General features: G+C 73.4%; 97 protein-coding genes, 1 rRNA gene and 5 pseudogenes (1 of these 103 only partly in view). 64 read left to right on the forward strand and 39 right to left on the reverse strand.

Annotated features, from left to right (window positions below):
* The 3 genes and pseudogenes from rrf to ACH4ZX_RS09800 form a co-directional block, all read left to right on the forward strand.
* Positions 1-95: ribosomal RNA gene (gene rrf, locus ACH4ZX_RS09790) — 5S ribosomal RNA — on the forward strand; the annotation flags it as partial.
* A gap of 126 nt (positions 96-221) precedes the next feature.
* Positions 222-1,310: pseudogene (locus ACH4ZX_RS09795) on the forward strand (hypothetical protein); the annotation flags it as partial.
* A 27-nt stretch (positions 1,311-1,337) separates the two neighbouring features.
* Positions 1,338-2,108: a hypothetical protein gene (locus ACH4ZX_RS09800; protein ID WP_398270724.1), complete on the forward strand. Its 771-nt coding sequence runs from the start codon at positions 1,338-1,340 to the stop codon at positions 2,106-2,108.
* A gap of 92 nt (positions 2,109-2,200) precedes the next feature.
* Here the strand turns inward: ACH4ZX_RS09800 and ACH4ZX_RS09805 are convergent, their stop codons facing one another.
* A complete protein-coding gene (locus ACH4ZX_RS09805; protein WP_398270217.1) occupies positions 2,201-3,493 on the reverse strand; it encodes a DUF1015 domain-containing protein in 1,293 nt (430 codons plus the stop codon).
* Between the two features lie 72 nt (positions 3,494-3,565).
* On the opposite strand from ACH4ZX_RS09805, the gene ACH4ZX_RS09810 reads away from it, so the two are divergent.
* The 4 genes from ACH4ZX_RS09810 (at position 3,566) to ACH4ZX_RS09825 (ending at position 7,715) form a co-directional block, all read left to right on the forward strand.
* Entirely contained in the window at positions 3,566-4,591 is a 1,026-nt protein-coding gene (locus tag ACH4ZX_RS09810; RefSeq protein ID WP_398270220.1) for an HAD hydrolase-like protein, read from the forward strand.
* Positions 4,592-4,687: 96 nt separating this feature from the next.
* Positions 4,688-5,731 (forward strand): FecCD family ABC transporter permease, encoded by a 1,044-nt coding sequence (locus tag ACH4ZX_RS09815; RefSeq protein ID WP_398270223.1) that lies wholly within the window; start codon positions 4,688-4,690, stop codon positions 5,729-5,731.
* A complete protein-coding gene (locus tag ACH4ZX_RS09820) occupies positions 5,728-6,765 on the forward strand; it encodes a FecCD family ABC transporter permease (RefSeq protein WP_398270226.1) in 1,038 nt (345 codons plus the stop codon). Before ACH4ZX_RS09815 ends, ACH4ZX_RS09820 begins: the two co-directional genes overlap by 4 nt.
* Positions 6,762-7,715, forward strand: coding sequence for an ABC transporter ATP-binding protein (locus tag ACH4ZX_RS09825; RefSeq protein ID WP_398270229.1), 954 nt, complete (start codon positions 6,762-6,764; stop codon positions 7,713-7,715). The genes ACH4ZX_RS09820 and ACH4ZX_RS09825 overlap by 4 nt, the downstream gene beginning before the upstream one ends.
* A gap of 125 nt (positions 7,716-7,840) precedes the next feature.
* Here ACH4ZX_RS09825 and ACH4ZX_RS09830 read toward each other — a convergent pair whose 3' ends face one another.
* A complete protein-coding gene (locus tag ACH4ZX_RS09830) occupies positions 7,841-8,188 on the reverse strand; it encodes a sterol-binding protein (protein ID WP_360755940.1) in 348 nt (115 codons plus the stop codon).
* A 42-nt stretch (positions 8,189-8,230) separates the two neighbouring features.
* Between ACH4ZX_RS09830 and ACH4ZX_RS09835 the strand changes: the two genes are divergently transcribed.
* The 6 genes from ACH4ZX_RS09835 to ACH4ZX_RS09860 all read left to right on the forward strand — a co-directional run bounded on the left by ACH4ZX_RS09835 (position 8,231) and on the right by ACH4ZX_RS09860 (position 14,506).
* Positions 8,231-8,587: a hypothetical protein gene (locus ACH4ZX_RS09835; RefSeq protein WP_398270233.1), complete on the forward strand. Its 357-nt coding sequence runs from the start codon at positions 8,231-8,233 to the stop codon at positions 8,585-8,587.
* 69 nt (positions 8,588-8,656) lie between these two features.
* Entirely contained in the window at positions 8,657-9,472 is an 816-nt protein-coding gene (locus ACH4ZX_RS09840) for a TlyA family RNA methyltransferase (protein WP_398270236.1), read from the forward strand.
* Complete coding sequence (locus ACH4ZX_RS09845) at positions 9,469-10,374, forward strand: NAD kinase (RefSeq protein ID WP_360755932.1); 906 nt, start codon at positions 9,469-9,471, stop codon at positions 10,372-10,374. The genes ACH4ZX_RS09840 and ACH4ZX_RS09845 overlap by 4 nt, the downstream gene beginning before the upstream one ends.
* 244 nt (positions 10,375-10,618) lie before the next feature.
* The gene (gene recN, locus ACH4ZX_RS09850) at positions 10,619-12,361 is read left to right on the forward strand and encodes a DNA repair protein RecN (RefSeq protein ID WP_398270239.1); all 1,743 of its coding nucleotides are present in this window, start codon (positions 10,619-10,621) and stop codon (positions 12,359-12,361) included.
* Between the two features lie 22 nt (positions 12,362-12,383).
* Entirely contained in the window at positions 12,384-13,139 is a 756-nt protein-coding gene (locus tag ACH4ZX_RS09855; RefSeq protein WP_398270242.1) for a hypothetical protein, read from the forward strand.
* Positions 13,140-13,348: 209 nt separating this feature from the next.
* A complete protein-coding gene (locus tag ACH4ZX_RS09860; RefSeq protein ID WP_398270245.1) occupies positions 13,349-14,506 on the forward strand; it encodes a glycosyltransferase family 4 protein in 1,158 nt (385 codons plus the stop codon).
* Here the strand turns inward: ACH4ZX_RS09860 and ACH4ZX_RS09865 are convergent.
* Together ACH4ZX_RS09865 and ACH4ZX_RS09870 are read right to left on the reverse strand one after the other, a co-directional pair.
* Entirely contained in the window at positions 14,503-16,143 is a 1,641-nt protein-coding gene (locus tag ACH4ZX_RS09865) for a PucR family transcriptional regulator (protein WP_398270248.1), read from the reverse strand. The two genes, ACH4ZX_RS09860 and ACH4ZX_RS09865, sit on opposite strands and share 4 nt — an antisense overlap.
* Positions 16,144-16,475: 332 nt before the next feature.
* Positions 16,476-18,278 (reverse strand): glycoside hydrolase family 15 protein, encoded by a 1,803-nt coding sequence (locus ACH4ZX_RS09870; protein WP_398270251.1) that lies wholly within the window; start codon positions 18,276-18,278, stop codon positions 16,476-16,478.
* 501 nt (positions 18,279-18,779) lie between these two features.
* Between ACH4ZX_RS09870 and ACH4ZX_RS09875 the strand changes: the two genes are divergently transcribed.
* The 9 genes from ACH4ZX_RS09875 (at position 18,780) to ACH4ZX_RS09915 (ending at position 29,818) form a co-directional block, all read left to right on the forward strand.
* Positions 18,780-20,465 carry a CTP synthase gene (locus tag ACH4ZX_RS09875; RefSeq protein ID WP_398270254.1) on the forward strand — a complete coding sequence of 562 codons (1,686 nt, stop codon included), beginning with the start codon at positions 18,780-18,782 and terminating at the stop codon, positions 20,463-20,465.
* 83 nt (positions 20,466-20,548) lie between these two features.
* On the forward strand, positions 20,549-21,175 hold the full coding sequence (locus ACH4ZX_RS09880; RefSeq protein WP_398270727.1) for an NUDIX domain-containing protein: 627 nt from the start codon (positions 20,549-20,551) through the stop codon (positions 21,173-21,175).
* A 259-nt stretch (positions 21,176-21,434) separates the two neighbouring features.
* Positions 21,435-23,519: a tetratricopeptide repeat protein gene (locus tag ACH4ZX_RS09885; RefSeq protein WP_398270257.1), complete on the forward strand. Its 2,085-nt coding sequence runs from the start codon at positions 21,435-21,437 to the stop codon at positions 23,517-23,519.
* Between the two features lie 137 nt (positions 23,520-23,656).
* Positions 23,657-24,781 (forward strand): alanine dehydrogenase, encoded by a 1,125-nt coding sequence (ald, locus tag ACH4ZX_RS09890; protein WP_324785734.1) that lies wholly within the window; start codon positions 23,657-23,659, stop codon positions 24,779-24,781.
* 399 nt (positions 24,782-25,180) lie between these two features.
* Positions 25,181-26,317, forward strand: coding sequence for a ParA family protein (locus ACH4ZX_RS09895; RefSeq protein WP_324785733.1), 1,137 nt, complete (start codon positions 25,181-25,183; stop codon positions 26,315-26,317).
* Positions 26,302-26,898, forward strand: coding sequence for a hypothetical protein (locus ACH4ZX_RS09900; protein WP_398270262.1), 597 nt, complete (start codon positions 26,302-26,304; stop codon positions 26,896-26,898). The genes ACH4ZX_RS09895 and ACH4ZX_RS09900 overlap by 16 nt, the downstream gene beginning before the upstream one ends.
* 18 nt (positions 26,899-26,916) lie before the next feature.
* Positions 26,917-28,047 (forward strand): segregation/condensation protein A, encoded by a 1,131-nt coding sequence (locus tag ACH4ZX_RS09905; RefSeq protein WP_398270265.1) that lies wholly within the window; start codon positions 26,917-26,919, stop codon positions 28,045-28,047.
* Positions 28,044-28,697: an SMC-Scp complex subunit ScpB gene (scpB, locus tag ACH4ZX_RS09910; protein ID WP_360755894.1), complete on the forward strand. Its 654-nt coding sequence runs from the start codon at positions 28,044-28,046 to the stop codon at positions 28,695-28,697. The genes ACH4ZX_RS09905 and scpB overlap by 4 nt, the downstream gene beginning before the upstream one ends.
* Positions 28,697-29,818 (forward strand): pseudouridine synthase, encoded by a 1,122-nt coding sequence (locus ACH4ZX_RS09915; protein WP_398270269.1) that lies wholly within the window; start codon positions 28,697-28,699, stop codon positions 29,816-29,818. The genes scpB and ACH4ZX_RS09915 overlap by 1 nt, the downstream gene beginning before the upstream one ends.
* Before the next feature lie 83 nt (positions 29,819-29,901).
* Here the strand turns inward: ACH4ZX_RS09915 and ACH4ZX_RS09920 are convergent, their stop codons facing one another.
* Positions 29,902-30,771: a DUF72 domain-containing protein gene (locus ACH4ZX_RS09920; protein ID WP_398270272.1), complete on the reverse strand. Its 870-nt coding sequence runs from the start codon at positions 30,769-30,771 to the stop codon at positions 29,902-29,904.
* An 82-nt stretch (positions 30,772-30,853) separates the two neighbouring features.
* Between ACH4ZX_RS09920 and ACH4ZX_RS09925 the strand changes: the two genes are divergently transcribed.
* Both ACH4ZX_RS09925 and ACH4ZX_RS09930 read left to right on the forward strand, forming a co-directional pair.
* Positions 30,854-31,606, forward strand: coding sequence for an NUDIX hydrolase (locus ACH4ZX_RS09925; protein ID WP_398270275.1), 753 nt, complete (start codon positions 30,854-30,856; stop codon positions 31,604-31,606).
* Complete coding sequence (locus ACH4ZX_RS09930; protein WP_398270278.1) at positions 31,603-32,625, forward strand: ADP-ribosylglycohydrolase family protein; 1,023 nt, start codon at positions 31,603-31,605, stop codon at positions 32,623-32,625. The genes ACH4ZX_RS09925 and ACH4ZX_RS09930 overlap by 4 nt, the downstream gene beginning before the upstream one ends.
* Before the next feature lie 156 nt (positions 32,626-32,781).
* On the opposite strand, the gene ACH4ZX_RS09935 is transcribed toward ACH4ZX_RS09930, so the two are convergent.
* Positions 32,782-33,597, reverse strand: a complete 816-nt coding sequence (locus tag ACH4ZX_RS09935) for a DNA polymerase beta superfamily protein (protein ID WP_398270281.1) — start codon at positions 33,595-33,597, stop codon at positions 32,782-32,784.
* A gap of 207 nt (positions 33,598-33,804) precedes the next feature.
* Here ACH4ZX_RS09935 and aroH point away from each other — a divergent pair, with 207 nt between their 5' ends.
* The 5 genes from aroH (at position 33,805) to der (ending at position 38,329) form a co-directional block, all read left to right on the forward strand.
* Positions 33,805-34,173 carry a chorismate mutase gene (aroH, locus tag ACH4ZX_RS09940; RefSeq protein ID WP_398270284.1) on the forward strand — a complete coding sequence of 123 codons (369 nt, stop codon included), beginning with the start codon at positions 33,805-33,807 and terminating at the stop codon, positions 34,171-34,173.
* Entirely contained in the window at positions 34,170-35,255 is a 1,086-nt protein-coding gene (locus ACH4ZX_RS09945; RefSeq protein WP_398270287.1) for a prephenate dehydrogenase, read from the forward strand. The genes aroH and ACH4ZX_RS09945 overlap by 4 nt, the downstream gene beginning before the upstream one ends.
* 182 nt (positions 35,256-35,437) lie before the next feature.
* A complete protein-coding gene (gene cmk / locus ACH4ZX_RS09950; RefSeq protein WP_398270291.1) occupies positions 35,438-36,124 on the forward strand; it encodes a (d)CMP kinase in 687 nt (228 codons plus the stop codon).
* Between the two features lie 53 nt (positions 36,125-36,177).
* Positions 36,178-36,783, forward strand: coding sequence for a lysophospholipid acyltransferase family protein (locus ACH4ZX_RS09955; protein WP_398270730.1), 606 nt, complete (start codon positions 36,178-36,180; stop codon positions 36,781-36,783).
* Positions 36,784-36,850: 67 nt separating this feature from the next.
* Positions 36,851-38,329, forward strand: coding sequence for a ribosome biogenesis GTPase Der (gene der, locus ACH4ZX_RS09960; RefSeq protein ID WP_398270294.1), 1,479 nt, complete (start codon positions 36,851-36,853; stop codon positions 38,327-38,329).
* Between the two features lie 76 nt (positions 38,330-38,405).
* On the opposite strand, the gene ACH4ZX_RS09965 is transcribed toward der, so the two are convergent.
* Together ACH4ZX_RS09965 and ACH4ZX_RS09970 are read right to left on the reverse strand one after the other, a co-directional pair.
* Entirely contained in the window at positions 38,406-38,792 is a 387-nt protein-coding gene (locus ACH4ZX_RS09965) for a hypothetical protein (RefSeq protein ID WP_398270297.1), read from the reverse strand.
* Positions 38,793-38,836: 44 nt separating this feature from the next.
* Positions 38,837-39,619 (reverse strand): hypothetical protein, encoded by a 783-nt coding sequence (locus ACH4ZX_RS09970; RefSeq protein ID WP_398270300.1) that lies wholly within the window; start codon positions 39,617-39,619, stop codon positions 38,837-38,839.
* Between the two features lie 454 nt (positions 39,620-40,073).
* Between ACH4ZX_RS09970 and ACH4ZX_RS09975 the strand changes: the two genes are divergently transcribed.
* The 4 genes and pseudogenes from ACH4ZX_RS09975 (at position 40,074) to ACH4ZX_RS09990 (ending at position 43,478) form a co-directional block, all read left to right on the forward strand.
* The gene (locus tag ACH4ZX_RS09975; RefSeq protein WP_398270303.1) at positions 40,074-40,754 is read left to right on the forward strand and encodes a transglycosylase family protein; all 681 of its coding nucleotides are present in this window, start codon (positions 40,074-40,076) and stop codon (positions 40,752-40,754) included.
* A gap of 334 nt (positions 40,755-41,088) precedes the next feature.
* Positions 41,089-41,931: a hypothetical protein gene (locus tag ACH4ZX_RS09980; RefSeq protein ID WP_398270306.1), complete on the forward strand. Its 843-nt coding sequence runs from the start codon at positions 41,089-41,091 to the stop codon at positions 41,929-41,931.
* A 46-nt stretch (positions 41,932-41,977) separates the two neighbouring features.
* Positions 41,978-42,931: pseudogene (locus ACH4ZX_RS09985) on the forward strand (helix-turn-helix transcriptional regulator); the annotation flags it as partial.
* 331 nt (positions 42,932-43,262) lie between these two features.
* The gene (locus tag ACH4ZX_RS09990; protein ID WP_398270309.1) at positions 43,263-43,478 is read left to right on the forward strand and encodes an I78 family peptidase inhibitor; all 216 of its coding nucleotides are present in this window, start codon (positions 43,263-43,265) and stop codon (positions 43,476-43,478) included.
* 122 nt (positions 43,479-43,600) lie between these two features.
* Here ACH4ZX_RS09990 and ACH4ZX_RS09995 read toward each other — a convergent pair whose 3' ends face one another.
* Together ACH4ZX_RS09995 and ACH4ZX_RS10000 are read right to left on the reverse strand one after the other, a co-directional pair.
* Positions 43,601-44,629, reverse strand: a complete 1,029-nt coding sequence (locus tag ACH4ZX_RS09995) for a phosphatase PAP2 family protein (RefSeq protein WP_398270312.1) — start codon at positions 44,627-44,629, stop codon at positions 43,601-43,603.
* Between the two features lie 237 nt (positions 44,630-44,866).
* The gene (locus ACH4ZX_RS10000; protein ID WP_398270315.1) at positions 44,867-46,087 is read right to left on the reverse strand and encodes a hypothetical protein; all 1,221 of its coding nucleotides are present in this window, start codon (positions 46,085-46,087) and stop codon (positions 44,867-44,869) included.
* Positions 46,088-46,346: 259 nt separating this feature from the next.
* Between ACH4ZX_RS10000 and ACH4ZX_RS10005 the strand changes: the two genes are divergently transcribed.
* The gene (locus tag ACH4ZX_RS10005) at positions 46,347-47,951 is read left to right on the forward strand and encodes an MFS transporter (protein ID WP_398270318.1); all 1,605 of its coding nucleotides are present in this window, start codon (positions 46,347-46,349) and stop codon (positions 47,949-47,951) included.
* 240 nt (positions 47,952-48,191) lie between these two features.
* Here the strand turns inward: ACH4ZX_RS10005 and ACH4ZX_RS10010 are convergent, their stop codons facing one another.
* A complete protein-coding gene (locus ACH4ZX_RS10010) occupies positions 48,192-48,629 on the reverse strand; it encodes a cell division protein SepF (protein WP_324785711.1) in 438 nt (145 codons plus the stop codon).
* Positions 48,630-48,931: 302 nt separating this feature from the next.
* Here ACH4ZX_RS10010 and ACH4ZX_RS10015 point away from each other — a divergent pair, with 302 nt between their 5' ends.
* From ACH4ZX_RS10015 to ACH4ZX_RS10035, 5 genes are all read left to right on the forward strand, one after another.
* Complete coding sequence (locus tag ACH4ZX_RS10015) at positions 48,932-50,098, forward strand: DUF5685 family protein (protein ID WP_398270322.1); 1,167 nt, start codon at positions 48,932-48,934, stop codon at positions 50,096-50,098.
* 553 nt (positions 50,099-50,651) lie between these two features.
* A complete protein-coding gene (locus ACH4ZX_RS10020; protein ID WP_398270326.1) occupies positions 50,652-51,554 on the forward strand; it encodes a S1 family peptidase in 903 nt (300 codons plus the stop codon).
* 282 nt (positions 51,555-51,836) lie between these two features.
* Positions 51,837-54,431 (forward strand): bifunctional acetaldehyde-CoA/alcohol dehydrogenase, encoded by a 2,595-nt coding sequence (gene adhE / locus ACH4ZX_RS10025; RefSeq protein WP_398270329.1) that lies wholly within the window; start codon positions 51,837-51,839, stop codon positions 54,429-54,431.
* A gap of 210 nt (positions 54,432-54,641) precedes the next feature.
* Positions 54,642-58,274 (forward strand): DNA polymerase III subunit alpha, encoded by a 3,633-nt coding sequence (locus ACH4ZX_RS10030; RefSeq protein WP_398270332.1) that lies wholly within the window; start codon positions 54,642-54,644, stop codon positions 58,272-58,274.
* Positions 58,271-59,281 (forward strand): DNA polymerase thumb domain-containing protein, encoded by a 1,011-nt coding sequence (locus ACH4ZX_RS10035; protein ID WP_398270335.1) that lies wholly within the window; start codon positions 58,271-58,273, stop codon positions 59,279-59,281. The genes ACH4ZX_RS10030 and ACH4ZX_RS10035 overlap by 4 nt, the downstream gene beginning before the upstream one ends.
* A 54-nt stretch (positions 59,282-59,335) precedes the next feature.
* On the opposite strand, the gene ACH4ZX_RS10040 is transcribed toward ACH4ZX_RS10035, so the two are convergent.
* Positions 59,336-59,710: a cupin domain-containing protein gene (locus ACH4ZX_RS10040; RefSeq protein ID WP_398270338.1), complete on the reverse strand. Its 375-nt coding sequence runs from the start codon at positions 59,708-59,710 to the stop codon at positions 59,336-59,338.
* A 76-nt stretch (positions 59,711-59,786) separates the two neighbouring features.
* Between ACH4ZX_RS10040 and ACH4ZX_RS10045 the strand changes: the two genes are divergently transcribed.
* Both ACH4ZX_RS10045 and ACH4ZX_RS10050 read left to right on the forward strand, forming a co-directional pair.
* On the forward strand, positions 59,787-60,233 hold the full coding sequence (locus tag ACH4ZX_RS10045) for a MarR family winged helix-turn-helix transcriptional regulator (protein ID WP_398270341.1): 447 nt from the start codon (positions 59,787-59,789) through the stop codon (positions 60,231-60,233).
* A 171-nt stretch (positions 60,234-60,404) separates the two neighbouring features.
* On the forward strand, positions 60,405-61,265 hold the full coding sequence (locus ACH4ZX_RS10050) for an esterase/lipase family protein (RefSeq protein WP_398270344.1): 861 nt from the start codon (positions 60,405-60,407) through the stop codon (positions 61,263-61,265).
* Positions 61,266-61,352: 87 nt separating this feature from the next.
* On the opposite strand, the pseudogene ACH4ZX_RS10055 reads toward ACH4ZX_RS10050, so the two are convergent.
* Positions 61,353-62,332 (reverse strand): annotated as a pseudogene (locus tag ACH4ZX_RS10055) (lytic polysaccharide monooxygenase); the annotation flags it as partial.
* 242 nt (positions 62,333-62,574) lie between these two features.
* Here ACH4ZX_RS10055 and ACH4ZX_RS10060 point away from each other — a divergent pair.
* On the forward strand, positions 62,575-63,042 hold the full coding sequence (locus tag ACH4ZX_RS10060; protein WP_398270347.1) for a GNAT family N-acetyltransferase: 468 nt from the start codon (positions 62,575-62,577) through the stop codon (positions 63,040-63,042).
* Here the strand turns inward: ACH4ZX_RS10060 and ACH4ZX_RS10065 are convergent, their stop codons facing one another.
* Positions 63,043-63,177 carry a hypothetical protein gene (locus tag ACH4ZX_RS10065; RefSeq protein ID WP_360758008.1) on the reverse strand — a complete coding sequence of 45 codons (135 nt, stop codon included), beginning with the start codon at positions 63,175-63,177 and terminating at the stop codon, positions 63,043-63,045.
* 139 nt (positions 63,178-63,316) lie between these two features.
* On the opposite strand from ACH4ZX_RS10065, the gene ACH4ZX_RS10070 reads away from it, so the two are divergent.
* The gene (locus ACH4ZX_RS10070) at positions 63,317-63,949 is read left to right on the forward strand and encodes a class I SAM-dependent methyltransferase (RefSeq protein ID WP_398270351.1); all 633 of its coding nucleotides are present in this window, start codon (positions 63,317-63,319) and stop codon (positions 63,947-63,949) included.
* Positions 63,950-63,972: 23 nt separating this feature from the next.
* Here ACH4ZX_RS10070 and ACH4ZX_RS10075 read toward each other — a convergent pair.
* Both ACH4ZX_RS10075 and ACH4ZX_RS10080 read right to left on the reverse strand, forming a co-directional pair.
* Positions 63,973-64,511, reverse strand: a pseudogene (locus ACH4ZX_RS10075) (DUF402 domain-containing protein).
* On the reverse strand, positions 64,492-65,421 hold the full coding sequence (locus ACH4ZX_RS10080) for a GNAT family N-acetyltransferase (protein WP_398270354.1): 930 nt from the start codon (positions 65,419-65,421) through the stop codon (positions 64,492-64,494). Before ACH4ZX_RS10080 ends, ACH4ZX_RS10075 begins: the two are co-directional and overlap by 20 nt.
* 71 nt (positions 65,422-65,492) lie before the next feature.
* On the opposite strand from ACH4ZX_RS10080, the gene ACH4ZX_RS10085 reads away from it, so the two are divergent.
* The gene (locus ACH4ZX_RS10085) at positions 65,493-65,864 is read left to right on the forward strand and encodes a GntR family transcriptional regulator (RefSeq protein ID WP_398270357.1); all 372 of its coding nucleotides are present in this window, start codon (positions 65,493-65,495) and stop codon (positions 65,862-65,864) included.
* A gap of 167 nt (positions 65,865-66,031) precedes the next feature.
* Here ACH4ZX_RS10085 and ACH4ZX_RS10090 read toward each other — a convergent pair whose 3' ends face one another.
* Together ACH4ZX_RS10090 and ACH4ZX_RS10095 are read right to left on the reverse strand one after the other, a co-directional pair.
* Positions 66,032-66,811 carry a DUF72 domain-containing protein gene (locus ACH4ZX_RS10090; protein ID WP_398270360.1) on the reverse strand — a complete coding sequence of 260 codons (780 nt, stop codon included), beginning with the start codon at positions 66,809-66,811 and terminating at the stop codon, positions 66,032-66,034.
* 33 nt (positions 66,812-66,844) lie between these two features.
* Positions 66,845-67,939, reverse strand: a complete 1,095-nt coding sequence (locus ACH4ZX_RS10095) for a DUF5925 domain-containing protein (RefSeq protein WP_398270363.1) — start codon at positions 67,937-67,939, stop codon at positions 66,845-66,847.
* A 389-nt stretch (positions 67,940-68,328) separates the two neighbouring features.
* Here ACH4ZX_RS10095 and ACH4ZX_RS10100 point away from each other — a divergent pair, with 389 nt between their 5' ends.
* A complete protein-coding gene (locus ACH4ZX_RS10100) occupies positions 68,329-69,126 on the forward strand; it encodes an SGNH/GDSL hydrolase family protein (protein WP_398270367.1) in 798 nt (265 codons plus the stop codon).
* A 3-nt stretch (positions 69,127-69,129) separates the two neighbouring features.
* Here ACH4ZX_RS10100 and ACH4ZX_RS10105 read toward each other — a convergent pair whose 3' ends face one another.
* The 4 genes from ACH4ZX_RS10105 to ACH4ZX_RS10120 all read right to left on the reverse strand — a co-directional run bounded on the left by ACH4ZX_RS10105 (position 69,130) and on the right by ACH4ZX_RS10120 (position 75,656).
* Positions 69,130-70,740, reverse strand: coding sequence for a serine/threonine-protein kinase (locus tag ACH4ZX_RS10105; RefSeq protein WP_398270370.1), 1,611 nt, complete (start codon positions 70,738-70,740; stop codon positions 69,130-69,132).
* A 63-nt stretch (positions 70,741-70,803) separates the two neighbouring features.
* A complete protein-coding gene (locus tag ACH4ZX_RS10110) occupies positions 70,804-72,420 on the reverse strand; it encodes a sulfite exporter TauE/SafE family protein (protein ID WP_398270373.1) in 1,617 nt (538 codons plus the stop codon).
* On the reverse strand, positions 72,417-74,036 hold the full coding sequence (locus tag ACH4ZX_RS10115; protein WP_398270376.1) for a tetratricopeptide repeat protein: 1,620 nt from the start codon (positions 74,034-74,036) through the stop codon (positions 72,417-72,419). The genes ACH4ZX_RS10110 and ACH4ZX_RS10115 overlap by 4 nt, the downstream gene beginning before the upstream one ends.
* An 84-nt stretch (positions 74,037-74,120) precedes the next feature.
* Positions 74,121-75,656, reverse strand: coding sequence for a DUF4331 domain-containing protein (locus ACH4ZX_RS10120; protein WP_398270379.1), 1,536 nt, complete (start codon positions 75,654-75,656; stop codon positions 74,121-74,123).
* A gap of 206 nt (positions 75,657-75,862) precedes the next feature.
* Between ACH4ZX_RS10120 and ACH4ZX_RS10125 the strand changes: the two genes are divergently transcribed.
* The 3 genes from ACH4ZX_RS10125 (at position 75,863) to ACH4ZX_RS10135 (ending at position 77,616) form a co-directional block, all read left to right on the forward strand.
* Complete coding sequence (locus ACH4ZX_RS10125) at positions 75,863-76,405, forward strand: sigma-70 family RNA polymerase sigma factor (protein ID WP_351891806.1); 543 nt, start codon at positions 75,863-75,865, stop codon at positions 76,403-76,405.
* Complete coding sequence (locus ACH4ZX_RS10130) at positions 76,402-77,220, forward strand: anti-sigma factor domain-containing protein (protein WP_398270383.1); 819 nt, start codon at positions 76,402-76,404, stop codon at positions 77,218-77,220. The genes ACH4ZX_RS10125 and ACH4ZX_RS10130 overlap by 4 nt, the downstream gene beginning before the upstream one ends.
* A 126-nt stretch (positions 77,221-77,346) precedes the next feature.
* Positions 77,347-77,616, forward strand: a complete 270-nt coding sequence (locus tag ACH4ZX_RS10135) for a hypothetical protein (protein WP_398270386.1) — start codon at positions 77,347-77,349, stop codon at positions 77,614-77,616.
* A gap of 439 nt (positions 77,617-78,055) precedes the next feature.
* Here ACH4ZX_RS10135 and ACH4ZX_RS10140 read toward each other — a convergent pair whose 3' ends face one another.
* Genes ACH4ZX_RS10140 through hmgA form a run of 3 tightly spaced genes read right to left on the reverse strand, consistent with a single transcriptional unit; the run spans position 78,056 to position 81,378 of the window.
* Positions 78,056-79,213 (reverse strand): type ISP restriction/modification enzyme, encoded by a 1,158-nt coding sequence (locus tag ACH4ZX_RS10140; protein ID WP_398270733.1) that lies wholly within the window; start codon positions 79,211-79,213, stop codon positions 78,056-78,058.
* A 26-nt stretch (positions 79,214-79,239) separates the two neighbouring features.
* A complete protein-coding gene (locus ACH4ZX_RS10145; protein WP_398270389.1) occupies positions 79,240-79,989 on the reverse strand; it encodes a GntR family transcriptional regulator in 750 nt (249 codons plus the stop codon).
* A 27-nt stretch (positions 79,990-80,016) separates the two neighbouring features.
* Complete coding sequence (gene hmgA / locus ACH4ZX_RS10150) at positions 80,017-81,378, reverse strand: homogentisate 1,2-dioxygenase (RefSeq protein WP_398270392.1); 1,362 nt, start codon at positions 81,376-81,378, stop codon at positions 80,017-80,019.
* A gap of 155 nt (positions 81,379-81,533) precedes the next feature.
* Between hmgA and ACH4ZX_RS10155 the strand changes: the two are divergent.
* From ACH4ZX_RS10155 to ACH4ZX_RS10180, 6 genes and pseudogenes are all read left to right on the forward strand, one after another.
* A pseudogene (locus ACH4ZX_RS10155) lies at positions 81,534-82,138 on the forward strand (hypothetical protein).
* The gene (locus ACH4ZX_RS10160) at positions 82,135-82,842 is read left to right on the forward strand and encodes a TetR family transcriptional regulator (RefSeq protein WP_398270395.1); all 708 of its coding nucleotides are present in this window, start codon (positions 82,135-82,137) and stop codon (positions 82,840-82,842) included. Before ACH4ZX_RS10155 ends, ACH4ZX_RS10160 begins: the two are co-directional and overlap by 4 nt.
* Positions 82,843-82,975: 133 nt before the next feature.
* Positions 82,976-85,207 carry a molybdopterin oxidoreductase family protein gene (locus ACH4ZX_RS10165; protein WP_398270398.1) on the forward strand — a complete coding sequence of 744 codons (2,232 nt, stop codon included), beginning with the start codon at positions 82,976-82,978 and terminating at the stop codon, positions 85,205-85,207.
* A 196-nt stretch (positions 85,208-85,403) separates the two neighbouring features.
* Positions 85,404-86,747, forward strand: coding sequence for an ABC transporter ATP-binding protein (locus ACH4ZX_RS10170; protein WP_398270401.1), 1,344 nt, complete (start codon positions 85,404-85,406; stop codon positions 86,745-86,747).
* Positions 86,748-87,050: 303 nt separating this feature from the next.
* The gene (locus ACH4ZX_RS10175) at positions 87,051-88,439 is read left to right on the forward strand and encodes an aldehyde dehydrogenase family protein (RefSeq protein ID WP_398270404.1); all 1,389 of its coding nucleotides are present in this window, start codon (positions 87,051-87,053) and stop codon (positions 88,437-88,439) included.
* Positions 88,440-88,450: 11 nt separating this feature from the next.
* Positions 88,451-89,533 carry a Zn-dependent alcohol dehydrogenase gene (locus ACH4ZX_RS10180; protein ID WP_398270407.1) on the forward strand — a complete coding sequence of 361 codons (1,083 nt, stop codon included), beginning with the start codon at positions 88,451-88,453 and terminating at the stop codon, positions 89,531-89,533.
* Between the two features lie 180 nt (positions 89,534-89,713).
* Here ACH4ZX_RS10180 and ACH4ZX_RS10185 read toward each other — a convergent pair whose 3' ends face one another.
* From ACH4ZX_RS10185 to ACH4ZX_RS10195, 3 genes are all read right to left on the reverse strand, one after another.
* Complete coding sequence (locus ACH4ZX_RS10185; protein ID WP_398270410.1) at positions 89,714-90,700, reverse strand: DMT family transporter; 987 nt, start codon at positions 90,698-90,700, stop codon at positions 89,714-89,716.
* A 72-nt stretch (positions 90,701-90,772) separates the two neighbouring features.
* Positions 90,773-91,495, reverse strand: a complete 723-nt coding sequence (locus ACH4ZX_RS10190) for an ArsR/SmtB family transcription factor (protein WP_398270413.1) — start codon at positions 91,493-91,495, stop codon at positions 90,773-90,775.
* A 120-nt stretch (positions 91,496-91,615) separates the two neighbouring features.
* The gene (locus ACH4ZX_RS10195) at positions 91,616-92,257 is read right to left on the reverse strand and encodes a TetR/AcrR family transcriptional regulator (protein ID WP_398270416.1); all 642 of its coding nucleotides are present in this window, start codon (positions 92,255-92,257) and stop codon (positions 91,616-91,618) included.
* A gap of 71 nt (positions 92,258-92,328) precedes the next feature.
* On the opposite strand from ACH4ZX_RS10195, the gene ACH4ZX_RS10200 reads away from it, so the two are divergent.
* Positions 92,329-93,480 (forward strand): acyl-CoA dehydrogenase family protein, encoded by a 1,152-nt coding sequence (locus tag ACH4ZX_RS10200; RefSeq protein ID WP_360757927.1) that lies wholly within the window; start codon positions 92,329-92,331, stop codon positions 93,478-93,480.
* A gap of 178 nt (positions 93,481-93,658) precedes the next feature.
* Positions 93,659-94,285 carry a TetR/AcrR family transcriptional regulator gene (locus ACH4ZX_RS10205; protein ID WP_398270419.1) on the forward strand — a complete coding sequence of 209 codons (627 nt, stop codon included), beginning with the start codon at positions 93,659-93,661 and terminating at the stop codon, positions 94,283-94,285.
* 24 nt (positions 94,286-94,309) lie between these two features.
* On the opposite strand, the gene ACH4ZX_RS10210 is transcribed toward ACH4ZX_RS10205, so the two are convergent.
* Positions 94,310-94,771 (reverse strand): MaoC family dehydratase, encoded by a 462-nt coding sequence (locus ACH4ZX_RS10210; RefSeq protein WP_324788804.1) that lies wholly within the window; start codon positions 94,769-94,771, stop codon positions 94,310-94,312.
* A 108-nt stretch (positions 94,772-94,879) separates the two neighbouring features.
* Here ACH4ZX_RS10210 and soxR point away from each other — a divergent pair, with 108 nt between their 5' ends.
* A complete protein-coding gene (gene soxR, locus ACH4ZX_RS10215; RefSeq protein ID WP_398270422.1) occupies positions 94,880-95,395 on the forward strand; it encodes a redox-sensitive transcriptional activator SoxR in 516 nt (171 codons plus the stop codon).
* A 102-nt stretch (positions 95,396-95,497) separates the two neighbouring features.
* Here the strand turns inward: soxR and ACH4ZX_RS10220 are convergent, their stop codons facing one another.
* Complete coding sequence (locus tag ACH4ZX_RS10220) at positions 95,498-96,100, reverse strand: hypothetical protein (RefSeq protein ID WP_398270425.1); 603 nt, start codon at positions 96,098-96,100, stop codon at positions 95,498-95,500.
* A 222-nt stretch (positions 96,101-96,322) separates the two neighbouring features.
* Between ACH4ZX_RS10220 and ACH4ZX_RS10225 the strand changes: the two genes are divergently transcribed.
* Positions 96,323-99,112 carry a penicillin acylase family protein gene (locus tag ACH4ZX_RS10225; RefSeq protein ID WP_398270428.1) on the forward strand — a complete coding sequence of 930 codons (2,790 nt, stop codon included), beginning with the start codon at positions 96,323-96,325 and terminating at the stop codon, positions 99,110-99,112.
* Between the two features lie 69 nt (positions 99,113-99,181).
* Here the strand turns inward: ACH4ZX_RS10225 and ACH4ZX_RS10230 are convergent, their stop codons facing one another.
* Positions 99,182-100,420 (reverse strand): exo-beta-N-acetylmuramidase NamZ domain-containing protein, encoded by a 1,239-nt coding sequence (locus ACH4ZX_RS10230; protein WP_398270432.1) that lies wholly within the window; start codon positions 100,418-100,420, stop codon positions 99,182-99,184.
* Between the two features lie 103 nt (positions 100,421-100,523).
* On the opposite strand from ACH4ZX_RS10230, the gene ACH4ZX_RS10235 reads away from it, so the two are divergent.
* From ACH4ZX_RS10235 to ACH4ZX_RS10245, 3 genes are read left to right on the forward strand one after another with little or no spacing between them, the layout of a single operon-like run.
* Complete coding sequence (locus ACH4ZX_RS10235) at positions 100,524-101,297, forward strand: SDR family oxidoreductase (protein WP_398270435.1); 774 nt, start codon at positions 100,524-100,526, stop codon at positions 101,295-101,297.
* Positions 101,294-102,961, forward strand: a complete 1,668-nt coding sequence (locus tag ACH4ZX_RS10240; protein ID WP_398270439.1) for a class I adenylate-forming enzyme family protein — start codon at positions 101,294-101,296, stop codon at positions 102,959-102,961. Before ACH4ZX_RS10235 ends, ACH4ZX_RS10240 begins: the two co-directional genes overlap by 4 nt.
* Before the next feature lie 25 nt (positions 102,962-102,986).
* Positions 102,987-103,580 carry a TetR/AcrR family transcriptional regulator gene (locus tag ACH4ZX_RS10245; RefSeq protein WP_324788797.1) on the forward strand — a complete coding sequence of 198 codons (594 nt, stop codon included), beginning with the start codon at positions 102,987-102,989 and terminating at the stop codon, positions 103,578-103,580.
* Between the two features lie 27 nt (positions 103,581-103,607).
* On the opposite strand, the gene ACH4ZX_RS10250 is transcribed toward ACH4ZX_RS10245, so the two are convergent.
* From ACH4ZX_RS10250 to ACH4ZX_RS10280, 7 genes are all read right to left on the reverse strand, one after another.
* Positions 103,608-104,336 carry a tetratricopeptide repeat protein gene (locus ACH4ZX_RS10250; RefSeq protein WP_398270443.1) on the reverse strand — a complete coding sequence of 243 codons (729 nt, stop codon included), beginning with the start codon at positions 104,334-104,336 and terminating at the stop codon, positions 103,608-103,610.
* Between the two features lie 95 nt (positions 104,337-104,431).
* Positions 104,432-105,646 carry an acyl-CoA dehydrogenase family protein gene (locus ACH4ZX_RS10255; protein ID WP_398270446.1) on the reverse strand — a complete coding sequence of 405 codons (1,215 nt, stop codon included), beginning with the start codon at positions 105,644-105,646 and terminating at the stop codon, positions 104,432-104,434.
* 6 nt (positions 105,647-105,652) lie between these two features.
* Entirely contained in the window at positions 105,653-106,687 is a 1,035-nt protein-coding gene (locus ACH4ZX_RS10260; protein WP_398270449.1) for a phosphotransferase family protein, read from the reverse strand.
* Positions 106,688-106,828: 141 nt separating this feature from the next.
* On the reverse strand, positions 106,829-107,152 hold the full coding sequence (locus tag ACH4ZX_RS10265; RefSeq protein ID WP_398270452.1) for a DUF202 domain-containing protein: 324 nt from the start codon (positions 107,150-107,152) through the stop codon (positions 106,829-106,831).
* Positions 107,149-107,541 (reverse strand): DUF202 domain-containing protein, encoded by a 393-nt coding sequence (locus ACH4ZX_RS10270; RefSeq protein ID WP_360759803.1) that lies wholly within the window; start codon positions 107,539-107,541, stop codon positions 107,149-107,151. The genes ACH4ZX_RS10265 and ACH4ZX_RS10270 overlap by 4 nt, the downstream gene beginning before the upstream one ends.
* A 92-nt stretch (positions 107,542-107,633) precedes the next feature.
* A complete protein-coding gene (locus tag ACH4ZX_RS10275; RefSeq protein WP_351891866.1) occupies positions 107,634-108,149 on the reverse strand; it encodes an NUDIX domain-containing protein in 516 nt (171 codons plus the stop codon).
* A gap of 95 nt (positions 108,150-108,244) precedes the next feature.
* Positions 108,245-109,138, reverse strand: coding sequence for a DMT family transporter (locus ACH4ZX_RS10280; RefSeq protein ID WP_398270456.1), 894 nt, complete (start codon positions 109,136-109,138; stop codon positions 108,245-108,247).
* A gap of 406 nt (positions 109,139-109,544) precedes the next feature.
* Here ACH4ZX_RS10280 and ACH4ZX_RS10285 point away from each other — a divergent pair, with 406 nt between their 5' ends.
* From ACH4ZX_RS10285 to ACH4ZX_RS10295, 3 genes are all read left to right on the forward strand, one after another.
* On the forward strand, positions 109,545-110,495 hold the full coding sequence (locus ACH4ZX_RS10285; RefSeq protein WP_398270459.1) for a hypothetical protein: 951 nt from the start codon (positions 109,545-109,547) through the stop codon (positions 110,493-110,495).
* 107 nt (positions 110,496-110,602) lie between these two features.
* Positions 110,603-111,328: a molybdopterin-dependent oxidoreductase gene (locus ACH4ZX_RS10290; protein ID WP_398270462.1), complete on the forward strand. Its 726-nt coding sequence runs from the start codon at positions 110,603-110,605 to the stop codon at positions 111,326-111,328.
* Positions 111,312-111,938: a cytochrome b/b6 domain-containing protein gene (locus ACH4ZX_RS10295; RefSeq protein ID WP_398270465.1), complete on the forward strand. Its 627-nt coding sequence runs from the start codon at positions 111,312-111,314 to the stop codon at positions 111,936-111,938. The genes ACH4ZX_RS10290 and ACH4ZX_RS10295 overlap by 17 nt, the downstream gene beginning before the upstream one ends.
* 63 nt (positions 111,939-112,001) lie before the next feature.
* Here the strand turns inward: ACH4ZX_RS10295 and ACH4ZX_RS10300 are convergent, their stop codons facing one another.
* Positions 112,002-112,797, reverse strand: the 3' portion of a protein-coding gene (locus ACH4ZX_RS10300) for a GntP family permease (RefSeq protein ID WP_398270468.1). Its footprint extends 602 nt past the window's final position; only the last 796 of its 1,398 coding nucleotides appear in the window; its start codon lies off the right edge, out of view; the stop codon is at positions 112,002-112,004.

A 112,797-nucleotide genomic window follows, 5' to 3' on the forward strand; every position in this document is an offset into this window, starting at 1 on the left:
AAACGCCCGGTTACATTCCGAACCCGGAAGCTAAGCCTTACAGCGCCGATGGTACTGCAGGGGGGACCCTGTGGGAGAGTAGGACGCCGCCGAACAATCTTTGGAAGGACCCCTGGTCACCAGCGTTCAGCTGGGACCAGGGGTCCTTTTCTTTTTCCCGAGCGCGCCGGGTACTCCGGCAGCGCGAGAATGACTTGCAGTACCGAAGACAGGAGTCACCGATGTCCACCAACTCTCCCGACGATCGACCGGAGCGCGACCCACGTCGACGGGACAGTCGGGACCGCGGAGACCGTAACGACCGCGGTGGTTACCGCGGGGACCGGGGTGGCTTCCGTCGGGACGACCGACGCGATCGCGACAATGACCGCGCCGGCTACGGACGCCGCGACGACCGTCCCACTTTCCGTCGTGACGACCGTGACCAGGGACCGCGTCGCGACGACCGCGGTGAGCGTCCTTCCTTCCGACGTGACGACCGTGGTGACCGGGGAGACCGTCCTTCGTTCCGTCGTGACGACCGTAGTGACCGCGGTGAACGTCCTTCCTTCCGGCGCGACGACCGTAGTGACCGGGGGGACCGTCCCTCCTACCGTCGTGACGACCGTGGTGACCGCGGTGAACGTCCTTCGTTCCGTCGTGACGACCGTGGTGACCGGGGGGACCGTCCCTCCTACCGTCGTGACGACCGTGACCAGGGACCGCGTCGCGACGACCGCGGTGAGCGTCCTTCCTTCCGGCGCGATGACCGTGGTGACCGGGGGGACCGTCCGTCGTTCCGTCGTGACGACCGCGGTGAGCGTCGCGAGCGCCGGGACGACGACCGCGGTGGTTACGGGCGCCGTGACGACCGGCGGGGCGATGACCGCGGTGACCGCGGCGGCTTCCGTCGTGACGAGCGCCGTGACGACCGGCGCGAGGGCGACCGCGGTGGCTTCGGCCGGCGTGACGACCGTGACCGCGGTCCGCGTCGTGATGACCGTGGTGACCGTCCCCCCTTCCGTCGCGACGACCGCGATCGCGGCTTCCGCCGTGACGACCGCCGTGACGACCGCCGTGACGACCGCGGGGACCGGGGTGGCTTCCGGCGGGACGAGCGGCGCGATGAGGGTCGCGGCGGGGACCGCGGCGGCTTCCGGCGGGATGACAGCCGGGCCGGCGAGCGCGGAGGCTTCCGGGGCCGTGACGACCGTGGCGCCCGTGGGCCCCGGCGGGATGACCGCGGTGGCCGTCCCGGTGGCTTCCGGGGCCGTGACGACCGACGCGACGACCGGCGTGGCGGCGGCCGCTTCCAGGACGACCGGAGCCGTGACCGCGACCGGGAGCCGATCAAGCGGCTGCCCATCCCCGAGGACGTCACCGGCGACGAGATCGACAAGGACGTACGGCAGGAGCTGCAGAGCCTGCCCAAGACGCTCGCGGACGACGTGGCCAGGAACCTGGTGATGGTCGCGCGGCTCATCGACGAGGACCCCGAGGGCGCCTACGGCTACTCCAGGGTGGCGCTGCGGCTCGCCTCCCGCGTGGCCGCCGTCCGCGAGGCCGCCGGATTCGCCGCTTACGCGAACCAGAAGTACGGCGAGGCGCTCGCCGAGTTCCGGGCCGCGCGGCGGATGACCGGTTCCGTGGACCTGTGGCCGGTCATGGCCGACTGCGAACGCGGGCTCGGGCGGCCGGAGAAGGCGCTGGACATGGCCGGCGCCCCCGAGGTGAACAAGCTCGACAAGGCCGGCCAGGTCGAGATGCGGCTCGTCGCGGCCGGTGCCCGGCGTGACCTCGGACAGCTGGACGCGGCCATAGTGACGCTGCAGAGCCCCGAGCTCGCCTCCAACTCCGTGCAGCCGTGGACCGCGCGGTTGCGGTACGCGTACGCGGACGCGCTGCTCGCCGTCGGCCGGGAGGGCGAGGCGCGGGAGTGGTTCGCCAAGGCCGTCGAGGCCGACCGGGACGGCAGCACGGACGCCTCCGACCGGCTCGCCGAGCTGGACGGGGTCGAGTTCGTCGACGCCCTCGACGAGACCGAGGGCGACAGCGGGACGCAGGGCGAGGGAACGGGCGCGGAAGACGCTCCGAAGGCGGCCTCGGAAGAGGACGGCGACGACGACTGACGCCCGTCGGCGTCCGCGCGTGAAAGGAGGGCGGGACCCCGTAGGGATCCCGCCCTCCGCCGTTTCAGGTCTCGTCGACCCCGTCGACCCCGTCAGAACTCCAGCGCGCGCAGCACCAGACCCGACGCGGGCTTCGGGCCGAAGGACGTCGACTTCCGGGGCATCGTCACGCCTTGGCGGGCCAGATCGCGGACGACCTCCTCGCGGACCGGGTGCATCAGGACGGCCGTCCCGCCGTCGCGTTCGGCCTTCTCCACCGTGGCCGCCGCGTCGTGGATGTAGGCGACGCGGGCCGGGGAGTCCCCGGGGATGTGCCAGACGTGGTCGAGGAGGGCGGCGTGCAGGACCGTGGCGTCCAGGGTGCGCCAGGCGGCGGGGCGGTCGGCGGGGACCGTACGGGCTAGGAGGCCGGGGTCCGGGCGGTCGACGAGGTGGAAGGAGCCGTCGCCGGCGAGCAGGAACGCGTTCCCCTCGCGGGCCGCGTCGGCGAGGGCGTCCAGGGCCTGCGGCAGGGACACGTCCAGGTGCCGTACGCGGAGCAGGCCGTCGAGGGCGGCGAGCGCGTCGGGGACCGGCAGGTGGTGCAGCAGGCGGTGGATCGCGCGGACCCGGAGCGGGTAGCGGGCCGTGTCGACCAAGAGGACGAGGCCGTAGTCCCAGGGGCTGGGAGAGGGATGCTCCGCGCGTAGACGACGGTACGTCGCCCAGCGGTGGTGGCCGTCGGCGATGAGGGCCTGGTGCCCGGCCAGGTCGGACTGGACGCGGGCCACCTCGGCGGGATCGGTGACCGACCAGAGGCGGTGCGCGAAGCCGTCCTCCGTGGTGGTGGCGAGCAGCGGGGGCTGCTGTGCGGTGCGCTCGACGAGCCTCGTGGTGTCCGCGGCCGCGTCGTCGCCGCGGTAGGTCAGCAGGAGCGGTTCGAGGTTCGCGGAGGTGGCCCGCATCAGGGCCGCGCGGTCCGCGACCACGTGCGGCATCACGTCCTCGTGCGGCAGGACCACGCCCTCCGCCGGTTCTGACACGCGCAGGGCGCCGATGACCCCCCGCTGCAGCATGCCGTTGCCGTCCCGTTGCTCGTAGACGTAGAGGCCGGGTTCGGGGTCGGTGGTCAGGACGCCTTCGGCGAGCCAGCGGCGCAGGGTGTCGGCGGCCTGCTCGTTGCGGGCGTCGGGGGTGGTGGCCTGCGGAAGGATCAGGCGGACGATGTTGTGCGGGTCCGCGTCCTGGAGATGGTGCAGGCCGTCGGGGCGGACCACGACGTCGTAGGGAGGGGACGTCACGGCTGCCAGGCTGCCGACCCGGTCGGGGTCGTACCGCAGGCCTCTGAACGGGGTGAGTTCGAGGCCTCGGGGCACCATTGCTTCCGAGTGACCTGCAGTGTTCATCCCGGCATCGTACGTGTGTCGGTGGCATGCGGGATGATCGGGGGAAAGCGAGCGAACGAGGAGCGATGTGGAATGAGCCAGAGCGTCAGGACGAGGCCCGAGGCCAGTGGGCAGGCCCTGAGCGAGGCGTACGACACGGCGCTGCTCGACCTGGACGGAGTGGTGTACGCGGGCGGGAACGCGATCGCGCACGCCGTCGAGTCGCTGGCCGCGGCCCGCGCGGGCGGGATGCATCTGGCGTACGTCACCAACAACGCGCTGCGCACCCCCGACACGGTGGCGGACCACCTGACCGAGCTGGGGATACCGACCGGCGCCGACGACGTCATCACCTCCGCCCAGGCGGTCGCCCGGCTGATCAGTGATCAGGTGCCGTCGGGGGCGCGGGTGCTGGTGATCGGCGGGGACGGGCTGCGGGTCGCCCTGCGGGAGCGGGGGCTCGAGCCGGTCGAGTCGGCGGACGACGATCCGGTCGCGGTCGTACAGGGCTACGGGGGGCCCGAGTTGCCGTGGGGGCGTTTCGCGGAGGCCTGCTACGCCATCGCGCGCGGGGTGCCCTGGTACGCCTCCAACACCGACCTGACCATTCCGGGCGCACGCGGGATCGCTCCGGGCAACGGGGCCGCGGTGGAGGTCGTGCGGATAGCGACCGGCGCCGAGCCGCAGGTCGCGGGCAAGCCGCTGCCTCCGATGCACCGGGAGACCATCCTGCGCACCGGCGCCGAGCGGCCGCTGGTGGTCGGGGACCGCCTGGACACGGACATCGAGGGCGCGTTCAACGGAGAGGTCGACTCGCTGCTCGTCCTGACGGGCGTGACCGACGGCGCGCGGCTCCTGGCCGCGCCGCCGCAGCACCGGCCGACGTACGTCGACGCGGACCTGCGCGGGATGCTCACCGGGCAGCCGGAGGTCACGCAGGCGGGCGACGGGTTCCGCTGCGGCGGCTGGACGGCGACCGCGGGCACGGAGCTGGAACTGGACGGCGACGGCGAGGCCCTGGACGGGCTGCGTGCCCTGTGCGCCGCGGCCTGGACGGCGGCCGGGGACGGCGTGTGCACGCTCGACCCGGGGAAGGCGCTGGCCCGGCTGGGGCTGTGAGCCGACGCCGACGCCGCGCCGGCGCCTGACGTGGAGGCGGAGAGCGGAGAGCGGAGGCCGCGTGAAGTGGGTGTGAGGGTAGGCTAACCTAACTGCGTGTTGGTCGACGGTCCTCCCGAACAGCGCGCGGACACCGCCCCCGCGCCCCCCGCCCGCCGGGCGGTACGCACCCTCGGGCTGCTCGTGTCAGCGGCGGTCCTGGTGCTCGTCGCACTGGCGAGCATCGCCATCGGCGCGAAGGAGCTGAGCCCGGATCAGGTCTGGCACGGCCTGTTCCAGGACACGGGGACGTACGGCGACGTCGTCGTGGACGAGCGGCTGTCGCGGACCCTCCTCGGGCTGCTGGCGGGCGCCGCGCTCGGCCTGTCCGGGGCCGTGCTGCAGGCGCTCACCCGCAACCCGCTGGCCGATCCCGGACTGCTCGGCATCAACGCCGGCGCCTCCGCCGCGGTCGTCACTGCCATGACATATCTCGGTGTCACCTCGCTGACCGGCTATGTGTGGTTCGCCTTCCTCGGCGCGGCCGCGGTCGGGGCGCTGGTGTGGTTCCTGGGCGGCAGCCGGGGCGCCACTCCGGTGCGGCTCGCGCTGGCCGGCACCGCGATCAGCGCCGCCCTCTACGGCTACCTCCAGGCCGTGATGATCATGGACCAGGCGGCGCTGGGCACGATGCGTTTCTGGACGGTGGGTTCGCTGTCCTCCGCGACGGACTCGACCATCCTTCAGGTGCTGCCGTTCCTCGCGGCCGGAACGCTCCTCGCCCTCGTGCTCGCCCGCCCGCTCAACGCGCTGGCCATGGGCGACGACACCGCGAAGGCCCTCGGCGCCGACGTCGACCGCACCCGGGCGCTGGCCATGCTCGCCGCCACCGTGCTGTGCGGGGCGGCGACCGCCGCGTGCGGGCCGATCGTGTTCGTCGGACTGATGGTCCCGCACGTCGTGCGGTCCTTCACCGGACCCGACCTGCGCTGGATCCTGCCGTACGCGGCGGTCCTCTCGCCCGTGCTGCTGCTCGGCTCCGACGTCGTCGGCCGCGTCGTGGCCCGGCCCTCGGAACTCCAGGTCGGCGTCGTCACCGCGATCGTCGGCGGCCCGGTCTTCATCCTCCTGGTACGACGGCGCAGGACGGCGCAACTGTGAAGACCAACCGTGTGCTGAGGGCTCCGGGCGGGATCTCGCTGCGCCTGGACGTCCGCGCCGTCACCGTCGTCGTCCTGCTGCTGCTCGCCGCGCTCACCGCGGGCGTCGCGCTGATCGGCACCGGCGACTTCCCGATCCCGGCCGGCGACGTGCTGAAGACGCTGCTGGGGAACGGCAGCGCGGGGCAGGAGTTCATCGTCAACGAACTACGGCTGCCGCGGGTCCTCGTCGGGCTGCTGGTCGGCGCCTCGCTCGGGCTCGGCGGCGCGCTGTTCCAGGCCGTCACCCGCAACCCGCTGGGCAGCCCGGACGTGCTCGGGCTCGGGCAGGGGGCGACGGCCGGGGCGCTCACGGTGATCGTGCTGTTCTCCGGGAGCGCGGCCCAGGTCACCCTGGGCGCGCTGGTGGGCGGACTGGCCACCGGGCTCGCCCTCCACCTGCTCGCCTGGAAGCGCGGCGTGCATGGCTACCGGCTGGTCCTGGTCGGCGTCGGCGTGTCCGCCGTCGTCACCGCGGTCAACGGCTACCTGCTGACCGTCTCCGACATCGTCGACGCGGCCCGCGCGGTGGTCTGGATGACCGGTTCCCTCGACGGCCGCGACTGGGACCAGGTCCGGCCGCTGCTCGCGGTGTGCGCCGTGCTGGTGCCGCTCGTGCTCGCGGGCGCGCGCGGGCTGCGGATGATGGAGATGGGCGACGACGTGGCGAACGCCCTCGGCGTGCGCGTGGAGCGCGTCCGGGCGCTGCTGCTGGTGGCCGCCGTCCTGCTCACCGCGACCGCCACCGCCGCGGCCGGCCCCGTCGCCTTCGTCGCGCTGACCGCGCCGCAGCTCGCCCGGCGGCTGACCCGGTCACCGGGCCCGAACCTGCTGCCGTCCCTGTGCATGGGCGCCACCCTCCTGGTCACCGCCGACTGGGCCGCGCAGCGGGTCTTCGGCGCCGACCGGCTGCCGGTGGGCGTGGTCACCGGCGTCCTGGGCGGGGCCTACCTGCTGTGGCTCCTCGTCAGCGAGCGCAGGGCGGGCCGGATATGACCGGCCCGGCGTACGACACCATCCGAAGGAGCACCGTGAACCGCCTGTCCGCGCAGGACGTCACCCTCGCCTACGACCAGCGCGTCATCGCCGAGCAGCTCTCGGTGGAGATCCCCGACCACTCCTTCACCGTCATCGTCGGCCCGAACGCGTGCGGCAAGTCCACGCTGCTGCGCGCCCTGTCGCGGATGCTGAGGCCCAGCCAGGGCCGGGTGCTGCTGGACGGGCAGGTCATCCAGTCGATGCCGGCGAAGCAGGTCGCGCGGACCCTCGGCCTGCTGCCGCAGTCGTCGATCGCGCCCGACGGGATCACCGTCGGCGACCTGGTCGGCCGGGGCCGCTACCCGCACCAGGGCATCCTGCGCCAGTGGTCGGCCGAGGACGAGCGGGTCGTCCGCGAGTCCATGGCGCGGACCGGGGTCGCCGAACTCGCCGACCGGTACGTCGACGAGCTCTCCGGAGGGCAGCGGCAGCGCGTGTGGATCGCCATGGCGCTCGCCCAGCAGACCCCGCTGCTGCTGCTCGACGAGCCGACGACCTACCTGGACATCCAGCACCAGATCGACGTCCTCGACCTGTGCGCCGAACTCCACGAGGAACAGGGCTGCACCCTGGTCGCCGTGCTGCACGACCTCAACCACGCCGCCCGGTACGGCACCCATCTCGTCGCCCTGCGCGACGGGCGGGTCGTCGCCGAGGGCGCGCCGCGGGACGTCGTCACCGCCGGGCTGGTCGAGGCGGTCTTCGGGCTGCGCTGCCAGGTCATCGACGACCCGGAGACGGGGACGCCGCTGGTGGTGCCGGCGGCGCGGAGGGCACGCACGCGTGCGGTGGCGGCCGTCCCGGCCGGGGACCCCGCCGGGACCCCGGCCAGGAGCGGACCAGAAGCTGAGAACGGGCCTCAGAGCCGCGGACGGGGTGCGGGAGCCGAGACGGGGCACGGGAGCTGAGACGGGGCATGGGAGCTGAGACCGGGCCCGGAGCCACGGACGTGTCCCGAGCCGCGGCCGTGTCCCTGGCCGCGGACGTGTCCCGAGCCGGGCCCGTGCCCGGAGCCGTGGGCGGTGGGCCTCGGCTACAGCAGCTTCCTGAGGCGGAACAGGTCGCGCAGGCCGGCGTCCAGCTTCACCCGGCCCGCGCCCCAGGCCCTGGCGAAGTGCAGTTCGCCGTCGACCATCGCGACCAGGTCGTCGCCGGTCATGCTCAGCCGTATCTCGGCCCGCTCGCGCGGCGGCCCCGCCAGGGTGTCACGCACCTCGATCCGGCCGCCGGTGAGCCGGCCGGCGAAGGTGACGTCCAGGTCGGTTATGTGGCAGCTGACCGACCGTTCCATGGCCGTGGCCGAGCGGACGTCACCCTCGGCGTGCTGCATGTTGTCGGAGAGCTTCTCGAGTGCGGCACGGCACTCCTCGATCGTGGCCATCGGCATCGACCGTACCGCAGGGCTTCGCGGTAGCGTCTGGGCATGAGCGACACAGCCGCGGAGAGGGAGATTACGGCGCGGGAGGCCGAGGGCCGGGCCGACACCCCGGGCGGGCCCGGGGACGACCCCGCCGCCCCGGCGCCCCTGAACGTGCCCCGCACCCCGACCGGCGACGCCGAGGTCGACGCCCGGCTGGAACGGCTGGCCGACGCAGACCACCTGCCGACGGACGGACATGTGGAGGTGTACGAGGATGTGCACCGCGGGCTGCGCGACGCGCTCACCGCGCTCGACGCCCGCCCGGGACCACCGGCCCCCACCGGTCACCCGACCCCCACCGGTCACCCGACCCCCACCGGTCACCCGACCCCCACCCCTCGCCCGGCCACCGCCCCGTAATGAGACCCTACGGGTCCCACCTTCTTCACACTTTTCGATCGTCGTACGGGAACAGGAGCTGAACCCACCGTGGCAGGAGTCGCACGCCGCCGCCTCGACGCGGAGCTGGTCCGCCGCAAGCTCGCGCGCTCGCGTGAGCATGCCAGCCAGCTGATCACGGCCGGGCGCGTCACCGTCGGCAGGACCGTCGCGACCAAGCCCGCCACCCAGGTGGAGACCGCGGCCGCCATCGTCGTCGCCGCCGACGACGCCGACCCCGACTACGTCTCCCGCGGCGGCCACAAGCTCGCCGGCGCGCTGCAGGTGTTCGTGCCGCGGGGGCTGGCCGTCGAGGGGCGGCGGGCGCTGGACGCCGGCGCGTCCACCGGAGGTTTCACCGACGTGCTGCTGCGGGCGGGAGCCGCGCACGTCGTCGCCGTCGACGTCGGATACGGACAACTCGCCTGGACTCTGCAGAGCGATGAACGCGTCACCGTCAAGGACCGTACGAACGTACGCGAATTGACGCTCGAAGCGATCGATGGGGAGCCTGTGGATCTTGTCGTGGGGGATCTGTCCTTCATCCCGCTCGGCCTGGTGCTGCCCGCCCTGGTGCGGTGCGCGAGGCCGGACGCCGACTTGGTGATGATGGTGAAGCCGCAGTTCGAGGTGGGCAAGGAACGGCTCGGCAGCGGGGGAGTCGTGCGCAGCCCGCAGCTGCGGGCGGAGGCCGTGCGGGGCGTGGCCGAGAAGGCGTGGGAGCTCGGGCTCGGAGTGCGGGGCGTCACCGCAAGTCCGCTGCCCGGGCCGTCGGGGAATGTCGAGTACTTTCTCTGGCTGCGGTCCGGTGCACCCGAGCTGGACCCGGCCGACGTTGACCGTGCAGTGGCGGAGGGGCCGCGTTGACACAGAACCGAGCTCGTACTGTTTTCCTGCTCGCCCACACCGGGCGGCCCGCGGCCATCCGCAGCGCCGAACTCGTGGTCAAGGGGCTGCTGCGCGAGGGCATCGGCGTGCGCGTCCTGGAGTACGAGGCGCGCGATCTGCCGCTGCCGGACCAGGTGGAGCTGGTCAAGGAGGCGACCCCGCAGTGCCTCGACGGGTGCGAGCTGCTCATCGTGCTCGGCGGTGACGGGACGCTGCTGCGCGGCGCCGAGTTCGCCCGCGCCTCAGGGGTGCCGATGCTCGGCGTCAACCTCGGGCGGGTCGGGTTCCTGGCCGAGGCCGAGCGGGACGACCTCGACAAGGTCGTCGACCGGGTGGTGACCCGCTCGTACGAGGTCGAGGAGCGGATGACCATCGACGTCGTCGTCCACCGCAACGGCGACATCGTGCACACCGACTGGGCGCTGAACGAGGCCGCCGTGCAGAAGGTGTCCGCCGAGAAGCTGCTCGAGGTCGTGCTGGAGATCGACGGGCGGCCGGTGACGGGGTTCGGCTGCGACGGCATCGTGCTGTCGACGCCGACCGGGTCGACGGCGTACGCGTTCTCCGCGGGCGGGCCCGTGGTGTGGCCCGAGGTGGAGGCGCTGCTGATGGTGCCGATCAGCGCGCACGCGCTGTTCGCCAAGCCGCTGGTGACCTCGCCGGACTCGGTGCTCGCGGTGGAGGTGCTGCCGCACATCCCGCCGGGCGTGCTGTGGTGCGACGGGCGGCGCACGGTGGAGCTGCCGCCGGGGGCGCGGGTGGAGGTGCGGCGGGGAGCCGTGCCGGTACGGCTGGCCCGGCTGCACCACGCGTCGTTCACCGACCGGCTGGTGGCGAAGTTCGCGCTGCCGGTCTCGGGGTGGCGGGGAGCGCCCCACTAGCGCTCCGCCGGATGTGCCGCGTTCCGCCGCGTACTGCCGCGTCGCGTGTTTCTGACGCGTTGTGCCGTCGGCCGGCTGCGGCGCCGTGGTGGCCGGTCGCGCGGTTCCGCACGCCCCTTCGGGGCGCTGCCCGACCGCCCCTCCGGTAGGGAACGCTCGTTCGATGAGTGAAACCTTCGGTGGTCACGGCCCGCGGGACGCCGGATGGGCGGGGCGGCGTCGCACACCATGCGCGAAACCTCGTATGGTCGGGTGCGTGCTTGAGGAGATGCGGATACGGTCGCTCGGAGTCATCGACGACGCGGTCGTCGAGCTGTCGCCCGGCTTCACGGCCGTCACCGGTGAGACGGGCGCGGGCAAGACCATGGTGGTCACCAGCCTCGGTCTGCTGCTGGGCGGGCGTGCGGACCCGGCGCTGGTGCGGATCGGCGCCGGGAAGGCGGTCGTGGAGGGGCGGATCGCCGTCCCCGAGGGCGCCGCGGCCGTGGTGCGGGCCGAGGAGGCCGGGGCCGAGCTCGACGACGGCGCACTGCTGATCAGCCGTACCGTCTCCGCCGAGGGGCGCTCGCGCGCGCACCTCGGCGGGCGCAGCGTGCCGGTGGGCATGCTCGCGGAGCTCGCCGACGAGCTGGTGGCCGTGCACGGGCAGACGGACCAGCAGGGGCTGCTGAAGCTGTCCCGGCAGCGGCAGGCGCTCGACCGGTACGCCGGGGACGCCGTCGCCGTGCCGCTGGCCAAGTACACCGAGGCCTACCGGCGGCTGCGGGCCGTCTCCGCGGAGCTCGACGAGATCACCACGCGCGCGCGTGAGCGGGCCCAGGAAGCGGACATGCTGCGCTACGGGCTCGACGAGATCGCCGGGGTCGAGCCGCGCGCCGGCGAGGACGTGGAGCTGGCGGAGGAGGCGGAGCGGCTCGGGCACGCGGAGGCGCTGTCGTCCGCCGCGACGGCCGCGCACGCCGCCCTCGCCGGCAACCCGGAGGACCCCGAGGGCATCGACGCCACGACGCTCGTCGCGGGCGCGCAGCGGGCGCTGGACGCCGTCCGCTCGCACGATCCGGCGCTGGCCGCGCTCGCCGGACGGATCGGGGAGATCGGCATCCTGCTGGGCGACGTGGCCGGGGAGCTGGCGGGCTACGCCGACGACCTGGACGCCGATCCGCTGCGGCTGGCGGCCGTCGAGGAGCGGCGGGCCGCGCTCACCGGGCTGACCCGGAAGTACGGGGCGGACGTGGCCGCCGTCCTGGCGTGGGCCGAGCGCGGCGCCGCGCGGCTGACCGAGCTGGAGGGCGACGACGAGCGGATCGGCGAGCTGACCGCCGAGCGGGACGCGCTGCGGGCCGAACTGGGCGGGCTGGCACAGGCGTTGTCGGACGCCCGGGCGGAGGCGGCGGAGCGGTTCGCGGCCGCGGTGACCGCGGAGCTGGCCTCGCTCGCGATGCCCCACGCGCGCGTGTCGTTCGACATCCGGCAGACCGAGGACCCGGAGGGCGTGGAGGTCGGCGGGCGCACGGTCGCCTGCGGGCCGTCCGGCGTCGACGAGGTGGAGCTGCTGCTCGCCCCGCACCCGGGGGCGCCGCCGCGGCCCATCGCCAAGGGCGCGTCCGGCGGTGAGCTCTCCCGCGTGATGCTCGCCGTCGAGGTGGTCTTCGCGGGGACGGATCCGGTGCCGACGTACCTCTTCGACGAGGTCGACGCCGGCGTCGGCGGCAAGGCCGCCGTCGAGATCGGCCGGCGGCTGGCGCGGCTGGCGAAGACCGCGCAGGTGGTGGTCGTCACGCACCTGCCGCAGGTGGCCGCCTTCGCCGACCGGCAGCTGCTGGTGGAGAAGACCCAGGACGGGTCGGTCACCCGCTCAGGGGTGAAGGTCCTCGAAGGGGAGGAGCGCATCCGGGAGTTGTCGCGGATGCTGGCCGGCCAGGAGGACTCGCAGACGGCGCGGGCGCACGCCGAGGAACTTCTGGCCACCGCCCGGGCGGACGGGTAGGGGCCGCCCGTAGGGTGACCGGATGACCCAACGCGCTCACCGGGCTTCCTCCTGCTGTCTCGCCGCCGTCCTCACCCGCGCCGGTGTCGCGGGCCTGCGTGCCAAGCCGCCCGGCGGGCGCGGGTTCTGGGAGCGCACGAACTACGCCGGGCGGACCGTCGGGCTGTACGCCGGGCCCGCGTCCGCCCTGGCGGCGGCCGTCGCCGCCGGGCGGGCGCGGCCCGCCGCCGGGTTCGCGGTGCTCGCCGCCGGTGCCTGCGGGGCCTGGGACGACGTCGCCGGCGACCACCGGCGCGGGCTGCGGGCGCATCTGTCGGCGCTGCGCGACGGTGAAGTCACCAGCGGAGCGGTCAAGTTGTTCGGGATCTCCGCGGCCGGACTGGTCGCGGGGGCGCTGCTGAAGGAGCGGTTTCCGGACAAGGTGCTCGCGGGGATCGTGATCGCCGGGACCGCGCACTTCGTCAACCTCGTGGACGTACGGCCCGGCACGGCGGCCGCGGCGGTGATCGCCCTCGGGGCGCCGGGGCTGCTGTGGGAGGGCCCCGGGGCGCAGTCGGCCGCCGCCGCGGTGGGCGCCGCCGCGGCCGTGCTGCCGGACGACCTCGGCGAGCGGCTCATGCTCGGCGACACCGGGGCGCACGCGCTGGGCGCGGCCCTGGGAACCGCCGCCGTCGCCCGCAACGGGCGCGCCGGACTGCTCGCGTACGCCGTGGCTCTCGTCGCCGCGGCGGCGTACGGTGACCGGGTGAGCGGGGCGGCACGCGCGCTCGGCGCGTGACACCTGTCCGGAGGCGTGCGCTCCGTCACTCGTACGAGTGACGTGCTTCTTGCGCCGCGCCGTCACCCGGCCCGCCGCGTTCCCGGAACACCCGTACGTGCTGGCATCCTTGACGGATACGTGGAGGAAACCGCGCGGTACACCCCTCCGTCCGATCCTTCTGTACGTTCTTCGTGACCGCCCGACGCCGAACCAGGAGCCCCGGCCACGTGACCCCCGTGAGCAGCCACTCACCGCACGGCCGGCCGCCGCTGCGCACCGTGCAGGTGCTGGGCGGCGGCAACGCCGGCAGCAGCGCGCACGTGCGCTCGCTGGCCGCGGGGCTGGTCGCCCGGGGCCTGCGGGTCACGGTGTGCGCCCCCGTCGAGGCCGATCACGCGTACGACTTCACGGGCACCGGCGCCGCACACGTGCACGTGCCGCGCAGCAGCGACCCGGGCGCGGTCGCCGCGCTGCGGGAGGCGTGCCGGGACGCCGACCTGGTGCACGCGCACGGGCTGCACGCCTCCTTCCGGGCCTCGCTCGCGCTCAGCGGCCGGCGCACCCCGCTCGTCGTCACCTGGCACAGCCGGGCGTACGCCGACGGCGCGCGCGCCCATCTGCTGCGCCTGCTGGAGCGCCGGGTCGCGAAAGCGGCGACCGTCGTGCTCGGCACCTGCTCGGACCTCGTGGACCAGGCGCGCCGGACCGGAGCGCGCGACGCGCGGCTCGCCGCCGTGTCGCTGCCCGGCCCGCGCCCCCGCGCGGCCGCCGAAGCCGACGACCCGGACCGGCAGCGCGCCAAACTCCGGGCCGAACTCGGCGCCACCGGCCGGCCGTTGCTGATGGCGGCCGGCTCCCTCGACCGGCACGGCGGCCACGAGACCCTGCTGGACGCCGCACGCGTGTGGCGCGGCCTCGACCCCGTGCCGCTCGTCGTGCTCGCGGGCGAGGGCCCGCTGCGTCCCGCCCTGCAACGCCGGGTCGAGGACGAGCGACTGCCGGTCCGGCTCGTCGGGCGGCGCGACGACGTCGCCGAACTGCTCGCCGCGGCCGACCTCGCGCTGCTGACGAGCCGGTGGGAGTCGCGCTCGGTGCTCGCCCAGGAGGCCCTGCACGCGCGCGTGCCGCTGGTCGCGACCGCGGTCGGCGGCGTACCCGACCTCGTCGGCGACGCCGCCGACCTCGTCCCGTACGGGGACGCGGCGGCCCTCGCCGACACCGTCGTACGCCTGCTCGGCGACCCCGAGCGCCGGGAGCTGCTCGCGGAGCGGGGTGTCCGGCAGACGGCCAGCTGGCCCACCGAGGACCAGACGGTCGCTCAAGTGCTCAGCATCTACGACGAGTTGACCCAGGTCTGGCCGCTCGTTCAGCCGGAGAGGCGTTAGGGCACGTGCCGGCGGGCCCGCAGCGCCAGGCTCAACGCCAGTACCGTCTGCGGGTCCTCGAGGTCGGTGCCGAGCAACTCGCCGATGCGGGCAAGGCGGTTGTAGAGCGTCTGCCGGTTGAGGTGGAGCTCACGGGCGGTCTCCGCCTTGCGGCCCGCGTGCGCCAGGTACGTCTCCAGGGTGGGCAGCAGCGGCGGCCGGGAACGGCTGTCGTGATCGCGCAGCGGACCGATCGCGCGGTCCACGAAGGCCGCCAGGTCCGGATGGTCGCGCAGCCGCCACAGCAGCAGGTCGATGTCCAGGCGACGGGCGTCGTACCAGGGCCGGTCCGACAGCCCCTGCGCCGCGGTCGCCGTCTCGGCCGCGTGCCTGAGCCCCGCCGAGGCCGCCGCCCAGCCGCCGGCCACCCCGACGACCACCACCGGGAGCTGCGCCCCCGGGCGCTGCATGCCGGCCCGTTCCACCCCGGCCCGCAGCGCCGCCGCCGCCCGGTCCGCCACCGCCGGCCGCTCCCGCTCCGAACGCAGGCCCAGCAGCACCAGCACCCGGCCCTCGACGGGCCGCACACCCAGCAGCACCGGCACCCCCACCGAGGACAGCTCCTCCAGGACCGCGCGCGCCAGCACCGCCCAGCCGCCCCCGGGGGACAGGGTGTCGCCGAGCCGCATGACGACCGGCAGCAGCGGGCCGTCGCCCGGCTTGAAACCCAGCACACGGGCCTGCGCGGGCGCGTCCTGGGCGGTGATGCGGCCCTCGGCGAGATCGGTCAGGAAGTCGCCGCGCCCGCGCGCCGCCAGCTCCTCCTCCTGCCGGGCCTGCATCAGCACCACCGCGAGGATGCCCGCGGCCCGCTCGGCCGCCATGCGGTGGACCGGGGCGAGCGGAGCCCGTACGGGCAGCAGGACCAGCCGCGCCCGCACCGACCCCGTGCCGGGGCCCCCGCCGGGCACGTCCACGAGCACGGAACCGGCGGGCGGCGCCTCCTTGTGCTGGCTGCGCAGCCCCTCCCACACCTGGAGCGGATCCGCCCCCTCCGGTCCGGCGCCGGCGGCGTACAGGAGCTGGCCGTCCGTCGTCTCCAGGAAGACCGGGTTGCCGCCGAAGTCGGCCAGGATGCCCAGCACCTGCGGCACGCCACCGCCGCCCAGCAGCGCCTCGGTGCACCGGCGGTGCACCTCCTCGGCCCGCTGCAGCAGCGCGTAGTGGCCGTTGACGATCTCGGTGTGGATCTCCTCGGTGACCGTCACGAAGGGCACCTCGCGGTGCAGCTGGACGAGCGGGAGGCCGGCCGTCCGCGCCGTGTCGACGAGGGCGGCCGGCAGCCGCGTGAAGCGCGGACCGAGCTCGACGACGAGGGCGGCGATGCCGCGCTCGGCCAGGGTGCGCACGAACGCGCGCTGCTCCGCCGGGCGCGTGCCCAGGCCGTATCCCGTGGTCAGCAGCAGTTCGCCGCCCTTGAGCAGCGAGGCGATGTTGGGCACCTCGCCCGCGTGCACCCACCGCACCGTGCGCTGCAGCCGGTCGCCGCCCGCCACGACCTCGGGCAGCCCGCTGCGCAGCCCGGGCAGCTCCAGCGCCCGCTGCACGGTGATCCCGGCGCCCTGGGTGTCGTATCCGCTGTCCATGCCGCTGTCCATGAGCCGGACGCTACCCGCGCACATGCGCCGAGGGCATCCCCGGGCCGCCACGGCGGGCCCGGCTCCCGTCCCCGTCAGGTGACCACCTGCCCGCTGAGCATCGCGGCCAGGCGTCGCCGGTGGTCCTCGGCCGCCGCGGACCGTCGGTGAAACCGCCCTCGACCGTGGCGATCAGTGCCCGCGCGTCCCCGACGGCCGACACACGCGGGTGACCGACGGCCGACGCCGGCGGCCGCCCGGCTCCGGCGGCGGCCGACGGATCACCGGCCGCGTGCCGTGCGGGCCCGCCCGCCCCGGTCGTACGCGCGGACGACGACCGGGGCCGGCCGCGGTCAGCCGCCGTACGCGCCCGAGGCGGTCAGGCGCAGGGCCGTGTCGATCAGGGGCACGTGGCTGAAGGCCTGCGGGAAGTTGCCGACCTGGCGCTGGCGGCGCGGGTCCCACTCCTCGGCGAGCAGACCGAGGTCGTTGCGCAGCGACAGCAGCTTCTCGAACAGCCTGCGCGCCTCGTCCACGCGGCCGATCATCGCGAGGTCGTCCGCCATCCAGAACGAGCACGCGAGGAAGGCGCCCTCGTCGCCGGGCAGGCCGTCGACGCCCTCGCTGTCGCCCTCGGTCGGGTAGCGCAGGATGAACCCGTCCGGGGTGGACAGCTCGCGCTGGATCGCCTCGATGGTGCCGATCACGCGCTTGTCGTCCGGCGGCAGGAAGCCCATCTGCGGGATCAGCAGCAGCGAGGCGTCCAGTTCCTTCGAGCCGTAGGACTGCGTGAAGGTGTTGCGCTCCTTGTCGTAGCCCTTCTCGCACACGTCCCGGTGGATGTCGTCGCGCAGCTCGCGCCAGCGCTCCAGCGGGCCGTCCGCGTCGCCGGACTCGATGAGCTTGATCGTGCGGTCGACGGCGACCCAGGCCATCACCTTGGAGTGCACGAAGTGGCGGCGCGGGCCGCGCACCTCCCAGATGCCCTCGTCCGGCTCCTGCCAGTGCTTCTCCAGGTAGCGGATGAGCTTCAGCTGGAGCAGGGACGCGTAGTCGTTGCGGGCCAGGCCCGTCATGTGGGCCAGGTGCAGCGCCTCGGTGACCTCGCCGTACACGTCCAGCTGGAGCTGGTGGGCGGCGCCGTTGCCGACGCGCACCGGCGCGGAGTTCTCGTAGCCGGGCAGCCAGTCCAGCTCCGCCTCGCCCAGCTCCCGCTCGCCCGCGATGCCGTACATGATCTGCAGGTTGTCCGGGTCGCCGGCGACGGCCCGCAGCAGCCACTCGCGCCAGGCACGGGCCTCCTCGCGGTAGCCGGTGCGCAGCAGCGAGGACAGGGTGATCGCCGCGTCGCGCAGCCAGGTGTAGCGGTAGTCCCAGTTGCGGACGCCGCCGATGTCCTCGGGGAGGGAGGTCGTCGGCGCGGCGACGATGCCGCCGGTGGGGGCGTACGTCAGCGCCTTCAGCGTGATCAGCGAACGGATCACGGCCTCGCGGTAGGGGCCGTGGTACGTGCAGTGCTCGACCCACTCGCGCCAGAAGTCCTCGGTGGCCTGGAGCGACTGCTCCGGCTCCGGCAGCGCGGGCGGCTGCTTGTGCGAGGGCTCCCAGGAGATCGTGAACGCGATCCGGTCACCCGGGGCGACGGTGAAGTCCGAGTACGTGGTGAGCCCCTTGCCGTACGTCTCGCACTCCGTGTCGTACCAGACGGAGTCCGGGCCGGCCACGGCCACCGTGCGCCCGTCGTGCCGGTGCACCCAGGGCACGACACGGCCGTAGGAGAAGCGCATCCGCAGCGCCGAGCGCATCGGGACCCGGCCCGTGACACCCTCCACGATCCGGATCAGCTGGGGGGCGCCCTCACGCGGGGGCATGAAATCGGTCACCCGGACCGTGCCGCGCGGGGTGTCCCACTCGGACTCCAGGATCAGCGAGTCGCCCCGGTAGCCGCGCCGGGCCGCTGTGGGGGGCTCGGCGTCGGAGGCGTGCGCGGGGCCGAGCCGCCAGAAGCCGTGCTCCTCGGTGCCCAGCAGGCCGGCGAAGATGGAGTGCGAGTCGAAGCGGGGCAGGCACAGCCAGTCCACTGTCCCGTCCCTGCAGACCAGCGCCGCTGTCTGCATGTCTCCGATGAGTGCGTAGTCTTCGATGCGCCCGGCCACGTGCAACTCCAGTCGAACGGCCACGTCGCCCCGGGAAGGGGCTGTCGCTAGTGCGGTCAAGGGGTCGTTGTATTGCGTCGTTGAGCGGTTGTGCAAAGCCGTCGTCCGGCTGTGTGGCAAAACGACGATTCATGCTCAATGCACTGACGAGCTCTCGTTGTTCCGGTGAGTACGGGCGGGGGTGTGCCGTCTTACCCGGCCGGGCTCGGCAGCGAGTGTCCGAGCAGGATACGACGCACGTAGATGATCTGCGTGCCGCTCTCGGCAACCCGGGTCGGCCGAACGGGTGAGCAACGGGTGAGAAACCCGTGAGGGCGCGCGGGTCCGTGTCGACGCGTGCGCGGAGAGTGGCCGGAAGCCGTGGTGTCCCGGCGCTGATACCCTGGTAGCCCGTGGACCGGTGGGAGAAACCCCCCGAACCGCAGCGACGGCACCCCCGGAGATTCCCGGTCGGCAGCCGCACAGCACCCAGACCGCGACCACGGGAGCCCCCTCTTGGCCATGCCCGCTGCTTTCCGAAACAGCACAGCCACGACGACCAAGCACATCTTCGTCACCGGGGGTGTCGCCTCCTCGCTCGGGAAGGGTCTGACGGCCTCCAGCCTCGGCATGCTGCTCAAGGCGCGGGGCCTGCGCGTCGTGATGCAGAAGCTCGACCCGTACCTGAACGTCGACCCGGGCACGATGAACCCCTTCCAGCACGGTGAGGTGTTCGTCACCAACGACGGCGCCGAGACCGACCTGGACATCGGCCACTACGAGCGCTTCCTCGACCGCGACCTGGACGGCTCCGCCAACGTCACCACGGGCCAGGTCTACTCGACGGTGATCGCCAAGGAGCGGCGCGGCGAGTACCTCGGCGACACCGTGCAGGTCATCCCGCACATCACCAACGAGATCAAGCACCGCATCCGCCGCATGGCGACGGACGAGGTCGACGTCGTGATCACCGAGGTCGGCGGCACGGTCGGCGACATCGAGTCGCTGCCGTTCCTGGAGACGGTGCGCCAGGTCCGCCACGAGGTGGGCCGCGACAACGTCTTCGTCGTCCACATCTCGCTGCTGCCCTACATCGGCCCCTCGGGCGAGCTGAAGACCAAGCCGACCCAGCACAGCGTGGCCGCGCTGCGGAACATCGGTATCCAGCCGGACGCCATCGTGCTGCGCTGCGACCGCGAGGTGCCGACCGCGATCAAGCGCAAGATCTCGCTGATGTGCGACGTCGACGAGGCCGCCGTGGTGGCCTGCCCCGACGCCCGCTCGATCTACGACATCCCGAAGACCGTGCACGGCGAGGGCCTGGACGCCTACGTCGTCCGCAAGCTGGACCTGCCGTTCCGCGACGTGGACTGGACGACCTGGGACGACCTGCTCGACCGCGTCCACAACCCCGACCACGAGATCACCCTCGCCCTGGTCGGCAAGTACATCGACCTGCCCGACGCCTACCTGTCGGTCACCGAGGCGCTGCGCGCCGGCGGCTTCGCCAACCGGGCCCGCGTGAAGATCAAGTGGGTCACGTCCGACGACTGCAAGACCCCGGCGGGCGCCAAGGCGCAGCTCGCGGACGTCGACGGCGTCTGCATCCCCGGCGGCTTCGGCGACCGCGGCGTGCTGGGCAAGGTCGGCGCCATCCGCTACGCCCGCGAGAACCGGATCCCGTTGCTGGGCCTGTGCCTGGGCCTGCAGTGCATCGTGATCGAGGCCGCGCGCAACCTGGCCGGCGTCTCGGACGCCAACTCCACCGAGTTCGACCCGGCCACCGCCCACCCGGTGATCTCCACCATGGCCGAGCAGCTGGACATCGTCGCCGGCGAGGGCGACATGGGCGGCACCATGCGCCTGGGCATGTACCCGGCCAAGCTGGCCGAGGGCTCCATCGTGCGCGAGGTCTACGACGGCAAGGAGTACGTCGAGGAGCGCCACCGCCACCGGTACGAGGTGAACAACGCCTACCGCGCGGAGCTGGAGAAGAAGGCCGGCCTGCTGTTCTCGGGCACCTCGCCGGACGGCAAGCTCGTCGAGTACGTCGAGTACCCGCGCGACGTCCACCCCTACCTGGTCGCCACGCAGGCGCACCCCGAGCTGCGCTCGCGCCCGACCCGTCCGCACCCGCTGTTCGCCGGCCTCGTGAAGGCGGCCGTCGAGCGCCGGCGGGAAGCGGGCGAGCGGGGGAATTCGAAGTAGCACACCGGTTGTACGGTGGCCGGGGTGCTTACCTTCACCGGGTGAGCACCCCGGTTTTCGCTGTGCACGTGGAAGGGCAGGGCATGACGATCAAGGACACCCCCGAGGAGTGGGAGATCCGGGCGACGGACACCCCCTTCACGGGCAACAAGACCTCCGTCCGCACCGACGACGTGGTCATGCCCGACGGAACGGTCGTCCACCGCGACTACCAGGTCCACCCCGGCTCGGTCGCCGTCCTCGCCCTCGACGAGGAGGACCGCGTGCTGGTCATCCGCCAGTACCGGCACCCGGTACGCCACAAGCTGTGGGAGATCCCGGCGGGCCTGCTGGACGTGCCCGGCGAGAACCCGCTGAGCGCCGCCCAGCGCGAGCTGTACGAAGAGGCGCACGTCAAGGCCGCGGACTGGCGGGTCCTGACCGACGTCTACACCACCCCCGGCGGCTGTGACGAGGCCGTGCGGATCTTCCTCGCCCGCGACCTGTCCGCGGCCGACGGCGAGCGCTTCGAGGTCGAGCACGAAGAGGCCGACATGGAGATCTCCCGGGTGCCCGTGGCGGACCTGGTCCGGGGCGTGCTCGCGGGGGAGCTGCACAACAACTGTCTCGTCGTGGGCGTGCTCTCGCTGGTCGCCGCGCGGAGCGGGGACGGGCTGGACGCGCTGCGCCCGGCCGAGGCGCCCTGGCCGGCACGCCCCTTCGAGGCCTGAACGCGGGCCTGAACGCGGGCCTGAACGCGGGCCTGGACGCGGGCCTGGATGCGGGCGCGGGCCCGGACGCAGGCCGACCGCGGGCCTGACCACAGCCGGCCCCGCCGCCGCCCTCGTCGATACGACCATCGCCTGATCCGATCGGGGGATCCGCCCGCCGCGCTCGTCACGGAACGTTGCAGAGCGTGAACTAGGCTCTGTACATGCCCGGACCGGGTCCCGGCGGGCTTGCGCGTGCGGTGGGACGGGAGTGTGGCCCGTGACGGATCAGGCGGTGGACACGGCCGGCGTACGGCTGTCGGGGCGCGCTGCCGAGGAGAGTCAATTCCTGGGCCGTACCCGTGAGTTGAAGGAGCTGCGGGCCGACATCGAGCGCGCGGGCCTGGACACCCTGGCCGGCCGCAAGGCCCCCCGCGCGCGTGTGCTGCTCATCGCCGGCCGGCCCGGCTCGGGCCGCACGGCGCTCGCCGAGGAACTCGTACGGCAGGTCGCGGACCGTTACCACGACGGGGTGCTGCGCGCCCGCCTGAGCGAGCCCGACGGCACCCCCGTCCCCGTCGGGCGGACCGCCCGCGAACTGCTCGCCGCCGTGGACCGGTCCGCCCCGCCCGGAGCCACCGAGGACGACCTGACCGACGCCCTGCGCGCCGCCCTCGCCGACCGCCGGGCCCTGCTCCTGCTGGACGACGCGGCCGACGCCGAACAGGTCGACGCCCTCCTCCCGGACAACCCCGACTGCCTGGTCGTCGCCGTGTCCGGCGGCCCGCTCACCGGCATCTCCGACGTGCGCCCCTGCACCCTCGGCGGCCTGGACACCAAGTCCGCCATGGAACTGCTGACCCGGTACACCGGCTCCGTGCGCATCACCGTCGACCCGCTGGCCGCCGAGGGCCTCGTCGAGGAGTGCCAGGCCCAGCCCGCCGCGCTGCTGCTGGCCGGCGGCTGGCTGGCCGCCCGCCCCGAAGCCGCCGTCGCCGACCTCGCCAGGCAGCTGCGCGCCGAGGGCGCGGAGGCGACCCCGCTGAGCCGGGCCTTCCGGCTCGCCTGCGCCGCGCTGCCCGCCCCGGCCGCCCGGATCCTGCGGCTGCTCTCCCTCGCTCCGGCCGGGCTGGTCGACCCGCACACCGCCTCCGCGCTGGCCGGCTGCTCGGTGGGCGCCGCGCGCACCGCCCTGGACGACTTCGTCGCCCGCGGTCTGCTGCGGGCGGTGGACTCGCCGCTGCCGCGGTACGAGGTGCCCGGCTGTCTGCACCCCCTGCTCGAGGCGCTCGCCGAGAGCCAGGACCGCCCCGGGGAACTGCAGCTGGCCCGCGCCCGGATGCTGGAGCGGACCGTGCGGCTGCTGCAGTCGTGCCGGGCGATCACCGAGACCGACAGCCTGGAGGCGCGCGAGAAGCTCCAGGGCATGCCCCGCTCGCTGCGCTTCCCCAGCCCGCGGGCGGCCGAGGAGTGGCTGCGCGCCGGCAGGCCCGCCCTGCTGGCCCAGGCCCGCCTCGCGGTGGCCGACGGCGAGCTGGACACCCTCGCCCGCCGTCTGATGTCCCAGCTGGTCAGGACCATGATCGCGCACTTCGGCACGCAGGCCGCCGCGGCCGACCTGTACGGCGTCCACCGGCTTGTCCTCGACGTGGCCGAGCGGCGTGGCCTGTCCCGCGAGAAGGCCGCGGCGCTGCTGAACCTGGGCGACCTGGACGCCCGGACCGGCCGCACCGCCGAGGCGCTGGCACGCTATCGGGCAGCCCTGGACGCCGGACGCGAGGCGAACGACCCGTACGCGACCGGCCGCGCGATGGAATCCGTAGGCGGCGCCCACCAGGAGCTCGGCGACCACGACCGGGCCGCCGACTGGTTCGGCCGGGCTCTCGCCCAGCGCCTGGCCCGCGGCGAGCACGCGGACGCCGCCCGGCTGTACGGCCGTATCGCCGAGGCGCACACCTACACGGGCCGCTACGGCGAGGCGCTGCGCAACTGGCGCGCGGCGGTCGCCGGGTACCGCAGGACCGGCGATGTGGCCGCCCAGGCGCGGGCGTTGAGCGAGCTGGCGCGGGTCCAGGAGTACGCCGGGCGGCCCGCGGAGTCGCTGCAGGCCTGTCACGAGGCGGTGGAGCTGGCGTACCGCGCCGGGGACGTGCGCCTGCAGGCCGCGCTGCAGCTGCGGCTCGCCGACACGATGGAGCACCTGGGCGACCCCGTGGCGGCCGGGGTGCACCGGAGCGCTGCCGACCGGCTGCTGGCGGAGGAGCCGGAGGAGCCGGAGGAGCCGGAGGAGGCGCCGGAAGGGACCGGCCAGCCGAAACACGGCGCTGACGCCTGCGAAATCCGTAGTACATCCGCTGAAGATTGATGCAATGAAAGGCTAGACAGCGGGAACACCTTCATTAAACTGGCTTTGCCGCACCTTCTCCTGCGGTGTCTCCCGGTGTGCCGCGGCATGCCTGGGTATGTCTTGTAATGCACCACATTCCCCCTGAGCCAAGGACCGTGATCCACGTGAAGGTCGGCATCCCCCGCGAGGTCAAGAACAACGAGTTCCGGGTGGCCATCACCCCCGCCGGCGTGCACGAGCTCGTGCGCAACGGGCACCAGGTCGTCGTCGAGCGCAACGCCGGTGTCGGCTCCTCGATCACGGACGACGAGTACGTCGCCGCCGGAGCGCAGATCCTCGACACCGCCGACGAGGTGTGGGCGACCGCCGACCTGCTGCTGAAGGTCAAGGAGCCGGTCGCCGAGGAGTACCACCGGCTGCGCAAGGACCAGACCCTCTTCACCTACCTGCACCTGGCCGCGTCCAGGGAGTGCACCGACGCCCTCCTGGAGTCCGGCACCACGGCCATCGCCTACGAGACCGTCGAGCTGCCCAACCGCGCCCTGCCGCTGCTCGCCCCGATGTCCGAGGTCGCGGGCCGGCTGGCCCCGCAGGTCGGCGCCTACCACCTGATGCGCGCCGGCGGCGGCCGCGGTGTGCTGCCCGGCGGCGTCCCGGGCGTGCCGGCCGGCAAGGCCGTCGTCATAGGCGGCGGCGTCTCCGGCTGGAACGCCGCGCAGATCGCCATCGGCCTGGGCTTCCACGTGACCCTGCTCGACAAGGACATCAACAAGCTCCGCGAGGCCGACAAGATCTTCGGCACGAAGATCCAGACCGTCGTCTCCAACGCCTTCGAGCTGGAGAAGGCCATCCTCGAGGCCGACCTCGTCGTCGGCGCCGTGCTCATCCCGGGCGCCAAGGCCCCGAAGCTGGTCACCAACGAGCTCGTCTCCCGCATGAAGCCCGGAAGTGTCCTTGTCGACATCGCGATCGACCAGGGCGGCTGCTTCGAGGACTCCCGCCCGACCACGCACGCGGAGCCGACCTTCCCGGTCCACGGCTCGGTCTTCTACTGCGTCGCCAACATGCCCGGCGCGGTGCCCAACACCTCCACCTACGCGCTGACCAACGCGACGCTGCCGTACATCGTCGAACTCGCCAACCGTGGCTGGGTGGAGGCGCTGCGCCGCGACCCCGCGCTGGCCAAGGGCCTCAACACCCATGACGGCAAGGTGGTTTACCGCGAGGTCGCCGAGGCACACGGTCTGGAGCACGTGGAGCTGGAGTCGCTGCTCGGCTGATCCCGGGCCAAGTCACCTTTTCATAAAGGCGATACGTCAACAAGACGCGTCAACCACGCACCCACGGCCGGACCTTGCCCGACAAGGTCCGGCCGGATGTGTGTATGGTCACTCCGCGGCTCTCGACCAACTCGCCTCGAACGTGACACTTCGGTCGATTCGCACGCCGGTGTGACCTGCCGTGCGACGGCCGTACGCCCTTGACAGAGGGATGTTTCATTGCCGACACATCCTGCCGGGTCCGGTGGATTGTGTTGCTGCGGACGCCCGACACGCCATAGAGTCGCCAATCGTCGGCATGGTGTCACGCTGACCTTGTCTAGAAGTTTCCTGGTCACCAAGGAGGTAAGACGACTTGTGAATGAGTCGACATTTTCTCCCGGGGGTGGTCAACCAGGAATGCCTGTCCGGGGCCAGGGCGGCCCCGCGGGATTCGAGGCTGTCGGCTCCGTCGCTGTGCGCACCTTCGCAGCCCACCAGAGTCACCACGCAGGCGTGACTCAGCCAGCACACCAGAGCATGGATGGCCATCACGTGAACGCCATGGCCGGCGACGGAAGTGGCGCGCCCCACAACCACTTCGCCGACTACGACGAACTGCCCGACGGGCACTTCTACGACCCCGACGCCGAGTACGAGCCCGACCCGGAGTACGCGGCCACGCTCGCGCCCGACGCCGCCCGCCAGCGCCGCGAGCGCATCGGCCCGACCGGGCGCCCGCTGCCGTACTTCCCGATCCCGGGTCCGCTGACCAGCCACGGCCCCGCGACGATCATCGCCATGTGCAACCAGAAGGGCGGCGTCGGCAAGACCACGTCGACCATCAACCTGGGTGCCGCGCTCGCGGAGTACGGCCGGCGTGTGCTGCTCGTGGACTTCGACCCGCAGGGCGCGCTGTCGGTGGGTCTCGGCGTCAACCCGATGGAGCTCGACCTCACCGTCTACAACCTGCTCATGGAGCGGGGCATGGCGGCCGACGAGGTGCTCCTGAAGACGGCGGTCCCGAACATGGACCTGCTGCCCAGCAACATCGACCTGTCGGCGGCGGAGGTCCAGCTGGTCTCCGAGGTCGCGCGCGAGTCCACGCTCCAGCGCGCCCTGAAGCCGCTGATGGCCGACTACGACTACATCGTGATCGACTGCCAGCCCTCGCTCGGCCTGCTGACCGTGAACGCGCTGACCGCCGCGCACAAGGTGATCGTGCCGCTCGAGTGCGAGTTCTTCGCGCTGCGCGGTGTCGCCCTGCTGACCGAGACCATCGAGAAGGTCCAGGAGCGGCTCAACCCGGAGCTGGAGCTCGACGGGATCCTCGCCACGATGTACGACTCGCGCACGGTGCACAGCCGTGAGGTGCTCGCGCGTGTCGTCGAGGCGTTCGACGACCACGTCTACCACACGGTCATCGGCCGCACGGTCCGCTTCCCGGAGACCACGGTCGCCGGTGAGCCGATCACCACGTACGCCTCGAACTCCGTCGGTGCCGCCGCCTACCGCCAGCTCGCCAGGGAGGTGCTCGCCCGGTGTCACGCCGAGTGAGTCTGCCGGGGGCCGACGAACTCTTCCGTACGACAGGGGGAACGGCGCTCCAGCCGTCCAGCCCACGGCGGGCCAACGGCGAGGCCCGCGTGCCCGCTCCCGCGGGGGAGAGCGACGGCATCGCGGCCGCGGAGGACGCGCCGCAGTCGGTGCCCGCGCAGGGCGGCGACGGCGACGGCGCGGAGCACGTGGCGGTGGAGCCGGAGCCGGCCGACGCGGGGCAGTCCCGCAGCCGGAGCACGGAGCGCTCCGAACGCCGTCAGCAGGGCCAGCAGGGTCAGCAGGCGCAGGAAGGTTCTGTCCCGGGCGCCGCGGCGGCCGCGGGCGCCCAGCCGCGCAAGCGCGGGCGGGCGGCGGCGCGGCGGCCCAGCGGGCGGGAGAGGCACGACGAGAAGATCACCGTCTACGTCTCCGCCGAGGAACTGATGGACCTCGAGCACGCGCGTCTGGTGCTGCGGGGCGAGCACGGGCTGGCCGTCGACCGCGGGCGCATCGTGCGCGAGGCGGTCGCCGTGGTGCTGGCCGACCTGGAGTCCCGCGGGGACGCGAGCATCCTCGTACGCCGGCTGCGTGGGCGGTAGCGGTAGCCTGCGGAGGCCATGACCTCCAGCGACGCTCCCGTCCCCGGCGCATCCGCCGGCCGTCGGCGCGCGCTGGGCAGAGGCCCCGGGGTGCCGCCGGCCGAGCGTACGACGCCCGTGGCGGACCCGGAGCCCACGGCACCCGGGGCGCCCGTGGCCGAGCCACCGGTAGGCGCGGAGCCGGCGCCCGCGGAGCCTGTGCCTGCGGAGCCGTCGCCCGAGGTCATCGTTCAGGAAGCCGTCGTTCCGGAGCCGGAAGCCGAGCCGGAGTACGAGCCCGAGCCCGGGCCCGAGCCGGAACCCGTGCGAGACGGGGCGGCCGGTGACTCCGAGGCGGCCGGTGAGGGCGTCTTCAAGGTCCGGCTCGCCAACTTCGAGGGGCCCTTCGACCTCCTCCTCCAGCTCATCTCGAAGCACAAGCTGGACGTCACCGAGGTGGCGCTGTCGAAGGTGACCGACGAGTTCATGGCCCACATCCGGGCGCTGGGCCCGGACTGGGACCTGGACGAGACGACCGAGTTCCTGGTGGTCGCCGCCACGCTGCTCGACCTCAAGGCGGCCCGGCTGCTGCCCGCCGCCGAGGTGGAGGACGAGGCGGACCTGGCGCTGCTGGAGGCGCGGGACCTGCTGTTCGCGCGGCTGCTGCAGTACCGCGCCTACAAGCAGATCGCCGACATCTTCAGTCACCGCCTCGACCAGGAGGCCCGCCGCTACCCCCGTACCGTCGGCCTCGAACCGCACCACGCCGAGCTGCTGCCCGAGGTGGTCATCAGCATCGGCGCGGAAGGGTTCGCCAGGCTCGCGGTCAAGGCGATGCAGCCCAGGCCGAAGCCGCAGGTGTACGTCGACCACATCCACGCGCCGCTGGTGAGCGTGCAGGAGCAGGCCGGCATCGTCGTCGCCCGGCTCAGGGAGCTCGGCGAGGCCAGCTTCCGCGCCCTGGTCGAGGACACCGACGACACGCTGACCGTCGTGGCCCGCTTCCTGGCGCTGCTGGAGCTGTACCGCGAGAAGGCGGTGGCCCTGGACCAGGAGGCGGCGCTGGGGGAGCTGACCGTGCGCTGGACGGGCGGCGAGGGGGACGCCCGGCCGATGGTGACCGACGAGTTCGACCGGCCGCCCGAGCGGCCCGAGGAGGACAAGGCGTGAGCGAGGAGACCACCGACGTCCCGGCCGGGCTGCGCACGGTCGCCGACCTCGGCCTCAAGCCCGCCCTGGAGGCGGTCCTGATGGTCGTGGACGAGCCCGCGACCGAGGAGCACCTGGCCCGGATCCTGGAACGGCCGCGCCGGCAGATCGCGGCCGCGCTGCGCGAGCTGGCCGACGAGTACACCGCCCAGGGCCGCGGTTTCGAGCTGCGGCTGATCGCGGGCGGCTGGCGGTTCTACACCCGCCCCGAGTACGCGGCGGCCGTCGAGCGCTTCGTCCTCGACGGCCAGCAGGCCCGGCTGACCCAGGCCGCCCTGGAGACCCTCGCGGTGGTCGCGTACCGGCAGCCGGTGAGCCGCAGCCGCGTCTCGGCCGTACGAGGAGTCAACTGCGACGGTGTCATGCGCACCCTCCTGCAGCGCGGTCTGGTCGAGGAGGCGGGCACCGAACCCGAAACAGGTGCGATCCTGTACAGGACGACGAACTACTTCCTGGAGCGGATGGGCCTGCGCGGCCTGGACGAACTCCCGGAGCTCGCGCCCTTCCTCCCGGAGGCGGAGGCGATCGAGGCCGAGACCCAGGAGGGTGTGCCGTCGTTCGATCCGGACGCTCCGGATTCCGAGGACGCAGACGACAAGACGGAACTTTGATGCGAAGCAGCAGCGGCAGGAACAGCAGCGGAAACAACGGCGGGAGCCGTGGTGGCAACAGCGGCGGCCGCGGCGGGAGCGGCGGTGGCCGCGGTAACTACCGCGGCGCCGGGAACGCCCGCGACGACAAGCAGGACGGCCGGCCGAAGAAGCCGCGCCCGGAGGAGCGGCGCTACGACGTGGGACCCGGCGCCACCCAGGACGGCCCGAAGTCGGGCCGTGGCGCCTCGGCGCGCGGCGGCGCCAAGGGCGGCCCCAGGCAGGGCCAGGGCACCGGGCGCGGCCGTACGGCTCCGGCGAGTTCCCGTGAGTACGACGCCCGCGCCGAGGAGCGCAACCGGGAGCGGTACGCGGGCCGGAAGGACGTCAAGCTGCCCAAGACCTTCCCGGGCGCCGAGCAGGAGGGCGAGCGGCTGCAGAAGGTCCTCGCCCGCGCGGGCTACGGCTCCCGGCGAGCCTGCGAGGAGCTGATCGAGCAGGCCCGGGTCGAGGTCAACGGCGAGATCGTCCTGGAGCAGGGCAAGCGGGTCGACCCGGAGAAGGACGAGGTGAAGGTCGACGGGCTGACGGTCGCGACGCAGTCGTACCAGTTCTTCTCGCTGAACAAGCCGGCGGGCGTGGTGTCCACGATGGAGGACCCCGAGGGCCGTCAGTGCCTCGGCGACTACGTCACCAACCGGGAGACCCGGCTGTTCCACGTGGGCCGTCTCGACACCGAGACCGAGGGCGTGATCCTGCTCACCAACCACGGCGAGCTGGCGCACCGGCTGACGCACCCCAAGTACGGCGTGAAGAAGACCTACCTCGCGCACATCGTCGGACCGATCCCGCGGGACCTCGGCAAGCGCCTGAAGGACGGCATCCAGCTGGAGGACGGGTACGCGCGGGCGGACCACTTCCGGGTCGTCGAGCAGACCGGCAAGAACTACCTGGTCGAGGTGACCCTGCACGAGGGCCGCAAGCACATCGTGCGCCGCATGCTCGCCGAGGCCGGCTTCCCGGTCGACAAGCTGGTGCGCACGGCCTTCGGCCCGATCACCCTGGGCGACCAGAAGTCGGGCTGGCTGCGCCGGCTGTCGAACACGGAGGTCGGCATGCTGATGAAGGAAGTCGACCTGTAGGGGCGTTTTCCGACGGCGGCCGGTCCCGGATCTCTCCGGGGCCGGCCGCCGTCCTTCCGCCCCGGCCCGCGCGTCCCTCGCGCTCACTCCGCCGGGGAGCGCGGGGCCGCCGTGCCGAGGAGGCGCCGCATGGTTTCCGCGGCCCGGACCGCCGCCGTGCCGCAGCAGTTGTTGAACAGGACGTGGAGCCGGTCGACCCGGGCCACCAGGGCGTGCAGGCGGGGCAGCCACTCGGAGAGTTCGGGCTCGGAGTAGTCGTGGCGGAAGCGGTCCTCCTTGCTGCCCGTACCCCAGGCGGGGCTGCGTCCGTGGAAGCGGACGACGGACAGGCGGGGGCAGGTGACCGGGGTGACCGGCGGGACGGAGCCGGGCAGGGACCGGGCCATGTCGACGGCCACGGCCGTCATGCCGTACCGCGTGAGCAGCGCGCGCGTCGCCTCCGCCCATTCCGCGCTCCACCACCCGGGGTGCCGGAACTCCACGGAGACGGGCCAGCCAGCGGTCCGCTCGGCGCGCTCCCGCAGGAACGCCCCGGTCCGTCCGCCCGGCCGGAACCACGGCGGCAACTGGAACAGCACGCTGCCGAGCCGCCCCGCCGCGCGGAGCGGCTCGATCCCCTCGGTGAACCGTGCCCACACCTCGTCCAGCACCTTGGGATCGCGATGCTCGGCGGGCAGCCCGTCGGGCATCGCCGAGTCCCGCGTCGGGTGCCCGGTCAGCAGCGAGAAGGCCTTCACGTCGAAGACGAAGCCCTCCGGCGTCCGCTCGGCCCACAGGCGGCTGTTGCGCGCGCCGGGCAGCGCGTAGTACGCCGAGTCGACCTCCACGACCGGGAACCGCTCGGCGTAGTACCGCAGCCGTCCCTCGGCGTCCCGCCGCCCCGCCGGATCCCAGCCGCTGCCGACCAGCGCCCGGTCCGTCCAGGAACACGTGCCCACCAGGATCTCGCCCATCCCGTGCGGTTACCCGGCGAGGGGTTGTGGAAGCACCCGTCCATATTTATAGTCGAGGTGACCATTAAGGAGGTGGGTGCGCATGGCCTTCGGCGCGGACAAGTCCGACAAGGGTGCGGCGGGCTACGACAAGTACGCCTACGAACCCTTCGCCGTCACCGTCGACCTCGCCGTCCTCACCCTGCGCTCCGGCGCCCTGCACGTGCTGCTCGTCGAGCGCGGACAGGAGCCGTACGCCGGTCACTGGGCGCTGCCCGGCGGCTTCGTCGAGCCGGACGAGTCCGCCGAGACGGCCGCCCGGCGCGAGCTCGCCGAGGAGACCGGCCTGGAGGACGTCACCGGGCTGCACCTGGAGCAGCTGCGCACGTACAGCGAACCCGGCCGCGACCCCCGCATGCGGGTCGTGTCGGTCGCCTTCACCGCCCTGCTGCCCGACGCGCCCGAACCGCGGGCGGGCAGTGACGCGGCGCGGGCGAGCTGGCTGCCGTACGACTCGGCGGGCCCCCTCGCCTTCGACCACGACCGGATCCTGGCCGACGCCCACGAAAGCGTCGGCGCCAAGCTCGAGTACACCTGCCTCGCCACCGCCTTCTGCCCGCCCGAGTTCACCCTCGGCGAGCTCCAGCAGGTCTACGAGACGGTGTGGGGCACCGCCCTCGACCGCCCCAACTTCCGCCGCAAGGTGCTGGCCACGCCCGGCTTCGTCGAACCCGTCCCCGGCGCCGCCCGGTTGACCGGCGGCCGCGGCAAACCGGCCGCGCTGTACCGCGCCGGCCCGGCCACCACCCTGTACCCGCCCCTGCTCCGACCGTCCCGGGAAGGACACACCGCATGAGCGACTGGACCGTCCACAAGCGCGCCGCCTCCGGTTCGTTGACCGGCCTCGCCCTCGGGGACGCCCTCGGTTTCCCCACCGAGTTCAACGACGTGCCGTCGATCCTCGCCAAGTCCGGGCCGTGGCGGGAGATGACGCTGCCGCAGCCGGCCGTCGTCTCCGACGACACGCAGATGACGCTGGCGCTCGGCCGCGCGCTCAGGACCGCCATGGACCGCGGGGTGCTGGCGCCGAAGCGGCTGGAGCGGCCGCTGCGCGAGGAGTTCGTGGACTGGTACCAGTCGCCGGAGAACAACCGGGCCCCGGGGAACACCTGCCTGCGGGCGTGCAGCCTGCTGAAGGAGCAGGGCCGGCCCTGGCAGGACGCCAGCCAGATCGATTCCAAGGGCTGCGGCGCCAACATGCGCGTGGCGCCGGTCGGGCTGGCGCCCGGCCTGAGCGACGACCAGCGGGCGGGCGCGGCCCAGTTGCAGGCCGCGCTCACGCACGGGCACCCCACGGCCCTGGCCGCCTCCGACCTCACCGCCCACGCCGTGCGCCTCCTCGCGCAGGGCGCCGAACCGACCGGCCTCGTCGGCCTGCTGCGGTCGTACGCCCATGACAACCGCGCCCGCTACCACCACGAGTGGCTCGGCGACCTGTGGACCCGGGCCGGCGACGCCGGCCCCGAGAGCTTCATCGCGCGCGGCTGGGACGAGTGCCTGGAGATCCTCGTCCGTCTTCAGGACGCCGTGCGCACCGTCTCGCCCGAGACCGACCCGTGCCTGGCCACCGGCGCGGGCTGGATCGCCGAGGAGGCCCTGGCGACGGGCCTGCTGTGTTTCCTCCTCTTCGTCGACGAGCCGGTGACCGCCATCCGCCGGGCCGCCTGCACCTCCGGCGACTCCGACTCCATCGCCTGCCTCACCGGCGCTTTCGCGGGCGCGTACCGCGGGGCGGACGCCTGGCCCACGGAATGGGCGGACCGCATCGAGTACCGGAGCGACCTGACGACCCTCGGGGCGCTCTGGGACGCTTGAGCGGTGGGCGGCTGGGCGGCTGGGCGGTGGTGGGCCGGGCGGTGGTCGGCGCAGCGGTGGGCGGCCCGGCGGTGGGCGACGCCCCGCACGCCGGGCCGGCGCGCGTGCGGGCCTGCGCGGGGCGGCCGCGTCCTGCCGGAGGAGGCGCGGGGCGCCTCAGCGCCGCCCGGCGCCCCGCGGGCGTAGGACGCCCCGCACGCCTTCGTCGCCTCGCACGCCTTCGTCGCCCGGTACGTCTTCGTCGCCCGGTACGGCTCGGTCGTCCGGAACGGCGTCGTCGTACGGGTCCGGCCCGAGGGCCGAGGCGCGGCGGACGCGGACGAGGAAGTCCTCCACCCGGCGCCGGTCCGGCTCCTCGGGCAGCGGGCTGCGCCTGGCGGCCTCGTCCGCCTCGGCCGCCAGGCGGTTCATCCGGGACTCCACCTCCGGCCACGGCACCTCGCCCCGCCTGACCGCCAGCAGCGGCTCGCGCCGGTCGCCGACGTCGACGGTCAGGACGCCCGTGCGCAGCAGGTCGCGGGAGGTCGTCAGCAGGCGCAGCATGTGCATGGCGTGCTTCCAGCGCGGGGCGCCGTGCGTGCGGACGTCGGCCGCCAGCTTCCTGCGCTGGCCGAGCGCGTAACGGCTGAACGACTCGTGCACCCGGCGGGAGAGGAACGCCCCGCGCAGCGCGAGGAGTTCACGGCCGGTGTCGTCGACGTGCTCGACGAGCGGGGAGTGCAGGCACTCCAGGATGTTCGGGTTCGCGCGCAGCCCCAGTTCGCAGAAGCGCTCCAGCTCCCAGCTGAACTGCTCCTCGGCCGGCCCCTCGACGTGCGTCGGCGGCTTCTCGAACCGCCAGAACAGGGGAGCGGGGGCGGCGAACACGCCCCGGCGGTCGGTGTCGCTGGCGTCCGTGGCCAGGCCGAAGGCGCGCGAGCCCATCACGCAGGAGTAGACGGTGTGGTCGCGTACCAGGGTCTCGGGGCGCATGCCCCGGAGCGTACGCGGCACCGCCCGCCGGGCGGATCGAATTTCCCGCCGCCTCCGTCCGCCCCGGCTCGTCTCGATCGCCTCCGTCCGCCTCTGTCCGCCGCTCGCCCCGCCGTCTCAGCGGGCGGGCGCCGCGTCCCCGGCCGGCGGGCGCTGACTACGCTGGTCGGCGAGAGCCGATACGCACGCCGAGCAAGGAGCAGCACCGTGGCGGTACGAGCGGTCCGGGGGGCCGTCCAACTCGAGCGGGACGACGCCGACCACATGAACGAGCAGGTCGGGGCCCTGCTCACCGCCGTTCTGGAGCGGAACGGGCTGACCGCCGACGACCTGATCAGCGTATGGTTCACGGCCACCCCCGACCTGCACAGCGACTTCCCGGCGGCCGCCGCCCGCAAGCTCGGCGCCGGCTTCGCCGACGTCCCCCTGATCTGCGCGCAGGAACTCGACGTCGAGGGAGCCATGCCCCGCGTCGTCCGGATACTCGCGCACATCGAGTCCGACCGGCCCCGCGCCGAGATCGCCCACGTCTACCTCGGCGCCGCGGCCGCCCTGCGCAAGGACATCGCCCAGTGAGAACCGCACTCGTCATCGGCACCGGCCTCATCGGCACCTCCGCCGCGCTCGCGCTGTCCCAGCGGGGCGTCACCGTCCACCTCAGCGACCACGACCCGGAGCAGGCCGTCACCGCCGCCGCCCTCGGCGCCGGCACGGCCGAGGCGCCCGAGGGGCCCGTCGACCTCGCGATCGTCGCGGCGCCGCCCGCGCATGTGGCGACCGTGCTGGCCGACGCCATGCGCCGGGGCGTCGCCCGCGGCTACCTCGACGTGGCCAGCGTCAAGGGCGGTCCGCGCCGCGAGCTGGAGGCGCTGGGCCTGGACCTGTCGCCGTACATCGGCACCCACCCCATGTCGGGCCGCGAGAGGTCCGGCCCGCTGGCCGCCACCGCCGACCTCTTCGAGGGCCGCCCCTGGGTGCTGACCCCCACCCGGGACACCGACACCGAGGTGCTCAACCTCGCCCTGGAACTGGTCTCGCACTGCCGGGCCGTGCCCGTGGTGATGGACGCCGACGCGCACGACCGGGCCGTCGCGCTGGTCTCCCACATGCCCCACCTGGTGTCCAGCATGGTCGCCGCGCGCCTGGAGCACGCCGAGGAGGCCGCCGTACGGCTGTGCGGGCAGGGCATCCGGGACGTGACCCGGATCGCCGCCTCCGACCCCCGGATGTGGATCGACATCCTGTCCGCGAACCCGGGGCCGGTGGCCGACCTGCTCACCGACGTCGCCGCCGACCTGGAGGAGACCGTGCAGGCCCTGCGCGCACTCCAGGCCTCCGACGAGGCCAAGCGGCGCGAGGGCAGCTCCGGCATCGAGGACGTCCTGCGGCGCGGCAACGCCGGCCAGGTCCGCGTCCCCGGCAAGCACGGGTCCGCCCCGCGGGCCTACGAGGTCGTGGCCGTCCTCATCGACGACCAGCCCGGCCAGCTGGCCCGCATCTTCGCCGACGCGGGCAGGGCCGGGGTGAACATCGAGGACGTGCGCATCGAGCACGCGACCGGGCAGCAGGCGGGCCTGGTGCAGCTGATGGTGGAACCGCAGGCGGCGCCGGTGCTGTCGGCGGCGCTCAGGGAACGGGGCTGGGCCGTCCGGCAGTGACCGTCCCGGTCGTCCAGCGGTGACCGTCCCGGTCGTCCGGCAGTGAACCGTCCCGGCAGTCCGGCGGTGACCTCCCCGGTCGTCCGCCTGCAAGAGGGGGTCCGGGGAGCCAGTAACCTTGTGCGGGGCACCCTCGCCGCCCCGCACACTCCCACCACACCGCACCAGGAAGGTGTCCCCCTGTGGAAAACGGTGCCGCCCAGCCCGTGATCGTCGCCATCGACGGCCCCGCCGGCACGGGCAAGTCGAGCACGTCCAAGGCCGTGGCCGCGCAGCTCGGCCTGAGCTACCTGGACACCGGCGCCCAGTACCGGGCGATCACCTGGTGGATGGTGAGCAACGGGATCGACATCGACGACCCGACCGCGATCGCCGCCGTGGCCGGCAAGCCGGAGATCGTCTCCGGCACCGACCCGGAGAACCCGACCATCACCGTCGACGGCATAGACGTGGCCGGTCCCATCCGTACCCAGGAGGTCAGCTCCACGGTGAGCGCGGTCAGCGCCGTGCCCGAGGTGCGGGCCCGCATCACCGAGCTGCAGCGCTCCCTGGCGGCCTCCGCCGAGCGGGGCATCGTCGTCGAGGGCCGCGACATCGGCACGACCGTGCTGCCCGACGCCGACCTGAAGATCTTCCTCACCGCCTCCCCGGAGGCGCGCGCCGCCCGCCGCAGCGGCGAGCTCAAGGGCGCCGACGTCCACGCCACCCGCGAGGCCCTGATCAAGCGCGACGCGGCCGACTCCAGCCGCAAGACCTCGCCGCTCGCCAAGGCGGACGACGCCGTCGAGGTGGACACCACGGACCTCACCCTGGCCCAGGTCATCGAGTGCGTGGTCACCCTCGTCGAGGAGAAGCGGGCGGCGAAGTGACGGCGGCTTCCGAGCGGGGTGCCGAGGTCGGGCGGCGCATCGGCGTCGGCCTGATGTACGGGCTGTGGAAGCCGCGCGTGCTGGGCGCCTGGAAGGTTCCGGCGACGGGTCCGGCGATCCTCGCCGTCAACCACTCCCACAACATCGACGGCCCGATGGTCATGGGCGTGGCGCCCCGGCCGACGCACTTCCTGATCAAGAAGGAGGCGTTCGTCGGGCCGCTCGACCCCTTCCTGCTGGGCATCGGCCAGCTCAAGGTCGACCGGTCCGTCGCCGACCGCACGGCGATCACGCAGGCGCTCGACGTCCTGTCGGCCGGCGGCGTGCTCGGCATCTTCCCCGAGGGCACCCGGGGCGAGGGCGACTTCGCCTCGCTGCGGGCGGGGCTCGCCTACTTCGCGGTGCGCAGCGGCGCGCCGGTCGTCCCGGTCGCCGTGCTGGGAAGTTCCGAGCGCCGCGGGCGGTTGATAAAGCAGTTGCCCCCGCTGCGCAGCCGCGTCGACGTCGTCTTCGGCGACCCGTTCGAGGCGGGCGACGGCAGCGGGCGGCGTACCCGCAAGGCGCTGGACGAGGCGACCGAGCGCATCCAGAAGCAGCTCACCGCACACCTGGAAAACGCCAGGCGCCTGACCGGGCGCCGGGCGACACTGAGTAACTGAGTAGTGGATCCGCCCGTCGGAAGACGGCCGTTCCACCGATCACCACGATGAACGAGGTACCAACTTCATGAACGACCAGATCACCTCCGGCGGCTCGGGCGAGGAGCACGAGCACGGAGCGCTTGGCGACGCCGAGTACGCCGCGTTCATGGAGCTCGCCGCGGAAGAGGGCTTCGACGTCGAGGACGTCGAGGGCGCCATCGAGGCGGCCGGGCACGGCCCGCTGCCCGTGCTGGCCGTCGTCGGCCGCCCGAACGTCGGCAAGTCGACCCTGGTGAACCGGATCATCGGCCGCCGCGAGGCCGTCGTCGAGGACAAGCCGGGCGTCACCCGCGACCGCGTCACCTACGAGGCCGAGTGGGCCGGCCGCCGCTTCAAGGTCGTCGACACCGGCGGCTGGGAGCAGGACGTCCTCGGCATCGACGCCTCCGTGGCCGCGCAGGCCGAGTACGCGATCGAGGCGGCCGACGCCGTGGTGTTCGTGGTCGACGCCAAGGTCGGCGCGACCGACACGGACGAGGCCGTCGTACGGCTGCTGCGCAAGGCCGGCAAGCCCGTCGTGCTGTGCGCCAACAAGGTCGACGGCCCCAGCGGCGAGGCCGACGCGGCCTACCTGTGGTCCCTCGGCCTCGGCGAGCCGTACCCCGTCTCCGCGCTGCACGGCCGCGGCACCGGCGACATGCTGGACGCCGTCCTGGAGGCGCTGCCGGAGGCACCGGAGCAGACCTTCACCGCCGCCGTCGGCGGCCCGCGCCGGATCGCCCTGATCGGCCGCCCGAACGTCGGCAAGTCCTCGCTGCTGAACAAGGTGGCGGGCGAGGAGCGCGTCGTCGTCAACGAACTCGCCGGCACCACCCGCGACCCGGTCGACGAGATCATCGAACTCGGCGGCAAGACCTGGAAGTTCGTCGACACGGCCGGCATCCGCAAGCGCGTCCACCTGCAGCAGGGCGCCGACTACTACGCCTCGCTGCGCACGGCCGCGGCCGTGGAGAAGGCCGAGGTGGCGGTCGTCCTGATCGACGCCGCCGACTCGATCTCCGTGCAGGACCAGCGCATCGTCACCATGGCCGTCGAGGCGGGCCGCGCGCTCGTCCTCGCCTACAACAAGTGGGACACCCTCGACGAGGAGCGCCGCTACTACCTGGAGCGGGAGATCGAGACGGAGCTGGGCCAGGTGGCGTGGGCGCCGCGGGTCAACGTCTCGGCGCGGACCGGCCGGCACATGGAGAAGCTGGTCCCGGCGATCGAGACCGCGCTGGCCGGCTGGGAGACCCGGGTGCCGACCGGCCGCCTGAACGCCTTCCTCGGCGAGCTGGTCGCCGCCCACCCGCACCCCATCCGGGGCGGCAAGCAGCCGCGCATCCTCTTCGGCACCCAGGCCGGCACCAGGCCGCCGCGGTTCGTGCTGTTCGCCTCCGGCTTCATCGAGGCGGGCTACCGGCGCTTCATCGAGCGCCGGCTGCGCGAGGAGTTCGGCTTCGAGGGGACGCCGATCCATATCTCGGTGCGGGTGCGCGAGAAGCGCGGCGCGAAGAAGAAGTGAGTCACCCGGGCACGCGGAAGTGAGTCACCCGGACATGTGAGGAGGGGCGGCCCCGGTGGGGGCCGCCCCTCCCGCGTCAGGGCGCCTTGCTCGGCGCGGGCGGCAGGGCGGGAGGGACGTGGTGCAACCCGGTGCCCTGCGGGCCGACGTGCGCGACGCGCTGCCACTGCGACTGCTGGCGAGTGCTGTAGGCGCCCGCACCGTAGGCGCTGTACGAGCTGCTGAACGACCCAGGCCGGTGACCGTCGGCGGCCGGGCTGCGCGGGATGTTCCCGAAGGCGGTGAAGCCCAGATCCTCCTCGCCGCTGCGGTCACCCGGCAGCGCGCGGAAGGACTTGACGTACTCGGCGTAGAGCGCGTCGTAGATCGGCGTGGCCGATGGGCCGCCATGGTGGTCCTGAGCCGGCCGCGAGGACGGGACCGGCTGGCGGGACGGGCGGCGGGGAACGTCGTAGGTGTGCACGTATGTCCAAACGACCCCGGGTCGAAGGGGATGCGGGGCTCGTCTCACGTCCCCGCGAGCGGCATGGCGGCCGCCACCAGCTTGCCGCCCGCCGCCGCCCGGTCGAGCGCGTCCCGCAGCAGGTCCTCCCGCGGCTGGCGGCCGATCGACCCCACCGGCGCGGCGAACACGAGTGCCTGCTGGTGCTTGTTGGCGGCGTTGCGCCAGCTCTCGGTCACCTGCAGCGGCTGATGGGCCTGCCACCAGGCCACCGGCTGCCCGCCGTGCAGACCGGGCTGCAGGACGGCGTGCAGCCGGCCCATGGCGAGCAGCACCGACCAGCCGTGCAGCACCGGCGGCACCTCGGCCAGCTCCGTCAGCGGCATGAAACCCTGCTCGATGAGCAGCGGCAGGAAGTCGTCGCCGACGCCGGTCGTGCCCGGCCGCACGACGGGCGCGGTCGGCTCGACGACCAGGGCCGGGTGCAACTCCCCGGCCACCAGGACGAGTCCGCTGGTCACCCCGAGCACGGCCTGCTCGGGGACGACCTTCGCGGGCTGCGGGCCCGCGGCGTCCCCGGAGATCGACCGCACGGCCCCCTGGAGCTGTTCCTCGGTGACCTGCACGACCTGCGAGGGCAGGCAGGTGGCGTGGGCGAAGGCGAGGACGGCGGTCTCGTCGCCGACGAACAGGACGGTGCTGGTGCGCTCCTGTCCGGTGTCGCCCGGTGTGCGGCAGGACGTGCAGTCGTAACTGCCGGGGGCGTTCTCTCCGGCGAGCAGCCGGTCGGCCTCTTCGTCGCCGATCTCGGCGCGTACCTCGTCGCTGACGTCGAGCATGCGCGGCACGGGTGGCTCCCTCGGGATGTGATGCGTGGCGGGGCCGGGTGGCTCCCGGCCCGTGAACCGGGCGGATCCCGGGCTCATGAAGAAGACAACGGGCGATCTGTGGCGGTAGTCACGCTCGGCGGCGAACGGAATCGAACCATCCACCGCGCAGCGTCACGATGGGTGCGGAATCGGGCACTCACTGTCAATTGCCGGAAAGCGGAAGGGGGTTGCTTCCGTGAGGTGGCTCACAGAACGGCCGGAAGGGTGGTCGACAAATCCCGAAATCACGGAATGAAGTGGGTGGCCGAAATTCGCCGATACCCCGGGTAACGGTGAACTGGCCTGGAAAGACAGGCAGTTGGTTGATGTCGGCTCGGTGACCTCCCTACATTCCTCCGCCGTGTGCAACGAGCGGTGCAACGAGCACCGTTCGGGTCCGTTTGCGGATCCAGGTCCTTCGGGAAGGAATCACATGTCCGAGTGTGCCGATACCACCCGCGACAACGTCCGTAAGACGCGTACGACGGCGGTCCTCGCCGGGGCCGCTCTGCTCGCCGCCCCTCTCGGGCTGCTGACCGCCACCGGCGACGCCGCGGCGGCGGACGGCGGGGTGTGGGACCGCATCGCCCGCTGCGAGAGCGGCGGCGACTGGCACATCAGCACCGGCAACGGCTACTACGGAGGACTCCAGTTCTCCGCCGGCACCTGGCGCGCGTACGGCGGCACGGCCTACGCGCCGACCGCCGACAAGGCCACCAGGGAACAGCAGATCGCCGTCGCCGCCCGGGTCCAGCGCGCCCAGGGCTGGGGCGCCTGGCCGACCTGCGCGGCACGGGCCGGGGCGTACGGCGACGCGCCCGCGGCCGCGTCCGGCTCCTCGTCGGCCACCGGGTCCGCCACGTCGCAGTCGTCCAAGCCGTCCAAGCCGTCCAAGCCGTCCAAGCGGTCGAAGCCGGTGAAGGCGCCGGAACGTCCGGCGGGTCACCCCGGCCGCGGGGAGTCCCGCGGCGACTACACCGTCCGCGCGGGCGACACGCTGAGCACGATCGCCGCCCGGCACGGGACCAGCTGGCAGCGGCTGTACGCCCGCAACAAGGCCGTCATCGGCGCCGACCCCGACGTCATCATGCCCGGGCAGCGGCTCGAGATCTGACCCGTCCCACCCCGCCCCGGCCCGGATCGATCCCTGCCAGGATCCCGGGCCGGGGCGCCGTCGCGCCCCGCCTCGTGGTCCGAGCCCTCCGATGGACTTGCGCTGGGCCGTCCGGAAGCCGACCCTTGAAAGCACCGGGCGTGTCCTGCCCGGACCGACACCCGGCGGTGAGAGCCGGGTGTCCCAGGGTGACATGAACAGCACCTGCTTCGACGTGCCGCAACTGCCGTACGAGGCACAGATCATGCAACCAAAGCGCCGGGTCGCGGGTCCAACCGGGCAGAGCACGCCGAGGAGGGCCCCGAGAAGGGACCCGAGGGGAGATCCGCACCGCATGACGACGCCGGCTCGGCGGTCCGCACCGCTGCGCGCCGACTGCATCGCCGACTCCGCGGGCGGGCTGACCTTCGACGTCCCGGCGGCCGGCGAGGCGGGGACGGCCCACCTGGTGCTGCGCCGCCGCGACGGGCGGGAGGAGGTCTGCCTGCCGCTGACCCCGGCGGCGAGCGGCCGCCTGCGCGCCGCGCTGCCCAGCATCGTCGCGCTGCCCGAGGGCCGCTGGGACGCCTACGCCTGCACGGACGACGGCGAGACGCACCGCCTCGTGCCCGGCGTCACCGACCTGCGCTCCCTCGCGGCCCGCACACCCAGCGGCTCCCGCGGCCACGTCGCCGTGCGGGTTCCCTACGCGACCCGGCAGGGCAACCTCACCGTCCGCAGCTGGCTGCGCGCCCCGCACGCGGAGGCGGGTGACCTGCGCACCGGCGAGGGCGCGCTGACGGTGCACGGACGCGTGTACGGCACCGCGCTCACCGCCGACGCCTGCGTCGAACTGCGCGGCCGCCACGCCCCGGACCCCGTGCGGCGGCTGGACATCCGCGCCGACGACGCCGAGTTCCGCTTCACCGTGCCCTACGCCCGCCTGGAGCCGGGCATCTGGGACCTGTGGCTGCGGCCCGCGGGGAAGACGGGGCCGGGCGTGCGGATCGCGCGGCTGCTCGACGACGTCGCCGACCGGAAGCCCGGGCCCGCCTGCGCACGCGTGCGCGTGGACACCCCGCACGGCCCGGTCGAGGCCGGTCCCTACTACACACGCGACAACGACCTGTCCGTGTCCGTCACTCCCGTCACTCCCGTCTCCGTCACCCCCGTCGCCCCCGCCGCGTCACCGCGGTGACCCGTCGCGGACAGAAGCTGTCCGCGACGGCTGGCAGACTCGGGCCATGTTGGAGACCTCGGCACGACTGCTGCGCCTGCTCTCGCTCCTCCAGGCCCACCGCGAATGGTCCGGCGCCGACCTCGCCGAACGTCTCGGCGTCACCCCGCGCACCGTGCGCCGGGACGTGGAGCGGCTGCGCGAGCTCGGCTACCCCGTCAACGCCAGCCCCGGCACCGGCGGCGGCTACCAGCTGGGCGCGGGGGCGGAGCTGCCGCCGCTGCTGCTGGACGACGACGAGGCGGTCGCCGTGGCCGTCGGGCTGCGCGCGGCCGCCGGGCAGGGCATCGAGGGCATCGGCGAGACGTCCGTGCGGGCCCTCGCCAAGCTGGAGCAGGTGCTGCCGGGCCGGCTGCGCCGTCGTGTGGGCGCGCTGAACGCCTTCACCGTGCCGATGCTGCGCGGCCCGCAGTCCTCCGCCGTCGACCCCGCGGTCCTGACCGAGCTGGCCGCCCTGTGCCGGGACCGCGAACGCCTGCGCTTCGAGTACCGCGACCACGGCGGCGCCGCCACCCGCCGCACGGTCGAGCCGCACCGCCTGGTGTGCACGGAGCGCCGCTGGTACCTGGTCGCCTGGGACCTCGACCGCGACGACTGGCGCACCTTCCGCGTCGACCGCATCACCCCCAGGCCCCCGCACGGTCCCCGCTTCGCCCCGCGCACCCCGCCCGCCGACGACCTCGCCGCGTACGTCTCCCGGGGCGTCTCCACGCGCGCGTACGCCGAGCACGCCGTCATCCGGCTGCTGGCGCCCCTGGAAACGGCGGCCGAGCGCATCTCGCCGTCGGCCGGCCGGCTGGAGGCGGACGGGCCCGGCCGCTGCATCCTGCGCGCCGGCGCCGCGAGCCTCGACCTGATGGTGCTGTACGTCATGATGACCGGCTTCGACTTCGAGGTGCTGGAGCCCGCCGAGCTCACCGACGCGATCAGGACCGCCCGTGACCGCCTGTCCCGGGCCCTGGGCGGGGCTCCGTGACGCGGGGATCCTGTGGCCGAACGGTGCTTTCCCTGTGTCCGGGCGGTTCGTGCCTCCCGGGCGGAATCGGCCGGGAATGGGGTCCGGGGGGACTTTCGGGGTGTTTTCCGAGCGGATATCGGAGGCGCCGTCGCACCGCACGGGAATTCCGTTCGCTTTACCCGCGGAAGATGTCCGGAACCGTCCGAACGAGTGATGGTGTTCGACCGAAACGCGTGTCGTGGTCCTGTGACAGAAGTGTGACCGGAGCAGGACGGGAGACCCTCCGCGCCGGTCCGGCCTTCCCCGGCCGCGGGCCAGGGCCTAGCGTGGCGGCATGGACTCGATTCCCACTCCGCCGGCGGAGCCCCAGGACAGCCCGGAGGGCTACGTCGGCCTCGACGCCGCCGGGGCCGAGCGGCTCGCGCGCGAGCGTGGCTGGAGCACGGTGCGCTCGCTGCCGCCGGGGGCGATCATCACGATGGAGTACCGCTTCGGCCGGCTGAACTTCGAGGTGACCGACGGCCGGGTGACGCGCGCCTGGAAGGGCTGACGGACGGCGACTGCCCCGGCTCCGGGGGTTGACGGACGGCGACGGCCCCGGCTCCGCGAGGGAACCGGGGCCGTCGCCGTGCGGGGGAGGCTGTGCGTACCGGCCCCGCCGCGCCGGTGGCGTCAGCCGCCCGTGACCGGCCGGGCCGCCGAGGTGGTCGTGGTACGCGGGACGCGGTCGGCGTGCGGTGGCCTGCGGCTGCCGGCCGGCGTGACCGGCGTGCGCTCCGAGCGGGTCATGTGCGGCCCCGGGGCCAGGTAGACGGGCGCGCGTGCCGAACGGGACATGGCGGCGATCGTCTCGCGGGCCGCGGCCTCGTCCTGCGCGGAGGAGGCCCGCGGTTCGGTGAGCGCGGGCACCGCGACCGGGGCGGGCGCCGCGCCGGTGACGCCGCCGCGGGCGCGCCATCGGTCGCGCAGGTCGAAGAGGGCGACCTCGGCGCCGGCGATCAGCGGCTCGCACCAGGGCAGGGCGAGCAGGATGAGCAGACCGGCGGTCCAGCCGAGCAGCACGTCGCTCAGCCAGTGCGTACCGAGGTACACGGTGGCCATCCCGACGCCGAGCGCGGTCACCGCGGACACGGCGGACAGCCAGCGGCGGGCTCTCGGGGTGGACGCCAGATAGGCCAGGATGCCCCAGGTCACCACCGCGTTGGCGGTGTGGCCGCTGGGAAATATGTCGCCGCCCAGGCCCATCTCGTTCGAGCCGATGGTGGTGGCGTAGTGCGGGCCGAGGCGGCCCATGCCGAGCTTGGCGGCGCCCACCGTGACGTTCAGCAGCAGCAGCGAGGCGCCCAGGGTCAGCAGCGGACGCAGCGTGTGCTGCCGCCAGGAGCGCCAGCCCAGCCAGGCCGCGACCATCACCGCGGTGGGCCCGCGCTGGCCCAGGACCACGTAGTAGTCGACGAACCAGTGGATGCCGGACCACTGCTGGTACGGCCGGAAGAACATGACCTGCCAGTCGAGGCGGACCAGCCACGAGGTGGTCACCACGAGCCACACGATCGCCAGGTAGAAGGCGAACGTGCCGACGAGCAGCGCCACCCGGTGCCGGCTCATCCTCGGCACGTCGAGGTTGGCCGGTCGTTGCGGCTCCCGGTCCAGCCTGGTGAACACCCGGTCCAGACGGGTGAGGATTCGTTCGGTACGCACCCAATCGACGTTACAGCGAGTGAGCTCAGTTCTCCGTCGAATCAGCGGCTTTGTGATGACGATGTGATGTGGGATTCCTCTCAGCCGGGCTTTATTTCCAGCGAATCCACATTGCCGGGGCCGGGTGCTCCTTCAATTCCTTTGATCATTCCATGGAACGGTTAAATGGAGCTTTTGAATTCGTTCACCGAATGCTGGTACGGATTTACCCGGGCGCTCATCACGCAGCGCGGTCGCTCACGGCGGACCCGAGCCGTTCAGCCAGAACGCCCCGTACACGGCGGACGCCGCCGCGACGCCGCCCACCACCAGCGCCGACCTGGACGGGCGCAGCCGCGCCAGGGCCACGGCGAGGGGCAGCAGCAGCGGGAAGGCGGGCATCAGCAGGCGCGGTTTGGAACCGAAGTAGCCCGACGCGCACAACGCGAGGGCGGTGACCACGCCCGCGTACACCAGGAGCGGGAGCGGCTGGCGCTGCCGCACGCACGCCCCGTACAGCAGGCCGACCAGGACGACCCCGGCGATCAGGCCGGCGCCCGCGAGGGCCGACGGGAAGGACGTGAACCGGCCGGCGACGAAGCGGGCGAAGGCGTAGCCGCCGTCGAAGCCGTTGCGCCAGCCCGCCTGGACGTCCAGGTAGCCGAGGGGACCCTTGCCGGTGTGCCGGCCGACCCACAGGACGTACCCGGCCGTGCCGAGGGGCGCGAGCAGCATGCCGAGGGCGCGCCGTCGGACGGTCGCGCCCCCTGGGGGCGGGCTGTCCCCGCGCTGGGGGGCGCGTGCGGGGCCGCGCGCGCCGTGCGGGCCGGGAACGCTCCCGTTTCGCACGAACGAGGTGATGCCCGCCGCCCACACGGCGGCCGCCACCGCGAGTCCCACCGGCCGGGTCAGCCCCGCCAGCAGGGCCAGCGAGCCGGCCGCCGGCCAGCGGCCGGCCAGCACCGCGTACAGCGACCAGGCGGCCAGCGCCGTGAACAGCGACTCGCTGTACGCCATCGACTGCACGATCCCGACGGGCAGCGCCGCCCACAGCAGCACCGCGCACACCCCGGCCCGCGGGCCGTACAGCCGGTCCGCGACGGCGAAGATCCCCCAGGCCGCCGCGAGCGAGGAGAGCAGGGCGACGGTGAAGCCCGCGCCCGCGTACGACAGCGGCGTCACGGCGTGCAGCAGTCGCTCCAGCCAGGGCAGCAGCGGGAAGAACGCCAGGTTCGAGTGGACGTCCCCGTTCGGCAGCCGCACCTCGTAGCCGTAACCGAGCCCGGCGACCCTCGCGTACCACAGCGAGTCCCAGCGGGCGGTGAGCAGGGTGTACGCGCTCCTGTCGCGCGCCGCGCTCCACAGGGCCAGCGCCACCAGGCCCAGGGCGCGCACGGCCGCGTACCCGAGCAGGGCCGGGGCTGCCCGGCGCAGGGCCGTGGTGCCGGGCGGGGCGGTGCGCGTCGCGAGATCGGTCACGGCCCCGATTATCGGCCGCACGCGGAACCGGACGGCCGGGCGGGGCGTGGTCGCGGGGGAGGAGAGTGGCGTACGCCACACAGGTTCGCGCGGAGTCTGAGAGGTCCGCCACTCGGCACTGTCCGGATCTCGCGTACTCTGACGTGTCACTCGCCTTCGTTTGCGCGGGCCGGGGAGCACTGCTCCTCTCGGCCAGAGTCACGGGGAGTCCCCACCCGTGAGCCCGCCGGACGCGAGGGAAAGTCTGGGAGGTACGTACATGTCCCTAACGACCACGGCCGCCGCTGAGCTGCGCCGTCGGGCGGCCGGGGCCGGTGCCAACCGCTGGGTCGTCCTCGTCGTGCTGTGCGTCAGCCTGCTGCTGGTGGCGGTCGACGCGACCGTGCTGCACGTGGCGGTGCCGGCCGTCACCGAGGACCTGAGGCCCGGCGCGATAGAACTGCTCTGGATCGTCGACGTCTACCCGCTCGTCTGCGCCTCGCTGCTGATCCTCTTCGGCACGCTCGGCGACCGGGTCGGCCGCAGACGGATCCTGCTCCTCGGGTACGCGCTGTTCGGCGTCGCCTCCGGGCTGGCCGCCCTCGCCCGCGATCCCCAGGTTCTGATCATGGCGCGGGCGCTGCTCGGCGTCGGCGGCGCCATGATCATGCCGGCCACGCTCTCGATCCTGCGCCAGGTCTTCCCCGACCGGCGTGAACGGGCGCTCGCGATCGGTGTCTGGAGCGCGGTCGCCGCGGTCGGCGCGGCCGTCGGCCCGCTGCTCGGCGGCTTCCTGCTGGAGCACTTCTGGTGGGGGTCGGTCTTCCTGGTCAACATCCCGCTGATGCTGGTCAGCCTGCCGGTGGGCCGGATCCTGCTGCCGGAGTCGCGGGGCGCGAGCGACGGGCCCTGGGACGTGGTCGGCGCGCTGACCGCGGCGGCCGGACTGTTCGGCGTGGTGCTGGGCGTGAAGCGGCTCGGCGGCGGCGAAGCGCCGGGGAGCGTGTTCACGGTGGCGCCCCTGGTGGTGGGCGCGGTGCTGCTGGTGCTGTTCGTGCGCAGGCAGCGGCGCCGTACGCATCCGCTGGTCGACCTCGGCATGTTCGCGCGGCCGGCGTTCAGCACCTCCGTGGGGTGCATCGTGCTGGCGATGCTCGCCCTGGTGGGCCTGGAGCTGATCGCCGCGCAGTACCTGCAGCTGGTGCTCGGGCTGTCGCCCCTGGAGACGGGCCTGCGGCTGCTGCCGCTGACGTTCGCCGCGATGGCGGCCGGGCTGGCGGGGGCGCGGATGCTGCGGCGCTTCGGGCCGCGCCGGATGGTGTGCTTCGGGTTCTGCCTGACCGCCGGGGCCGTGGTGCTGCTGACCGTGATGGGCGCGACGGACAACCCCGCGCTGCTGCTGTCCGGCTTCGTGCTGCTGGGCTTCGGCCTGGAGACGACGCTGTTCGGGGCGTACGAGTCGATGCTGAGCGAGGCCCCGACCGCGCAGGCCGGCGGGGCTGCGGCGATCGGGGAGACGTCGTACCAGCTGGGCGCCGGCATCGGGATCGCGCTGCTCGGCAGCGTGATGAACGCGGCGTACGCGCCGGGGCTGTCGGCCGTCCCCGGTGTGCCGGCGTCGGCGTCCGCCTCGGCGGGGCATTCGCTGGGCGAGGCCTACGAGGTCGCCGGGAAGCTCGGCGGGCCGGTCGGCGCGGCCCTGCACCGGGCGGCGCGGGACTCCTTCGTGCACGGGCTGCACGTGACGCTGCTGGTGAGCGCCGGGCTGTTGCTGCTGGGGGCGGTGATGGCGCTGCGGCTGCCGAGGGTGATGCAGTGCGCGGAGCCGCCGGCCGTCGAGGTGCCCGCACCCCGGGAGGCCACCCAGCCCCGTGTCTCGGTGTGATCCCGGTCGAACCGCACAAGGGGATTCTGCTCGCCCGCCCACCCGGGGCGGCGCTTGGATGCCGGGCCGGCCACCTGCGTCCCGAGCAGGTCGGCTCCGGCGGACTGGACGACGTCCGCGAGGCCATCGAGATCTTCCGTACGGCGCGGACGGCACCAGCTCGTGCTGGGCAGGGCGCTCACCGGGCTCGACGCCTTCCGGTGAACCCCGCGTGGTGCGGGGCCGGTGAGCGGCCCTGCCTCAGCTCTGGTTGAAGAACCCGTCCGTCCGGTGGGAGGCGGGCTCGCCGCTCACGATCTCGGTGTCGGCCGGGCTCAGCAGGAACACGCGGTTGGACACGCGGTCGATCGAGCCGCGCAGGCCGAAGATCAGCCCGGCCGCGAAGTCGACGACACGCTTGGCGTCGCCGGCCTCCATGGCCGTGAGGTTGATGATCACCGGAACGCCCTCGCGGAACATCTCGCCGATGGCGCGAGCGTCCCGGAAGCTGTCCGGGGTGATCGTGCCGATGCGGCGGCCGCGGTCCTCCGCGACGTCCGTGGCCACCCTGACCCGCGGGTCGGTGACCCAGGCATCCCCGGGCTCGGTCCCTTCGGAGTAGTCGTCGTCGTAGTAACGCTCGTCATCGTTGTCGTCGACGAGGCCAAGCCAGGCACTCGCCTTGCGTACCGATCCCATGGACGCCTCCTCTCACAGCGGTCTTTCGTGCTTTCCGCATCCCTATGGTCATCCATGATGCGGACGTCGCGCCAAGTGGATAGACGCCGCGCGGGGGGTTTGTGACGGTACTGGTGCACAGCGAATCCGTCGAGAGTCCGTGTGTCCCACGGGTTGTTGCCCAAACGGCTGCTGACTGTGAGTGAAATATGATTCTTGCTGGCGGACGGGTGACGGGCGGCGCGTACGGGTGAAGGAACGGTCGGTACGATGCGCCAGTTCAACGCCTTATAGGTGGTCGCGCACGCCACGGGGGGATCGTCTTGTTCGGAATTGTCAGACCTTGCCGGCATCGGCTGGGGGAGCGCCTGGGGGCCCAGTGGATGGCCCATCTGTGCGGGTTGTGTCTCGCTCTCCGTAAGGACCACGGACAGTTCGCGCGATTCGTGACGAACTACGACGGACTTCTCATATCGGTGCTGACGGAGGCTCAGGCCGAGAGGCAGGACGGATGGCGGCGCACGGCGGGGCCGTGCCCCCTGCGCGGCATGCGCACCGCGTCCGTAGCGCGGGGCGAGGGGGCGCATCTCGCCGCCGCCGTCTCGCTGGTGCTCGCCTCGGCCAAGGTGCGCGACCATGTCGCCGACGGCGACGGGCTGCTGGCCCGCCGGCCCGTGGCGGTCGCCGCCCGCCGGGTCGCCGCGAGCTGGGGTGCGGCGGGCGCCCGCGGCGGTGTCGCCGTCGGGTTCGACACCGCCGTCCTGCTGGACGCGGTGGAGCGGCAGACCGGCATCGAGGCGCTCGCCGGGCCGGGGACGCCCGTGCTGACGGTCACCGAGCCCACCGAGACGGCGACCGCAGCCGCCTTCGCCCACACCGCGGTGCTGGCCGGCCGGCCGGGCAACGCCGAGCCGCTCGCCGAGGCCGGCCGTCTCTTCGGGCGGCTCGCGCACCTGCTGGACGCCGTGGAGGACCAGGAGGCCGACGCCGCCTCGGGCGCGTGGAACCCGCTCACCGCCACCGGGACACCGCTCACCGAGGCCCGGCGGCTGGCCGACGACGCGCTGCACGGGATACGGCTGGCGCTGCGCGAGGCCGAGTTCACGGACGGCGCGCTCGTGCACCGGCTGCTCGTGCACGAGTTGCGCACCTCCGTCGACCGGGCCTTCGGCACCGCTTCCTGCGCCCACGGGGCGGTGAAGTCGGCGTCCGGTCCGTCCGCGCCGCCCGGCGGGCCGGGTACCCCGCTGCCGCCGCGGCCGCCCCGCGCCCCGCGCGGGCTCATCGCGGGCTGCGCGGTGTGGCTGGGGCTCGCCTGCACCTGCCAGATGTGCTGCGGCGAGTTCGAGGACCCGTGGACCCGCCAACGCCGGGAAGGCCTGTGCAGCAACACCGACTGCAGTGACTGCGGCGACTGCTGCAGTTGCTGCGAGTGCTGCGGGAACTGCGGTGACGGGTGCGACTGCTGCGACTGCGGCTGCGACTGCTGAACCGGGTGTCCGCCGGCCCCGCCGGTGAGAGCCGGCGGGCGGCCGGGCCGGGAGGCGGTCGCGCCCTTTGACGGCCGCGCTGCTCCAGCGTCACGGCCTGTTCCGCACCTTCTATACGGGCGGCACGCTGAGGGGCCACCCGGGCCTCGCGGCCCCCGCCGCCCGGCACACCGTGGCCGGTGGCGCGTCCTGACGGTCCGGCATGCCGTGGCCTCATCGCCACCCCGAGTCGGCTGCCGCGGACATGACATGTATGCGCCATTCCGACGGTGCCTCACGGACTCCCGGCGGGTGCGGACTTCCACCCTCCAGGGTGAAGAACAGCGAGAATGCTTCGGTTCGCGGCAAGATCAACGACCTTGTGGTGAAGCCCGGTTGAACGTCATGCGGCCGAAAGGCGCCCTTGCGCCGCTCGACGGTGCGGCCGAATACTCCCGGCAAGCGCCTCGTCAGAGACACAGCGTGTCCGAAATCCGGATACCTGTGCGCCTGGCTGCGCCTCACGGGCCCCGACCCCACGCGGGCCCCCGAATTCCCATGGAGGGAACGAAAAGTGAGGATCAAGCGCACAACTCCCCGCAGCGGTATCACGAGACGGACCCGGCTGATCGCCGTCACCACCGGACTCGTGGCCGCGGCAGCGGTCGCGGTCCCCAGCGCGAACGCGTCCAGCGCCACCCCCTTCAGCACCGCCCAGCTCAAGAGCGCGGGCAACTCGGTGCTGAAGGCCGACGTCCCGGGCACCGCCTGGGCCGTCGACAGCAAGACCAACCGGGTCGTCGTCACCGTCGACAGCACGGTCTCCAAGGCCGAGATCGCGAAGATCAAGCGCCAGGCCGGCAGCAACGCCGGGGCCCTGACCATCAAGCACACCCCAGGCACCTTCAAGAAGCTGATCTCCGGCGGCGACGCGATCTATGCGAGTAGCTGGCGCTGCTCGCTCGGCTTCAACGTCCAGGACTCCAGCGGGAACTACTACTTCCTGACCGCCGGTCACTGCACCGACGGCGCGGGCACCTGGTGGTCGAACTCGTCCCACTCGACCACCCTCGGCACCACCGCCGGGTCCAGCTTCCCCACCAACGACTACGGCATCGTGCGCTACACGAACACGTCCGTGACCAAGTCGGGCACCGTGGGCAGCCAGGACATCACCAGCGCGGCCACCCCGTCGGTCGGCACCACCGTCTACCGCCGCGGCTCCACGACCGGCACGCACAGCGGCAAGGTCACCGCGCTCAACGCGACCGTCAACTACGGCGGCGGCGACATCGTCTACGGCATGATCCAGACCACGGTCTGCGCCGAGCCCGGCGACTCCGGCGGCCCGCTGTACGGCGGCACCACCGCCTACGGTCTGACCTCCGGCGGCAGCGGCGACTGCACCTCCGGCGGCACGACCTTCTTCCAGCCGGTGACCGAGGCGCTCAGCGCCTACGGGGTGCACGTCTACTGATCCGCTGCCGATACGCGCCACCGGCCCGCGCATGAGCCGGCCCGCGCATGAGCCGACCCGTGGCCGGCAGCGTCCGAGCCCCCGCACGCCCCACCGTGCGGGGGCTCGCCCGTGCCGAAGTCCCGTGCCGAAGTCCCGTCCCGCACGTCGGGGCGGGACTTTCGCACGACGTGAACAGGGACCTTCGTCCCCCCAAGTGGGGGCCGGTCTCGCGCCCCGCGCATCGGGCCGTCGCGGTCGAATGGATATGTCAGCGAAGGGTCGTGGTGGAGGAGGCCGGCCATGCAGGTCGAAGAACGGGTGGACGTACTGGTCGAGGGCGCGCTGGAAGCACTTCGCCAGTTCGAGACCTACGACCAGGAGCAGGTCGACCACATCGTCAAGAAGGCGTCCCTGGCGGCCCTCGCCGCCCACGGCGACCTGGCCCGTCTGGCGGTCGAGGAGACCGGCCGGGGCATCTTCGAGGACAAGGCGGTCAAGAACATCTTCGCCTGCGAGCACGTCACCCACTCGATGCGCGGTCTGCGCACCGTCGGCGTGATCCACCGCGACGAGCTGACCGGCGTCACCGAGATAGCCGAGCCGGTCGGGGTCGTCTGCGCGATGACACCGGTCACCAACCCGACCTCCACCACCGTCTTCAAGGCGCTGATCGCCCTGAAGACCCGCAACCCGATCGTCTTCGCCTTCCACCCCAGCGCCCAGGAGTGCTCGCGCGAAGCCGCCCGCATCGTGCGGGACGCGGCCGTCGCGGCCGGCGCGCCGGAGAACTGCGTGCAGTGGATCGACGAGCCGTCGATGGAGGCGACCCGGCTGCTGATGAACCACGACGGCGTCTCCACCATCCTCGCCACCGGCGGCAACGCGATGGTCCGCGCCGCCTACTCCTGCGGCAAGCCCGCCCTCGGCGTCGGTGCCGGCAACGTCCCCGCCTACGTCGCGGCCGACGCCGACCTCGCCCGGGCGATCCACGACGTCGTCCTGTCCAAGGCCTTCGACAACGGCATGATCTGCGCCTCCGAACAGGCGGTCATCCTGGACCGGGAGGTCTACGAGGCCGGCATCGCCGAGATGAAGCGGCTGGGCGCCCACGTCGTCACCGCCGCCGAGAAGGAGAAGCTGGAGCAGTTCCTCTTCGGCGTCAGCGCGCACGGCACCAACTGCGGTGAGGCCAAGCTGAACGCCGCGATCGTCGGCAAGTCCGCCGCCTGGATCGCCGGGCAGGCCGGGTTCACCGTGCCCGAGGGCACCTCCGTCCTGGTCGCGGAGTGCACGGAGGTCGGCGCGCGTGAGCCGCTGACCAGGGAGAAGCTGTCGCCGGTGTTGGCCGCGCTGAAGGCGCTGGACACCGAGGACGGACTGCGGCTGTCCACCCAGATGGTCGAGTTCGACGGCCTCGGACACTCCGCCGCCATCCACACCGAGGACGAGGAACTCGCGGAGGAGTTCGGCAAGCGGGTCAAGGCGATCCGTGTGATCGTCAACGCGCCGGCCAGCCTCGGCGGGATCGGCGACGTCTACAACGCCTTCCTGCCCTCGCTCACCCTCGGCTGCGGCTCGTACGGGCACAACTCGGTGTCCAACAACGTCTCGGCGGTCAACCTGCTCAACATCAAGCGGATCGGGCGGCGCAACAACAACATGCAGTGGTACAAGGTCCCGCCGAAGATCTACTTCGAGAAGGGCGCCCTGCGCTACCTGAAGGCCATGCCCGACGTGCACCGCGTCACCGTCGTCACCGACCGCACCATGGAGCAGCTCGGCTTCGTCCGCCGGGTCACCGAGATCCTCAACTCGCGTGAGGAACCGGTCCTGATGCAGTACATCGACAACATCGAGCCCAACCCGGAGCTGTCCACCGTGCAGGCGGGCGCGGCCGCCATGCGGGAGTTCCGGCCGGACACCATCATCGCGCTCGGCGGCGGTTCGCCGATGGACGCGGCGAAGGTGATGTGGCTGATGTACGAGCGGCCGGAGGTCGAGTTCGCGGACACGAAGGAGAAGTTCTTCGACATCCGCAAGCGGGCCTACAAGTTCCCGCAGCTGGGCGACAAGGCCAAGCTGATCGCCATCCCGACCACTTCGGGCACCGGCTCGGAGGTCACCCCCTTCGCGGTCATCTCCGACCCGGAGGCCGCCAAGAAGTACCCGCTCGCCGACTACGCGCTCACCCCGCACGTGGCCATCGTCGACCCGGTCCTGTCGATGAACCTCCCGCCGACGGTGACCGCCGACTCCGGCTTCGACGCGCTGACCCACGCGACCGAGGCGTACGTCTCGGTGTACGCGAGCGACTTCACCGACGGGCAGGCGCTCCAGGCGATCCGGCTGATCTTCGAGAACCTGGAGGCCTGCGTGAAGCAGGGCGCCAAGGCGCCGAAGGCCCGGGAGCGGATGCACAACGCCTCGACCATCGCGGGCATGGCGTTCGCCAACTCCTTCCTCGGCCTCGTCCACGCCATGGCGCACACCCTGGGCAACACCTTCCACGTCGCCCACGGCCGCACCAACGCGCTGCTGCTCCCGCACGTCATCCGGCACAACGGCACGGTCACCCACAAGGCGACCCCGTGGCCGAAGGCCGAGACCTACCGGGCGCCCGAGCGCTACCAGGACATCGCCCGCATGCTGGGCCTGCCGGCGGCCACCCCCGCGGAGGCCGTGGAGTCCTACGCCCGGGCGGTGGAGGACCTGCGCGAGCGCTGCGGCATCCCGGCCTCCTTCAAGGAGGAGGGCGTCGACGAGGAGGCCTTCCTGGCGGCGCTCCCGCAGCAGGCCCTCAACGCCTACGCCGACCAGTGCGCGCCCGCCAACCCGCGCATGCCGATGATCGACGAGATGCAGGAGCTGATGCGCAAGGCGTACTACGGCGCCTGACCCGACCGGGTCCCGCCCGGCCCGCCACGACGCCGGCCACCCCGGCCGCCGCCCCGCCGCCCCCGCCGATCCGACCGGCGGGGGCGGCGGTCGTTTGCGCAGGTGGGAAGCGCCCGAACGGTTGTCGTACAGACGTTCGGGAATTGGTCTATGGTGGGGGTGAGGGAGTCGGGAACTGATGTTCGATACGGTTCGGTGCGGGAGGTGCGGATGCCGGGGTTCACGCATCTGCACACCGTCTCCGGGTTCTCCCTGCGCTACGGCGCCTCGCACCCGGAGCGGCTGGCCGAGCGCGCCGCGGAGCGGGGCATGGACGCCCTCGCCCTCACCGACCGCGACACCCTCGCGGGCACCGTGCGCTTCGCCAAGGCCTGCGCCAAGACGGGAGTACGGCCCCTGTTCGGCGTGGAACTGGCGGTGGAACCGGCGGCGGCGGGCCCGCAGCCGGGGTCCGTGCGCGGAGGCGGGCGCCGCACCCCCGTACGCGGAGGCGCCTTCGTCGACGAGTCGGCGCCCCGGGTCACCTTCCTGGCCCGGGACGGCGCGGCCGGCTGGGCCGGCCTGTGCCGTCTCGTCACCGCCGCCCACGCCCCCGCCCGGGCGGGGGGACCCCCGTCCGCCGGTACGCCCCTGCTGTCCTGGTCCGACAACCACGCCGACGGCCTGACCGTCCTGCTCGGCCCCGCATCCGACGTCGGCCGCGCCCTCGCCGCGGGCCGCCCCGACCGCGCCGCGAAGCTCCTCGCCCCCTGGCGGGAGGTCTACGGCGACGCCCTGCGCCTGGAGGCCGTCTGGCACGGCCGCGCGGGCACCGGCCCCGGCTCGCTGCGGCTGGCCGCCCGCACCGTCGGCTTCGCCGCCGAGCAGCGGATCCGGCCGGTGCTCAGCAACGCCGTGCGGTACGCCGACCCCGGCCTCGGCCCGGTCGCCGACGTCCTGGACGCGGCCCGCCGCCTGGTCCCGGTCGACCCGGGCAAGGAACTGGACTCGGGGGAGGCCTGGCTCAAGGACCCGGGCGCCATGCTGCGCGCGGCCGAGCGGATCGTTCAGGCCGCGGGCTTCCGGCCCGGGGCGGCCCGCCGCCTGCTGGAGCAGACGCGGGCGACGGCCGCCGCGTGCCTGGTCGACCCCGAGGACGACCTGGGCATCGGCACCGTCCACTTCCCCGAGCCGCACCTGGCCGGCGCCGGGCGCCGCACCGCCCAGCGGGCGCTGGCCTCGCGGGCGGCGGCGGGCATGGTGCTGCGCGGCTACGCCGGCCGGCGCGCCTACTGGGAGCGCATGCACCGGGAGCTGGACATCATCGCCCACCACGGCTTCGCCTCCTACTTCCTGACCGTGGCCCAAGTGGTCGACGACGTGCGGAGGATGGGCATCCGGGTGGCCGCCCGCGGCTCCGGGGCGGGCTCCCTGGTCAACCATCTGCTCGGCATCGCGAACGCCGACCCGGTCGAGCACGGGCTGCTGATGGAGCGCTTCCTGTCCAAGGAGCGGGTCGTCCTGCCCGACATCGACATCGACGTGGAGTCCGCGCGCCGCCTGGAGGTCTACCGCGCGATCATCGACCGGTTCGGCACCGAGCGGGTCGCGACGGTCGCGATGCCGGAGACGTACCGGGTGCGCCACGCGATCCGCGACGTGGGCGCGGCCCTGTCCATGGACCCCGCCGACATCGACCGCATCGCCAAGTCCTTCCCGCACATCCGCGCCCGCGACGCCCGCGCGGCCCTGGAGGAACTGCCCGAACTCAGGCGCCTGGCGGGGGAGAAGGAGAAGTACGGAAGGCTGTGGGAGCTGGTCGAGGCGCTCGACGCCCTGCCGCGCGGGGTCGCCATGCACCCCTGCGGGGTGCTGCTCTCCGACGCCTCCCTCCGCTCCCGCACGCCGGTCGTGCCGACCAGCGGCGAGGGCCTGCCGATGTCGCAGTTCGACAAGGACGACGTCGAGGACCTCGGGCTGCTCAAGCTGGACGTGCTCGGCGTGCGGATGCAGTCGGCGATGGCGCACGCGGTCGCGGAGGTGGAGCGGGCGACGGGGGAGCGGATCGACCTGGACGGACTGCCGCCCGGCGACCCGGCGACGTACCGGCTCATCCGCTCCACCGAGACGCTGGGCTGCTTCCAGATCGAGTCGCCGGGCCAGCGGGACCTGGTGGGGCGGCTGCAGCCGAGCACCTTTCACGACCTGGTCGTCGACATCTCCCTGTTCCGGCCGGGCCCGGTCGCCGCCGACATGGTGCGGCCGTTCATCGAGGCACGGCACGGGCGGGCGCCGGTGCGCTTCCCGCACCCGGACCTGGAGGAGCCGCTGAAGGGGACGTACGGGGTCGTCGTCTTCCACGAGCAGATCATCGACATCGTCGACATCATGACCGGCTGCGGCCGCGGCGAGGCGGACCGGGTGCGGCGCGGGCTGTCCGACCCGGAGTCGCAGGCGCGCATCAAAGTCTGGTTCGCGCGGCACGCGGCGGCGCGCGGATACGAAGCAGAAACGATTCGGCGCACCTGGGGGACCGTCGAGGCCTTCGGGTCGTACGGGTTCTGCAAGGCGCACGCGGTCGCCTTCGCGGTGCCGACGTACCAGTCGGCGTGGCTGAAGGCGCATCACCCGGCCGCCTTCTACGCGGGGCTGCTCACGCACGACCCCGGGATGTATCCGAAGCGGCTGCTGCTGGCGGACGCACGGCGGCGCGGGGTGCCGATCCTGCCGCTGGACGTGAACCGGTCGGCGGTCGCACACCGTATCGAACTGGTGTCTGAATCAGGTGTCTGGGGGCTGCGGTTGGCCCTCTCCGACGTGCACGGCATCAGCGAGGCGGAGGCGGAGCGGATCGCGGACGGACAGCCGTACGCCTCCCTGGTGGACTTCTGGGAGCGGGCCCGGCCGAGCCGTCCGCTCGCCCAACGGCTCGCGCAGGTAGGCGCGTTGGACGACTTCGGCGCCAACCGCCGGGACCTGCAGCTGCACCTGACCGAGCTGCACCGGGGCGCCCGGGGCGCGGGTGGCGGCCAGCTGCCCCTGGCCGGCGGGCGCAGGACCGCCCCGGCCGGGCTGCCCGACCTCTCCTCGGCGGAGCGGCTCAGCGCCGAGCTGGGTGTGCTGTCGATGGACGCCTCGCGCAACCTGATGGACGACCACCGGGAGTTCCTCGACGAGCTGGGCGTGATGTCGGCGCGGCGGCTGCGCGAGGCGCGGCACGGCGAGACGGTCCTGGTCGCGGGCGCCAAGGCGGCCACCCAGACCCCGCCGATCCGCTCCGGCAAGCGCGTCATCTTCACCACCCTGGACGACGGCACGGGCCTGGTCGACCTCGCCTTCTTCGACGACTCCCACGACGCCTGCGCCCACACCGTCTTCCACTCCTGGCTGCTGCTGGTGCGCGGGGTGGTGCAGCGGCGCGGCCCGCGCAGCCTCAGCGTGGTGGGCGCCGCCGCCTGGAACCTCGCGGACCTGCTGGAGGTGCGCCGGGAGGAGGGGCTCGACGGGGTCGCGGCCCGGCTGGCCGTCCCGGCCGGGTCCGGCCGGGACGGCGCCGCCGCCGGGGACCGCGTCGCGCGGGAGGACGGCGATGGCTCCGGACGGGAGGACGGCGATGGCTCCGGACGGGAGGACGGCGATGGCTCCGCGCCGGAGGACGGCGGCGGTTCGTCGCCGGCCCGGCTCGCCGGTTCGGACGGGCGGCCGGCGCCCGCGGGCTCCGCGGCCCGCGACCCGATGGAGGACCGGAGGATCCGCATGCCCACGGGGTACCGGATGCACCCCTGGGCGGATCTGCGCCCCGCGGGCGAAGGGCCCGCGGTGGGAAGGAAGCTGTGGCACCAGAGTCCGGGGAGTGCGGGATGACCGTTCTGTGCGTACGTTTCCAGCTGCCGCCGGCGCACGAGGCCGCCCTGCCGGGGCTGCTCGGACTGCTCGAGGAGTTCACGCCGGTCGTCCAGGCGCTGCCGCCGGACGGGGCGCTGGCCGATCTGCGCGGCGCCGAGCGGTACTTCGGGCGCAGCGCGGTGGAACTGGCGTCGGTGATCCGGGTCCGTGCCCTCGCGCTGCACGGGGTCGACTGCGTGATCGGCGCCGGGCCCGGGCCGCTGCTGGCCCGCGTGGCGCTGTGCGACGCCCGGCCCGGGGCGACCCGCGCGGTGCCCGAAGACCCGTGCGGCATCGCGGAGTTCCTCGCCGACCGTCCCGTCGCCGCGCTCCCCGGCGTCGGCGCGGCGACCGCCCGCACCCTGGGCGAGTACGGCCTGGACACCCTCGGCCGGGTCGCCGCCGCGCCGCTGTCCACGCTCCAGCGCCTGGTCGGCGCGAGGGCGGGCCGCGAACTGCACGAGAAGGCGAACGGCATCGACCGCGGCCGCGTCGTCCCGAACGCCGTTTCCCGTTCGCTGGCCGCCGAACGCCCCTTCCCCCGCGACGAACTGGACCCCGGCCGCCACCGCCGCGCCCTGCTCTCGGCCGCCGAGGAACTGGGCGCCCGGCTGCGCGTCCTGGACAAGGTCTGCCGCACGCTCACCCTCACCGTGCGCTACGCCGAATTCCCCCACTCTCGAACAGGCTCGGGCGGGGGGACCCCCATCGCCACAACCCGCAGCCGCACCCTGAAGGAGTCGACCGCCCACTCGGCCGCGCTGACCGCGGCGGCGTACGGCATGTACGAGGCGCTGGGCCTCCAGCGCGCCCGGGTCCGCGCGGTCCACCTGCGCGCCGAGGGCCTCGCCCCCGCCGAACAGGCCTCCCACCAGCTCACCTTCGACCCCGCCGACGAGAAGGCCCGCCGTCTGGAGGAGGTCGCGGACCGCGCCCGCGCCAAGTTCGGCCCGGACGCGGTGAAGCCGGGGACGCTGGCGGCGTGAACGCGGCCGGCGGGGCGACCGTGGCCGGCGGGGTGACCGTGGCCGGCCGGGTGGTCAGTTCGCCCACGGCGGGCTGATCCGGGTTCCGTCGGCCAGTTCGGCCTCCAGGCCGATGGACGTGGTGACCCAGGAGATCGCGGTCTGGTCGGTCGGGTTCTCGACGCCGAAGGCCGTGCCCGGGTTCACGATCACCGTGTCGCCCGCGGTGACGCGCTCGGTGCGGCCGTCGAGGGTGACCAGCAGTTCGCCGATGAGCAGGTGGAAGCCCTCCTCCCGGCTGACGGTGTGCACGGTCGCCCCGGTGCCCGACGGGATCTCGCTCCGCCAGGCGCACAGCTCCTTGCTGCCGGTGAGGGGAGTGGCGTACGAGACGAAGCGGGCGCCGTGGATCTCGTGGGTGACGGCGTCGGACGTGCGGATGACGGGCATGGGTGCCCTCCGTTCGGGAGACGGTGAAAATGGTCAAGCTGCTTGACCATTTCGTCAAGGGTGTTTCAATGCCTTCGTGCAGAACTCCGAGGCCATGGCCCTGTCCGCCGCCCTGCTCGCCGTCGCCGGCGAGCTGACGCAGCGCATCAACGAGGGCGTCGCCGCCCGCGGCTTCGAGGGGGTGCGGCCCGCGCACGGCTTCGCCTTCGCGCGGCTTGCCCCGGACGGTGCGACGGTGACCGACCTCGCCGCCCACCTCGGGGTCACCAAGCAGGCCGCCAGCCAGCTCGTCGACGAGATCGTGCGCAAGGGGTACGCCGAGCGGCGGCCGCATCCCGTCGACGCGCGGGCCCGGCTGATCGTGCTGACGGAGCGCGGGTGGGCCTGCACGCGGGCCGCGGAGGAGGCGGCCGCGGAACCGGTCCGCCGGTGGGCCGGGCTGCTCGGGGAGGGCGAGGTGCGGGCGCTGTCCGACCGGCTGGCGCGCCTCGCCCCCTACGGCCCCGTCCGGCCCACCTGGTGACGCCGCATCAGGCGTTACCGCCGAATCGGCTGTCACTGGAAGTTTTTACTGACGCGTAACTTCACGTCTGCGCTACTCGCCCGTAACTTGATGGGTGAACAGCATCCTCGTGATCCGGATCACAGGGCGTCCTGTCGTCGCAACTCCCTTGAGCCGCAAGGAGATCACTCGATGCTGCCCTGGAAAAGACTCCTCAGACCCCTGACCGCGCTGCTCCTCACCGCCGCCGTCGCCCTGGTCCCCGCCACCGCCGCCCACGCCTCCACCGCCCCCAGCGCGGGCTGGAACGACTACTCCTGCAAGCCCTCCGCCGCCCACCCCCGTCCCGTCGTCCTGGTCCACGGCACGCTCGGCAACTCCGTCGACAACTGGCTGGGCCTCGCCCCGTATCTGAAGAACCGCGGGTACTGCGTCTTCTCCTTCGACTACGGCCAGCTCCCCGGCGTCCCGGTCTTCTACGGCCTCGGCCCCGTCGACAAGTCGGCCGAGCAGCTGTCCGCCTTCGTCGACAAGGTGCTCACCGCCACCGGCGCCGGCAAGACCGACATCGTCGGCCACTCGCAGGGCGGCATGATGCCCCGCTACTACCTGAAGTTCCTCGGCGGGGCCGCCAAGGTGAACGCCCTCGTCGGTATCGCCCCCAGCAACCACGGCACCGACCTGAACGGCCTGACCAACCTGCTGCCCTACTTCCCGGGAGCCGAGGACCTGCTGTCCACGGCCACCCCGGCCCTGGCCGACCAGATCACCGGCTCCGCCCTCCTCACCAAGCTCAACGCCGGCGGCGACACCGTCCCCGGCGTCCACTACACCGTCCTCGCCAGCAAGTACGACGAGGTCGTCACGCCGTACCAGAGCCAGTACCTCAGCGGCTCCGACGTGCACAACGTGCTGCTGCAGAACCTGTGCTCGCTCGACCTCTCCGAGCACCTGGCGATCGCGCTGATCGACCGGATCGCCTTCCACGAGGTGGCCAACGCGCTCGACCCGGCGCACGCCACCGCCACCACCTGCGCGTCGGTGTTCAGCTGACCCCGCGTCGGGGGGGGGGGGGGGGGGGGGGCCGCGCGGCGCCCCCCCCCCCCCCCCCCCCCCCCCCCCCCCCGCCGGCCCCGCCCAGCGGCCGTGCCGCCCGCCGGCCGCGCGGCGGCGGACCGAGGCGAACAGGGCCGCCGAGCCGAGCGTCAGGGCCGCCGCGCCGCCCACGGCGAGGTACGGCACGCCGCCGTCGCCGCCGGTCTCGGCAAGGCGCCGCGCGGCTCCGGCCGCGACGGCGTCCGTGCCACCGCCCTCCGCGCTGCCGTCCGCGGTGGTGGCCGGCCGCGCGGAGGTGCGGGCGTCGTCGTCGCCGTGACCGTGGTGCTCGACCGTCGACTTGCCGGCGCCGTCCTCGATCTGCTCCTCGGAGGGCGCGGACGCGCTCGGGACCGGCGCCGCACCGGCCGTCGTGGCGCCGCCGCTGTCGCCCCCGAAGGCGACGTCCGAGCAGGAGTAGAACGCCTCCGGGCTGTCCGAGCGCTGCCAGATCGCGTAGAGCAGCTGCCTGCCGGAACGCTGCGGCAGCGTGCCGGAGAAGGTGTAGTAGCCGCCCGACGCGACCGGGTCGGTGGCCGACGCGACCGGGTGCTCCAGGTCCAGGTCGGACCAGGCGAGCGGCTGGGCCGGGTCGTGACCGGCCTTGGTGATGTACACCGTGAACGTGCCCTTGTGCGGGGCGGTCACGCGGTACTTGAAGGTGTACGAGCCGCTGCTCACGCGGGCCAGTCGGCGCGGGCCAGGTCCAGCCCCTTGAACTCCTCGTTGCCCGCGCTGCACAGCCTGCCGTCCGGGATCAGCTCCCGGTGCCGTCCGTTCGCGTCCCCGATGCGGATGCCGTTCCAGTCGTACAGCGCCTGCGTGCCGCCCGCCGCGACCGCCGCCCTGCACGCGTCCGACTTCGGGCTCTCGGGCCCCTCGGCGTAACACTGGGCGACCCGGCTGACCGGGTCGCCCATCGAGCCGTGCGCGGACGCCGGGGCGGCGGCGAGGGCGGTCAGCGCGAGCGGGGCCGCGCCGAGGGCGGCGACGGCGACGGCGGCCTTGCGGCGGCGTGCGGGCATGCGGGAACTCCTCGGAGACGGTCCTCGACGTGACGCGCGGGGCGGCCCTCGGGGGCGGAACCCGGGCGCGGACTCCGTGGCGTGGACCTCGTGGTGCGGAACCCGTGGCGCGAACCCGTGGGGGCGATCCGAAACTAGCGCCGGAAGACCGCGGAATCGCCTGCCGGAGGCCGGTGAGGGAGATCCTTATGGTGCCGTTAAGGGAGTGCTCAGGCTGCGCTGAGGCAGGTAGCGTGCACGCCATGACGGAGCAGGGGATCCGGCCGGCCACCGCCGACGACGTGCCGGCCGTACGGGCCGTGACCGAGGCCGCGTACCACCCCTACATCGCGCGCATCGGAGTGGTGCCGGTGCCCGTGCGGGCGGACCACGCGGCGGACGTGGCCGCGGGCAGGGTGTTCGTCACGGGCGATCCCGTGGTCGGTCTCGTGGTCGTCGAGGCGCATGACGACCACCTGTTCCTCGACAGCGTCGCCGTCCACCCCGACGCCCGCGGACGGGGCGTGGGGCGGCGGCTGCTGCACTTCGTGGACGCGCACGCGCGTGCGCTGGGGCTGTCCGAGGTCAGGCTCTACACGAACGCGCTGATGTTCGAGAACCAGCGGATCTATCCGCGCTACGGGTACGAGGTCGTGGAGCGGAGGCAGGACGGGCCGTACGACCGCATCCATTACCGCAAGCGGCTGGACGGCGGGGCGGGACCGGGCTGATCACCCGTCCGGCCACCAGGTGCGCGCGATGTCCTTGCGCACCTCCGGGCGCCCCGCGGGGCGCTCGTCGGCCTCCTCACGGATCCGGCGGGCGTCCGTCCTCTTCAGGGGCTTGTGCACGGTGGTGCGGCGCATGGCTGCCTCCTTCAGTGCCTACCGGGTTCCGTGATGTCACGGAGGTAGACCCTTTTCGCGAGCCTGACTCATCGGCGGGGGTCTGTCAGTGGTGGTGGTCACGATTCGACTGTCAGTGGCAGGTGTCACTCTGGGGCCCATGACACCAGACGACAAGGGCTTGACCGGTGCGGATGTGGACTGGGACGCGCGGGCCGCCACCTTCGACGAGGAGCCCGACCACGGCCTGCGCGATCCCGGAGTGCGCCGGGCCTGGGCCGGCCGGCTCACCGGCTGGCTGCCCGGACGGGCGAGCGACGTCCTCGACCTCGGCTGCGGCACGGGCAGTCTGTCGCTCCTCGCGGCCGAGCAGGGACACCGCGTCACCGGCGTCGACCGCTCGCCCGCCATGGTCGCGCTCGCGCGGGCGAAGGCGGCCGGGCAGGCCGGGCAGGCCGGGGGTGACGCGGTGTTCCTCGCCGGCGACGCGGCGCTGCCGCCGGTGGGGGAGCGGCGCTTCGACGTCGTGCTGGTGCGTCATGTGCTGTGGGCGCTGCCCGACCCCGGCCGCGCCCTGCGGCACTGGCGCCGACTGCTGCGCCCCGGAGGGCGGTTCGTGCTGGTGGAGGGCGTGTGGGGGACGGCCGGCCCGGTCGGTATACCCGCCGACCGCCTCACCGCGCTGCTCGCCCCGCTCGCCGTCGAGGTGCGGGTGGAGCGGCTGTCCGGGGACGCGCCGCTGTGGGGGAAGGAGGTGCACGACGAGCGGTACGCGGTGGTGGCGCGGGTGTGAGGACCCGGGCATGAGGGCCCGCGTCAGCCCAGCAGCGCCTCGAAGGCGCCGTCGCGCCGCAGGGCCAGCGCCTCCAGTTCGTCCAGCGCGGCCACGGCGGCGGCCGCCGCCCGCGGGTCGCTGCGTGCCAGGCCGCTGTCGGCGAACTCGTCCTCGTCCAGACGGCGTACGGCCGTGCCGTCCGCGGAGCGGCACAGGTCCAGGTCGAGGTCCTCGACGGTCAGCTCCGCGCCGGTGAGCGCGGCCGGGCGGGTGATGTCGCAGTACCAGCCCTTCAGGCGGCCGTCGGCGTCACGCACTTGCTTCACCGAGTACTGGGGGCACCTCCCACGCCCTTTGGGCAGTGGGGGAGATCCCGCCAGTAGTACTCGGTGAAGACGTCGCCCTTCTCGAAGCGGACGAACCCGAAGTCGCGCGCGCCGTCACCGGCCCAGGGCGCGCGGACCGCGATCCGGGTGCCGTCGTCGCCGAGCAGTCGGGCCGGGTAACGGATCTTCGTCCGGCCCGCCTTGACCAGTACGACGTCCAGCCGCCGGGCCGGTTCAGCCGAGTTCGCGGACATACCGCACCTCCGTCCCGCAGCGCTCGTACCCGAACCACTTGTTGATCGCGATCATCGGCTCGTTGCCGGTGTCGTTGCCGGTGAACGCCTCCCGGCAGCCGGCCGCGCGGGCCCGGTGCAGGGAGTCGTTCTTGGCCAGCTTGGCCAGGCCCCGGCCGCGGAAGGCGCGGGCGGTTCCGGTCATGGCGGTGGAATACCGGCCGGCGCGGTCGGTGTAGGCGACGGTGAAGGCGGCGGGCCGGCCGTCGACCACCGCGACGGTGGTCAGCTCCCGGTCGAGCAGCGGATGCTGCCAGCTCACCTCGAGCCAGTTGTCGTAGTCGGCGAACTCGGTGTCGACGTCGCTCGGCTCGTCCGACATCGTCTCCGCGTCCAGCTCGAACAGCGGGCGCGGATCGTCCGCGAAGTCGGCCGCGGTGCGCAGCTCGACGCCCGGCGGCGGAGGCGTGAGCGGCGGGAGCGTACCGCCGGCGAGGTCCAGCCGGAGGAAGTCGGCGGAGCGGCCGACGCGGTAGCCGTGCCGTTCGGCGAAGGCCCGGTCGGCCGGTGTGTCCAGCACCCAGGTGAACAGCTTCGTCGCCCCGTGCGCGGCCAGGTGGTCCTCGGCCGCGCGCACCAGCAGCCCGCCGGCGCCGCGGCGCGTCCGGCCGGGGTGCACGTAGACGGTGAGCAGGCCCTGGCCGGGCTCCGAGGTGTCGTGGGCCAGGCTCACCTGGGCCGTGCCGATCACCTCGCCGTCCTCCTCGGCGACCAGGGAGGCGAAGTGGGTGTCGGGGTGGGAGTGGTTCAGGTGGTGGAGGATGGCGTCCGGGGTCCACAGGATGAACGGGAGGGCGAGGTGCCGTACCCGGGCGAAGGCTTCGACGTCGGCCCGGTCGTCGGCACGGAGGTCGCGCACGATCACTGTCATATGCGCGCACGGTACGCCGGGGGCCTGCCGGGGTGCCTCTCATTTTCCGGCGGGTGCGGGACAATCGAGCGGTGACCTTGAAGATCCGCATCGACGACACCGCCCCGCCCTACGAGCAGGTACGGGCGCAGATCTCCGAGCAGGCACGGTCGGGTGCGCTGCCGGTGGGCTACCGGCTGCCGACCGTGCGCGGGCTGGCCGAGTCGCTGGGGCTCGCGGCGAACACCGTGGCGAAGGCATACCGGGCGCTGGAGACCGACGGGGTGATCGAGACGCGGGGGCGCAACGGCACGTTCGTGGCCGCCGCCGGCTCGGCCGCCCAGCGGGAACTGGCGGCGGCGGCCCAGACGTACGCGGAGCGGGCCCGGCGGCTGGGGCTGACGCAGGACGACGCGCTGGAAGCCGTACGGGACGCACTGCGTGCGGGCTACGACCGGGACTGACTGGGCCGGGGCCGACGGGGACTGATCGGGCCGGGGCCGACGCGGACTGACCGGGCCGGGTCCGACCGGGACTGACTGGGCCGGGGCCGACCGGGCCTGACCGGGACGGGGCCGACCGGGACTGACCGGGCAGGGGCCGACAGGGGTTGCTCAGCGCCGGGGAACGGTCAGGGTCCGGCGGCGGTGGGCAGCCGGCTCGGGGTGCGGGTGACGGTGAACCCCGCCCTGGCCGCCGCCCTCCCGAAGGCCGTCGCGTCCCGCACCGCCGCCCCGCCGGGGTCGTTGTTGAAGTACACGTAGGTGTCCTCGGCGCCGGAGAAGGCGGTGGCGATCCGGTCGACCCAGGTCTCCAGGGACCGCCGGCCGTAGTGCGGCCAGGGCCGGGCGCGTCCCTGGTGCAGGCGGACGTAGCCCCAGTCCGCGGTCCGCCACAGCGGGGTCACCGGGCGGGCCAGCACGTCCGCCCAGCACAGGGCCGCACCCCGGTGCTCCAGGACCCCGCGGACCTCCGGCGTCCACCACGAGTCGTGGCGCGGCTCCACCGCCACCCGCGTCCCCGGAGGGAAGCAGGCCAGACAGGCGTCCAGCAGGCCCGCGTCCGCTCGCAGCGTCGGCGGCAGCTGGAGCAGCACCGGGCCCAGCCGGTCACCGAGGCCGGCCGCGTGCGTCATCAGCCGGTGCACCGGCTCCTCCGGCTCCCGCAGGCGCTTGATGTGGGTCAGATAGCGGCTGGCCTTGACCGCGACGACGAAGTCCGGCGGCACCCGCTCCCGCCAGCTCTCGAAGGTCTCCCGCGTCGGCAGTCGGTAGAACGCGTTGTTCAGCTCCACGGTCGCGAACCACCGCGCGTACTCCTCCAGCCACAGCCGCATCGGGCACCCGGCCGGGTAGAGCACGCCCCGCCAGTCCCTGTACTGCCATCCCGACGTTCCGGCCAACAGGGTCATACGACCATGAAAGCACCCGGTCCGGGATGCGGCCTACAGGTACAGCCCGGCCTCCGCGCCGTCCCGCGGTTCCGGCAGCGCCGTCGGGGAGGTGCCCCGGCGCAGCGCGTACAGCTCCGCCAGTGTCGCCCCGTCGCGGCCCACGCCCTCCTCGCTGCCGAGCCAGTTCACCGCCTCGTGCCGGGTCAGCCTGCCGACCTCGATGCGGGCCAGGCAGCGTCCGGGCCGGACGACCGCCGGGTGCAGGCGCTCCAGGTCCTCGTTGGTCGTCACGCCCACCAGCACGTTGCGGCCCTGGCCGAGCAGGCCGTCCGTCAGGTTCAGCAGGCGGGACAGGGCCTGGCCGGCGGTGTGCTTGGCCTCGCCGCGGATCAGTTCGTCGCAGTCCTCGAGCAGCAGCAGGCGCCAGCGGCCCTTGCCGGCCGCGTCCTCCTCGCCGATCGCGATGTCCATCAGGTACCCCACGTCGGAGAACAGGCGCTCGGGGTCCAGGACGCAGTCCACCTGGCACCAGTCGCGCCAGGACCGGGCGAGGGTGCGCAGCGCCGAGGTCTTGCCGGTGCCGGGCGGGCCGTGCAGCAGCAGCAGACGGCCCGCGATGTCCTCCGGCGTCGTCTTCATCAGGCGGTCCATGGCGTCCGCCACGGGCGCGGTGTAGTTATCGCGCACCTCGTCCCAGGTGCCCGCCGAGATCTGCCGGGTGGTGCGGTGCGGCCCGCGCCGGGGCGAGACGTACCAGAACCCCATCGTCACGTTCTCCGGCTGGGGTTCGGGCTCGTCCGCGGCGCCGTCCGTGGTCTGGTCGAGGACCTTCTTCGCCAGCTCGGGGGTGGTCGCCGTCACCGTCACGTCGGCGCCCCGGTTCCAGCGCGAGACCAGCAGCGTCCAGCCGTCGCCCTCCGCCAGCGTGGCGCTGCGGTCGTCGTCGCGGGCGACGCGCAGCACCCGCGCGCCGGGCGGCAGGAGCGTCGCCCCGGACCGCACGCGGTCGATGTTCGCCGCGTGGGAGTACGGCTGCTCGCCCGTCGCGAAGCGGCCGAGGAACAGCGCGTCGACGACGTCGGACGGCGAGTCGCTGTCGTCGACGTTGAGCCGGACCGGCAGAGCGTCGTATGGGTTCGCAGACATGGCGCCCATGATCCGGCACCGGACCGTCCCACGCACCCGGTTTCCACGGTGCGCCGGGCGTGTCGGACCGCGTGTCACCAAGACCGGCACCGGGCCGGCCGGCGCCTGTCGCGCGGCGACTGAGGGAACGTCAAGGGCCATAGGTCACGGGGGTGAGTCTTCCCCGCCTTCCTGTTCAAGGCTCAGCAAGGGTTCGGGGTGGGGTGCAGCCCTGCCTGATCGGAGAGTTGAGCGGCTGTCAACCGACGCGTCATGAACGCGTGATCACGATCGGGTGAAGACAGGCACGGGAGCTGTCGAGATCTCAGCATTTTTGACATGAACACTTCCCGTCAACGCGCGTAGCTGGTACCAACGTTGTGGCGGAGATCCTGCTAAAGGGAGGTTCCATGAGACGTTCCCGTATTGCCGTGTTCATCAGCTCGATCCTTCTCGCCGCAGGTGCGGCCCTGACCGGAGCCACGGCGGCGCACGCGTCCGTGACCGGCGGGTACGTTGCCCTCGGCGACTCCTACTCCTCCGGGGTCGGCACGAACAGCTACATCAGTTCCAGCGGCGACTGCAAGCGGAGCACGAAGGCCTACCCGTACCTCTGGGCGGTCGCCAACTCACCGTCGTCCTTCAGCTTCGACGCCTGCTCGGGCGCCACCACGGACGACGTCCTCGCCAACCAGATGGGGTCGCTCAGCTCGTCCACCGGCCTGGTCTCGATCAGCGTCGGCGGCAACGACGCCGGATTCGCGGACGTCATGACGACCTGTGTGCTCTCGTCCGACAGCACCTGCCTGTCGCGGATCGCCACCGCGAACGCGTACATCGACTCGACGCTGCCCGGCAAGCTCAACAACGTCTACTCCGCCATCAGCAGCAAGGCGCCCAACGCCCATGTGGTGGTGCTCGACTACCCCCGCTTCTACAAGCTGGGCACCAGCTGCATCGGACTGTCCGAGACCAAGCGGTCGGCCATCAACGACGCGGCCGACCACCTCGACAGCGTCATCGCCAAGGCCGTCGCCGGCCACGGGTTCACTCTCGGCGACGTCCGCACCACCTTCACCGGCCACGAGATCTGCTCCGGCAGCTCCTGGCTGAACAGCGTCAACTGGACGAACATCGGCGAGTCGTACCACCCCACCGCGGCCGGCCACTCCGGCGGCTACCTGCCCGCGTTCGCCAACAACGTCTGATCCTCACGGCGTAGCCGAGCCGGAAGCGCTGGCGGAGGCCCCTCCTGACGGGGTCTCCGCCACGCACGTCACCGAGAACGGCACCGAATCGGACGTCGCGCGCACCGGGGAGCGCACCTCGACGCTGACCGCGTTGCGGAACGTCCCGGAGCTGTCGTACGTCGTCACGAACGCCTTGTCCTGCTTGGTCCGGCCGCCGCCCGCCGGGAAGGACAGGGTCTTCCACCCCGTGTCCACCACGTGCCCGTCCTCCGACAGCCAGCGGTAACTCACCTCGGCCGGCAGCCGGCCCACGGTGATGGTGGCCGTGAAGGCGGGCGCCTCGCTCTCGGCCGGCGGACAGGCGCCGGAGTAGTCGGTGTGCGAGCCCGTCAGCGTGACGCTCACCGACTGCGCCGGGGCGGAGGCCGTCGTACCGCTGCGGCTCGGCGTCGAAGCGGTGCGGGTGGCCTCGCCGCCGGACTCGCCGCGGGTGGCGGCCGGCGGGCTCGCCGCCTGCGAACCGGCGGTGCCGCCGCCCGTCTTCCCGCCCCCGTCGCCGCGGTCGAGCAGCGCGTACGTCAGCCCGGCCAGGGCGAGGGCCACCACCAGCAGCCCGGCGACCAGCACCGCGACGGCCCGCCGGTCGCGGCCCGGCGGCGCCGTGTCCGCGGTGTTCCCCGGCCCGGTGCCGGACTCGGTCCGGCCGACCGGATACGGCATCGGCGGGGTCGGCCCCTGCCGGTCGGGGAACCCGGCGACGGTCGGCGCGTACGGCGACGCCCCCACCGCGTCGGCGCGCGGGGTGCCGCCCGCCGCGACCACCCGCAGGTCCTGCTCGGCCCGTCCGGCCGACAGCCGTTCGGCTGGATTCTTGCGCAGCAGCCCCTCGATGACGGGGGCGAGCGCGCCCGCCCGGCGCGGCGGCGGCAGTTCGTCGTCGACGACGGCGCGCAGGGTGTTCAGCGGGGTGTCATGGCGGAAGGGGGAGTTGCCCTCGACGGCCGCGTACAGCAGGACGCCCAGCGACCACAGATCGGACTCCGGGCCCGGCTTGCGGCCCAGCGCCCGCTCCGGCGCGAGGAACTCGGGCGAGCCGATGACCTCGCCGGTCATGGTCAGCGCCGAACTCCCCTCCACCGTGGCGATGCCGAAGTCGGTGAGCACCACCCGGCCGTCGTTCGACATCAGCACGTTGGCCGGCTTCACGTCCCGGTGCAGCACCCCGGCCGCGTGCGCGGCCTGCAGCGCCGCCAGCACCTCGGCGCCGATGCGCGCGGTCCGCTCGGGTGACAACGGGCCCTCGGCATCCAGCAGTTCGGCCAGCGAGATGCCCCGGACCAGCTCCATCACGATCCACGGACGGCCGTCCTGCGTGGCCACGTCGTACACCGTGACCACGTTGCGGTCGGAGACCCGGGCCGCCGCCCACGCCTCGCGCTCCAGGCGGGCGTACATCCGCTCGACGTCCTGCGCCGGCAGCCCGGCGGGCGCCCGCACCTCCTTGACGGCGACCTCCCGGTGCAGGACCTCGTCCCGGGCCCGCCACACCGTTCCCATGCCGCCCTCGCCGAGGGGGGACAGCAGACGGTAGCGGCCCGCGACCAGCCGTTCACCGCCCGGTTCTTCGGACACCTGCGCGCCCCCTTCGCATCCGCGTGCTGTCTCCGCTCCGCGTGATTTCTCCACAAAAGTAGCTCAGCCGAGTGCGGATGCCGCCCCCCTGAGGACCAATCCGGCCCCGAGCGCCACCACGAGGAACGCCGAGCCGAGCGGAGCCGTCCGGCGCACCAGGGCCGCCGCCGGACGGGACGTCCAGCGCGGGCGGCGGTCCAGCACCCGGTTCATGCCGGTACCCAGCTTCACCACGGCGATTCCGGCCGCGGTGAGGGTGAGGGCCAGCCCGGCGCCGTAGGCGACCACGAGCAGCAGACCGAACCAGGCCTGCCCCAGGGCCGCGGCTCCGACCAGCACGACGACCGCGGACGGACTGGGCACGAGCCCTCCGGCGAAGCCGAGCAGGATCGTGCCGCGGAGGGTGGGCGCGGTGGGGTGGGAGTGGGTGAATCCGCCGTGGGTGTGCTCGACCGTGTGCGGGTGGGGGTGGTCGTGGGAGTGGCCGTGCTCGTGGCCGTGTGCGTGGCCGTGCGCATGGCCGTGGCCGTGCTCGTGGCCGTGATCGTGGTCCTGGGGGCGGGCGTGGTCGTGCTCGTGCTCGTGCTGGTGTTGCCCGTGCCCGTGCCCGTGCCCGTGCCCGTGCCCGTGTCCGTGCGGGGATCCGGGTGCGCGGTTGCGCCAGGCCCGGCGCACCAGGTTCGCGCCCGCCAGCGTCACCAGGGCGCCGCTCGCCACGCCCAGCCAGGCGATCACCGAGGGCGCCGCGGCGGAGCCGGCCGTGACCAGGAGACCGAGGGCGACCACGCCGAGGGTGTGGGTGACCGTCACCGACGCGGCCAGCGGCAGCACGTCCCGCGGCCGGGCCCGGCCCCCGCGGGCGGCCGCCGTCGCGGCCATCAGGGTCTTGCCGTGGCCCGGGGCGAGCGCGTGCATCGCGCCGAGCACGACCGCGACGAGCAGGGCGAGCGCGGCGAAGCCGACGGTGAGGTGGTGCCGGGCGACCAGGGAGTCCAGGGCGCGCGTCCAGCGGTCGGCGCCGCGCGGCAGCACGGAGGCGGCCGGGGCGGGCCGCTCGTCCTCGGCCAGGGCCGGTCCGCCGGGGCGCACCCGCAGGGCGGCGGTCACGGTGTCGGCGGGGGAGGACAGCAACTCCTGCGGATAGCGCGTCAGTTCGTGGGACACCGAGGTCTTCGGCACGTCCGAGGCGGTGAGCGTCATGCGGTCGCCGCGGGCGGTGATCTCCCGCCAGCCGGGCCCGGAGGCCGTGCCCGCGCCGCGGAAGCCGAGCGTCACGCTGCCGCCGGGCAGGGGCGCCGTGAGCCGGCACTCCACGCGGAGGGTGTGCAGCCCCGCCTGGCCGGGCCGCAGGCGGGCGTGCCCGGCGCCGACGGTGAGGGCGGTGGCGCGTCCGTCGACGGTGACCCTGCTGCCGGACGCCGCCTTCGCGCACCGCTGCCGCGCCCACCCGGCCAGGCCGAGCCGCTCGATGTCCGGCCCGGCCTGGGTCGCCGGGATCTCGGCGAGGTCCTCGACGTGGTCGATCCGGAGTCGGCCGGGGGCGGCGACCAGACCGTCGTAGCGGTTGACGGTGAAGTTGCCGAGCGGATGCGCGCTCGCGGCCGGGGCGGGAAGGATCACGAGGGCGCAGACGGCCGTGAGGACGGCCGCGCAGGAGGCGAGCACTCGACGGGGGTTCACCGGCTCGCCCCCAGTGCCGCGCGGGCCTCGCGGGCGCCCAGCGGGGAGAAGCCCGGGTTCAGCTCCAGGGCCGCCCGCAGCAGGGCGCGGGCGCGGTCGCCGTGGCCGGTGGCGCGCTCGATCATGCCGCGGTGGTAGAGGAAGGCCGCGTTGCGGTAGCCGGTCGCGGTGGCCCGGCGGGCGTAGGGCAGGGCCTCCTCGTCCCGCCCGCTCACGTGCAGCGCCCACGCGAGGGCGTCCGCGGTGTGCACGGTGCGGCGGCGGGACCACTCGGCGCGGGCGGCGCGCAGGGCGGCGGCCCGGTCGCCGTGGTCGGCGGCGGCGAGGGCGGTGTCCAGATCGGCGTCGACGCCGTTGGCGCGGGCGAGCGCGGTCCAGGCGTCGACGAGGGCGTACTGCTCGGCGGCCCGCGCCCGGTCGCCGGCGGCGCCGCGGTCCTCGTACAGCTCGCCGAGGAGGACGAGCGGGCCGGGCAGCGGGTAGCGGGCGACGACCTGCTCCATGCCCCTGATCGCCGCGGCCCGGTCGCCGCTCGCGAACTGCGCGCGGGCGCGGCCCTCAAGGGCCGGGAGGTAGTCCTCGTCGGCGGCGAGGGCGCGCGCGTAGCGGGTGAGCGCGCCCGCGTAGTCGCCCTGGTTCCAGGCGAGCTGGCCCAGCTGCGTGGCGACGTAGGCGACGTCTCCGCGCGTGGCGGCCCCGGCGAGGGCCTGCTCCAGCACCCGGCGGGCGGTCCTGACGTCTCCGCGTAGCTCGTGCACGTAGGCGTACCGGGTGAAGACAGGGATGCCGGGGCGCCGGGAGTCGGCGGTGTCGGCGGCCTTCGACGCGGCGGTGTAGCGGCCGAGTTCGACGAGGGCGTCGATGCGGGAGGACAGGGCGCGCTCGCTGTAGGGGTTCTGCTTCAGGGCCCGGTCGGCGTAGGCCAGGGCGCCCGCGAAGTCGTGGCGGGCCGCGGCGAGGGCGGCGCGGCCGGCGAGCGCCTGGTCGTTGCCGGGCTCGATGCCGAGGGAGCGGTCGAGGGCCTTCTCGGCCTGGGGGTAGCGGGCGGGGTCGCCCTTGGTGCGGGCCTGCTCGACGTACGCCAGGCCGAGCGTCGCCCAGCCGCCGAAGTCCCGTGGCTGGGCGCGGAGATGGGCCTGCAGGGCGGCGATGTCCGAGTCCAGGTCGCCGCTGTTCAGCAGCGCCGGCGACAGGGCGGCGGGCGCCGCGGCGACGGCCGGGGCCGTGTGGTCGCGCAGCGCCCCGACGGCGAGGGATCCCGCGGTGAGCGCGACGGCCAGCAGCAGCGCGGAACCCCCGAACCGCAGTCCGCGCACCCGCCGTCCGATCGCGGCCATCCGCCGCACGGCGACGACCCGCTCGTCCGGGGCGTCCTCCGCGCCCCCGTTCCCGGGGTGCCCGGCCCGCGGTGGAGGAGGTGGCGCGGTGTCGTGCTTCCCCGTCGGCGCGGTGCGGTTCTCCCCCGTCGGCGCGGTGTCGTGCTTCCCCGCCGGCGTGGTGCCGTTGTTCCGCGTCGGCGTGGTGTCGTTGTTCCGCGTCGGCGTGGTGTCGTTGTTCCGCGTCGGCGTGGTGTCGTTCGTGCGCGGGGCCATGCCCTCTCCCTGATCGCGTGCCATGGACGGACGGTTGTCGTTCGGGTGTGCGGCGCGGCCCGCGCCATGGGGGAATCCGCGGGCCGCGCCAGTCGGTGGGGGAGCGGGTCAGTACGCCCGGCCCCGCATGCGGCGCCACCACATCAGGCCGCCGCCGATCAGCAGGATCCCGGCCGCGCCCGCGCCCGCGGAGGCCGCGATCAGCGGGGTGTTGCCGGACCCGGTGGCCGAACCGGCCGGCCGCAGGGCGTCGCCGAGCTGGTTGCGGACGTCGTTGCCGCTGCTGACGCCCTTGGCGGTGGCCCCGCGCGAGCCGGGCGTCGGGTTGGCCAGGTACGGGAAGGAGTGGCCGAACTTCTTGTCGTTCGCGTCCACCGCGTCGCCCAGGTCGTTCTTGGCGCCCAGCAGTTCGCCCTCCACGACCTGGAGCGCCTCGTCGATCACGTCGTCGGTGAGCCGGCGCCCGTTCGGGAAGCCCGCGTTGTCGCCGTCGAGGACGCCGAGCCGCTTGGGCTCCGCGGCCGGCTTGATCGACGTGTTGAGCCGCAGTTCCTCCGCCGGGGTCACGTGCGGCGGCTGGTTGAGGCCCTCGACGCCCTTCAGGAAGACGTCGACGAGGTCGTTGCGCGGCTCGGCCGGCGCCTTGATCTTGTAGATCTGCTCGATGAGCTTGGGCAACTCGGGGTTGGTGACGTTCTTCAGGAACTGGGCGTCGTACCGCGGCGAGGACGCGTTGAACCTGTCCTTGTCCTTCAGCGGGTTGACGACCTCGTTGACCAGCGGGTTGCCCAGGCGCGAGACCTGCTCGTAGTAACCCCGCGCGTTCTTGCGCTGCGTCGTCGACCAGATGCCGACGACCGGCTGGTCCTTCGACTCCGTGATCATGTCGGTCGGCACCTGCAGGGCGATGGAGTTGACGTTGTAGCCCTTGAGGGTGTCCCGGCCGACCTCGGACAGGTTCCCGCCGTACAGCAGGTCGAAGACGCGCAGGTCCAGGAAGAACGGGTCGTCGGCCTGGCCGGCGAACGTCTGGGCGCCGCTGGAGAGCTTGTAGACCGCCTGCTGCCGCAGCTTGTCGTAGTCCGGCATCGACGCCTTGCCGACGTTCGACGGGGCCACCGGAACGTCGTCGGCGAGCTTCGTCCTCGCCATCACCTTCCGGTCGTGCAGCTTGAACAGCTCGACGTCGTAGGTCTGGGTGACGTTCAGGTCGGGGTCGTCCAGGCTGGTGACCGCGCCGGTGTTGTACAGGAAGGTGTTCTTGTTCTTCGTGTGCGTCCTGAAGGTGTAGCGGATCAGCAGCTCGGTCTGCGCGTCGCCGTCGTTGTCGATGTGCAGGTCGTACTGGGCGTCGTCGGCGAACGTGTAGAAGTTGGGGCCGCCGGCCGGGTCCTGGAAGGGGATCCAGTTGGCGATGATCGTCGTCGTGTCCGGCTTGTCCGGGCTCACGAACGCGTACACGTCGGTGTTGTCGTACTGGGGCTGCCCCGAGATCAGCGGGGCCTCCCGGTGGCTGGAGGCGGAGGCCGCCCCCGGTTCCAGCGCGGTCACGCCGGCGGCTGCGAGCCCCCCGGCGGCCAGCGCACCACATATGAGGGTCGCGAGGCTCCCGCGTCCCGCACCGCTCCTGGAGATAGGTGTCATGCCGTCCGTCCTCAGTGCCAACTTGCCTGACGCACGGGCATTCGGAGCGGCCGCCGGGCCGGATTGGTCGGATCCGAAAAATTCTTTCCCGCCTGCTCGACCCGCGTTTTCGGCGGGCTGATCCGTAACACCGTGCGGAGGTGCGTTCGGTGCGAATGCCTGGTGTGACGGGACGGGGCCCATGCGGCCGCAGAGAGGGGGACCGAGTGGAGGCGGACAAGCTCCTGGTACTCGTGGCGGGCGGCGACCAGAGGGCCTTCGAGGATCTGTACGGTCTGGTGGCCGGCCCGGTGTTCGGGCTGGTGCGGCGCGTGGTGCGGGACCCCGCCCAGTCGGAGGAGGTGGCCCAGGAGGTGCTGCTCGAACTCTGGCGGTCCGCGGCGCGCTTCGACCCCGGCCGGGGCAGCGCGCTGTCGTGGATCCTCACCCTCGCCCACCGGCGCGCCGTCGACCGGGTGCGCAGCGCCCGCGCGGCCGGGGAACGCGAACAGCGCGAGGCCCGGCGGGCCGACGGCCCCGCCTTCGACCACGTCGCCGAGGAGGTCGAGGCCGGCCTGGAGCGCGAATGGGTGCGCCGCTGCCTGAACCGCCTCACCGCCCTGCAACGCCAGTCCGTCACCCTCGCCTACTACGACGGCTACACCTACCGTGAAGTGGCCGAGCGGCTGTCCCTGCCGCTCGGCACGGTCAAGACCCGTATGCGCGACGGACTCACCCGGCTGCGCGACTGCCTGGGAGGTACGGCATGAGCCTCCTCGACCGCCTGCTGCGCCGCGAGGACGTCCACTCCCTCGCCGCCCCCTACGCGCTCGACGCCCTGGAGCCCGCGGAACGCGTCCGCTTCGAGAAGCACCTGCGGACCTGCGACGTCTGTACCGCCGAGGTGCGGGCGCTGGCCGAGGACGCCGTCCGCCTCGCCTGGTCGGCGGCCGCCCCGCCGCCGGCCGCGCTGCGCGAGCGGGTGCTGGCCGCCGTACGCGCCACCCCGCAGGAGTCCGCCCCGGCGCGGGAGCACACGCCGCAGCTGCCGCCGCACGTCTGGGGCACGCAGCCGCCGCCGTCGCGCACCCGTGCGCCCCGCGAGCGCCGCCCCCTCTTCGTGCCGTTCGCCACGGCGACCGCCGCCGCGGCCCTCGTCGTCGCCTCGCTCTTCGCCGTCCAGGCCGACCGGACCCGGGACCAACTGGACGCCGCGCGCGCCCAGAACCGTGAGATCGCCCACGTTCTGGCAGCTCCCGATGCCCGCTCGGCCGGTGACCGGGACGCCCGGGGCCGGAGCATCGCCGTCGTCGCCTCCGCCTCCGAGGGACGCGCCGTCGTCACCCTCAGCGGATACGGCGACCTGCCCGGCGACCGGGTGCACCAGCTGTGGCTCATGCGCCCCGGTGCGCGGCCACGCTCCCTCGGGCTGTTCTCCGGCGGCGACACGCCCTTGGTCGCGACCGGCCTCACGAGGTCGGCCACGTCACTCGCGGTGACCGTCGAGCCCGACGGCGGCTCACCGCAACCCACCGGTCAGCCTGTTGTCCAACTCGCCCTGAAAACTGTCGGATTCGGAGAGTAATGAAGGAGGGGTCGTCAACCTCCTTACGGGGAAGGTGAATCCTGTGACCGCGATACACGAGTGCCGCAAGGTGGCGATAGGGTTACCCTGCCCGGGCCGGGTGGACTCGTACGGGTGGGGAGTGACATGGAACAGATAACAGTGCGCAGCAGGGCGAGGGTCCCTGCGATCATCTGCGGGAGCAGTGCGACCAGTTCGCGTCTCGACCGCCATCTCTCGGTGCTGGCGGGACCCGCCGTCCCGCAGCGGGAGACGGCCGAGGCGACCTCGCTCATGCGTGAGCTGACCGCGCGTGACACCACGCACCAGCGCAGCGGCCGGGGCGCGCGTGTCCATCGCGTCTCGCTGTTCGCGCCGCTGCGCCGGCTGCGCCGCTCGCTGTTCGGGGGGCGCTGAACGACGCCTGCGTCCGGCGAGGCCGGCGCTCGGGCGGCCTGCCGCACCGGAGTGCGCCGCCCCGGCCGTCCGTCATCCCCACGGCCCGCAGCGGCGCCCCGGCGCGCCTCCCGGGCGCGGGCGCGTCCCCCCGCCCGCGCCACGGCCCGTAGTACCCACCGCCCCGCAATACCCCCGTCCCGGGGTACACCCGTCCCGGGCAGAACAGCCGCCACGGCTGCCGCACAACGCACATCTGTCACACCGCCCCGCCGTGCTCCCGGTGCGTCCCACCCGCTCCGCACCCCGGGAGGCAGCGGACCGGCGAGAGATCCCGCATGCGCGAGAGATCCCGCATGCGCGAGAGATCCCGCACCCGCGAGAGATCCCGCACCCGCGAGAGATCCCGCACCCGCGAGAGGCCCCGCATGCGCGAGAGGCCCCGCGTCCGTGCGAGGGCCTAGATCAGCGCGAACTGGCCCTCCGGGCCTTCCTCGTGGTGGTCCAGGACCGACGCCGGCCTGCGGGCCGGCTCCGGCACGGGCAGCACTCCCGCCGCGGTGAGGTCGGCCGCCGTGACCGGACTGGTGACCGTCAGCTCCCGCTGCCGTGCGCGGACCTCCGCGACCATGGCCAGCACCGTGATCAGTTCCAGCAGCTCCGACGTCCAGGCCTGCGGCCAGGCCGTCGGGCGGATCGCCGCCAGCGTGCCCGGCTCCGGTTCGGCCGTCCTCGCCGTGAACCAATGCTCCAGCACCCGGACCCCGGCCGCCTCGAAGTCCCAGGCATCGGGCGGCACCGGTGAGACGCGGCCCCCGTCCAGGTGCAGCGTCTCCTCGTCGCGGTCGTAGTGCAGGGTGAGCGGGCGCGCCGGGAGCGGGGCACGGACGTAGGGGCGGCGGCCGCCGGGCAGCTTGGGGCGTTCGCCGTCGCGGCGCATCAGCCACAGCAGGCGGCGTCCCGACTCGACGCCGTGCGCCCACACCTCGGGGTCGGCGGTGAGCGGGACGGTGCCGGCCGGGCCCGCCGTCGCCAGGATCCAGGCCAGCACGTCGAGCGGCTGCGGGGTGTGCCCGAGCCGCGTGCCCAGGTGCTCCGCCAGGCCGGGCGCCAGGTTGGGTTCCGCCCCGCCGGGGCGGCGGTACAGCGGGCGGACGCGGCCGGTGCGCAGCAGCGGCAGGCGGGACGTGGCGAGCAGCGGCGGCCCGGCGTCCGCGCCCGTCTCCACCGTGAAGACCTGGTGCTCGTCCGCCACCCGCCACAACTCGGGGCGGGCCGCGTCGATCAGCCGGTGGTCGGGGATCAGCCACTGCTCGTCGAAGGGCGCGTGCAGCACCCGTACCGGCTCCGCGCACGGGCCCGAGGCGCGGGCCAGCCGCCGTGTCCCGCCGGCCCCGCCCGGCAACTGGCCGACCGCCGAGTGCAGCGTGCGTGCGCGGGTCGGCTGGAACAGGGCCTCCCGGTCAGGGCCGTCCGCCTTCAGCAGCGCGTCCCAACGGGCCTTCAGGGACGCCGCGTCGGGGGCCGCCGGCCACCCCCGGCCGAGCCGCGGCGGTGCGACGGACCACGGCATGAGGTCCGCCAGCGGCGGAGCGTCGTCATGCGTCACGCCGGTCATCGTACGGCGTGTCACGGACCGTCACCTCAGGTGGCGTCGAGGGTGACCGTGAAGGAGAAACGGTCGCCGCGGTAGTGGATCACCGCCGCGTCCAGCACCCGGCCGTCCGCGTCGTAGGTCACGCCCGTGTAGTGCAGGATCGGGCTGAGCAGCGGCACTTCGAGCAGCCGCGCCGTCTCCGGGTCCGCCAGCCGGGCCTCCACGATGTCCGTGATGCGGCCGATGTCCGCCCCGACGACGTCCCGCAGCACCTTGGTCATCGGCCAGCGCACCAGGTCCGCGGGGTCGATGCGGGCGGCCAGCTCGGGACGGACGTAGTTGCGGGCGTGGTTGGTGGGCTCGCCGGTCTTCTCGTCGCAGCGCAGGCGGTGGTAGGTCGCCACCTCCTGGAGGTCCGGGAAGTACTCGGCGACCTCGGCCGGCACCGACGCCAGGCCGTGGTCCAGCAGTTCGGTCGCCATGCCGGACTGCTGGGCCACGATCGCGTCCACCGAGCCGAGCAGCCGCACCGGGGCGGCCCGGCGGGCGTCCGGCTCGATGAAGGTGCCGCGGCGGCGGTGGCGGGTGATCAGGCCCTCGTCCTCCAGCTCCTTCAGCGCCTGCCGCATGGTCAGCACGCTCACCCCGTAGTGCCCCGCCAGCTGCTCCTCGGTGGGCAGGCGCAGCGGGTCCTGGGGCGAGCGGCCGAGTATCGAGGCGCGCAGCGACTGCGACACCTGGTACCACAGCGGCAGCTTGCGGTTCAGGACGATCGAATCCGGGGCGAAGGAGGTCACGGGCCCATCCGTACCTGTCGGAGATCTTCAGTGCAAGGGGCGGAAGTGCCGCTCCAGTCCCTCCCACACGTCGTCGTAACGCGGCTGCAGGTGCCCGGCCCCGGCCGCCTGCGCGGTCAGCGTCACCGGCCAGCGGGTCTCGAACATGAACGCCAGGCCGTCGTCGACCTTCTGCGGCCGCAGCTCGGCGGCGCTCGCGCGGTCGAAGGTCTCCCGGTCCGGGCCGTGCGCCGACATCATGTTGTGCAGCGAGCCGCCCCCCGGCACGAAACCGCCCTCTCCGGCCGTCTTCGCGTCGTAGGCGCCCTCGATCAGGCCCATGTACTCGCTCATCACGTTCCGGTGGAAGTACGGCGGCCGGAAGGTGTCCTCGCCCACCAGCCAGCGCGGCGCGAACACCACGAAGTCGATGCCGGCCAGGCCCGGGGTGTCCGACGGGGACGTCAGCACCGTGAAGATCGACGGATCGGGGTGGTCGTAGGAGATCGAGCCGATGACGTTGAAGCGGCGCAGGTCGTAGACGTACGGCACATGGTTGCCGTGCCAGGCGACGACGTCGAGCGGGGAATGGCCGTAGGTCGCCCGCCACAGGTTGCCGCAGAACTTGTTCACCACCTCCACCGGGCCCTCGACGTCCTCGTACGCGGCGACCGGCGCGCGGAAGTCCCGTGCGTTGGCCAGGCCGTTCGCGCCGATGGGGCCGAGGTCGGGGAGGCGGAAGGGCGCCCCGTAGTTCTCGCACACGTAGCCGCGCGCGAAGTCGTCCAGCAACTCCACGCGGAAGCGCACCCCACGGGGGATCAGCGCGACCTCGGACGGCTCCACGTGCAGCAGCCCGAACTCCGTGTGCAGCAGCAGTCCGCCGCGCTCCGGCACGATCAGCAGCTCCCCGTCGGCGTCGCTGAAGACCCGCTCCATCGAGGCGTCGGCGCGGTAGAGGTGCACGGCCATCCCGGCGCGCTGCGTCGCGTCGCCGTTGCCGCCCAGGGTCCACAGGCCCGCGAGGAAGTCGGTGCCCGCGGGCGGCTCGGGCAGCGGGTCCCAGCGCAGCCGGTTGGGGTCGGGCACCGACTCGGTGAAGGGCGCCGTACGGATCGCGCCGTTGTCCGCGCGCTCGAACGCCGGATGCGCGGCCGACGGGCGGATGCGGTACAGCCAGGAACGGCGGTTGTGCGCCCGCGGCTCGGTGAACGCCGTGCCGCTGAGCTGCTCCGCGTACAGCCCGAGGGGGGCGCGCTGCGGCGCGTTGCGGCCCTCGGGCAGGGCGCCCGGTACGGCTTCGGAGCTGTGCTCGTTGCCGAAACCGGAGAGGTAGCTCAGCCCCTCCGCGGTCTTGCGCGCTCCTCCGCGCTCCAGCCCGCTCGCGCGGGAGGCACCCCCATCGCTCATGATCGCTCGCTCCCTTGCGCTCTGATTCCTATGTAACACCGTAGGATTCAGGTTTCGCGGGCGCAAGAGCTCGGCCGGGCCTCCTCACCAGGGAGGAACCAGAACCAGCCTTGAGGGGGATTCGCGCGTCGGACCCGTGTTCTAGTCTCCGGAACATGTCGTGGACACGGGGGCTACGGGCCGTGCTCGCGGTCTGTGTCCTGTCGCTGGCCGGATCCGCGGGCTGCGGCTCCGGCGGTGCGGACGAGGGCGGGCCGCGCGCGCCGGCCTCGCCGGCCGGCCGGCTCCTCGACGGCACCGACGAGCTGGGCCACCGCTACCGGGAGGTGGACGGCAAGGGCGCGCCCGAGGTGAAGATCGAGGTGCAGCCGGACGCGGGCGACACCTGGGACGTACGCCTGACCGTCCGCGGCTTCCGCTTCTCGCCCGCCGGCGTGAGGGCCGAGGCGGTGGCCGGGCGCGGCCTGGCGTACCTCTTCGTCGACGGCCGGCTGGTCACGCGCCTGCGCGGCCCCGCCCACCGGCTGGCCGCCCGCCTCGTCCCGCGCGGCACGCACCACGTCACCGCCCGCCTGTACGCCGACGACGGCACGGCGTGGGCGGTGGACGGCCGGCCCGTCGAGAGCACCGCCGACATCACCGCGTCCGGGGCGCGGCCGTCCCCGGCCGGCGCCGCGGGCACGGGGACGTTGAGTGCATCGGGCACCGATCTCCGTACTGGGGGCGAGGTTCACCGGACCGCAGCGGAAAGGCATCATGAAACCCGTGCCCAACGCGACTTCGCTTCGCCGTGCGCCCGTGCAGCGGCGCAGCGCCGAACGGCTCACCAGGATCCTCGACGCCTGCGCCGACCTCCTCGACGAGGTCGGCTACGACGCCCTGAGCACCCGGGCCGTGGCGCAGCGCGCGGGGGTTCCCATCGGCTCGGTCTACCGCTTCTTCGGCAACAAGCGCCAGATGGCCGACGCGCTCGCCCAGCGCAACCTCGAGCGCTTCACCGAGCGCGTCACCGAACGGCTCCGCGGGGCCGCCGACGCCGGTGAGCCCGGTGTGCCCGGTGTGCCCGGTGGGCCCGGTGGGCCCGGTGTGCCCGGTGTGCCCGGTGGGGGCGGTGAGTCCGGTGGGGGCGGCTGGCGCACCGCGATGGACGCCGTACTCGACGAGTACCTGGCCATGAAGCGGACCGCGCCCGGCTTCTCCCTCGTCGACTTCGGCAACCAGATCCCGGTCGGCGCCCGCCAGTCCGAACCCAACCACCGCGTCGCCGACCGCCTCACCGACCTGCTCTCCGGCTACCTCGCCCGGGAACCCGACGAGGACATGCGCCGCGCCTTCCTCGTCGCCGTGGAGACCGCCGACACCCTGGTCCAACTGGCCTTCCGCGTGGATCCGGAGGGCGACGAGAAGATCATCAAGGAGGCGCGGCGGCTGCTGCGGGCCTACCTGGCGGGCCTGCTGGACTGACGGCCGACGGCCGTGATGGCTGCGCCGGCGCGGTTTTCCGGTCGCTTCCCCGCAGGGGGCTCCCCTCCATCCCTACCGGTCGGTATGCTGCCCCGTGCCCGAGCGTCACCGCCGCCGTCCTCCGGGAGGACCCGTGTCCCGCACCGCCCTGCGCATCTGCCCCCTCTGCGAGGCCACCTGCGGGCTGACCCTCACCGTCGAGGGCACCCGGGTCACCGGCGCCCGCGGGGACCGCGACGACGTGTTCAGCAAGGGGTTCATCTGCCCCAAGGGCGCCGCCTTCGGGGCCGTCGACGGCGACCCCGACCGGCTGCGCACCCCGCTCGTGCGCCGCGACGGCGAACTGCGCGAGGCGACCTGGCAGGAGGCGTTCGACGCGGTCGCCGCGGGCATCCGGCCGGTCGTCGAACGCTACGGCCCGCACTCCGTCGGCGTCGTGCTCGGCAACCCCAACGTCCACACCATGGCCGGCGGCCTCTACCCGCCGCTCCTGCTGGCCGGACTCGGCACCCGCAGCCTCTTCACCGCCTCCACGGTCGACCAGATGCCCAAGCACGTCTCCAGCGGGCTGCTCTACGGCGACGCGGGCGCCATCCCCGTACCGGACCTGGACCGCACCGACCACCTGCTGCTGATCGGCGCCAACCCGCTGGAGTCCAACGGCAGCCTGTGCACCGCCCCCGACTTCCCCGGCCGGCTCAAGGCGCTGAAGGCCCGCGGCGGCACCCTCACCGTCGTCGACCCGCGCCGCACCCGCACCGCGAAGCTCGCCGACCGGCACGTCGCCGTCCGGCCCGGCGCCGACGCGCTGCTGCTCGCGGCCATGGCCCAGGTGCTGTTCGAGGAGGACCTCGCCGATCTCGGCGCACTGGCGCCGCACGTCGAGGGCGTCGAGGAACTCCGCGCCGCCCTCGCCGACTTCACCCCCGACGCGGTCGCCGGCGCGTGCGACGTGGACGCCGGCACGATCCGCGCCCTCGCCCGCGAACTCGCCGCCGCCCCCACCGCCGCCGTCTACGGCCGCATCGGCAGCTGCACCGTCGCCTTCGGCACCCTCGCCAGCTGGCTCGTCGACGTCCTCAACGTCCTCACCGGCAACCTCGACCGCCCCGGCGGCGCCCTCTTCCCGCAGTCGGCCACCGACCGGACGCCCCGGCCCGCCGGACCCGGCCACGGGTTCCGGCTCGGCCGCTGGCACTCCCGGGTGAGCCGGCACCCCGAGGCGAAGGGCGAGCTGCCCGTCTCCGCGCTCGCCGAGGAGATCGACACCCTGACCGAGGAGGGCGAGCCGGTCCGGGTCCTCGTCGCCATCGCCGCCAACCCGGTGCTGTCCGCACCCGACGGCGACCGCCTCGACAAGGCGCTGGGCTCCCTCGACTTCATGGTCAGCGTCGACCCCTACCTCAACGAGACCTCGCGCCACGCCCACGTCGTACTGCCGCCGCCCCCGCCCGCGCAGAGCCCGCACTACGACTTCGCCTTCAACGCCCTCGCCGTGCGCAACCAGGTCCGCTACACCCGCCCCGCGGTGGAGCCGGAGCCCGGCCGGATGGCCGAGACCGAGATCCTCGCCCGGCTGATCCTGGCCGTGACCGGTATGCACGGCGCCGACCCGGCCGCCGTCGACGACCTGGCCATCGGACAGACCCTCGGCAAGGCGGTCCGCGAGGCGCACTCCCCGGTATACGGCCGCGACCCCGGGGAACTCGCCGCGCGGCTCACCGGCGTCAGCGGCCCCGAACGGCGGCTCGACCTGATGCTGCGCCTCGGCCCCTACGGCGACGGCTTCGGCGCACGCCCCGACGGGCTGAGCCTCGAGCGGCTGCTCGCGCACCCGCACGGCATCGACCTCGGACCGCTGCGGCCGCGTCTGCCGCAGCCGCTCAAGACCCCCTCCGGCAAGATCGAACTGCTGCCGCGGCCGATCGCCGACGACCTGCCCCGGCTGCGGACGGCGATGCGCGAACGCCCGGCCGGACTCGTCCTCGTCGGCCGCCGCCACCTGCGCTCCAACAACAGCTGGATGCACAACGTCCCGGCCCTCACCGGCGGCTCCAACCGCTGCACCCTGCACATCAACCCGCAGGACGCCGAGCGGCTCGGCGTGCGCGACGGGGCCGCCGTGCGCGTGACGGGCGCCGGGGGAGAGGTGACCGTGCCCGCGGAGGTCACCGACGCCGTGCGCGTCGGCGTGGTCAGCCTCCCGCACGGCTGGGGCCACGACCGCCCCGGCACCCGGCTGGGCCACGCCTCCGCCGACCCCGGCGTCAACGTCAACCAGCTCCTCGACGGCAGTCTGCTCGACCCGCTGTCGGGCAACGCGGTGCTCAACGGAGTGCCCGTCGAGGTCGACGCGGCGTCGTGACCCGGGTCCCCGGAGACCCTTCGCCCACCGGTGAATGACACCGTCCGCTTTCTCACAGGCTGAACCGCACCGTCCGAAGTCTTCCCCTGGCCGCGCACATTCCGTTAACTTCCGTGACCCACAGGCCTCGTACGACCCGTACGAGGCGTCGACCGCGGAGCACCAGCGCCCTAGTGAGCCCCCGGGGGCACCCTTCATGACACGCGCCATCTCCCTGCAGGACGTGAGCAAGACCTATACGCGCGGCCGTCGCGTGGTGGACCGGCTGTCGCTGCACATCGAGCCCGGTGAGTTCCTCGTGCTCCTCGGGCCGTCCGGCTGCGGCAAGTCCACCGTGCTGAGGATGATCGCCGGCCTGGAGGAGATCACCGACGGACAGCTGCTGCTGGACGGCGAGTACGCCAACGACCTGCTGCCGGCCGAGCGGGACATGGCGATGGTGTTCCAGAACTTCGCCCTCTACCCGAACATGACGAGCCGCGGCAACATCGGCTTCCCGCTGCGCGTGGAGAACCCCGCCGCCGACCCGCGCCCGCGCGTGGACGCCACGGCCCGCATGCTGGGCATCGAGGACCTCCTCGACCGCTTCCCCAGCCAGCTCTCCGGCGGCGAACGCCAGCGCGTCGCCATGGGCCGGGCCATCGCCCGCCACCCCTCCGCGTTCCTCATGGACGAACCGCTGTCCAACCTCGACGCCAAGCTCCGCAACCACCTCAGGGCCGAGATCGCCAAGCTCACCCGGGACCTGGGCGTCACCACCGTGTACGTCACCCACGACCAGTCCGAGGCCATGTCGCTCGGCGACCGGGTCGCCGTTCTGCGCGGCGGCGTCCTGCAGCAGGTGGGCAGCCCGCGCTCGGTGTACGCCCTGCCGCGCAACGTCTTCGTCGCCGCCTTCATCGGCACCCCGCGCATCAACCTGCTGCGCGGCGTGGTCCGCGCCCCGCTCGACGGCGCGATGACCATCAGCCTCGGCAAGCAGTTCCTGCGGCTGCCCGAACCGCTCTCCCTGGATCACCAGTTGCTGCGCGTCCAGCAGGGCCGGGAGGTGATCGTCGGCCTGCGCTCCGAGGCCGTCCGCATCGCCAAGCCCGCCTCCGCGCGGCCCGGCGAGGTGGCCCTCACCGGCCTGGTGGAGCACGTCGAGTTCCAGGGCCACGAGATCCTCGTCCACTTCGACACCGGCTCCCGGCCCGCCGTCGTGCCCGACCTGGAGGCCGCCCGTCCCGCAGGCCGACCCGACCGGCGCCGCCGCCGCGAGGGCGGCCACACGGTCCTGGACCGCCTCAAGGAGCGGGCGGGATCCCTGCGCGCCGGTCCGGTGGTGGTCCTGGACGACCCGGCGCAGGCCGGCCCCGAGCCCGCCGCCCCCGACGGGCGCCTGCCCGGCGACCTGGTCGTCCGCACCACCCCCGACATCCAGCTGCGCCACGGCATGCAGGTCCCCCTGCTCGTCGACCTCGCCCACATGTTCGTCTTCGACCAGCACGGCGAACGCATCAGCCCGGCTCCCGCGCGCCTCCCCGACCTGGACGCCTGAGGGCACGCCGCCGCCCGCCGGGCCCGTGCCTGCGGCCCGCCGTGCCTGCGGCCCGCTGGCGGTGTCTGCGGCCGTCCGGGCCGGTGTCTGATGCCCTCCGGGCGGTGTCTGCGGCCGTCCGGGCCGGTGTCTGATGCCCTCCGGCCGGTGTCTGCCGCCGTCCGGGTCGGTGTCCAATGCCCTCCGGGCCGGTGTCCGATGTCAGGTGTCTGATGTCATGGGGTGCCCGGCACGTCTGGCGCCAGAAAACTAACGCCGCTAGTTTAAGTGCCCGACGACGACGCACCCCGCCCGGGAGGACGCATGAAGCCACACGACGGCATGTACATCGACGGCGCCTGGCGCACGCCCGCCGGCCGGGACACGATCGACGTCGTGAACCCGGCCGACGAGCAGGTCATCGGCCGCGTCCCCGCGGGCACCGCCGCGGACGTCGACGCCGCCGTCCGGGCCGCCCGCGCCGCCCTCCCGGCCTGGGCCGCGACCGCGCCCGCCGAGCGGGCCGCCCGGCTGGCCGCTCTGCGGGACGTCCTGGCCGCCCGCAAGGACGAGATCGCCGAGACCGTCACCGCCGAACTCGGCGCGCCGCCGCAGTTCTCGCAGAACGTGCACGCCGGCGTCCCCCTCGCGGTCGCGGGCTCCTACGCCGAGCTGGCGGCGACGTACTCCTTCGAGGAGAAGGTGGGCAACTCGGTCGTCCACCTGGAGCCGGTCGGGGTGGTCGGCGCGATCACACCCTGGAACTACCCGCTGCACCAGATCGTCGCCAAGGCCGCCCCGGCGCTCGCGGCCGGCTGCACGATCGTCGTCAAGCCCGCCGAGGACACCCCGCTCGTCGCCCAGCTCTTCGCCGAGGCGGTGCACCAGGCGGGCCTCCCGGCGGGCGTCTTCAACCTGGTCACCGGCCTCGGCCCGGTCGCCGGCCAGGCCCTCGCCGAGCACCCGGGCGTCGACCTGGTCTCCTTCACCGGCTCCACGGCAGTCGGCCGGCTGATCGGCGCGACGGCCGGCGCCGCGATCAAGAAGGTCGCCCTGGAACTGGGCGGCAAGTCCGCCAACGTCATCCTGCCCAGCGCCGACCTGGCCCGGGCGGTCAACGTCGGGGTCGCCAACGTGATGTCCAACTCCGGCCAGACGTGCAGCGCCTGGACCCGGATGCTGGTGCACGCCGCGCGGTACGACGAGGCCGTCGAGCTGGCCGCGGCGGCCGCCGCCAAGTACGGCGACCGCATCGGCCCGGTGGTCAGCGCCAGGCAGCGGGCGCGGGTGCGCGGCTACATCGAGAAGGGCGTGGCCGAGGGGGCGCGGCTGATCACCGGCGGCCCCGAAGCCCCGCGCGAACAGGGACACTTCGTGGCCCCGACGGTCTTCGCCGACGTCACCCCGGAGATGACGATCGCCCAGGAGGAGATCTTCGGCCCGGTACTGTCGGTCCTGCGCTACACGGACGAGGAGGACGCCCTGCGCATCGCCAACGGCACGGTCTACGGCCTCGCGGGCGCCGTGTGGGCCGGGGACGAGGCGGAGGCGGTCGCCTTCGCCCGCCGCATGGAGACCGGCCAGGTCGACATCAACGGCGGCCGCTTCAACCCGCTCGCCCCCTTCGGCGGCTACAAGCAGTCCGGGGTGGGCCGCGAACTGGGCACACACGGCCTGTCCGAGTACCTCCACACCAAGTCCCTGCAGTTCTGAGGAGACGTCACATGGTTCGCGCCGCCGTCCTGCCCGCCGTGGGCGCTCCGCTGGAGATCACCGACATCGAGCTGCCCGACCCGGGGCCCGGCCAGGTCCGCGTCCGGCTCGCCGCCGCCGGGGTCTGCCACTCCGACCTGTCCCTGTCCGACGGCACCATGCGGGTGCCGGTCCCCGCGGTCCTCGGCCACGAGGGCGCGGGCACGGTCGTCGCCGTCGGCGAGGGCGTCGGCCACCTCGCGCCCGGCGACCACGTGGTCCTCAACTGGGCTCCGTCCTGCGGAAGTTGCCATGCCTGCTCGCTCGGCGAGGTGTGGCTGTGCGCCAACGCGCTCAACGGTGCCGCCGACGTGTACGCCCGCCGGGCCGCCGACGGCACCGAACTGCACCCCGGCCTGAACGTCGCCGCGTTCGCCGAGGAGACGGTGGTCGCGGCCGGCTGCGCGCTGCCCCTGCCGGAGGGCGTCCCGCTCACCGACGCGGCCCTGCTGGGCTGCGCCGTCCTCACCGGCTACGGCGCCGTCCACCACGCGGCGCGGGTCCGGCCGGGGGAGACGGTGGCGGTGTACGGCGTCGGGGGAGTGGGCCTCGCCGCGCTCCAGGCCGCCCGCATCGCGGGCGCCGGGCGGATCATCGCCGTCGACGTCTCGCCGCGCAAGGAGGAGCTGGCGCGCGGCGCCGGGGCGACGGACTACCTGACCGCCTCGGAGAACACCGCCCGCGAGGTCCGCGCCCTCACCGGCCGGCAGGGCGTGGACGTGGCGATCGAGTGCGTGGGCCGCGCGGCCACCATCCGCGCGGCCTGGGACTCCACCCGCCGCGGCGGCCGCACCACCGTGGTCGGCATCGGCGGCAAGGACCAGCAGGTCACCTTCAACGCCCTGGAGATCTTCCACTGGGGCAGGACCCTGGCCGGCTGCGTCTACGGCAACTGCGACCCGGCGAAGGACCTGCCGGTGCTCGCCGGCCACGTCCGCGCGGGCCGACTGGACCTGGGCGCCCTGGTCACCGAGCGGATCGCCCTGGACGGCATCCCGGCGGCCTTCGACAACATGCTGGCGGGCAAGGGCGGCCGGGCACTGGTGGTCTTCTAGGCCGTTCCCTCCGGGCGCGCGCGGCCGACCCGTGGGCCTGCTCCGCCCGGCCTCCGCGCGCTCGGGGCGAGAGGTGAGTGCGGTCGGGGTCGCTTCGAGTGCTCGTTCCGGCGGTGTCGGCCGCACCCGGAGGCTTGCTGCCACGCTCCCCTTCTCGCGCTCTCGCGCTCTGGTGCGCGGTCAGGCGGAGTCGCGGGCCTGCTCAGGTGCCGGATCCGGTACCGGTTCCGGCATCGGCTCCGGCACCGGTTCCGTGGCGGCGACGCGGGCGGTCCGTGCCCGGGAGCGGGACACCGCGACGCCCGCCAGGCACAGCGCCCCGCCCGCCAGCGTCAGCGGGCCCGGCACCTCGCCCAGCGTCAGCCACGACATCAGCACCACCAGCGCGGGCACCGCGTACGTGGTCGCGCCCATGCGGCTGGCGGTCGTACGGGCCAGGGCGTACGCCCAGGTCGTGAAGGCCAGCGCGGTCGGGAACACGCCCAGGTAGACCATGTCGAGGGTGGCCGACAGGGGCGCGCGGGCCACCTCGCCGGCCAGCTGCCCGGCGAACGGCAGGCAGCCCACCGCCCCGACCAGGCACCCGAACGTCGTCACCTGCAGCGCGCTCGCCCTGCCCAGGGCCGGCTTCTGCGCCACGACCCCGGCCGCGTAGCCGACCGCGGCCAGCAGGCACAGCGCCACGCCGAGCACCGAGGAGCCGCCCCCGCCCGACATCGACAGCCCCACGGTCACCGCCCCCGCGAACGACACCGCCATCCCCGCCAGCAGCCGCGGCGGCATCGGGTCGCCCAGCAGCCGGGCGCCCAGCAGGGCGATGAGGAGCGGGCCGACGTTCACGACCAGGGCGGCGGTACCGGCGTCCACCAGCCGCTCGCCCCAGTTCAGGAAGACCATGTAGCAGCCGAACCACAGGGCCCCGGATATCGCGATCCCCCGCCAGGCCGAACGCGGCGGCAGCCCCTCCCGCCGGACCAGGCAGATCACCCCCAGCGTCAGTGACCCGGCCAGTAGCCGTCCGAGTGCCAGCGCACCGGGGGAGTAGGCGTCACCCGCGCTGCGGATGGCGACGAAGGCGGAGGCCCACAGCACGACGGTCACCACGGCGGCACCGGCCGCGAGCAGTTCCGCCCGGCGGGCCGGTCGGTTCGGGAAGTCGTTCACCATGCCCCAGAGGTTAGGAGGGAAAGCGGACAAGAGCTGGCGCGTTTTGGACGTCCAGTCCCACCGCGCCCCGGCTCACCGCAAGGTCTCCGGGGCGATGCCCAGCAGGTCGTGCAGGGCGGTCTCGCCCCGGGGCGTCAGCCTGAGGGCGCGTTCCGTGCCGATGCGCACGCACCAGTCCGAGTCCAGCGCGTGGCGGCACAGGGCCGCGCCGGCGGTGCCCGCGAGGTGGGGGCGGCGCTCGGTCCAGTCGAGGCAGGCGCGGGCCAGGGGACGCCGTCCGCCGCGGTCGAGGGCGATGCCCGCCGCGTCGAACCAGGCCAGCCCCGCGTCCGTGAGCGCGAACCCGGTGTCCTGGCGGAGCAGCCCGCGGCCGGTCAGCGCGTCGGTGACCGCGATGCCGAGCCGTCCGGCGAGGTGGTCGTAGCAGGTGCGGGCGCGGGCCATCGCCGACCCGGCGCTCGACGCCCGCAGCCCGCGCGGCCGTGCCGCGGCGTCCGGGGCGAGCCGCGCGGCCAGGTCCTCCACCAGCTGGGCCACGCTCGCGTCCGCCAGACGCACGTACCGGTGCCGGCCCTGCCGCTCCTCGGCGAGCAGCCCGCCCGCGACGAGCTTGCCCAGGTGCTCGCTCAGCGTCGACGCGGCGACACCGGCGTGCCGCGCCAGTTCGCCCGCGGTCCACGCCCGCCCGTCGAGCAGTGCCAGCAGGCACGCGGCCCGCGTCTCGTCGGCGATCAGCCCCGCGAGCCGGGCCAGCCGCGGGGCCTGCGGTTCCTTGGAGGCCATGCGTCCCAGCATGCGGCACCGGTACTTCGGCGCCCGCCGAACCGTCCCGGCCGTCTGCTGCAACCGTCCCCGCCGTCCGCCGTCCGCCGTCCGCCGTCCGCCACAACCGTCCGGGCCACCCGCCGGGTAGGCCTACGCGGTCCGCCGGAGCTGCTCGTACTGCTGCGCCAGCCCGTCCAGCAGCGCCGTCAGGCCGGTCTCGAAGGCCCGCTCGTCGATCTTCTCCTGCTGCTCGGCGAGGAGGTGGGCCTGCCCGAGGTGGGGGTAGTCGGCGGGGTCGTACGCGCTCGCGTCGTCCACGAACCCCCCGGCGAACGAGCCCAGCGCCGAGCCCATGACGAAGTAGCGCATCACCGCGCCGATGGAGGTGGCCTGGGCCGGCGGCCAGCCCGCGCGGACCATCCTGCCGTAGACCGCGTCGGCCAGGCGCAGTCCGGCCGGGCGGCGGCCGGGACCCTGGGCCAGGACGGGGACGATGTTCGGGTGGTCGCGCAGGGCGGCCCGGTAGGAGACCGCCCAGTCGTGCAGCGCGGTCCGCCACTCCCGCCCGTCCTCGAACATCGACAGGTCGACCTGCGCGCTCACCGAGTCGGCGACCGCCTCCAGGATCTCGTCCTTGGTGCGGAAGTGGTTGTAGAGCGAGGGCCCGCTGACGCCCAGTTCGGCGGCGAGCCGGCGCGTGGAGACGGCCGCCAGGCCCTCCGCGTCGACCAGCGACCGTGCGGTCTCGACGATCCGGTCGGTGCTGAGAAGGGGCTTGCGCGGTCGGGCCATGGCGCACATAGTAGGGCTGCGCTCAGAAACTAGCAGTGCTAATTTAAGGGTATTCGTGGGGTGATCTCGTCGTGAATCTGGAGCTCAGCGAGGAGCAGGCCGCGGTCCAGCGGCTCGCCCGGGACTTCGTGGAGCGCGAGATCGCCCCCCATGCCGTGGCCTGGGACCGCGCCGAGGAGGTCGACCGGGGCATCGTGAAGAAGCTCGGCGAGGTCGGCTTCCTGGGGCTGACCGTCGACGAGGAGTACGGTGGCTCCGGCGGCGACCACCTCTCCTACTGCCTGGTGACGGAGGAACTCGGGCGCGGCGACTCCTCCGTGCGCGGCATCGTCTCCGTCTCGCTCGGCCTGGTCGCCAAGACCGTCGCCGCCTGGGGGAGCGAGGAGCAGAAGCGGCGCTGGCTGCCGGGCCTGACCTCCGGCGCGTACGTGGGCTGCTTCGGCCTGACCGAGCCGGGCACCGGATCCGACGCCGGCAACCTCGCCACCCGGGCGGTGCGCGACGGCGACGAGTACGTCGTCAACGGCACCAAGATGTTCATCACCAACGGCACCTGGGCCGATGTCGTGCTGCTGTTCGCGCGTTCCACCGACGCCCCCGGCCACAAGGGCGTCTCCGCCTTCCTCGTCCCGGCCGACACCCCCGGGCTCACCCGCCGCACCCTCCACGGCAAGCTCGGCCTGCGCGGCCAGGCCACCGCCGAACTGGTCCTCCAGGACGTGCGGGTCCCGGCCTCCGCGATGCTGGGCGAGGAGGGCAAGGGCTTCTCCGTCGCCATGTCCGCCCTCGCCAAGGGCCGGATGTCGGTCGCGGCGGGCTGCGTCGGCATAGCCCAGGCGGCTCTGGACGCGGCCGTGCGGTACGCGGGGGAGCGCGAGCAGTTCGGCAGGTCCATCGCCCACCACCAGCTGGTGCAGGAACTGATCAGCGACATCGCCGTCGACGTGGACGCGGCCCGCCTGCTGACCTGGCGGGTGGCCGACCTGATCGACCGCGGCCTGCCGTTCGCCGTCGAGGCGTCCAAGGCCAAGCTCTTCGCCTCCGAGGCCGCCGTGCGCGCCGCCAACAACGCCCTGCAGGTCTTCGGCGGTTACGGCTACATCGACGAGTACCCGGCCGGCAAGCTGCTGCGCGACGCGCGCGTGATGACCCTCTACGAGGGCACCAGCCAGATCCAGAAGCTCCTCATCGGCCGCGCCCTGACGGGGGTCTCGGCGTTCTGATCCGAGAGCCCGGGCCGAGCCGGCCGCCGGCGTGGCGCCCGGGCGCGCTCACCGCCCCTTCGGAATGCTCCGACCGCGCCCGCCGCCGTGAGCGGGCACGCTAAGCGCCCGCTCACCCGGAGCGGTATGGTGGACACCCTGGTCGTGCAGAGGGTGTGGCGAGAGAGGCTGGCGGGCGATGAGTACGGCGGAGGAGACGGTCGGCGGCGAAGTGCAGCCGTGGGGCGAGGTCACGCCCGACGCGGCCCGGCGGCTGCTGATCGCCGCCGTGGAGGCTTTCGCCGAGCGCGGCTACCACGCGACGACGACGCGCGACATCGCGGGCCGCGCCGGCATGAGCCCGGCCGCGCTCTACATCCACTACAAGACCAAGGAAGAACTCCTCCACCGCATCAGCAGGATCGGCCACGAGAAGGCCGTCGAGATCCTGCGCACGGCCGCGCAGCGCGAGGGCACCCCCACCGGGCGGCTGGCCGACGCGGTGAGCTCCTTCGTCCGCTGGCACGCGGGCCAGCGCACCACGGCCCGCGTCGTGCAGTACGAACTCGACTCGCTCGGCCCGGACGCCCGCGCCGAGATCCTCGGGCTGCGCCGCCAGGCCGACGCCGAGGTGCGCGGGATCATCGAAGAGGGCGTGGCGACAGGCGAGTTCGACGTCCTGGACGTGCACGGCACCACGCTCGCCGTGCTGTCCCTGTGCATCGACGTCGCCCGCTGGTTCAACGTCGGCGGCCCCTACACCCCCGACGAGGTCGGCGCGCTGTACGCCGACCTCGTGCTGCGGATGGTGGGGGTCAAGCGGTAGCACCCAGCACTTCGTGCGGCCTGCTCAGAGGTAGTACCGCGAGACGGACTCCGCCACGCACACCGGCTTGTCGCCGCCCTCGCGTTCCACCGTGAAGGCCACGGCCACCTGCACCCCGCCAGGCACGTCCTCGACGCCGGTGATCCGCGCGGTGGCGCGCAGCCGCGAGCCGACCGGGACGGGGGCGGGGAAGCGGACCTTGTTGGTGCCGTAGTTGACGCCCATCTTCACGTTCTCGACCGTGATCAGCTGCGGCCCGAACAGCGGCAGCAGCGACAGGGTCAGGTAGCCGTGCGCGATGGTCGTGCCGAACGGGCCCGCGGCCGCCTTCTCCGGGTCCACGTGGATCCACTGGTGGTCGCCGGTGGCCTCCGCGAACAGGTCGATCCGCTTCTGGTCGACCTCCAGCCAGTCGGTGTACCCCAGCTGCTCGCCCACCGCCGCCTTCAGCTCGTCGGCGGACGTGAAGATCCTCGGCTCTGCCATGTCCCGGCCTCCCATGTGCCTGTATCCCTAAGCAACTGCTTAGCATGGTCGGGTCGGGGGGCAAAGTCAACGCACGGCGGCTCATCGCGGGTGGGTAGTCTTCGAGGGGTGCCCCAGATTCCCGAGAAGATCCACGAACTCACGGTCGGCCAGCTCGCCGCCCGCAGCGGCGCCACCGTCTCCGCCCTGCACTTCTACGAGTCCAAGGGCCTGATCGGCAGCCGCCGCACCCCGGGCAACCAGCGCCGCTACAGCCGCGACACCCTGCGCCGCGTCGCCTTCGTCCGCGCCGCCCAGCGCGTCGGCATACCGCTCGCCACGATCCGCGAGGCACTCGCCGAACTGCCCGAGGAACGCACCCCCACCCGGGAGGACTGGGCCCGCCTCTCCGAGGCCTGGCGCTCCGAGCTCGACGAGCGCATCAGCCAGCTCAACCGCCTGCGCGACCACCTCACCGACTGCATCGGCTGTGGCTGCCTGTCCCTGGACTCGTGCGTCCTGTCCAACCCGGACGACGTCTTCGGTCAACGGCAGACCGGCTCCCGGCTCCTGGTGGAGCGCCGGGGCGGCCGGCCGGGGAGCGGGAGCGGCACGCCGGACAGGGAGCGGCCGAGCCCTCGCTGAGCGGCGCTGTCGAAGCCCGGCGGCGCGGGCCCGGTGGCGCGTCGGGTGGCGCGGGCGCGGGTAAACAGGGGGTGCGGCATCCCCGGCGCACCCCCGCCGTGCTCAGGCCGACACGAGCAGCCTTCCGCGCCGTGCGTCCGCCAGGGCCTCGGGCGTGAGCACGGGCCGTGGCACGAGAATTCCGCAGTGTGCGCACACCGGACCCGACGAGGGTTCGTGGTCCAGGTCGTACCGCCAGGCCAGACGCTCCCCGCGGCACACCGGGCACTCCGCTCCCTGCTCGCGCTCCAGGGCCGCGATCAGCCGGCGCAGCACTTCAGCCAGCGGTTCACGGGGGTGGACCCGCGGGTCGTCGCACCAGGCCACGCCGAAACCGCCCCAGGTCAGCCGGTGCCAGTCGTCCACGCTGCCCGGCCTGCGCAGCCCGTCGTGCTTCTCCTTCCTGCGCCGTTCGGCGAACTCCGTCTCGTACGCCAGCCAGACCGAACGCGCCTCCTCCAACTCCTCCAGTGCGGCCACGAGCCGCGCCGGATCGGGGGACCGGTCCTCCGGACCGAACCCCGCCCGGGAGCACAAATGGTCCCAGGTCGCCCTGTGCCCGTAAGGAGCGAACCGCTCCAGGCACTTGCGCAGTGAGTAGCGCCGCAGTGCCAGATCGCACCGCGGGTCGCGGACCTGTCTCGCCAGACTCCGGAAACCGGCCATCGCCCTGCACCTCCGTCACACCTGCACCTGTACTTCGGTCACCTCGGCGTCATCGTTCGGACGTCGCCGAATGGACGTATCGACAACCGATTCGGCTCCATCCGTCTTCCGAGGACCTCCCTCAGTCGTTGCGCCGACTCCAAAAAGTGACGCATGTTCATCTTCACTCCCGGGGATACCGGCGGTAACGTCCCGGCTCACCTCTCGTCGGTAGGAGCTGCCATGCCACGGCGTACCCCACGCAACGTTCTCGACAGACTGAGAACTCCCCGCAGGTTCCCCGGGTTCCTGAAGAGCGCTGCCGTATGCGCCCTGATTGCCGGACTTTTGACACCGCTTTCCCAAGCGGCGGTGGCCGCGACGGACGCGACGGCGTCCAACGACTACTGCGGCGGCCAGTGTTCCGACATCCTGCCGCCCGGTGAGAACGGCAACGCGACGCTCGCCCAGATCCTGCTCAACCAGGCCTTCGGCACCCAGCCCTCGCACGCCGAGGACCAGCTCGGCCCGTACGCCAACCTGGCCACGGGCTACTCGGCGCTCACCACCGACAAGATCAACACCTTCTTCAACGACGCGTCCTTCGGGGTCGCCTCCGACCAGGTCGCCTCCACCGAGAAGCCCGCCGGCCGCAGCGACGTGACGATCGTCCGCGACAAGAAGACCGGTGTGCCGCACATCACCGGCACCACCCGGTACGGCACCGAGTTCGGGGTCGGTTACGCCGCCGCCGAGGACCGGCTGTGGCTGATGGACGTCTTCCGGCACGTCGGACGCGGCCAGCTGACCACGTTCGCCGGCGGCGCCGCCTCCAACCAGGGTCTGGAGCAGGAGTTCTGGCGCAACGCCCCCTACACCGAGGCCGATCTGCAGGCCCAGATCGACAACGCCATCGCCAGCAACGGCGCCCGCGGCCAGCAGGCCCTCGCCGACGCCAACGCCTACCTCGCGGGCATCAACGCCTACATCGACGCCTCCGACAGCGGCCGCTACTTCCCCGGCGAGTACGTCCTGACCGGCCACAAGGACTCGATCACCAACGCCGGCACCATCGAGCACTTCAAGATCACCGACCTGGTGGCGCTGGGTTCCGTCATCGGCTCGCTGTTCGGCTCCGGCGGCGGCGGTGAGGTGAACAACGCGATATCGCTGCTCGCCGCCCAGGCCAAGTACGGCGTCGCGGAGGGCACCAAGGTCTGGGAGTCCTTCCGCGAGCGCAACGACCCCGAGGCCGTCCTCACCGTCCACGACGGCCAGAGCTTCCCCTACGCGAACAAGCCCGACGACCCGCAGGGCGAGGCGCTGCCCGACGCGGGCTCGGTGACCCAGGAGCCGCTGGTCTACGACCGCACCGGCAGCGCGGCGACCACCGGCGCCACCACCGCCTCCGCCACCGCGGCGAAGACGACGCTCAGCTCCGCCAAGCGGGGCATGTCCAACGCCCTGGTGGTCAGCGGCAAGTACACCGCCAGCGGCCACCCCGTCGCCGTGTTCGGCCCGCAGACCGGCTACTTCGCCCCGCAGCTGCTGATGCTGCAGGAGATCCAGGGCCCGGGCATCAGCGCCCGCGGCGCCTCCTTCGCGGGCCTGAGCATGTACGTGGAACTCGGCCGCGGCCAGGACTATTCGTGGAGCGCCACGACCTCCGGCCAGGACATCATCGACACCTACGCCGTCGAGCTGTGCCAGGACGACTACCACTACCTGTACCACGGCACCTGCACGGCCATGGACAAGGTCGAGCAGAAGAACGCCTGGACGCCGACCACCGCGGACGGCACCGCGGCGGGCTCGTACACGATGCGGGTGTGGCGCACGAAATACGGGCCGGTGCAGTACCGGGCGACCGTCGGCGGCAAGAAGGTCGCCTACACCACCCTGCGCTCCTCCTACCTGCACGAGGCCGACTCGATCATCGGCTTCCAGATGCTGAACGACCCGGACTACGTCAACAGCCCGCAGACCTTCCAGAGCGCGGTGCAGCACATCAACTTCACCTTCAACTGGTTCTACGCCGACTCCCAGCACACCGCGTACTACAACAGCGGCGACAACCCGCAGCGCGCGAGCGGCGTCGACGCCGAGTTCCCGGTGTGGGCGCAGGCGGCGTACGAGTGGAAGAACTGGGACCCGGCGACCAACACCGCCGCCTACACCCCGGCCTCCGCGCACCCCAACTCCATCGACCAGGACTACTACATCTCCTGGAACAACAAGCAGGCGAAGGACTACACGACCGCGCCCTGGGGCGACGGCTCCGTGCACCGCGGCAACCTGCTGGAGGACCGGGTCAAGAAGCTGGTCGCCGCGGGCGGGGTGACGAGGGTGGCGCTGGTGAAGGCGATGGCGGACGCGGCCCTCGCCGACCTCAGGGCCGAGGACGTGCTGCCCGACCTGCTCAAGGTGGTCAACAGTTCGACGGTCACCGACTCCACGGCCGCCGCGGCCGTCAGCAAGCTCCAGGCGTGGCTGACGGCGGGCGCCAAGCGGACGGAGACCTCGGCCGGTTCCAAGACGTACGCGAACGCGGACGCCATCCGGATCCTGGACGCCTGGTGGCCGCTGCTGGTGAAGGCCGAGTTCGAGCCCGGACTCGGCAGCGACCTGTACACGGCCTTCGGCAACAACCTGCCCATCGACGAGTCCCCGTCGGCCGCGCACGGCCCGACCGGCTCGCACGCCGGCAGCTCCTTCCAGTACGGCTGGTGGAGCTACGTCGACAAGGACATCCGGGCGGTGCTCGGTGAGTCCGTGCAGGGCCCGCTGGCGCGGGAGTACTGCGGCGGCGGCAGCCTGAGCTCCTGCCGGGACATCCTGATCAGCACGCTGAAGACGGCGGCCGGCATGACGGCGTCCCAGGTCTACCCCGGCGACGACCAGTGCTCGGCGGGCGACCAGTGGTGCGCCGACTCGATCGTCCAGCGCACCCTCGGCGGCATCAAGCACGGCAAGATCAGCTGGCAGAACCGGCCGACGTTCCAGCAGGTGGTGGAGTACACGTCGCACCGGTGAACCGACCGGGGCGGCGGGCCCGCGACAGCGGCCCGCCGCCCCCGGCGGCGGCCCCCGGCGCGCGGTGGCTCACTCGTACAGCAGGTAGTGCCGGCGCGTCCGGCGGAACGCGGCCAGCTCCGCCTGCCAGTCGGCCACCACCTCGTCGGTGTCCGCGCCCGCGTCGATCAGCGTCCGCACCCGCGCCGAGCCGGTGAGCTTGTCGATCCAGCCGTCGGAGCGCCAGGCGAAGCCGTCGAAGACCCGCTTCGCGGTCACCAGCAGGGCGATCCCGGTGCGCACCGGGTCGAAGGCCGCGCGGTCGTGCACATGGACCTGCACACCCCCGACGGTCTTCCCCTGGTACTTGGAGAAGGCCGGCGCGAAGTACGCCTCCCTGAAGCGCACACCGGGCAGGCCCAGTTCGTTCACGGCGGCGGCCCACCTGCCGTCCACGCCGTCGGCGCCCAGCAGTTCGAACGGCCGGGTCGTCCCGCGCCCCTCCGACAGGTTCGTCCCCTCCAGCAGGCAGGTCCCCGAGTAGACCAGGGCCGTGTCGAGGGTCGGCATGTTGGGGCTCGGCGGAACCCACGGCAGCCCGCAGGCGTCGTAGAACCACGACCGCCGCCACCCCGTCATCGTGACGGTCTCCAGCTCCACCGGAGCCGTCAGGAACTCCCCGTTGAACAGCCGCGCCAGCTCGGCGACGGTCATCCCGTGCGCCTGCGCGATCGGCTGCCGCCCGACGAACGTCGCGAACTCCTTGTGCAGCACCGGACCGAGGGCCGCCCGCCCGGTCACCGGGTTCGGCCGGTCCAGCACCACGAACCGCTTGCCCGCGAGCGCCGCCGCCTCCATGCAGTCGTACAGCGTCCAGATGTAGGTGTAGAAGCGCGCGCCGACGTCCTGGATGTCGAAGACGACGGTGTCCACGCCGGAGGCCGTGAAGACGTCGGCGAGCGGCTGACCGCTCTTCAGGTACGTGTCGTAGACGGGCAGTCCGGTCGCCGGGTCGTCGTAGCGGCCCTCGGAGCCGCCCGCCTGCGCGGTGCCGCGGAAGCCGTGCTCGGGGCCGAAGACGGCGACCAGGTTCACCCGCTCGTCGGCGTGCATGACGTCGACGACGTGCCGGACGTCGCGGGTGACGCCGGTGGGGTTGGTGACGATGCCGGCCGGCCGGCCGTCGAGGAGCGCGTAGCCGTCCGCGGCCAGCCGCTCGAATCCGGTGCGCAGGGGTGCGCGGTGGGGGGCCGCGGCGGCGGGGGACGCCGCCGGGAGGGAGGTCGCCGCCGTTGCCGCTGCTAAAAGAGCTCGTCTGGAAAGGCGCATGGGAGGCACGGTAGGGGCAGGCGCCGGTCGCGGGAACCCCTTCCCTGCCACATACCGACCGGTTAGTCTGGCGTGGCCGCAGAGCCGCAGTCGAAGGAGACCGATGGTGGAAGCCGTTCAGGGTGCCGGGGTGGTCGTCACGGGGGCCGGGGGAGGCATCGGCGCGGCGCTCGCCCGCCGGTTCGCCGCCGAAGGGGCCCGGGTCGTCGTCAACGACCTGGACGCCGGCCGGGCCGAGGCGGTCGCCGCGGAGGTCGGCGGCATCGCCGTGCCGGGCGACGCCTCCGCGATCGTGGCCGACGCCCGCGAGGCGCTCGGCGGCACGGTGGACGTCTACTGCGCCAACGCCGGCGTCGCCCTGGAGGACGGCGACCTCGAGCGGCCCGTCGACGAGAAGTCCTGGGGACTGGCCTGGGACGTGAACGTCATGGCGCACGTGCGGGCGGCGCACGAGCTGCTGCCGGCCTGGCTGGAGCGCGGCAGCGGACGCTTCGTGTCCACCGTCTCCGCCGCCGGCCTGCTGACGATGATCGGCGCCCCCTCCTACAGCGTCACCAAGCACGGCGCCTACGCCTTCGCCGAGTGGCTGTCGCTGACGTACCGCCACCGCGGGCTGAAGGTGCACGCCATCTGCCCCCAGGGCGTCCGCACCGACATGCTGTCCGCCACCGGCAGCGCGGGCGACCTGGTGCTCAGGCCCACCGCGATCGACCCGGCGGACGTCGCCGACGCCCTGTTCAAGGGGATCGAGGAGGACCGCTTCCTGATCCTGCCGCACCCCGAGGTGGCCGCGTTCTACCAGGCCAGGGCCGCCGAGCCGGACCACTGGCTGACGAACATGAACCGCATCCAGCAGAAGTGGGAGGAGCTGCGGTGACCGGCTCCCGCTACGCGGCCAAGCCCTGGCTCGCCCTGCTGAACGACGCCCAGCGCGCCCCGGTCGACCCCGCCGACTCCCTCGTGCACGCCCTCGCCCGGTCCGTCGCCGAGGCCCCCGACCGCACCTTCCTGACCTACTTCGACGGGCGGCTCGGCTACCGCGAGACCGACGAGCTCAGCGACTCCGTCGCCGGTCACCTCGCCGCCCGCGGGCTGCGGCGCGGCGACCGCGTGGCGATCCTGCTGCAGAACTCCCCGCACTTCGTGATCGCGCTGCTCGGCGCGTGGAAGGCGGGCGCGATCGTCGTACCGGTCAACCCCATGTACAAGTCGGGGGAGGTCGCGCACGTCCTGCGGGACGGCGAGGTGGCCGCACTGGTCTGCTCCGACCGGGCGTGGGAGTCGTACCTGCGCGAGACGGCGGCCGGCTCGCCGGTGCGGATCGTGCTCACCGCCTGCGAGCTGGACTTCCAGACCCGCGGCGACACGCGCGTGCTGGCCTTCGAACGGCTGCCGCAGGCCCCGGACGCCGACGACCTGACCGCCATCGCCCGGGCCGGGCACCCGGCCCCCGGGGTCCGCGCCGCCGGCCCGTCCGACATCGCGCTGATCAGCTACACCTCGGGCACCAGCGGCACCCCCAAGGGCGCCACCAACACGCACGGCAACATCATGTACAACGCCGAGCGGCAGCGGAGGGGCCTCGCCCTGCCCGAGGCGCCCGTCTACTACGCCCTGGCGCCCCTGTTCCACATCACCGGCATGGTCTGCCAGCTCGGCGCCTGCGTCGTCAGCGCGGGCACGCTCGTGCTGACGTACCGCTTCGAGGCGGGCGTCGTGCTGGACGCGTTCGCCGAGCACCGGCCGCACTTCACGGTCGGCCCGTCGACCGCCTTCATGGCGCTGGCCGCCCACCCGGCCGCCACCCCGGACCACTTCTCCTCCTTCGCCGTCATCTCCTCCGGCGGCGCCCCCGTGCCGCCCGCGCTGGTGGAGAAGTTCCGGGTCGGCTTCGGACCGTACATCCGCAACGGCTACGGGCTCACCGAGTGCACCGCGCCGTGCGCCTCCGTGCCGCCGCACCTCGAGGCGCCGGTGGACCCGGAGTCCGGGACGCTGGCGGTGGGACTGCCCGGCCCCGAGACGGTGGTCAGGATCGTCGACGACGAGGGGCGGGAGGTGCCCTTCGGGGAGCAGGGCGAGATCGTGGTGAGCGGGCCGCAGGTCGTGCCCGGCTACTGGCGGCGCCCGGACGCCACCGCCGAGACCTTCCCCGGCGGCGAGCTGCGCACCGGCGACATCGGCTTCATGGACCCGCGGGGCTGGCTGTACGTCGTCGACCGCAAGAAGGACATGATCAACGCGTCCGGCTTCAAGGTGTGGCCGCGCGAGGTCGAGGACGTCCTCTACACGCACCCGGCGGTGCGCGAGGCCGCCGTCGTCGGGGTGCCCGACGGCTACCGCGGCGAGACCGTCAAGGCGTACGTCAGCCTGCGTCCGGGCGCCGGTACGGACCCGGACGAACTCGCGGTGTACTGCAAGGAGAGACTGGCCGCCTACAAGTACCCGCGGCAGGTGGAGATCCTGCCCGACTTGCCGAAGACGGCAAGTGGGAAGATCCTCCGGCGGGAACTGCGTTCTCGCAGGCAGAGCAGCCGGTAGACCCACGGAAAGGCAGGTGGCGGCAGTGCCCAGGACGACGGACGGTGACGGAGCACCCGTTCCGCAGCGGCTTCTGGCCGCCGCCACCCGGCTTTTCGCCGACCGGGGATACGACCGTACCTCCGTGCAGGAGATCGTCGAGGCGGCAGGCGTCACCAAGGGGGCGCTGTACCACTACTTCGGCTCCAAGGACGACCTCCTGCACGAGGTGTACGCGCGCGTGCTGCGCCTCCAGCAGGAGCGCCTCGACGCCTTCGCGGACTCCGACGAACCGGTCGAGAAGCGGCTGCGGGCCGCGGCGGCGGACGTCGTCGTCACGACGATCGAGAACCTCGACGACGCGTCGATCTTCTTCCGCTCCATGCACCACCTGAGCCCCGAGAAGAACAAGCAGGTGCGTGCCGAGCGCCGGCGCTACCACGAACGCTTCCGCGCGCTCGTCGAGGAGGGCCAGGAGGCGGGCGTCTTCTCCCGGGCGACCCCGGCCGATCTCGTGGTGGACTACCACTTCGGCTCCGTCCACCACCTGTCGACCTGGTACCGCCCCGACGGTCCGCTCACCCCGCAGGAGGTCGCCGACCACCTGGCCGACCTGCTGCTGCGGGCCCTGCGCCCCTGAGGCGCCGGGCCCGCCCGTCGGAGCCGGTCAGGCGGCGGTCCACTGGTCGAGGAGACGCCGGGTGGAGACGGTGTTCGGGTGCGAGGCGCCGAGCACCCGTTCCATGTCGCGTACCACCGCGGTCAGCTCCGCCGGCGCGGCGTTCCGGTCGGCGCCCGGCGTCTCGTGCCGCATGACGGCCAGCGAACCGCGAGCGATCAGGGTCATCTGGTGGTCCACCCCCAGCTGCCGGGTGCCGACGGTGACGGCCTGCCGGTACACCTCCTGGGCGGCTTCGGTGTCGCCGTCCTCCTTCAGCCACTCGGCAAGGACGATGCGGGCCGCCAGGGCCTCCGGGTCGCCGGGGCCGAGCGCCGTGTTCATCTCCTCGCTCAGGTCCTCCATGGCCGCGACGCGGTCGGGCACGTGGCTGTGCTCGCTCCGCAGTTGCAGCGCGATGAAACGCGCCTGCAGCGTCAACGTGTGGTCGTCCCCGAGGGCCGCGGCGAGGTCCGGCACCAGGGCCTCCAGCTGTTCCACCGCGAGACCGGTGCTGCCCTGCTGGGCGCATTGCACGGCCGACGCCAGACGGGCCCGGAGCAGCGACTCGTCGTCCGGCCCCAGCCGCCACTGCGCCAGCGCCAGCCCGAACGGCACCTCTCGGTGGGCGATCCTGACCAGCAGGGTGAGCACCATGGCGCACCCGAGCACGTACCACAGGAGGTCGTCGATCGGCAGCACCATCGAGCCGACAACGGCCACGAGCAGGCCGGCCACGGGCCAGCGCCAGGCCTTCGGCGGGGAATGCGAAAGGGGCGGCCACCCAATGGCAGCCGCCCCCAACTCCCTTGTGGTCAGCGGTACTTCCGCAATCAGAGGTACTTCTTCAGCTCCCGCCGGGCCAGCGACCGCTGGTGCACCTCGTCCGGGCCGTCGGCGATCATCAGGGTCCGCGCGGCGGCGTACAGCTCCGCCACCGGGAAGTCCTGGCTGACGCCGCCCGCGCCGTGCAGCTGGATCGCCCGGTCGAGGATGTCGACGACCGCGCGCGGAGTGGCGATCTTGATGGCCTGGATCTCGGTGTGCGCGCCCCGGTTGCCGACGGTGTCCATCAGCCAGGCCGTCTTCAGCACCAGCAGCCGCAGCTGCTCGACGGTGACCCGGGCGTCCGCGATCCAGTTGTGCACCACGCCCTGCTGGGCCAGCGCCTTGCCGAAGGCCTGACGGGACACCGCCCGGCGGCACATCAGCTCGATCGCCCGCTCGGCCATGCCGATCAGCCGCATGCAGTGGTGGATGCGGCCGGGGCCGAGCCGGGCCTGCGCGATGGCGAAGCCGCCGCCCTCCTCGCCGACGAGGTTGGACACCGGCACGCGCACGTGGTCGAAGACCACCTCGGCGTGGCCGCCGTGGTAGTGGTCCTCGTAGCCGAAGACCTTCATCGCGCGGGTGACGGTGACGCCCGGGGTGTCCCGCGGCACCAGCACCATCGACTGCTGGCGGCGGATGTCGGGGCCGTCCGGGTCCGTCTTGCCCATCACGATGAAGATCTTGCAGTGCGGGTCCATCGCGCCGGAGATGTACCACTTGCGCCCGGTGATGACATACTCGTCGCCGTCCCGCTCGATCAGCGTGGTGATGTTCGTCGCGTCCGACGAGGCCACCTCCGGCTCGGTCATCGCGAACGCCGAACGGATCTCGCCCGCCAGCAGCGGCTCCAGCCACTGCTTCTTCTGCCGCTCGTCACCGAACTGGGCGAGCACCTCCATGTTGCCGGTGTCCGGCGCCGCGCAGTTCGTCACGGTCGGCGCCAGCTGCGGCGAGCGGCCGGTGATCTCGGCGAGCGGGGCGTACTGGAGGTTGGTCAGGCCGGCGCCGTACTCGGCGTCGGGCAGGAAGAGGTTCCACAGCCCCTGCCGGCGCGCCTCGGCCTTCAACTCCTCGACCACGGCCGGGGTGTCCCACGGGGAGGCCAGCGCGGCGCGCTGCTCCTGCGCCACCGCCTCGGCCGGATAGACGTACTCGTCCATGAAGGCGAGCAGTTTGGCGCGCAGCTCCTCGGTGCGTGCGTCGAACGCGAAGTCCATGGCCAGTCAGCCTTCCTGGAGTCCTGCTTGAAGAGTCGTCAGACCGTGCTCGATGAAGACCGGGACCAGATCGCCGATGCGGTCGAAGCCGCGGCCGACCGTCTGGCCCAGGGTGTAGCGGTAGTGGATGCCCTCGAGGATCACGGCGAGCTTGAACCAGGCGAACGCCGTGTACCAGGACACCGCGGAGACGTCCCGCCCGGAGCGGGCGGCGTAGCGCTCGATCAGCTCGGCCGGGGACGGGTGGCCGGGGGCCTGGGCCGTGGTGGAGACGGGGGAGTCGGGCATGCCCAGGGGCGTGCTGTACATCACCAGCAGGCCCAGGTCGGTGAGCGGGTCGCCGAGCGTCGACATCTCCCAGTCCAGGATCGCCTTGATGACGTCGTCGTCGCCGATCAGGACGTTGTCCAGCCGGTAGTCGCCGTGCACGACGGTCGGCGCGGGGGAGACGGGCAGCCGCCGGCCGAGCGCCGCGTGCAGCTCGTCGATGCCGGGCAGCGCGCGGTTGCGGGAGGCGTCCAGCTGCTTCCCCCACCGCCGCAACTGCCGGTCCAGGAAACCCTCCGGGCGCCCGAAGTCCGCCAGGCCGACCTCGGCCGGGTCCACGCCGTGCAGCTCGACCAGCGTGTCCACCAGCGACAGCACCGCCTGCCGCGTGCGCTCCTGGCCCAGCGGGGCGAGCTGGTCGGCGGTGCGGTACGGGGTGCCCTGGACGAACTCCATGACGTAGAACGGCGCCCCGAGCACCTCCTCGTCCTCGCACAGCAGCACCGGGGTCGGCACCGGTACGTCCGTCGGGTGCAGCGCGCTGATCACCCGGTGCTCGCGCTTCATGTCGTGGGCGGTGGCGAGGACGTGCCCGAGCGGCGGCCGTCGGACGACCCACTTCGAGACGCCGTCCTCGACCGCGTACGTCAGGTTCGACCGCCCGCCTTCGATCAGCCGGCCGGTCAGGGGTGCCTGCACCAGGCCGGGCCGCTCGCGGTCGAGCAGGCCGCGCAGCCGGTCGAGATCGAGACCTGGCGGATGGTCGGGGCTCATCGGTGCTCCTTACGCGCGCGTGAACATGACTGACGCGACCATCATGCCGACTGGTCGGTATGCCGTCCAGTGCGGGCGCCCAACGTGATCGGAACCACGACAGGCCGGTCCCGGGAAGTCCGGAGTCCTATGGCCGAAGTCCTACAGAACGAGCGCCGCGCCGCACAGCGCCAGGGCCACGGTGCACAGGACCGCCGCCGCGGCGTGGCGCGGGCCGAGCGCGGACGGGCCGGGTGCCGCGGCGAGGGCGCGGATGCGGAGGTGGGCCAGCAGCAGGAACACCGCCCACAGCAGGCAGCACAGCGCGCCCACGGCGATGCCGGAGGCGGAGGGGCCTTCGTGCAGGGCCGTCTTCACGGCGAGCACGACGACGGCGGCGCTGGACAGGGTCGTACGACGCCAGGCCAGCCGGGTGCGCTCGGGCTGCAGCCCGGGGTCCCGCTCCCGGCCCGCGGGCGCGCTCACCCCTCCCACCCGACGAGCACGACGACGACCATCGCGACGGCGACGACGGCGACCACCACGCCCAGCACCGCCGGGAACCGCGACACCGGCAGGTCCTCGCCCCGCCGCATGGCCCGCTCGCAGCGCACCCAGTGGTTGACCGCGCGCAGGGCGCACAGCACGCCCGCCCCCAGCAGCGCGAGCGCCAGCCCGACGCGCCAGCCCCAGCGCAGATCGGGCAGGAACTGGTCCACCGCGAAGCCGCCGCCGATCAGCGCGAGCCCGGTGCGCAGCCAGGCCAGGAAGGTGCGTTCGTTCGCCAGCGAGAACCGGTAGTCGGGGGTCCTGCCCTCGTCCCGGATCCGCTCGGGGGCGAACCACAGGCGGACGTTCCGTACCCATGCGTCGATCACGCCGCGACCTTATCGGGCTCCCCGGAGGCAGCGGGCTCCCCGGAGGCGCCGGGTGCCCCGGAGGGGCCGGGCTCCCCGCAGGCGCCGGGTCAGCCCATCGACCGGAACGCCTTCAGCCGCTCGTACGCCGCCAGGCCGTCCGGCGTCCACTCCCACTCCGTCAGCCGCCGCTCCACCTCGTCCTCCGTCAGGAACGCGTGCCAGGCCACCTCCTCGGCCTGCGGGCTGACCGGCATCTCGCAGCGCACCTCGTACACCGCCGACCACCAGCTGCGGCCCGCGCCGTCGTCGTAGAGGAACTTGAACAGGAACCGCGGGCTGGGCAGGCCGCTCACGCCCAGTTCCTCCTCCGCCTCGCGCAGCGCCGCCTCGTCGTAGGACTCGCCGGCCGCGACCACGCCGCCGACGAACATGTCGTGGAGGGAGGGGTAGACCAGCTTGGTCGGGGTGCGGCGGTGGACGAAGACCCGGCCCTCGGCGTCGCGGGCCAGGATGAAGGCGCACCGGTGGCGCAGGCTCCGGGCGTACGCCTCGCCGCGCGGGGAACGGGCGACGACGCGGTCGTTCTCGTCGACGATGTCGATGATCTCGTCAGCAGCGCTCATGGGATCATCCAAGCAGCACGCCGCTCGCGGGGTCACCGTAGCGGCACCCGGCTGATGGGGTCACCGGAGCGGCACACCGGGGGACCGGGGGTCGGTCACTGCGGCTGCAGGTCGCGGACCCGTTCCGGCTTCGCCGTGCCCGTGGGCATCGCCGGGTGCAGCCCGAGCAGCACGATGCCCGTGACGATCGCCGCGAGCCCGGCCGCCTCCCAGGCCAGCGCCCCGGTGTCGGTGCGCAGCCGGTCGCCGAGGAAACCCACCCCGCACAGGATGCCGGCCAGCGGCTGGGCCGCGGTCAGGGCCGGCAGGGACATCCGCAGGGGCGCGGTCTCGAAGGCGCTCTGCACCAGCACCAGGCCGGTGACGCCGAGCGCCAGCACGCCGTACGGCTGCCAGCCGGTCACCAGCTCGGTGAGGCCGCCGGCGGAGAAGCGCTGGCCACTGATCCGGGTGAGGGCGTCCTGGACGCCGTAGAGCAGGCCCGCCGCCAGGGACAGCAGGACCGGCGCCGCGCTCAGGCGCGAGCGCTTGGCGCAGGCGGTCAGCAGCAGCGCGAGCCCGACCACGGCGCCGATGATCAGCCAGTGGCGCAGCGGGTCGGCGACCGCGGTGCCGCCGCGCGGCGCGCCCGCCACGATGAAGGCGGTCACCCCGCCCGCCAGCAGGGCGAGGCCCGCCCAGCCCTGGCGGCCCAGCGGCTGCCCGGTCTGCCTGCGGGAGAATGCGAGAGCGAACAGCAGGTTCGTGGCGAGGAGGGGCTCCACGAAGGAGACCTCGCCCCGGCCGAGCGCGACGGCGCCCAGGGCCATGCCCGCCACCATGAGCGCCGTACCGCCCAGCCAGCGCTCCACCCTCATCAGGTCGAGGAGCAGCCGCGGCGAGAGGAAGTCGCTCAGCGGCGCCCGCTGGGCCGCGTTCTGCTGGAGCACGAATCCGAGGCCCAGGCAGCAGGCAGCGCTCACGGCGAGAAGGAGAACCAGAACCGACACGCTGCGTACCTCGATCAGTTCGGCCGGGCTACGGGGCGGTTAGTGGCCGACTGTAGCGTCCCGGGCACGGGCGTGCCCCGAGAGCCGGCGAACACATCGACCCGGCCACGGCGCGCCGCCCGGTCGGGGCGCGGGGCGTGACCGTGCCGCCATGGTCCGACGCCCCGACCGGCCGCGCCATGGCGTACGCCACACGGCGGGGCAGGGCGTACGCCACACGGCGGGGCGGGACGCACCGGCGTCACGGCCGGGCCGCCCGGCAAGTGCTCCCGCTGGTGGGGACGTTGACGCGTGTAACGGGAGTCCGGGCCTTGACGTGAGTCTTTGCTGAGGGTTTGCTGTGCGTGATCAGTCGACGGCAAACCGGAACCCCGACGCGAGCCGCGTCGCGTGAGGAAGTCCCGCGGTGTCCCCACCCCCGCCATCCCTCGGCAGGGGCCGCAAAGGCGCGGCCCAGGCCCTTGACGCCGCCCTGGACGACGACGAACTCGTCGAGGCGAAGGCCTCGTTGTCGCAGGGACGATGGCAGGCCGCCCGCTCCCTGCTGGCGCACACGGGCGACGACTGGGACCGCCGCGGCCACCGGGTGACCGTCCTCGCCCTGGAGCCCTACAGCTCCGCCTGGGCCCGGGACTGGATGTTCACCGAGCCCGGCTGCCCCGACGCCGCCGTACTGCTCGCGATGTCCCTGGTGCAGCGGGCCCTGCGGGGCAAGGAGAGACCGGACCGTGCCCGCGAGGCCTGCCGGGCCGCCGCCGCGCGCCTGCCCGCCGACCCCACCCCGTGGCTGGGGATGCTGATGCTGGAACGCGCCTCGGGCGCCGACGACGAGGTCGGACGCCTGTTCGGCGAGATCCGCGGCCGGTACGCCGACCACCACCACGCCCACCACCTGATGGTCGCCCGCCTCGCCGAGCGCCACGCCGACGCCGGCCCCGACCCGCTGCACGAGGTGTACGACTTCGCCGACTGGGCCGCCGCACAGGCCCCGGCCGACTCGCCGCTCGCCGTCCTGCCGGTCGTCGCGCACGCCGAGCGCTACCGCGCGCTGGCCACCGCCGGGCACGAGCCCGCCGACCCGGCCGCCTCGCAGCACTGGAGCGGGCACCGGGCCCGGCAGGTGCTGAAGGCCGCCTTCGACTGGTGGCTGGAGTGGGAGCACGAGGGCCACCCGCGCCGCCTGATCGACCTGAACTACCTCGCCCACGCCAAGGTCTGCGAGGGCAGCGGCGCGGAGGCCGCCGCCCTGTTCCACCGCATCGGCGAGCACGCCACCCCGGCGCCCTGGTCCTACCCCGGCCGCGACCCCTACCCCGCCTTCCGCGCCGCCCGCGCCGCCGTGCTCGGCAGGGGATGACCCGCGGGTCCCGGCCCGGTGAGAACCGCGTGAGAAGAGATGACGGAACTCTGACGGGCGCCCGCGTTCCCTGGCCCGGCCGGGGCCGCGGGTGCTCGAATGAAGGGGTGAACTCCGAACCGCCCGAAGAACGCGGCGCACCGGTCGGCCGCCGCGTCTTCCTCGGCACCCTCGGCCTGGGCGCCCTCGGCGTCCTCGCGGCGCCCACCCTGCAGCGCGGCCTGGAGGCGTTCCTCGGCGGCGCCGCCGACAAGGACCCCACCGGCCTGACCGGGCTGCTGCCCAACGGCGGCGGCTTCCGCTACTACTCGGTCGCCTCCTCCGTACCGCACAAGAGCGCCGCCGACTACCGCCTCACCGTCGGCGGCCTCGTCGAACGCCCCGCCTCCTACACGCTCGCCGAACTGCGCGCCCTGCCGCAGACCCGGCTGGTCAGGGACGTCCAGTGCGTCACCGGCTGGCGGGTGCCCGACACGCCCTTCGAGGGGGTGCGGCTGTCCCGGCTGCTCGACGCCGCCGGAGTGCGGGCGGGGGCCGGGGCGGTGCGCTTCACCTGCTTCGACGGCGCCTACACCGAGAGCCTCACCCTCGACCAGGCCCGCCGCGCGGACGTCCTGGTCGCCCTGCGCATGCGGGACGAGGACATCGGCCACGCCCACGGCGGCCCCGTCCGCCTCTACGTGGCGCCCATGTACTTCTACAAGTCCGCCAAGTGGCTGTCCGGCATCACCGTCACCGAGGACGTGCGGCCCGGCTACTGGGAGGAACGCGGCTACGACGTCGACGCCTGGGTCGGCCGGTCGAACGGGCGGGACGATGACCCCACGAGCTGAGGCGAGGACGCCGCCGGTCGCCGAGGTCCGCCGGTTCGGCCCGGTGCAGCGGTGGGTGCACCGCACCACGGCCGCGCTGATGGGCGTGTGCGTGGTCACCGCGGCCTTCCTCTACGTCCCCGAACTCGCCGAACTCGTCGGCCGCCGCGAACTGGTCGTCCGCGTCCACGAGTGGGCCGGCCTCGCCCTGCCCGTGCCCGTCCTGGCGGGCCTGTTCTCCCGCGGCTTCCGGGCCGACCTGGGCCGGCTCAACCGCTTCGGCCCCCACGACCGGCTCTGGCTGCGCGCGGCCCTGCGCCGCGACAAGCGCCGCTCCGCCCGCCCGGCGGCCAAGTTCAACGCCGGGCAGAAGGTCTACGCCGCCTGGATCGCCGGGGCGACGCTGGTGATGCTGGGCACCGGCCTCATGATGTGGTTCACGCATCTCACGCCGATCCGGTGGCGCACCGGCGCGACCTTCGTCCACGACTGGCTGGCCCTCACCGTCGGCGTCGTCCTCGCCGGCCACATCGGCATGGCGCTCGGCGACCCGGAGGCCCGGCGCGGGCTGCGCACCGGGACGGTGAGCCGCGAGTGGGCCGACCGGGAGCACTCCCTGTGGCGCTGCTGACGGCGGGCGAGGGGACGGGCCGGAGCCGCGCCGGGGCGCCACCGCCCCGGCGCGCGGCCCGTTTCAGATGACCAGTGACAGCAGCATGACCAGGCCGCCCGCGACCACCGAGATGATCGTCTCCATGACGGACCAGCTCTTGACGGTCTGCCCGATGCTCAGCCCGAAGTACTCCTTCACCAGCCAGAACCCGGCGTCGTTGACGTGGCTGAAGAAGAGGGAGCCGGCGCCGACGGCCAGGACCAGCAGGGCGGCGTGCGCGGTCGACATGTCGGCCGCGAGCGGGGCGACCAGGCCGGCCGCCGAGATCGTCGCCACGGTCGCCGAACCGGTCGCGAGCCGGATCCCGACCGCGATCAGCCAGCCCAGCAGCAGGGCCGGTATGGACCAGTCCTCGGAGATGTCCAGGATCATCCGGCCCACCCCGCAGTCGATCAGCGTCTGCTTGAAGCCGCCGCCCGCGCCGACGATCAGCAGGATGCCGGCGATGGGCGCCAGGCTGCTCTCCACCGTCCGCTGGATCCGCTCCTTGCCGAAGCCGGCCGCCCGGCCCAGCGTGAACATGCCGACGATGACGGCGGCGAGCAGGGCGATCAGCGGGGAGCCGACGACGTCGAAGACGCGCTGGGTGGTGTTCGCGGGGTCGTCGATCACGAGGTCGACCAGCGCCTTGGACAGCATCAGCACGACCGGCAGCAGCACGGTGGCCAGCGTCGGCCCGAACGCGGGCCGCCGCTCCAGTTCCTCGGAGGCGCGCGGCGGCAGCATGCGCTCCGGGACCGGCGCGTCCACCCAGCGGGCGGCGACCTTCGAGAACAGCGGCCCGGCGACGATCACCGTGGGGACGGCGACCAGCACA

It is taken from the genome of Streptomyces sp. NPDC020490 (assembly GCF_044335305.1).
Taxonomy (GTDB): domain Bacteria; phylum Actinomycetota; class Actinomycetes; order Streptomycetales; family Streptomycetaceae; genus Streptomyces.

Excerpts from the sequence above, each read along its gene's own strand:
- ACH4ZX_RS09805 (WP_398270217.1), bottom strand. The coding sequence starts at position 3,493 with ATGAACACTGCAGGTCACTCGGAAGCAATGGTGCCCCGAGGCCTCGAA.
- ACH4ZX_RS09810 (WP_398270220.1), top strand. The coding sequence starts at position 3,566 with ATGAGCCAGAGCGTCAGGACGAGGCCCGAGGCCAGTGGGCAGGCCCTG.
- ACH4ZX_RS09825 (WP_398270229.1), top strand. The coding sequence starts at position 6,762 with ATGACCGGCCCGGCGTACGACACCATCCGAAGGAGCACCGTGAACCGC.
- ACH4ZX_RS09830 (WP_360755940.1), bottom strand. The coding sequence starts at position 8,188 with ATGGCCACGATCGAGGAGTGCCGTGCCGCACTCGAGAAGCTCTCCGAC.
- ACH4ZX_RS09835 (WP_398270233.1), top strand. The coding sequence starts at position 8,231 with ATGAGCGACACAGCCGCGGAGAGGGAGATTACGGCGCGGGAGGCCGAG.
- recN (WP_398270239.1), top strand. The coding sequence starts at position 10,619 with ATGGTCGGGTGCGTGCTTGAGGAGATGCGGATACGGTCGCTCGGAGTC.
- ACH4ZX_RS09855 (WP_398270242.1), top strand. The coding sequence starts at position 12,384 with ATGACCCAACGCGCTCACCGGGCTTCCTCCTGCTGTCTCGCCGCCGTC.
- ACH4ZX_RS09865 (WP_398270248.1), bottom strand. The coding sequence starts at position 16,143 with ATGGACAGCGGCATGGACAGCGGATACGACACCCAGGGCGCCGGGATC.
- ACH4ZX_RS09875 (WP_398270254.1), top strand. The coding sequence starts at position 18,780 with ATGCCCGCTGCTTTCCGAAACAGCACAGCCACGACGACCAAGCACATC.
- ACH4ZX_RS09880 (WP_398270727.1), top strand. The coding sequence starts at position 20,549 with ATGACGATCAAGGACACCCCCGAGGAGTGGGAGATCCGGGCGACGGAC.
- ACH4ZX_RS09895 (WP_324785733.1), top strand. The coding sequence starts at position 25,181 with ATGCCTGTCCGGGGCCAGGGCGGCCCCGCGGGATTCGAGGCTGTCGGC.
- ACH4ZX_RS09905 (WP_398270265.1), top strand. The coding sequence starts at position 26,917 with ATGACCTCCAGCGACGCTCCCGTCCCCGGCGCATCCGCCGGCCGTCGG.
- ACH4ZX_RS09915 (WP_398270269.1), top strand. The coding sequence starts at position 28,697 with ATGCGAAGCAGCAGCGGCAGGAACAGCAGCGGAAACAACGGCGGGAGC.
- ACH4ZX_RS09920 (WP_398270272.1), bottom strand. The coding sequence starts at position 30,771 with ATGGGCGAGATCCTGGTGGGCACGTGTTCCTGGACGGACCGGGCGCTG.
- ACH4ZX_RS09925 (WP_398270275.1), top strand. The coding sequence starts at position 30,854 with ATGGCCTTCGGCGCGGACAAGTCCGACAAGGGTGCGGCGGGCTACGAC.
- ACH4ZX_RS09930 (WP_398270278.1), top strand. The coding sequence starts at position 31,603 with ATGAGCGACTGGACCGTCCACAAGCGCGCCGCCTCCGGTTCGTTGACC.
- ACH4ZX_RS09935 (WP_398270281.1), bottom strand. The coding sequence starts at position 33,597 with ATGCGCCCCGAGACCCTGGTACGCGACCACACCGTCTACTCCTGCGTG.
- ACH4ZX_RS09955 (WP_398270730.1), top strand. The coding sequence starts at position 36,178 with ATGTACGGGCTGTGGAAGCCGCGCGTGCTGGGCGCCTGGAAGGTTCCG.
- der (WP_398270294.1), top strand. The coding sequence starts at position 36,851 with ATGAACGACCAGATCACCTCCGGCGGCTCGGGCGAGGAGCACGAGCAC.
- ACH4ZX_RS09975 (WP_398270303.1), top strand. The coding sequence starts at position 40,074 with ATGTCCGAGTGTGCCGATACCACCCGCGACAACGTCCGTAAGACGCGT.
- ACH4ZX_RS09980 (WP_398270306.1), top strand. The coding sequence starts at position 41,089 with ATGACGACGCCGGCTCGGCGGTCCGCACCGCTGCGCGCCGACTGCATC.
- ACH4ZX_RS09990 (WP_398270309.1), top strand. The coding sequence starts at position 43,263 with ATGGACTCGATTCCCACTCCGCCGGCGGAGCCCCAGGACAGCCCGGAG.
- ACH4ZX_RS10005 (WP_398270318.1), top strand. The coding sequence starts at position 46,347 with ATGTCCCTAACGACCACGGCCGCCGCTGAGCTGCGCCGTCGGGCGGCC.
- ACH4ZX_RS10010 (WP_324785711.1), bottom strand. The coding sequence starts at position 48,629 with ATGGGATCGGTACGCAAGGCGAGTGCCTGGCTTGGCCTCGTCGACGAC.
- adhE (WP_398270329.1), top strand. The coding sequence starts at position 51,837 with ATGCAGGTCGAAGAACGGGTGGACGTACTGGTCGAGGGCGCGCTGGAA.
- ACH4ZX_RS10030 (WP_398270332.1), top strand. The coding sequence starts at position 54,642 with ATGCCGGGGTTCACGCATCTGCACACCGTCTCCGGGTTCTCCCTGCGC.
- ACH4ZX_RS10035 (WP_398270335.1), top strand. The coding sequence starts at position 58,271 with ATGACCGTTCTGTGCGTACGTTTCCAGCTGCCGCCGGCGCACGAGGCC.
- ACH4ZX_RS10040 (WP_398270338.1), bottom strand. The coding sequence starts at position 59,710 with ATGCCCGTCATCCGCACGTCCGACGCCGTCACCCACGAGATCCACGGC.
- ACH4ZX_RS10050 (WP_398270344.1), top strand. The coding sequence starts at position 60,405 with ATGCTGCCCTGGAAAAGACTCCTCAGACCCCTGACCGCGCTGCTCCTC.
- ACH4ZX_RS10060 (WP_398270347.1), top strand. The coding sequence starts at position 62,575 with ATGACGGAGCAGGGGATCCGGCCGGCCACCGCCGACGACGTGCCGGCC.
- ACH4ZX_RS10065 (WP_360758008.1), bottom strand. The coding sequence starts at position 63,177 with ATGCGCCGCACCACCGTGCACAAGCCCCTGAAGAGGACGGACGCCCGC.
- ACH4ZX_RS10070 (WP_398270351.1), top strand. The coding sequence starts at position 63,317 with ATGACACCAGACGACAAGGGCTTGACCGGTGCGGATGTGGACTGGGAC.
- ACH4ZX_RS10080 (WP_398270354.1), bottom strand. The coding sequence starts at position 65,421 with ATGACAGTGATCGTGCGCGACCTCCGTGCCGACGACCGGGCCGACGTC.
- ACH4ZX_RS10090 (WP_398270360.1), bottom strand. The coding sequence starts at position 66,811 with ATGACCCTGTTGGCCGGAACGTCGGGATGGCAGTACAGGGACTGGCGG.
- ACH4ZX_RS10095 (WP_398270363.1), bottom strand. The coding sequence starts at position 67,939 with ATGTCTGCGAACCCATACGACGCTCTGCCGGTCCGGCTCAACGTCGAC.
- ACH4ZX_RS10100 (WP_398270367.1), top strand. The coding sequence starts at position 68,329 with ATGAGACGTTCCCGTATTGCCGTGTTCATCAGCTCGATCCTTCTCGCC.
- ACH4ZX_RS10115 (WP_398270376.1), bottom strand. The coding sequence starts at position 74,036 with ATGGCACGCGATCAGGGAGAGGGCATGGCCCCGCGCACGAACGACACC.
- ACH4ZX_RS10120 (WP_398270379.1), bottom strand. The coding sequence starts at position 75,656 with ATGACACCTATCTCCAGGAGCGGTGCGGGACGCGGGAGCCTCGCGACC.
- ACH4ZX_RS10130 (WP_398270383.1), top strand. The coding sequence starts at position 76,402 with ATGAGCCTCCTCGACCGCCTGCTGCGCCGCGAGGACGTCCACTCCCTC.
- ACH4ZX_RS10135 (WP_398270386.1), top strand. The coding sequence starts at position 77,347 with ATGGAACAGATAACAGTGCGCAGCAGGGCGAGGGTCCCTGCGATCATC.
- ACH4ZX_RS10140 (WP_398270733.1), bottom strand. The coding sequence starts at position 79,213 with ATGACCGGCGTGACGCATGACGACGCTCCGCCGCTGGCGGACCTCATG.
- hmgA (WP_398270392.1), bottom strand. The coding sequence starts at position 81,378 with ATGAGCGATGGGGGTGCCTCCCGCGCGAGCGGGCTGGAGCGCGGAGGA.
- ACH4ZX_RS10160 (WP_398270395.1), top strand. The coding sequence starts at position 82,135 with ATGAAACCCGTGCCCAACGCGACTTCGCTTCGCCGTGCGCCCGTGCAG.
- ACH4ZX_RS10170 (WP_398270401.1), top strand. The coding sequence starts at position 85,404 with ATGACACGCGCCATCTCCCTGCAGGACGTGAGCAAGACCTATACGCGC.
- ACH4ZX_RS10175 (WP_398270404.1), top strand. The coding sequence starts at position 87,051 with ATGAAGCCACACGACGGCATGTACATCGACGGCGCCTGGCGCACGCCC.
- ACH4ZX_RS10180 (WP_398270407.1), top strand. The coding sequence starts at position 88,451 with ATGGTTCGCGCCGCCGTCCTGCCCGCCGTGGGCGCTCCGCTGGAGATC.
- ACH4ZX_RS10185 (WP_398270410.1), bottom strand. The coding sequence starts at position 90,700 with ATGGTGAACGACTTCCCGAACCGACCGGCCCGCCGGGCGGAACTGCTC.
- ACH4ZX_RS10190 (WP_398270413.1), bottom strand. The coding sequence starts at position 91,495 with ATGCTGGGACGCATGGCCTCCAAGGAACCGCAGGCCCCGCGGCTGGCC.
- ACH4ZX_RS10195 (WP_398270416.1), bottom strand. The coding sequence starts at position 92,257 with ATGGCCCGACCGCGCAAGCCCCTTCTCAGCACCGACCGGATCGTCGAG.
- ACH4ZX_RS10205 (WP_398270419.1), top strand. The coding sequence starts at position 93,659 with ATGAGTACGGCGGAGGAGACGGTCGGCGGCGAAGTGCAGCCGTGGGGC.
- ACH4ZX_RS10210 (WP_324788804.1), bottom strand. The coding sequence starts at position 94,771 with ATGGCAGAGCCGAGGATCTTCACGTCCGCCGACGAGCTGAAGGCGGCG.
- ACH4ZX_RS10220 (WP_398270425.1), bottom strand. The coding sequence starts at position 96,100 with ATGGCCGGTTTCCGGAGTCTGGCGAGACAGGTCCGCGACCCGCGGTGC.
- ACH4ZX_RS10225 (WP_398270428.1), top strand. The coding sequence starts at position 96,323 with ATGCCACGGCGTACCCCACGCAACGTTCTCGACAGACTGAGAACTCCC.
- ACH4ZX_RS10230 (WP_398270432.1), bottom strand. The coding sequence starts at position 100,420 with ATGCGCCTTTCCAGACGAGCTCTTTTAGCAGCGGCAACGGCGGCGACC.
- ACH4ZX_RS10235 (WP_398270435.1), top strand. The coding sequence starts at position 100,524 with ATGGTGGAAGCCGTTCAGGGTGCCGGGGTGGTCGTCACGGGGGCCGGG.
- ACH4ZX_RS10255 (WP_398270446.1), bottom strand. The coding sequence starts at position 105,646 with ATGGACTTCGCGTTCGACGCACGCACCGAGGAGCTGCGCGCCAAACTG.
- ACH4ZX_RS10260 (WP_398270449.1), bottom strand. The coding sequence starts at position 106,687 with ATGAGCCCCGACCATCCGCCAGGTCTCGATCTCGACCGGCTGCGCGGC.
- ACH4ZX_RS10275 (WP_351891866.1), bottom strand. The coding sequence starts at position 108,149 with ATGAGCGCTGCTGACGAGATCATCGACATCGTCGACGAGAACGACCGC.
- ACH4ZX_RS10295 (WP_398270465.1), top strand. The coding sequence starts at position 111,312 with ATGACCCCACGAGCTGAGGCGAGGACGCCGCCGGTCGCCGAGGTCCGC.